Source organism: Sorangium sp. So ce1335, from assembly GCF_051521615.1.
Lineage (GTDB): Bacteria > Myxococcota_A > Polyangia > Polyangiales > Polyangiaceae > Sorangium.
The window spans coordinates 8,731,417-8,846,759 of sequence record NZ_CP150363.1 but is presented as its reverse complement, the minus strand read 5'-3'; the positions used below and the strand labels follow the sequence as shown (position 1 = coordinate 8,846,759).

The following is a 115,343-nucleotide window of genomic DNA, read 5'->3' as shown; positions in this document are numbered from 1 at the left end:
GTGCTGCGCCGCCGCCCCGAGGCCGGGCAGATGGACCTCTTGCTCGTCGCCGCGAAGCGCGACGAGATCAACGACTACACCCAGATCGCCAGGACCGCGAAGCTCAAGCCCATCGTCGTCGACATCGACGCGTTCACCGTGCAGAACCTGTTCGAGGTGAACCGCGGCATCCCGCCGGACCAGACGTTCGCGATCATCAACGTCGGCGCGAGCCTCGCGTCGATCAACATCGTCTCGCGCGGCGCGAGCGCGTTCACGCGCGACATCGGCAACGGCGGCAACTACATCACCGAGCAGATCCAGCGCAAGCTCGGCATCAGCTTCGAGCAGGCCGAGGAGTTCAAGTGCGCCAGCGTCACCTCGGGCCCGGGCGGCGTGCCCGCCCAGGTCATCGAGACGATCGAGCAGGTGTGCGACTCCATCGCCGGCGAGATCCAGCGCTCGCTCGACTTCTTCCTGGCCACGAGCGGTGAGGGCGACATGCACCGCATCTACCTGACCGGCGGCTCGTCGAACCTGCCGGCGCTGCCGGCCGCGATCGGGCGGCGCGCCCGGGTGGCCGTCGAGCTGATCCAGCCGATGGAGCGCATCACCGTGGAAGCCAAGGAAGTGAACCAGGAGCTGCTCCGGCTCCGGGCGGCGCAGTTCTGCGTCTCGCTCGGGCTCGCGATGCGCAAGGACCGGGAGAAGCGCTCGTGATCCGCGTCAACCTGCTGCCGCAGCGGGGCCGCGCCCACGGGGCCGCGCCCCAGGCGAGCCAGCGCTGGCTCCTCATCACGCTCGGCGTCGTGATCCTCGAGATCGTCGCGCTCTTCCTCTTCCACCAGACGAAGGTCGAGGAGCTCGAGGAGCAGTCGCGGAAGAACACGGTGTTCCAGAGCCAGATCCAGGACATCCGCACGCTCGTCGCGAACCACGAGGAGATCAAGAAGTCGCTCGAGGTGCTCCGCGCGCGCGAGGACGCGATCGCGAAGCTCCAGGCGGCGCGCAGCGGGCCGACCGCGGTGCTGCTCGAGCTCGCGCAGCTCCTCACGAACGGCAAGGGGCCGACCGCCGACCCGGACAAGCTCGCGCAGCTCCGCAAGGAGAACCCGCTCGCCGTCTACAACCCGTCGTGGGACAGCCGGCGGCTCTGGCTCTCGAGCTACGTCGAGTCCGAGCGCACGGTGCGCATCGAGGGGCTCGCGCGCGACGGCACCGACGTCTACGAGCTCGCCCAGCGGCTGAAGCTGTCGTCGTACTTCTACGACGTGCAGCTCTTGCCGGGGAAGAAGGAGAACGAGAAGGCGTCGCGGCTCGAGCTCGTCTCGTTCGCGCTCCAGCTCAAGGTGAGGTACTGATGGCCACGAAGCCCAACCCCGCGCAGGCCGGATCGGCGCTCGACCGGCTGCCGCCGCTCGCCAAGGTCGGCGTCGGCGCGCTCTTCGCGGCGCTCGTCGGCATCCTGTACTTCGTCGGCTTCTACGCCGACGTGGACTCCCAGATCGAGGGCGCCGTCCAGAAGCAGCAGGTGCTCCAGGCCGAGCTCACCAAGGCGCAGGCGTCGAAGGCCGCCTACCAGAAGGACCTCGACGAGAAGACCCGGCGCGAGCAGCTGAGCCGCGAGCAGAAGAAGATCCTCCCGGACGAGTCCGAGACGCCGGCCTTCCTCTCCGCGATCCAGGGCGTCGCGACCGTCTCCGGCGTCAACCTGACGTCGTGGAGCCCCACCGAGGAGGTCCCGCAGGAGTTCTTCGCCAAGGTGCCGATGAAGCTGACGCTCACCGGCAAGTTCCACCAGGTGGCGAAGTTCTTCCACGGCGTGGGGCAACTCGACCGCATCATCAACCTCGAGGAGGTCCAGATCAAGGAGCCGAAGGTCGTGGGGACCGACGTGGAGGTCCAGGTCGAGTGCCTCGCCACCGCGTTCCGCGCCGTGCGCCAGGGGGAGACCGCGACGAGCGGCGTGAAGCGGCGGGGCGGAGGTGTCCGGTGAGCGGCGTCCGCGCATGCGCGCTCGCCCTCGGGGCGACCACGGCCTTCGCGCTCGCGCTCGCGGGGTGCGAGGACGAGCAGGTCGTCACCTCCGCCCAGCTCCGCGGCACGGCCGCCCCGGCGGCCACCGCCTCGCCGCGGCGCACCCCCGCGGCCGGCGCGTCGGCGGCCGCGGACGCCGGCGCGCCCGAGATGCCGCCGCTGCCGCTCCGCGAGTTCCAGGAGGCCGACTTCTCCGAGAGCGACAGGAGCCGCGACCCGTTCCGGAGCTTCGAGTCGCTCTTCGCGACGCAGGCCCGGGGGCGGGTGACGATCCAGCGGCAGGTGCTCGTGGATCGCTTCGCGCTCGACGAGCTCAAGCTCGTCGGCGTCGTGTCGCGCGCGCCGGCCCGCGCGCTGCTCACCGATCCGACGGGGCTCGGGTGGGTGGTCAAGGTGGGCGACTTCGTCGGCAAGGCCGAGATCGTGCACGCGGGCGGCCCCACCGGCGTCGACGTGGCCGTGAACTGGCGCGTCGACAGGATCCGCGACTCCGACGTCGTCTTCATCCGCGAGGACCCGTCGCACCCGGAGATCCCGCCGACGACGCGCGTGATCGCGCTGAGGCCGCTCGGCGACGAGGGCGAGCCGCTCCTCGGGAGCCCGTGACCGCCACGAATTGGGCCCGCCCCGGGCACCCGAAGTAGCCTCCCGGCAGCGTGACGCGACCTCGCGTCACCGCGAAGCGGGAGTGCAATGAAGAGCAATCGAGACTATCGCCCGAAGCGGGGCGCGCTTCGCCGTGCTGCGGTGCTCGGGGTGCTGTTGAGCCTCGGCGCTCCTGCGGGGGACGCAGGCGCCGCCGCCCCGATCAGGGTCAGCGACGTCAGGCTCGCGGCGCCGGCGGACGACAGGGCCGAGGTCGTCGTCGCGACGAGCGGCGCGCCGCGCTTCTCGGCGCGGGTCGCGGACGGCGGCAAGCGGCTCCTCATCGATCTCGAGGGCGCCGAGATGGGCGGGGCGCCCGGCGCGATCACGGACGGCAACGCGATCGTGGCGGGGGTGATGACGCAGGGGTTCGGCAAGGGCGCCCAGCGCACGACGCGCGTGCTCGTGCAGCTCGCGCGCCCGGCGGCCTACCGGATCCGCGCCGAGCAGGGCGCGCTCGTCGTCGAGCTCGCCGCCGCCGACGCGACGGCGCCCATGGCGGCGCGGGCCCCGGCCGCCGCGGCGGCGGCGGCGCCGGCGCGCGAGCCGGCGGCGGTCACCGACGTGCGCTTCGAGCACCAGGCGACGGTCGATCGGGTCATCATCGAGCTCTCGGCCATCCCGAGCTACCGCGAGTCGACCGGCAAGGGCGGCCGCCGCGTCATCGAGCTGCACGGGGTGCGGCTCCCGGACGCGCTCCAGCGCACGCTCGACGTCGGCGCCTTCGGCGGCCCGGTGCGGGCGATCTCGACGTTCCGTCGCAACAGCGACGGCTCGAAGGTCGTCGTCGAGGTCGAGCAGGTCGAGGGCGCGGCGGGCGCCGTCGCGCGCGAGGGCAACGCGCTCGTGCTCAGCGTCGCGCGGGGGGCGCTCCCCTCGAGCGTCTCGGGGATCGGCGCCGACGGGCGCGCGACGCGGCGGACGCGCACGATCGCGCGCGAGGAGGCGCTCGACGACGGCGCGCCGAGGGTCGAGACGTCGTTCGACCTGGCGGCGAGCAGCCAGGAGTCGCTCGTCGAGCCGGACCAGGCGGGCGCCTTCACGCCCGCGATCGCCGGGCAGCAGCGGCGGTTCACGGGGCGGCGCATCGACCTCGACCTGAAGGACGCGGACATCCACAACGTCCTCCGGCTGATCTCCGACGTCGGGCGGGTCAACATCGTGACCGCCGACAACGTGAGCGGGACGGTCACCATCCGGATGCGCAACGTCCCGTGGGACCAGGCGCTCGAGACGGTGCTCCAGGCGAAGGGCCTCGGCATGGTCCGGCAGGGCAACATGATCCGCGTCGCGCCGATCGCCGACCTCAACAAGGAGCGGGAGCTCGCGATCGCGCGGCGCAAGAGCGAGCTCCAGCTCGCGCCGATCGAGACGCGGCTCATCCCGATCAACTACGCGGACGCGCGGGATCTCCAGGAGCGCTCGAAGGACATGCTGTCGCCGCGCGGCTCGCTCGCGGTCGACGAGCGCACCAACGTGCTCATCGCGCGCGACGTCGCGGGCAACCTGAACCAGATCGAGGAGCTGGTCCGGTCGCTCGACACGCAGACGCCGCAGGTCCTGATCGAGGCGCGCGTGGTGGAGGCGACGAGCCGCTACACGCGCGACATCGGCATCCAGTGGGGCGGCGACGGGACGTTCAGCGCGGCGACCGGCAACCCGACGGGGCTCGTGTTCCCCTCGGCGATCGGCATCGCCGGCGGCGCGACCGACTCGAACACGCCGACCGGCGGCCTCTCGCCGTTCACGAACCAGGTCGCGAACCCGAACTTCGCGGTGAACCTGCCGGCCTTCGTCGGCGCCGGGCAGGGCGGCGCGCTCGGCTTCACGCTCGGCTCGATCAACAACACCGTCAACCTCGGCGTCCGGCTGTCGGCGGCCGAGACGAGCGGCATGCTGCGGATCATCTCGAGCCCGCGCATCCTCACGCTGGACAACCGCGAGGCGCGGATCACCCAGGGCACGCTGATCCCGTTCTCGCAGCTCAGCGCCCAGGGTGTGCAGACGACCTTCCAGGAGGCCAAGCTCCAGCTCCTCGTGAAGCCGCACGTCACGTCGGACGGCAGCGTCGCGATGCACGTGAAGATCAACCGCGACGAGCCCGACTACAACCAGACCTCGGCCCGCGGCGACCCGACCATCCTGAAGCGCGAGGCCGAGACCGACCTCCTCATCATGGACGGGCACACGGCCGTCATCGGCGGGATCTTCACCCGCAACACCGGCCGGAACCTCGATCAGGTGCCGTTCTTCGGGGACATCCCCATCCTCGGCCTGCTCTTCCAGCGGCGCCGCGCGAGCGACACGCGGAGCGAGCTCGTCATCTTCCTGACGCCGCGGATCGTGAACCGCGCCGAGGCGCTCGGCCGGTAGCGCGCCGCGGTCGGCGGCGCGCCGCGGTCGGCGGCGCGCCGCGCGCCCTAGACGCGCTTGCGCCGGACCGCCTCGCGCGTGCGCGGGACGGCCTCCGTCACGACGCCGCGCAGCCACGCGCGCGCCGGGTCGTGCTCTGTGCGTCCGTTCCACGCCATGGCGATCTCGATGGGCGGCAGCTCGAACGGCAGATCGAAGGTGCGGAGCGGCAGCACGCTCGAGAACGCCCGGCCGAGGCGCGCGGCCACGGTGGCCACGAGGTCCGACGCCGTGACGACGTGCGGCAGGAGGAACACGTTCGGCACGACCATGACCTCGCGGCGCGAGACGCCGCGCGCCGCGATGAGGTCGTCCGCGACGCCCTCGTGCGGGCCGTGCGCGGCGTTCCGTGAAGCGACGACGTGCCCGAGGGCGGCGTAGGTCGCCGCGTCGACGAGCCCCCGCGCCGTCGGGTGGCTCGCGCGCGCGAGCCCGGCGAAGCGATCGTCGAAGAGCGGCGCGCGGCGCAGATCGGAGGGGAGGCTGTCCGGCGGGAAGACGCCGATCGCGAGGTCGATCTCGCCGCTCCGGAGCGCCTCCACGGCGCGGCCGTCGAGGGGGAGCAGGTGCAGCGCGAGCCTCGGCCCGCCCTGCGCGAGCGCCGCGTTGAGCTGCGGCAAGAGGAGGATCTCCACGTACTCGGTCGTGGCGATCCGGAAGGCGCGGTCGCTCGTCGCGGGATCGAAGGCCGGCGCCGTCCCGCCGAAGAGGCCCGCGAGATCGTGCATGATCGCCGCGACCTGCGGGGTCATCGCCTCGGCGCGCGAGGTGAGCGCCATCTGCCGGCCGACCCGGACGAGCAGCGGGTCGGAGAAGAGCTCGCGCAGCCGCGTCAGCGCGTGGCTCATGGCCGGCTGGCTGAGGCCGACCCGGCGCGCCGCGAGGGTCACGCTGCGCTCCTGGAGCAAGGCGTCGAGCGCGACGACCAGGTTGACGTCGATCGCCGAGAGATTCACGCGCGGAATATATACCGGACGCTGTATCCACAACCCGGATACTTACGTTTTCTTGCGCGGCGGGCGGGCGCGCGGCGGCGCGACGTATGTAACTGAAATTACACATGAATCGGGCGGCACGCCGCCGCGCGCGGGAAAGCGTGGCCGCGGGGCGAGAGGGCCGGTCCTGCGCTCGCGGGCGCTGGTCGCGCGGCCGGTCTGGCTGCTACGGTCGCGCGCGGCTCCACCCGACGGCGGCGCCCGCGGAGACCATGACATCGCCTGTTCTGCTCGGGGGGATCGACTTCTTCCACCTCATGAACGATCGCGCCATGCGATCGCGCGGCCAGGCTGGCAACCACTGCCTCGTCGTGCTCGAGCTCGACGGCCGCCTCGACATGGCCCGGCTCGCGGCGCGGCTCGAGCGCGCGACCCGGGTGATGCCCGAGCTCCGCTTCCGGCTCGACAGCAGCGTGCTCGGCCGGGCGGGGCGGCCCCGCTGGGTCGTCGATCACCACGGGCGCGCCCCCGCGCCGCGCCTGCACGAGGTCGCCGGCGAGCGCGAGCGCGCCGCGCGCATCGAGGCGCTGCTCGCCGACCGGACGTCCGGGGAGCGGCCGTGGGCGCTCGACGTCGTGCGCGCGGCGGGGGAGGGCGACACGGTCGTGTTCCGCCACTTCCACGCGCTGACGGACGGCAAGGGCGCCGACCGGCTCGTCGCCTGGCTCGGCTCCGGCAGCGGCGATGCGCCGGACGACCCGCCCCTTCGGCAGGAGCGGCACGACACCCCGGAGCGCCTGCTGGCCCCGCTGAGCCGCGACGAGCGCCTCGCCCTGGCGAGCGCCTACAAGGCGCACGTGCTGGCGCTCGGCCGCGCGCCGATCCTGTCGCTCGCGCGGGCGTGCGCGAGCGACAGGACCGGCGCGCGCGCCGCTGTCTCGCGCGTCCACCGGCTCACGCTCTCGGCGGAGGAGACCCGCGCCTTCGACGTCCGGGTGCGGAAGCGCGCGAAGCTCGCCGAGACGAGCCTCATGCTGATCGCGGCGGCGCGGCTCGCCGACAGGGTGCTCGTGGCCCGCGGCTTCGCCCCGCCGCACCACGTCGTCCCGCTGCCGCTCTCGCTCGACCCGAAGGCCGGCTCGCGGCGGTTCTTCGGTAACCACCTCACGATGGTCCTCCTCTCGCTCGGCCGCGACGAGCTCCACGACGACGCCCGCGCGGTGGCCCGCCTTGCCGAGCAGCAGCGCGCCATGGTGCGCGACAGGCTCGACCTCGCGATGGTCGCCGCGCTCGACCTGGCGCGCTGGCTCCCCGGGCCGGTCTACCGCTGGCTCGGCGACCAGCCGTTCCAGGGCGAGCTCGCGTCGCTGATCGTCTCGAACCCCGGCGCGCTGACGGTGGAGCGGTTCGCGGGCCTGCCTGTGCGCGCGGCGTACCCGCTGCCCGCGGTCGTCACGCCGCCGGGCTTCCAGGTCATCTTCAGCCGCTTCGGCGGGCGGCTCTCCGCGTCGATCGTCCACGGCGACGGGCTGCTCCGCCCGGACGAGGCCGCCGCGATGCCGGGCGCGCTCCGCGCCGAGCTGCTCGGGGAGCCCGCGCCGGCGGCCGCGGGCGGGGTATAAGGGCCGGCGTCATGCGCACCTTCGACGTCGTCATCATCGGCAGCGGCATCGCCGGCGGCCTCCTCGCGCGGCAGCTCCGCCTCGCGTGCCCCGATCTCGGGGTCCTCGTGCTCGAGGCCGCCGCGGCGATGGAGGACTACAAGGTCGGCGAGAGCACGGTCGAGGTCGCGGCCAACTACATGGTCCGCCGGCTGAACCTCGGCACGTACCTCTACCAGCACCAGCTCCCCAAGAACGGGCTCCGCTTCTTCTTCGACGCTCCGGGCAAGGATCTCCCGCTCCCCCGGATGAGCGAGATCGGCTCCGACCACATGCCGTTCCACCCGAGCTTCCAGCTCGAGCGCGCGCGGCTCGAGCGCGATCTCGTGACCATGAACCGCGCCGCGGGCGCCGAGGTCGAGCTCGGCGCCAAGGTCGTCGACGTCGCGATCGACGGGCGCGGGCGGCACCGGGTCGTGTACGAGCAGGGCGGCGAGCGGCGCGAGGTCGCGTGCCGCTGGGTGTGCGACGCCTCGGGCCGGCGGCACGTGCTCTTCCGCAAGCTCGGCGTGAAGGTGCACAAGGAGACGCGGCTCAACACGGCGGCCGCGTGGGGTCGCTACCGCGGCGTCGCGGGGCTCGATGCGGTCACCGACGTCGCGTGGCGGTCGCGCGCGCGGTACACGGCGCGCCACCTGTCGACGAACCACTTCATGTACGACGGGTACTGGATCTGGTTCATCCCGCTCGCCGGGGATCTGGAGGGGACCGCGAACGCGGATCCCCGACCCGCGCTGATGAGCGTGGGGGTCGTGTTCGACAAGGACCGGATCGGCGAGGGCTCTGGCGCGGCGCTCCCCGGGCCGCGCACGCGCGCGGACTTCGAGCGGTTCCTGGGCGCCCACCGCTTCGCGCGCGAGCTGCTCGAGGGGGCGGAGCTCGAGGACTTCCAGAGCTACGCGCACCTGCCGTACCACGCGGAGCAGTATTTCTCGACCGACCGTTACGCCGTCACCGGCGAGGCGGGCGCGTTCACCGACCCGTTCTACAGCCCGGGTTCGGACTTCATCGCGACGTCGAACGAGTTCATCACGCAGATGATCCTCTCCGACGTGTCCGGCGACCGGTCGGGGTTCGAGGAGAAGGTCGCGGCGTACGACGCGTACTATCGATTCAAGTACGACAGCACGCTCCGGCTCTACGAGCGCATGTACCCGGTGTTCGGCAGCTTCGAGCTCTACCGGCTGAAGTACCTGCTCGACTTCAACAACTACTACAACCTCGTCCTCTGGCCGTTCATGGCCGATCGTGTGACGGACGTCGGCTGGATCCGCGAGGAGCTCCGGTTCACCGATCTGGTGCTGCGCGCCCTCTCCACGATGGGCGAGCACTTCGCGTCGCTGGCGAGCGATCTGCGCGCGCGCGGCGAGTACTTCGCGCAGAACGAGGGGCGCTTCGCCAACGGGCTGAACGGCGTGGCGCAGCTGGAGACGCGGCTCGGGTCGGCGATCGACGAGGGGTTCCGGCGGGAGCAGGTCGATCGGGCGTACGGGAGCGTCTTCGCGGCGCTCGTGGAGCGGCGGCTGGGCGAGCGGGGGTTGTCCGACAGGGCGCGGCTCGTCTCGGAGCTCAAGCTGCCGCAGGTGCTCGTGTTCCGTGACATCACGCCCGAGCGTCTCTCGCGGGTCCTCGAGCGCATCGCGGAGCGGATGACGCGTGAGCTCCGGGGGGAGTTCCCGGGCGCGGGGGTCGAGCGGGTGGAGCTCGGGGCGGGCGGCGAGGTCTCCGTGACGGGACCGGCGGAGGGGAGCGCGGCCCATGCCGAGGTGCTCTCGCGGGCGCGCGCCCTCTGGGACGCATCGGCGGGGTCGCTCGCCCATGTCGCCCTCTAGGTTCCAGGGGGGCATCGGCGCTGCGGTTTCTCCTGTACGCGCGGCCGTTCCGCAGTATCACAGGCGCGCGATGCGGTGGAGAGCAGCAGGTGGGCGTCTGGGTCCGTGGGCGGTTTCGCTGGCGCTGTCGATGGGCGCCGTCGGCGCGTGTGTCAGCGCCGTGGCCGAGGGCGGCGCGCCGCCCGCGTCGCAGGATTCGTCGGGCCAGGGCTGGGTGACGGCGGCGCAGGACGCGGGTGCTCCGCGGTGTCCGCACGGCGCGCTGGAGGATCCGCACCGTGGCTTCGTGCGCTGCCTCGAGCCGGGCGAGGCCGATGCTGGCTGGCTCCCGCCACCCCCGCAGCCCGAGCCCCCTCCGGACGACGCCGGCGCTCCACCCCCGGACGGCGGCGACGCCGGCCCCATCGACGGCGGCTCCCCGGATGCCGCCGTCGTCTCGGCCCCACCCCCCGTCGTGGAGGTCAAGGAGCCCGAGTTCATGAACGGCGACGTCCCGAACGTGGCCAAGCGGATCGAGAAGGTTTCCCCCGAGCTCGCGCAGTGCGTCGCCGATCACGGCGGGCTCACCGGCGCATCGGGCAGCATCAAGATCCAGTTCCTGGTCCGTGTCCGTGGCCGTGCCGAGGGGGTTGAGATCCTCGAGGCCCGCGGTGTGACGCCCGACGCCCAGCGCTGCATCCGTCAGTTCCTGAAGAACCGCCACGTCGGCACCCCCAGCACCGACCCCGTCGGCGTCACCGTCACCCTCTCCCTTCGCGCCGCGAAATAACGAAGCTCCTCCATCCCCGGAGAGATGGTCCTCCCTCCCCGGAGAGACGCTCATCGATCCCTGCCCGGGGGGCCGGTCATCGATTCCTGCAGGGGCCGGTGCGGGAGGGGGTGGCTCGCGAGCGGGCGGGCGGGGGTGGGCCCCACGAATCCGAGGGCCGGCCCGCATCGCAGTCACCTCCTCCCGGACCGAGTCCTCCCGTTCATCCGGCAATAGCCCACCAAAAGGCCCGAGTTCGTGGGGGGACCCCCGCCCGCCCGCTCGCGAGCCACCCCCTCCCGTACCGGCCGTAGCCCAAAAACCCCGAGTTCGTGGAGGGACTCCCGCCCGCCCGCTCGCGAGCCACCCCCTCCCGCGCCGGCCGTAGCCCCCCGGAAGAGGATGGGTTGACGCAGCCCCCGCCGCTCCTATCCTGCCCGCCCGCTGTGCCCGACCCGACGCTCACCCGCGAGATTGCCCGTCGCAAGACGTTCGCGATCATCTCCCATCCCGACGCTGGCAAGACCACCCTCACCGAGAAGCTCCTGCTCTACGGTGGCGCGATCCAGCTCGCCGGCGCCGTCAAGGCGAAGAAGGCCCGGGCCCACGCCGTCAGCGACTGGATGGAGATGGAGCGCGAGCGCGGCATCTCGATCTCCACGAGCGTCCTTCAGTTTCCGTACAAGGGCCGCCTTCTGAGCCTCGTCGACACCCCCGGCCACGCCGACTTCAGCGAGGACACCTACCGCGCCCTGATGGCGACCGACGCCGCCATCATGATCCTCGACTGCGCGAAGGGCGTCGAGGCCCAGACGAAGAAGCTCTTCCGGGTGTGCAAGCTCCGGCAGATGCCGATCTTCACGTTCGTCAACAAGCTCGACCGCCCAGGCCGCGACCCGTTCGAGCTCATCGGCGAGGTCGAGGAGGTCCTCGGCATCGGCGTTTACCCGGTCACCTGGCCCATCTTCGCGGGCGGCAAATTCCGCGGCGTGTACCACCGCGAGCGCAAGCAGGTGTTCCTGTTCGAGCTCGTCGCCCACGGCGCCGAGATCGCCCCGATGGAGGTCGTGTCGCTCGACGCCCCCGAGCTCGCCGAGGCCGTCGACGAGGAGGGCGCCCGCCAGCTCCGCGAGGACATCGAGCTCATCGACGCCGCCGGCGACGCGCTCGACCGTGACAAGCTCGCCCGCGGCGAGGTCACGCCGATGTTCTTCGGCAGCGCCATCACCAACTTCGGCCTCCCGCAGTTCCTCGACGCCTTCATCGAGCTCATGCCCCCGCCCGCGCCGCGCGGCAGCGACAAGGGCCCCATCGCCCCGGACGACGAGCGCTTCACCGCGTTCGTCTTCAAGATCCAGGCGAACATGGACCGGGCCCACCGCGACCGGATCGCGTTCCTCCGCGTCTGCTCCGGCAAGTACGAGCGCGGCATGAAGGTGCACCACGTGCGCCTCGACCGCGACATCCGCCTCACCAACCCGGTGCAGTTCATGGCCCAGGAGCGCACCCTCGTGGAGGACGGCTTCGCGGGCGACATCATCGGCGTCTTCGACCCGGGGCTGTTCCTCATCGGCGACACCCTGTGCAGCGGCTCGCCCGTGAAGTACGCCCCGCTGCCGCAGTTCCCGCCGGAGCAGTTCGGCCGCGTCGTCATGATCGACCCCATGAAGCGCAAGCAGCTCAAGAAGGGCCTCGAGCAGCTCGCGCAGGAGGGCTCGGTCCAGCTCTTCCGGCCGCCGGAGGGGCGCGAGGGCGAGGCGATCCTCGGCGTCGTCGGCGAGCTCCAGTTCGACGTCGTGAAGCACCGCCTCTCGGCCGAGTACGGCGTCGAGGCGCGCATCGAGCGGCTCTCGTTCAGCATCGCCCGGTGGGTCGAGGGCGAGCCGGTGCCCCTCGCCGAGCTCGAGTCGAACCTCTACGGCTACGGCGCCCTCGACGTGCACGGCAACGCGGTCGTGCTCTTCAAGGGCGACTGGCAGCTCGAGAGCTGCGCGAAGGCGTTCCCCAAGACGCGCTTCGTGGAGCTCGGCGGCTCGATCTCGCCCGTCTGACCGGCGACCGCCCCCGCTTCGGAGACGGGCCCACCTCGACGTCCTCGGTGCTCAGCGCACAGGAGTGCGCCTGCGCGCCGAGAACGCCGATCCTGGACCCGTCTCCTGTGCGGGGGCGCGCGGCTCTGGTCGCGTGCCCCGAGCAGGCTACTCCGCCAGCAGCGCCTTGAGGTGACGCACCGACGGCGATCCGTAGCTGAGCAGCCGGTCGTGGTAGGCGCGCTCGGTGAAGCCCGGCTTGCCCTGGTGCTCGGCGCGCAGGCGCATCATCTCGGTGAAGCCGTGGTAGTACGTGGTGAGCTGCGCGCTCGTGAGCCGGGCGCGCCGCCACTTGCCGATGGCCTCGCCCTCCTCCTGGAACGCCTCCTTCGTCATGAGCGCGAGCGCCTCCTTCTCGTCCATCGCGCCCGCGTGCACCCCGTGGTCGAGGATCGCGTTCGCCGACAGGCGCAACACCATCTTCTGGCGCTGCATCCGCACCCTCGGGCCGCCGAAGCCGTGGTGCGCCATCAGCCACTCGGTGTAGACCGCCCACCCCTCGACGAACGGGCCGCTCGAGAAGACCGCGCGGACCTTCGAGGGGAACCGGTTATTGTGCATGAGCTGCAGGAAGTGGCCCGGCATCGCCTCGTGTACGGTGAGGTCGGCGAGCATGCTCTTGTTGTACTCGCGGTAGAACGAGTCGACGCGCGCATCGGGCCAGTCCTCCGGCGTCGGCGCGATCGCGAAGAACGTCTCCTGCTTCGCCTCGAGCGGGCCCGACGCGTCGCAGTAGGCGACCGCGACGCCGCGGCGGTACTCCGGCATCTCGATCACCCGGCAGGGCTCGTCCGGGAGGCGCACGAGATCGCGCTCGCGAACGAAATCGGTCGCCGCCGCGAGGAGCCGCTCCGACTCCTTCACGATGGAGGCGTTCGTCGGGCGCTCGGCCGCGAGCGCGTCGAGGACCCTCCGGATCGCCGCCATCTTCTCGTCCTGCGTCTCGGCCCTCGGGAAGGGCTGCTTGCCGAAGAGCGCCGGCCAGAGCTCCCTCGAGGTCTCGAGCATCTCCGCGTGCGTCTGCGCGAGCAGGGCGCGGGCGTCCTTGACCACCCCGTCGATGTCGATCGTCGCGTCGTCCAGCGCGAAGCGCAGCTTCTTCTCGAAGCGCGCGCGGCCCAGCCGGAAATCGCCGTTGCTCCTCGGGAGCAGGTCCTTCTCGAGGAACGCCTGGAAGTCCTCGAGCGCCGCGGCCGCCGCCTTCGCGGCCGCCTCGAGCTCGGCCCTCTGCGCCGGGACCTTCGCGGACAGCGCCGGCAGGTCGCCCTTGCACAGCGCGATGAGCCCCTGGTTCTGCGCGATCGCCGTCTCGGTGTGGATCCGCGGCGGCGCCGCCGTGAGGCGCTGCTTCGCGGTCCGGAGCAGCGCCGGGACGCCCGCGAGGCGGCCCGCGAGGCTCCGCGCGCGCTCCTCGAGCGGCGCGAAGCTGCGCGTGATCAGCGGGTCGAGCCCGTCGCCGACGAGGCCGGTGTAGACCATCGGGTTCCACGTCGCCTCGCGGAGCTCGTCGATCGCGAACAGCGCGGAGCGGAGCTGGTTCTCGATCATCGCCGCGTCGACGCGGCTCTGGAGCCCGAGCGCCTCCGACGGCACCGCGATGAGCTCGGCCAGCGCGGCCTCGAGCGCGCGCCGCCGCGCCGCCTCGCCCTGCTCGCTGACGTCGGGCCACAGGGCGTCGTACCGGTGGTCCCCCGCCTCGGTGGCCCGGACCGGCTCGTCCCGCAGGTACTCCTCGAGCACGCGCGCCGACACCGCCGCGAGCGCCTGCTCCGCGTCCGCCGCCCCGGCCCGCCCGCCGCCCGCGCTCACGACGGCCTCCTTCGCGCCGGGCCGCGCCGGCGGCTGGACCGCGGGCTCGGCCGACCCGCACGCGCAGAGCTGCGCGACGAGCAGGGGGAGACAGCCGGAGAGCGATCTGGAGAAAGTGAGGAATTTGCGTAAATGTTGGAAAAGATGGATGAAGGATCGCTCATCGGAGGCACCCTGTTGCACCTGCGCCTTGTAGCGCTGGCGAGCGGAGAAGGGAACGCGGCCGGGCGCGCCGCGAGCGCGTGGCGCGTCACGGCGCGCTGCCGAGCGAGGCCTTCGCGAGGCGGGAGATCGCGTCCGTGTCGCTGTGGACGGCGTCGAGCAGCGGGCTGAGCGCGAGCCGGAGCTGCTTCGAGTTCGGGTGGCGGAGGATGCGCGCCACGCTCTCGGCCGCGGTGTCGCCGAGGTCCTGCTCGGCATAGCGCGCGACGTGGGCGCTCGACAGCGCGAGGCCCGGGAAGGCGGTGCGGCAGAGCGCGTCGACGAGCTCCCCCACGACGCCGGGCGCGATGTTCGCGGTGCTCAGCGCCATCGACGCCTTCTGCGCGCTGATCGCGCACGACTCCGTGCGGAGCTGGCTGATCACGGGCGAGCCGAGCGCCGTGTGCCACCGGGAGAGCTCGGCGGCCCGGCTCGCCTCGAACTCGCCCGGCGGCGCCTCCGAGACCGGCAGGAGCGCCGCCATCACCTCGCTCGCGCCGAGGTCGATCGCGACGCGGCGCACGATGATCAGCTCGTGGGCCCGCAGACAACCGATGAGCAGCCGCGCGGACGTGTCGCGCAGCAACGGCGCGAGCGCGGCCGCGATCACCGTGGGCGGCGAGCCGATGAGCCCGGGGCTCGACCCGCGCCCGTTGCCAGGACCCGCGCCGCGCAGGCGGAGCGAACCGGAGCTCGGCGGCGACCGCACGCTCTTGGGAGGGGGCACGCTCGACGGCGCGCCGTGGCCGACAGGCGCGGCGCCGGCCATCAGCCCGCGGCTGCTCGCGGGCGCCGCGCCCCAGCCGGTGCCGCTCGGCGGCGGCCGGCTCGATGGAGCGCGCCCGCCCGCGCTCCGCGGCGGCTCCTGGACGATCACCGGCAACGGGCTCGGCATCACGCGCCGCGGCTGCGTGGTGCGGTCGCTCACCACGTGGAGCGGCGCGAGCTCGATCGTGCGCAGCGCGGGGACGCCGCGCGGCGCGCGGGCCGCGATCGCCGCGGCGAGCTCGGCCTCCCTGCCGGGGAGCGGCTCCCGCTCTCCGATCTCCCGCAGCAGGCTTCCGGCGACCTGCGCGCAGCGCTCCGCGGCCCGATCCGCGCTGCTCTGCGTCTGCGGCTCCTTGAAATACAGCGTTAACTTTCCCGTCACGGTCTCGCCGCGCGCGGCTGCCGTCACCACCTGCGATACGCTCTCGACGTTGGCAGGTTCGCGCCCCCCGAAAGGCCAGAATCCCATACGCCCATTGTCGCGCGATCTCGGGCCCGGGCGCGAGCGCTTCGAGTGTCCGTCGCCTCTCGCCCGCTCAATGGCGAGGCGGAACGGACACGTAGCGATTCCCGCGCTCGTAGAAGCGCCACGGCTTCTCCGCCCACGCACCTGCGTAGTCCACGTTGATGCGAGGCGACCTGCCGACGGGGCCCGCGGCGCCGGGGAGCAGCGAGATCGGGCCTCCGCAGACATCCATCCCGTACGCGGCGCGGTCGAGGCCCAGCGCCTGGCACAGCTTCCCAGGCCCGTTGGTGAGCTCGACCCGCCCGGGCGCGATCCCCCGCCGGCGGCTCATGAGCGGGAGCCCGAGCACCGGCTCGAGGGCGCGGACGAGCACCGCGTGCGGCTTGCCCTCCGAGGCCACGACGATGTTGAACGCCCAGTGCATGCCGTAGAGAAGAAACATGTAGGCATGGCCCGGCGGGCCAAACATGACCTCCGTCCGTACTGTCCGCCGGCCTCCGGCGCTGTGGGCCGCGAGATCTTCCGGGCCGCGGTAGGCCTCGGTCTCGACGATGCGGCCGGCGGCGATGCCCTCGGGCGACCTGTGGACGAGCACCTTGCCGATGCACGCCCGCGCCACGACGAGCGGGGGGCGCGCGTAGAACGCGCGCGGCAGCGGCGCGGCTCCTTCGAGCAGGGCGTCGCCGTCGAGGGGCGTCGCCGTCGAGGGGCGCGCGGGGGCGGGGGGCGCGGAGGCGGAGGGCACGGCGGGCTCCGGGTCAGACCGCGGGGGGGCGGGCGGCCCGGAAGCGGGCGTCGATGAACGAGAGAACGTCGTCGCGGTGCTTCCTGGCCTGGAACTCGTGGTGGAACACCGCCGCGATCTCCATCGCGGGCGAGACGACGTACGTGATCCGCCGGGCGACGCCGATGAGCGGCCAGAGGACGCCGTAGGCGCGGCAGACGCTGCGATCGCGGTCGGCGATCATCGGATAAGGGACCTTGTGCGCCTCGGCGAACCGGCACTGCGTCTTCTGGTCGTCGGTGCTGATGCCGACGAGGCTCGCCCCGGCGAGCGCGATCTCGGCGTGGTTGTCGCGGAAGAGCTGGGCCTCGACGGTGCACGCGGGCGTGAAGGCCTTCGGGAAGAAGTACACGACCGTGCAGAGCCCGCCCTGCTTGGACAGCACGAAGCGCTGGCCGTCGATGGCCACCTTGTCGATCTCCGGCGCGCGCTCCCCGACCTTCAGCATGCGGCCGCAATCTGCCGCAACTCGCCCCCCGCGTCGACAGGCGAGGCGGCGCGCGGCGCGCCCGGTGGCGTGCGGTGCGGCGCGCGGCGCGCCCGGTGGCGTGCGGCGCGCGGCGCGCCCGGTGGCGTGCGGCGCGCGCGCGGCGCGCCGCGAGCGCGTCACGTGTCGATGCCGAGCCGCTTCAGCCGGTAATAGAGGGTCGTGCGCTGCATCCCGAACTGCCGCGCGACCTCGGCCTTGTTCCCTCCGCAGCGCTCGAGGGCGGCGAGGAGCTCCCGCCGCTCGATGTCGTCGAGCTGGGAGCTCAGGTCGACCTTCGGCCGCGCCGACGCCGGCCCGGCGGGCGCCCGCGCGGCCGCGTCCGCCTCGCCCGCAGCCGGCGCGGGCCTCGGCGCGCGGGCGGGCGGCTCGGACGGCTGCGGCCGCGCCGTGAACGCGAGGTGCTCGGGCTGGATCACGTCGCCGCGCGAGAGGATGGCGGCGCGCTCGACGACGTTCTCCAGCTCGCGCGTGTTCCCCGGCCACGCGTACGCCGTGAGCTTCGCGATCGCCTCCTCGGAGAGCGAGGTGGCCGCGCGCGCGTTGCGGCGCGCATACTTGCGCAGGAAGTGCTCGGCGAGCGCCCGGATGTCCTCGCGCCGCTCGCGGAGCGGCGGCAGCCTCAGCGGGAACACCGAGAGCCGGGAGACGAGCTCGGGCAGCACGCCGTCGCGCACCCAGGTCTCCTCGATGCCGGGCGTCAGCGACAGCACGACGCGCACGTCGACGCGGACGGTCTCGGTCGACCCGAGCCGCTCGACCTCGCCGTCGGTGAGCACGCGGAGCAGCCGCGCCTGCAGCGACGGCGCGAGCGGCGCCGGCTCGTCGAGGTAGATCGTCCCCCGGTGGGCGAGCTCGAGCCGGCCCGCGCGCTCGGTGTAGGCGCCGTCGAAGGCGCCCCGCCGCCAGCCGAACAGCTCGCGCTCGAGCGCGTCGCCCCGGAACGCGGCGCACGTCACCTTCACGAACGGCTGCTCCTCCCGCGGGGAGCCCACGTGGATCGCCCGGGCGACGACCTCCTTCTCCGCCCCCTCCTCGCCCTCGATCAGCACGTGCGTCGCCGCCTTCGCCACCTCCCCGATCCGGGCGGAGACCTCGCGCATGGCCTCGCTCTCGCCGGCGATCTCGCCGAAATCGATGGGGTCGCGCTGCTCGCGCTCGAGGTAGCCGGCGTAGTGCGCGAGCTGCTCGCGCAGCCGCCGGTTCTCCCGGAGGGTCGCGAAGCCGGAGATCGCCTGCCGGAGGACGACGGCGAGCTCCTTCGAGTTCCAGGGCTTCTGGATGTACCGGTCGACCGCGCCCGAGTTCACCGCGTCGATGAGCACCGTCATGTCCGCGTAGGCGGTGAGCAGCACGCCGGCCGCGTCGGGCCGCCGCTCCTTCGCCTGCTTGAGGAACTCGATACCGCTCATCTCGGGCATCCGCTGGTCGGCCACGATCACGGCGGGGTCGAGCCGATCGAGCAGCGAGAGGGCCTCGGCGCCGCCGAGCGCGTAATGGAGCCTGAACGACTTCCTGAACGCGAACCGGAACGCATCGAGGTTGTCCTGCTCGTCGTCGACGACGAGGACGTCGAAGCTGCTCCAGTCCAGATCGCGCATCGGGTCGCCCTGCCTCCCAGAGTTACTACAGCTCGGCGCGATCGTGACAGCGGAGGTGGCGCGTCCGGCGCAGCGCGCTGCCGCCGCGAGCGCCGCGAGCGCCGCGCCGGGCGCGCGGCCTCCCGCGATCGCGCCGCCGCGCCGCCGTCCCGGCCCAGAACGGGTGGGCGGCGCGGCGGCGCGGCGGCGCGGCGCTCGCGGCGGCGGCGCGCTGCGCCGCGCCCGGCCGGGGGCGAGCGTGCTTCCGACCGCGACGCGCGACGCCGGCCGGCGCGCCGGGTGGATCGATTTCTCCGCCGGCCCAGAAATACGCGGTAAGCTCCGCCCCCGCCCGCGATGAGGGCGGACTGGGCGAGCCCCACACGGAGGAAGCCGGATCATGCTCGAGGACGTCATCAAGGAGCTGCGCGAAGGAATCGACAAGGCCATCGAAGCTCTCCGGCGAGACCTGGCGAAGGTGCGCACCGGGCGCGCGAACGCGGCCATGCTCGACGGCATCCGCGTCGATTACTACGGCGTGCCGACGCCGCTCGTGCAGATGGCCACGGTGTCCGTGCCGGAGCCGCGGCTCATCACGATCAAGCCCTGGGAGAAGAACCAGGTGAAGGCGGTCGAGAAGGCGATCCGGGAGAGCGACCTCGGCTTGAACCCCCAGACGGACGCGGACCTCATCCGGCTGCCGATCCCGCCGCTGACGGAGGAGCGGCGCCGGGACATGGTGAAGCTCACCAAGAAGAACGGAGAGGACTGTAAAGTGGCCATCCGGAAACACCGCCGGGACGCCAACGAGATGATCGAGACCCTCGAGAAGGACGGCGAGGTCAGCGGCGACGACGCCGATCGCGCCAAGAAGAAGGTCGAGGACGTGGTGGCCGAGGGCACCCGGCAGGTCGACGCGGTGATCGCGCACAAGGAAAAGGACATCCTGGACGTGTGAGCCGGGGCCGCGGCGACGGGCTCCGGCGCCGGGGGGGCGCGGGGGCGCACGGGCGCCGAGGGGCGCGGGGGGAGCACGAGGCGACCGCGGCTGCCGGTGGCGCCGGGATGCTGCGACGCCGCGACGGCGCCGGAGCGTGCCGCATCGCGCGTGGTCCCGAGTCGGGACGGCCGGCGCCCGCGACGACAATGAAGCGTCCAATGAAAAAGACGCTTGCAGTCCCCCCGGTCCGAGTCGGTAGGATCAGGAAGGTCGGCGAGCGGGCGTCTCGAGACGCCCAATACGGTGCGAGAGGCCCTGCTTGACAGGTTTTCGGTAGCATGAAACGGTTGGTGTTCGAAGCCTCCGACCCGGAGCCGTCGCAAGGATTCCCGAGGTTATGCGAGCGATCGCTTCAGGAATGACGGACGTTGGTCTCCAACGCGACCACAACGAGGACAGCTACGCCGTCCTGTCGGAGTATGACCTGTTCATCGTCGCGGACGGCATGGGAGGCCACCGCGCGGGGGACGTAGCCAGCAAGCTGGCGACCGAGTCGATCGCGGACTTCTTCCGGTCCACGTCGCGGGAGGACGCCACCTGGCCATTCCACTTCGACACGAGCCTGTCGGAGGAGGAGAACCGGCTCCAGGCGGGCATCCGCGTCGCGAACCGCCAGATCTTCGAGCGCAGCATCCGGTCCCGCGACTGCGCCGGGATGGGCACGACGGTCGTCGGGGCGCTCTTCTCCAAGAAGAAGAACCGCATCTACGTCGGCCACGTCGGCGACAGCCGCGCCTACCGCGTCCGCAAGGGCTCGATCAACCAGCTCACGCGCGATCACTCGCTGTTCAACGACTACATCATGGCGATGCCCGAGCTCACCGAGGAGCAGCGGGCCGAGCTGCCGCGCAACGTCATCACCCGCGCGCTCGGGATGAACGACAGCGTCACCGTCGACCTGATCAGCGACGAGCCGCAGCCCGGCGACGTGTACCTGCTCTGCTCCGACGGCCTGAGCGGGATGCTCTCGGACGACCAGATCCTCCAGATCGTGAGCTCGACCGACGAGGTGCCGGAGATGTGCCGCCGCCTGATCGCCAAGGCGAACGAGAACGGCGGCGAGGACAACATCACCGCGCTCGTGATCCGGATCGACGAGCAGGACGAGGCCGGGCTCCCGGACAGCGCGACGCTCGGCCTGTCGGCCGACTCGCAGCAGGTGAGCTCGGGCGAACGAGCGACCGTCCCGGCGGTGTCGGCGTCGCGCTCCGAGAAGCGCTGACCGCGGCGTCGGCGTCGCGCTCCGAGGAGCGCCGCCGCGCGGGGGCGCGCGATCTGCCGCGCGGCTGCGCCCCTCGCGTCTCGCGCCCCGGTCGGCTCAGCTCCCGCAGCCGTCGAAGGCCAGGGCGCCCCGCCTGAGCTCGCAGGTGTACTGGCTCTCCTTCATGGCCGGGCACTCGAAGACCACCCAGATCTCGCCGGGGCTGACGCCCTGCTCGCTCTCGGGCACGAACCAGAACTTGCACGGGTTCGCCGGGTCCGAGACGAACGGCTTTCCGACCGTCTCCGCCGAGGAGAAGCTGATGTTGCCGGTGGCAGGCATCTCCTGGGTCGCCTCGGGGCCGATGCTCGGGATGTTGACGCGGATCTCGGTGACCTCCGTGTTGTTCCTCGCCCGGGCAGAGACCTTGAAGGTGCCCGAGCCGCTCACGGAGCAGTCGATCTCGGCGCCCTGCTCGCCGTCGGCGAGCACCCGGACCCTGTCGGACGCGGACACCTCGCCGAGAGCCTCCGAGTGCCCCCTCGTGTTGCAGGAGGCGCCCGGGTCGGCGAAGTTCATGAAGTACGCGCCGCGCGGGGTGGGCGGCGCCGGATCGCTGCAGCCGAAGCCGAGCAGGGGGAGGAGGCCGAGCACGGACACGAAGCCAAGGCGGGCGAGTCGCATGGAGAGCTCCGGTGGTAGATGGCGGCCCTGGGCCGCACTTCGCTTCTATCGTACTCCGGGGCCCGCGATCAAACGGCGGCCGCGCGGCGCAAGCGGCGGCCGCGCGCGACGACGCCGCGCGCGTCGGTCAGGCGAACGCCTGGGCGATGTCGCCCCAGAGGTCCTCGGTCGCCTCGAGGCCGACCGAGAGCCGGATCAGGCCGTCGGCGATGCCGAGCGCCTCGCGCGCCGCCGCGGGCACCGAGGCGTGGGTCATGATGGCGGGGTGCTCGGCGAGCGACTCCACGCCGCCGAGGCTCTCCGCGCAGGAGAAGATCGCGAGCCGCTCGAGGAACCGCGACGCGACGGGGAGGCCGCCGCGCACGACGAACGAGATCATCGCGCCGGGCGCGCGCATCTGACGCGCGGCGAGCGCGTGGCCGGGGTGCGTGGGGAGGCCGGGGTAGTGGACCGCCTGGACGGCGGGGTGCTCGGCGAGCTTGGCGGCGATGAGCGCGGCCGACGCGCACTGCTGGCGGACGCGCACGCCGAGCGTCTTGATACCGCGGAGCACCATGTAGCAGTCGAACGGGCTCGGGACGGCGCCGAGCGCGTTCTGCAGGAAGCCGACCCGCTCGGCGAGCGCGTCCTCCGACGTGATGAGCGCCCCGCCCACGACGTCCGAGTGCCCGTTCAGGTACTTCGTCGTCGAGTGCGCAACGACGTGGGCGCCGAGGTCGAGCGGCCGCTGGAGCACCGGCGTGGCGAAGGTGTTGTCGACGACGAGGAGCGCCCCGTGCGCGCGCGCGATCCCGGCGAGCCCGGCGATGTCGAAGATCTTGAGCATCGGGTTCGTCGGGGTCTCGATCCAGATCATCCGCGTGGCCGGGGTGAGGGCCTTGCGGACGACGTCGAGGTCGCTCATGTCGACCGCCGTCGAGGCGATGCCCATCGGCCGCATGACCTTGTCGAAGAGCCGGAAGGTGCCGCCGTAGACGTCGTCGCCCGAGAGCACGTGGTCGCCGGGCCGGAGCGTGTGGAGGAGCGTGGCGGTCGCCGCGGAGCCGCTGCCGAAGGCGAAGCCGTGGCGCCCTCCCTCGAGCGCGGCGAGGCACGCCTCGAGCGCCTTGCGCGTGGGGTTGCCGCTCCGCGAGTACTCGAACCCCTTGTGGTCGCCCGGCCGCTCCTGGGCGAAGGTGCTCGCGAGGACGATCGGGGTCATCACCGCGCCGCTCGTCGGATCCGGCGGCTGTCCGGCGTGGATGGCGAGCGTGTCGAGGGCGAGCCTTTCGTGGCCTAGGTGGGGCTTCATGCGGTCGAGACTTATCGCATGCGACGCGTGCGTCCACGGGTTTGGCGGGCGGGCGGGGGGCCGTTCGCGCGCGCCGCACGTCCGGGCCGGCATCACCCGCCGCGGGCGGCGTCGAACGCGTCGAGGAGCGCCCGCGCGCTGCCGGCGCGGCGCGCCGGATCGCGGTCGAGCTCGCGGGCGAGCGCGCGGCGCTGGCCCGGCGAGAGCGCGTCCGCGGACGCGAGCGCGTCGAGGCAGAGGCCCGACTCGCTGATCTCGACGAGCACCGCGGCCCTGTCGCGCGCGCGCGTGAGCGGCGCGCCGCCGGTGGCGAACGCGACGAGGGTCGCCGCCATCGCGTAGACGTCGCCGCGCTGGGTCGGCGGCGACTCGCCGCGCGCGATCTCGGGGGCGACGAACGGGGCGGTTCCCCGGTCGGCGGTCTCGAGCTCCGGCTCCATGCCGCGGAACCGCGCGGCGCCCAGATCGACCAGGCCGACGTCGCCGAGCGGGCCGAGCAGCACGTGATCGGGGCCGATGTCGCCGTGCACGAGGCCGATGGCGCCCGCGCCGTCGGCGAGCTCCTGGAGCTCGGCGAGCGCCTCGATCGCGGTCCTGACGACGTGGACGACGAGCGAGGCGGGCGGCGGCCGGCCGCGGCCGAGCCACCCGTCGAGCACGCCGCGGAGCGAGGTGCCCTCGCGCCGGGTCTCGATGAGGAACGGGCCGTGGCGGTCGGCGCCGACGCGCACGAGCGCGGGCAGGGCGGGGTGCCGGGCCAGCGCGATCGCCTTCGCCTCGCGCACGATGGCGGCCCGCCCGGCGTGCGCGTGGAGGGCGCCGGGGGTGAGGCGCTTGCAAACAAACGCTGGCCCGCGCGCTGGCCCGCCCGCTGGCCCGAGCGCCGACGCGCGCGCGGCGCCCCGCGGCGGATCCCCGAGGCGGACCAGCGCGACGTCGAAGGTGGTGCCCGCGCCGAGGTGCTCGATCAGCTCGGTGCCTTCCGGGGCGGGGTAGGGCACGGCGGCTGCCTCAGCCGTTCCCGGGCGGCGCCGGGGCCAGCGCCTCGCACTCGTGTAGCCAGCGGTGCGCCTCCTCCGCGCCGTCGCGGCCCCGCATCGCGAGCGTCCACCGCGCGTCGCGCCAGCGCGCCACGAACTCGGTCCAGGGCGCCGGCGCGTCGCTGCGCGGCGAGGCGGCGGAGAGGGTGGCGACCGTGTCATCGATGCGCTGGAGCGGGAACACCGGCTTGCCGAGCCCGAAGCGCGCCTGCGTCCAGTGGACGACGCCGATGAAGAAGCCATACCGGCAGCGGCGCGTCGCCTCGTTCACGCCCACCACCGGGGATCGCCAGTCGAGGTGGATGTCGTCGAGCTCCGGCAGCCGCGGCTCGCGCTTGCCGACGCAGAGGTGCACCGCCTCCTCGTCGGGCCGGTGCACCTCGCGCCAGGAGTCCGCGTCGAGCGGCTCGCCGCCCCGGAAGCCGCTCCGGACGATCGTCGCGATGGTGCCCGGGAGCGCGCCCCACAAGGCGCCCCGCTGGTGCTCGATCCCCCCGAGGATCGTGTCGCGCGCGACGCGTCGACCGCCCGTCCCCGCGAACGTCTGGTCGAGGCGCGCGCGCATCGCCGCGGGCTCCGCGTAGACCACCTTGAATCCCGCGCTCCCACCGAACCACACGTTGCGGAGATACCTGATCTCCTTCGACAGCCCGAGCGAAGGATCGATGTCGCGGAGGCGCTCGAAGATGCGCACAACCACGTTGACGCACGTCGGCCCGAGCCGGGTGAGCGCCTCACCGAGGTCGCGAGGCGCGGGGGCGCCCCAGAACGCGTTGTCCAGGTTGAGCTCCGCCCCGGGGCTCCCCGCGAGCCGGTCGGCGAGGCTCCGCTCGAGCGCCTCGCGGAGCGTCCCATCGAGCCCGGCCAGGTGCGGGCCGGCCCCGGCGTCGGGTGAACCGGTCATGCGGACATCCTATCACGGCCGCCCGCGCGCCCCGGGCGCCGCCGCGCCGCGTGAGCGCCGCGCCGCTCGAACGAGCCGCCGGCGCGCGGCGCGCTCGCCTGGCGCGCGCCCGCGCTGCGGCCGTCTGTGGGATGTCGGCGCACCTGCACGGGAGGGCGGCGGGGGCCAACTTTTCCTCGCGTCGTGCGGCATATCACTGCGTTCGGCGCGAACGTGATAGAAGTCTTGAGAACCGCATGGATCCCAAGATTCTGGAGATGCTCTTCATCGCTGTTAGCAACGGCGTCGCCCTCTTCATCGGCGCTTACCTCGCGCGCAGATCGGCAGATCTCAGCGGGGAGCGCCGGGCGGAGCACGAGGAGCGGGCGGAGGTCCAGAGACAGCGGCGGGAGGCGCTCCTCGAGCGCCTGACGCTCCAGCGGCGGGCGCTCGACGATTACGGGCGGATGGTCGTCCGGTGGTCCTCGGAGCCGCCCTCGGGGGCGTCGCGCACGAGGGAGGACGACCTCGCGGCGGACCAGGAGTCGCTCGCGATGTACGCGCAGATGGCCAACGCGTTCGGGAGTCGCCAGTTCGCCGAGCAGGCGGCCGCGACGCTCCACGCGGTGCGCGCCGGCCGGGGCAATGCCCAGGTGTTCCCGTTCTCCGTGCAGATCGCCTCTGCCTGCTACCAGGAGATGATCCGGGCGATCTCCGAGCTGGAGAAGGAGATCGGCCTGCCGGCGCCGCGGTCGCCGGCGCGGCCGTTCCTCCCGGACGAGGAGCTCGCGAAGGAGGCGACTCGGCTGTTCTCCAGGAACGTGGTGGAGCGCTCCGGGATCGACCTCGGCATGGTCGACCAGATCCTGGAGCGCGTCCGGGTGAACCCGTCGTCCGAGGAGCCGGTCCTGCCGTCCGTGCGGAATCAGGGCGAGCTCGGGTGACGGAGCGCCGGGGCTCGGGGCGCCGGCGTCACTCGGCCCATCCCATCCGGATGAGCGCGTAGAAGATGAGCAGTCGGGGTATCCGGAACAGCACCATGGTGAAGAAGTAGCGCGACGGGATGCGGTAGAGGCCCGACAGATAGCAGAGCATCGAGAAGGGGATCGGCGAGAGGCTCCCGATCGCGATGGCCCAGTATCCGTATCGCTCGAACAGCCGGTCTATCCTGGGCCGGGTCCGCTCGAGGCGGGCCGCGAAGATGCGGAAACGCGCGAGGTGGTTGGCGAGGTAGTAACCCGTGCAGCCGGCGAGGAGCGAGGCCACGGAGATCACGATCATGGGCGGGACCTGCGACCCTCCCGACGAGATCGCCGTCAGCATGTAGAACTGCGGCGGGATGGGGAACGAGAACGCGTCGGCGAGGTACGTGCCGACGAACATCCCTGCGAGGCCGAAGCGCTCCACGAACCCGCGGCCGAGCGCGTCGAGCTGGTCGCGCGCGAGGTGCGCCGCGAGCGCGATCAGGCCGAAGAGCGCGCCCAGGCTGAGCACCAGCTGGACCAGCGTGCGAAAGAGGTCGCGCCGGTCTCCGCTCGAGCGAGCCCTCCCTGGCTGCGGCGGTTCCGGCGGCTGCTGCTCCGGCTGCGGCGTCAGACCGCCTCCTGCCGGCGGCGCTGCAGCCGCTCGATGATGCGCCTGCTGCGGAGGGTGCTCTGGAAGATCCGCGTCGCCTTCTCGAGCGCGTCGAGGAGCCTTTGCGCCGGGCCCTGCTTGTCGACGTAGGCGAACGGCCGGTGCGCGTGGATGACCTCGAACGAGTCCTTCTCGTCCCGGGTCGCCGCGTAGAAGATCACGGGCACTTCCGGCTGCACCTTCCGGATCTGGTCGCAGACCCAGAAGCCGTCCTGACCCGACATCCGGACATCGATGATCACGGCGCAGGTGTCGTCGGTGAAGGCGGCGACCGCGTCCAGGGCCGAGGCGCACACGACGAGGCGGTATCGCTCCGAGAGGAGGGCGCCGAGCGGCTGCCACGCGCCCGTGTCGTCATCGAACACGAGCACGAGCGGAAGCCGCGTGGACTCGGGCCTCTCGCGATCCGGCCGCTGGGCTGGATCGGCCTCGAGCAGGGTATCGGATTCCTTGGCGCGCATTCGTCGTCGATCTCAACAGGCTCGGCGGGCGCGTCAGGACGCCCATGACGCAATGTACCACGCCCGACGGATCGGGCCAGCGTGGCGGCGCGGCGGCGAGGTGGCTCCGGATCGCGGGGCGGCCGGGCGCGCCGTGCCGCCGCGCCGTGGGCGGCGCTCCTGGATTCGTCTATGCTCGGCGCGAGGGCGTGGCCTCATGGTGAGGCTTGCAGGCCTGATGCAGGGCGCTGGCACCGTATCCGGGCCGGCGCTCGCCTTCTCGTGCGCTGATCCGGGGGCCGGCCGGCGTCGGGCGGCTCACGGGGAGTCGCCGTTCCACAACCGAGGTGAGCTGCCCATGAAGAACGCAGAACTCCGATCGATGTCCCTCGCCATCGCCGCCCTCGGCCTCCTGGCCGCAGCGGTCGCGGGGTGCAAGGACGAAGAGGACTTGCACGCGTGCAGCGAGCTCTGCAAGCACCGCATCCTCTGCGCGGAGGAGAACGGGACCCCGCCGCCCAGCCAGACGAGCTGTGAGACCGCGTGCCTGGGCCTCGAGGGAGACAGCCTCGTGGAGCGAACCGAGGAGTGCGTGGCCTTCGCGTCTTGCGAGTACGTCGCGTGCGCAGATCGCTGAGCCGCTGAGCGGGCGAGGCTGCGCGCGGGAGGCGGGGCGCGCCTCGCCTCCCTGCCGGATCGGCGCGGCGATCAGGGCTCCGCGCCGCACTCGGGCGCGTCGCGGAGGGGACCCGATGTGCGCGGTCCGTCGAAGCGCAAGAGCTCGAGATCGACGAGATCGAGGCTCTTGAGCGTGAGGTCGAGCGGGCCGACCGACACGCCGGCCTCCGCCTCGGCGTAGGCGCGCACGCCGCCGTCGACCCGCGCGTCGTACGAGCAGTAAGGCGGCGCGGTCTCGGCCGTGACCCGCGCGTACGCCTGGACTCCGACGTTCGGTCCGAGGATGCCGTAGAGGCGCGCCCGGAGCTCCGCGCCGGCGCTCACCTTGCCGGACGCCGTGATCGCGCCGGGCGCCCCGACCGAGGCCGTGCCCGAGGCCGAGCAGGAGGGCTCCCAGATCGTGCTCCACGTCCCGTCCCTGTAATCGACGCCGGCCGCGAGCTCGGCGGTCGTCTGCGCCTCTGCGGCCACGTCGGCGGCCGTGAACGACAGCGCCAGATCGGCGCTCGCCCTCGGCACGACGTTCGTCGTGACGACGACGGGCACCGGCCCCACCCAGAACGTCAGCGTGGGCAGCGGCAGGCTCGGGACGCCCCCGGCGAGCTCGAGGAGATCGACCGCGCAGCTCCCCGTGACCGTGCCGGCGCCGTGGAGCTTCGCGTTCACGTCGAGCCTGCCGGACGCGACGAAGCGGAGCTGCTTCAGCTCCGGCACCGGGTTCATCTTGCCCCTCGGACCGACGTGGACCTCGAGGTCGAGCACCGGAGACAGCTCGGCGGTGACGTCGAGGACCGCCGACCCGTTCGCGGTGATCCCGCACGAGGCCGGGAGGGAGGCCGAGGTGAGATCGAGGAGCTTCAGCGACGCGCCGGACGAGATCTTCAGCGCTTCTGCCTGGCTGGCGATCTGCTCGCCGTCCTCGTCGCCGAGCTCGCGGGCGCGCGCGAGGTGCTCGTCGAGCGCGCGGGCGTACTCGCGGGCGTCGTAGTGGACGTGGAAGTGCCCTTCCGTGATGAACTCGGTGAGGTGGGCGGGCGCCGTCTCGAGGGCGACCCGGGTCGCGTCGAGCGCGCGGACGCGCACGACGCGGGCGAGGTAGCCGCCTCCCGCCGTGCCGCCGAGCACGTCGCCCGGGGCGAACGGCGAAAGGCTGCCGTCATGGGTGATGACAAGCTCGCTGTCCCCGAGCGCCGCGGCGACGAACCCCGGCTCCTTCTCCGGCACGCGGGCGCGCTCCGACAGCTCGAGCGGCCGGACGACATCGACGTCGCCGGGCGCCGGCAACTCGGCATCATCCGCGGCGTCGCTCGGCTCGACGGCGCACGACGCGAGCCCCGGCGCGCCGAGCGCGAGGAGGGCAGCAGACATGAGGCGCGCGGCCACCGCGCGGCTCCCAGCGAGAGAGGTTTTCATGCGCGCGGACGCTACGCGGGTCCTGTGGCGAACTGGTTACAGAAGAGAGACCAGCTGTCTCCGATGGACTGGAGAAGAGCTCACCGCGATGGATGGATATCCAGAGAATCGATGTCTCGGGGACGCGTGAAGAGCGCTTGTCGAACCGCGTTCGCGGAATGACGTGCGGGCGCGCTCATGGGGCGCCGAGCGGGCGTTCGTGATGTGCGGGCGCGCTCATGACGTGCCGTGCGGGCGCGCTCATGGACAGGCGACCTGCGCTCGCTCGGGCGCCCTGGCCGCGATCGGCGTCGCGCTCCAGGAGGAGCAGGACGGGACGTCCTCGGCTCGTTGATCTCGTGGATGTGGATGAGGAGGAGGGGACGCGGGGGCGGCGTCACACCCGGCGGGCAGGGCGCGCGAGCTGGCGGCGCGGTCCTCCGGTGAGCCGGGCTCTCGCATGCGGCGCACGTCGCGACCGCCGCACGTCAGGCGGTCGCCTGCGCGCGGCGGTCGCGACGCGCACTCCGTCTCACGGAGCCGTCGCGCCCATGAGCAGCGCCCTGGGAAGGTGTCCGAGGTGGCCGCCCTCGGCGACCTTCAGCCACGTCGTCGTGCAGACGCCGGGGCACCCGCTGCTGGGCGGCCTCGGGCTTGTTCTACCTGGGGTGAGTAACGGGATTCGAACCCGCGACAACTGGAGCCACAATCCAGTGCTCTACCAACTGAGCTATACCCACCGTTCTTCGCGGCCCGTGGGCTGCGAAGGCCTGGGAGAATACTCAGCTTCGCGCAGAGTGCAATCGGGTAACGCACCGGCCCGTCGCTGTTTTTTCAACCCGCCCGGGAGCTCGGCCCCCGCGCCCGTGACCCGGCCGCTCCGGCCACTCCCCGGGTGCCCCCGCCCCGGCCAGGTCGTGCGGGACGTTGGCCGAACGTGCGGGACTTTGGGAACCGCCAAGGCGCCAAGGACGCCAAGAAATCTCAATGATTTTGCGTTCTTGGCGTCCTGGCGGTTCGATCCTCTGCGGCCTGTCTGCGGTAAGTACCGCACCACCCCCGGCCGGCGGCGTGGCCCGCGCCGGCCGTCCGCTCAGAGCGTCGCCCACCGGCGCATCGCGACCCGGCGAGCCCGGTCCAGGTCCGCCCGGTGGCGCGTCGAGATCGGCGCGCGCTGCGCCGGTTGCGCCGGCGGCGCCGATTGCCCCGGCTGCCAGGGCGCGCCCACCGGCTCCTCGGCCGGCTCGCGACCGGACGCCGCGAGCAGCGCCGCCGCGAGCGAGCTCTCGAGCGCGGCCAGGTCGTAGCCGCCCTCCAGGAGGATCGCGAGCCGCCCCCGCGCCTTCGCGGTCGCCATCGCCGCGAGCCGCCGGCCCATCGCCGCGTAGGCCGCGCGCGACAGCTTCATCGCCGCCATCGGATCGCGCTCGTGCGCGTCGAACCCCGCCGAGACGAGGATCAGCTCGGGCGCGTACTCGTCGAGCACGGGGAGGACGATCTCGTCGAACGCCGCCTCGTAGACGGCGTCCGTCGCCCCGTCGGACAGCGGCACGTTCACCGTGTAGCCCACGCCCTCGCCGCCGCCGATCTCCTCGGCGGCGCCGGTGCCCGGATAGAATGGCCACTGGTGCAGCGAGCAGAAGAGCACCCGCGGGTCGTCCCAGAAGATGTCCTGCGTGCCGTTGCCGTGGTGCACGTCGAAGTCGATCACCGCCACCCGCGAGAGCCCGCTGTTCAAGGCGGCCCTCGCGGCCACGGCGACGTTGTTCAGGAGGCAGAAGCCCATGCCGGCGTCGCGCGTGGCGTGGTGGCCGGGCGGGCGCAGCAGCGCGACCCCGAGCTGACCGGGGCCCGCGAGCACCGCCTCGACGAGCGCCGCCGCGGCGCCGGCGCCCCGCCTCGCCGCGTCGACCGAGCGCGGAACGACGTAGGTGTCGGGGTCAAGCGCCGCGTAGTGGCCGCTGACCCGATCGAGCGACTCCAGGTACCGCGGGGCGTGGACCCGAGCGAGCTCGTCCAGCGTGGCGTCGCGCGACGTGACGCGCTCCAGCGAGAGGCCGGACGCGGCGCAGCGCTCGATCGCGCGGCGGGCTGCCTCGAGGCGCTCCGGGCGCTCGGGGTGCGCGCCGCGCGCGCGGTGTTGTTCGAAGAGCGCATCGTCGACGACGTAGAGGCGCGGGGCTTCGGAGTGCGGCTGATTCAAGTGCACCATGAGCTGGGTGGAGAGTTGTAGCAGCGCCGCAGCGGATGGTAGCTTGCCCTGAGCCCCGGAAAGAAGGAGTGGAGACGCAGGATGCGCGGAAAGATCATCGCAGTCTTCGCCGTGATTGTCCTCATGGTCGGAGGGCTCGCGTACGCCCTCGCGCGCGCCTCCCTCCGGGAGATCGCGAGCCCGGGCGAGGCGCCCCGCGCGCTCGCGGCCGCCATGGCGCAGCTCCAGGTGGACGGCCTCGTCCTGGAGCGGTGGCTCGCCTCCCACGCGAGCGACCCCAAGCTGCGCGAGCCGTTCAACGCCGGCACCGCCCCCGCCCGCGCCGAGGCGGCCACGAGCGCCGCCAACGCCATCCGGGAGGCGGTCGCCGCCTCGCCCGAGCTGGCCAGGACCCCGCCGTCCCTCGTCGTCCTCGTCGACACGAAGGGCGTGGTGCTCGGACGCAACGCCTCCGCGCTGATGCGCGGGGACAACCTCGGCGCCGTCTACCCGTCGCTGATGCGCGCCATCGAGCAGGGGGTGACCGGCTCGGACGTGTGGGTGAGCCGGGCGCGCAACGAGCAGCTCCTCGCGTCCTACGCGCCCATCCGCAGCGACGCCGGGCAGATCGTCGGCGCGGTCGCGGTGGGCACCGCGCTGAACGACGAGCGGCTGACCAACGCGAGCGAGCGCACGAGCGGGCGCCTGCTCGTCGTCGCGATGCAGTCGGGCGACGGGCTCGACGTGGTGGCGAAGTCGCGCGACGTCCCCCCGCAGCTCGTCTCGGCGCTCACGGCGTCGCCGGCGAAGGACAGCGCCCTGCGCGCGCTGAGCTCGGGGCGGATGGTCGACATCGGCGGGCTGTCCGGCGAGTACAGCGCGGTGAGCCACGCGCTCGACGGCTACGGCGACGGCCGGCGGGCGGTGCTGCTCAGCATCGCGCCGCTCAGGACGCCGGGGCTCGCGAGCTCGCTCTTGTGGCCGATGCTCGGCGTCACCGCGCTCGGGCTCGTGCTCGTCGTGATCGCGGCCTACTTCCTGGACGCGTACATCTCGCAGCCGGTCTCCGAGATCGAGGACGGCCTGCTCGCGATCATGAACGGCCGGACGGATCTCCGGTTCGGGATCGAGCACGCCGAGCTCGGCGGCCTCGTGTTCCGGCTGAACTCGCTCCTGAACCAGCTCCTCGGCGTTCAGGAGGACGAGACCGACGCCGAGGGGCGGCCGTCGCGCGCCCCGACGTCGGCGTCGTTCCGGGACGCCCTCGAGGTCGACGAGCGGATGGCCGCGCTGTCCCCCGGCGAGATCCCGGCGGACGCCAAGGCGCTCCTCGAGGAGCCGGAGGACGCCTACTACGCGCGCATCTTCGCCGAGTACATCGCCGCGAAGAGGTCGCTCGGCGATCCGGTGGACCACATCACGCGCGACGCGTTCGTCGCGCGCCTCAAGGCGAGCGAGCAGGAGCTCGGGCGGAAGCACGGCAAGCCGATGCGCTACAAGGTCGAGGTGCGCGGCAAGGAGATCGTGCTCCTCGCCGTGCCGCTCGCCTGACGCGCGCGGCGCGCGGGCCGGTGGTGCGGTGCTCACCGCAGGCAGGCCGCAGAGGATCGAGCCGCCAAGACGCCAAGAACGCCAAGTTATTGAATTTCTTGGCGTCCTTGGCGCCTTGGCGGTTCCCCTGGTCCCGCACGACCCGCGACCCCGGACGGCGCGAGGCCGGCGCTGCGGGCGCGACGTCGGCGCGACGTCGGATCGCGGGCGCTAGTGCAGCACGGCGTCCGGGCCCTCGTGCGGCTCGATGCGCCCGGACGAGGGCTCGCGGCGGAGCGCGATCACGTCGGAGAGCTCGCAGCCGAGCGCGATCGCCGGCGACGACGTCGTGACGATCCACTGCACGTTGGGCAGCGCCGCGCGCAGGCGGGCGGGGAGCGAGCGCTGCCGGTGCACCGGCTGCTGCGCCTCGATGTCGTCGATCAGCACCACCCCCTCGGCCAGGCGCGGATCGCCGCTCGGGTGCGCGGACGCGAGGGCGCGGAGCGCCAGCGCGCCGAACGCGACGGCGTGACGCGCGCTGCGCCCGAGGTCGTCGAAGTCGACGCGCTGGCCGTCGGCGCGCTCGAAGATCGGCTCGAGCCGGAGCGGGTCGACCCCCACGTAGCGCGCGCCGTGGCCCTCGAGCAGCTCGGCGAGGACCTCCCGCAGCGCGCGATCGAGCGCTTCGAGCCGCGCTGGCTGCGCGTGCGGCCGCGCGTCCGCGGGCGCGTGCACCCGCGCGTCCGGCGTCACCTCGGCTCGCCCGCCTGCCAGCGCATCGGCCCGCCCGTCCAGCTCCCCATCCGGCCGCGCGTCCAGCGGCCGGTCCGGCTGCGCGTCCGGCCTGCCCGACGCGCGGTCGCGCGCGAGCGCGGCCGCGATGGGGATGAACGAGAGGACCTGCTTCGTCTCGCGCGCGAGGTCGGTGCGCGTCGCGTCGTCGAAGCTCGCCGCCGCGCGCACGTCGTAGCGGAGGACGCTGCGCTCGGGCGTCGTCAGCATCAGCGACGTGCGGGAGAACCAGCGCGCGCCAGAGAGCGCGACGAGGACGAAGCCCCCCTCCGCCGCGCGCCGCTCGAACAGCGACTGCTCCCTCCGCCGCAGCAGCGCCGTCTCCTCGGGCTCGTCGAGGCGCGCGTTGGGGCTCGCCACGCGAAGCGGGTGGACGCGCGCGGGGTCGTCCGTCCCGAGCATCCAGTCGGTGACGACCAGCGGGGGCGCACCGTCGTCGGCGCGCGACCTCTGCTGTGCGACCGCGTACCCGGGCCGCGTCGACGCGATCGCCGAGAGGATCGAGGTCTTGCCGACCCCGTCGCCGCCGAAGAGGACGACGAGCCGACGCGGCGCGCCGGCGGCGTCCTCGAAGGACAGCGAGAGATCATCGAAGGGACCGATGTGGGCGAGGTGGACGCGGGAGAGGAGCACCGCCCGCGAAGCTATCACCGCGCAGCGCGCGCGCGGATCCCCGCCTGCGTCGGCCACCGACGGCAGCGCCTGCCGCTGCGGCTGCACCCGCGCGCCGTCGACGCGCCGTGGCATGCCTCGCCGGTGCGCGGGCGCCACGGCGCCTGCGGTAGCGCGCGGGGGCGCGGCGGCCTAGAGTCGTCGTCCGGGGTCGTCACCGTGCTGCGCAAGCTGCCTCCGCCGGATTTCCGCTACGTGTGCCTCCACCCGGAGCCCGGCTCGACCGGCGCGCTCGCGGCGGGGACGGCGGGGCTCGCGGGCATCGCCGCGGCCGTCTGGAGCGCGGGGAGCCAGACGCTCTCGCTGGGGCTCATGGCGATGGGGAGCGCGCTCGGCGTGCTCGCGCTGGCCCGCGCCGAGCACCGCCTCCCGGCCCAGCGCGGCGCGCGCGAGGTGACGATGGCCGTCGTGCCCTGGGGCATCCTCGTCGACCCGGACACGGAGCCGCGCGTGCTCCGGTGGCCCGCCGTCAAGCGGGTGCGCGTCGACGTCTCCCACACGATGCGCGGCGGCACGCCCGCGATCGTGTCGAGCCTCGTGACCGTGCACACAGCGCGCGACGTGCTCGCCGGCCGCGCCGCGGGCGCGGTGGACCTCGAGCGGCTGCTCGCCAACCTCGAGGGCTACGCGCAGGAGGCGGCGCGGCCCGTCGCCGGCGACATCGAGGGGCAGACGGCGCTCGGCGACGGCGTGACCGAGCCGATCGCCGCGGCCCTGCTGCAGGCGGCGGACGGCGTGTGCGCCACGAGCCGCGGCGCTGCGCAGCTCGCGCTGCCCGGGGGCGGCTACCGCACCGCGGCGGCGCGCGCGGCGGCTCCCGAGACGGTCGCGGTGCTGCGCTCGGCGCTCTCGTGGAGCCACGACTGCCCCGCCGATCCGCGGCCGCTGGCGGCCATCCTCGCGGCCGAGCTCGGGGCGGCGGAGCTCGTGCCCGAGCTCTTGCGGCTCGCGAGCTCGCCGCACCCCGTGGCCGCCGCCTTCGGCAAGGCCGCCGCGCTCCGCCTCGGTGCGCCGCCGAACCGCGCCGGCTCGCTCGACGAGGTGGAGGCCTTCCTGTTCGAGGAGGACGTCGAGATCGGCAAGCGGTGGATCGCGTCCGCCCCGACACTTTGTTTGCGACGTGGCGCCGAAGCTTGCTAGCTAGAGGGGTCGGCAGCGCGGGCGCTGCGGCGCGAGCGGCCTGCGCGCGGAGGCCGCCGCCCCGCGGGGCCATCTCCTCGCGGCGCGCTGCCGGCGGGACGTCCACCGCGCCGGGTCGGCTATGACACGGGCTCCGTCGCCACCGAAGCCGTCTTCACGGGGAGCGCGTCGCCGGCTGGCCGCCGCGTGCGTCCTCGTCGTCTCGCTCGCCGCGTGCGCCGAGCACCGCGCCGCCGGCCCGCCGCCGTCGCAGAGCACCGCGCGCGTCGCGCCGCCGGCCGTGCCGTCCGCCGTGAGCGGCGCCGCCGCGGCCATCGCCGCCGTCGCGTCGCCCGCGGTGGACGGCGCGTGGGTCGAGGCGGTGCGGCTCGAGCGCTGGGCCGAGGCGGCGGAGCGGCTCGACGCGCTGCCCATGGATCAGCGCGCGCTGCCCGCGATGAAGTACGCGCGGGCGCGCGTCGCGCTCGAGCTCGGCGACCACGGCAAGGCGGTGGAGCTGCTCCACGGCCTCGAGAAGGAGCTCCCGCTGCTCGCCCCCGAGGTGGCGCGCCACCGCGCCGAGGCGGCGTTCGAGGTGGGCCCGTTCCTCGAGGCGGCGGCGTACTTCGAGCGCGCGGGCGGCGCGCCCGGCCTGTCGCGCGCGGCGGTCGCCGCCATGAAGGGCGGCGACCTCGCGCAGGCGCGCGCCCTAGCGGACCGGGCCGTCGCCGCGGCGCAGCGCGCGCGCAGGTCCCGCGACGAGGCGGCCGCGCGGCTCGCGCGGGCGCGCGTCCTGCTCGCCGCGCGCGACGCGGCCGAGCGGTCCGGGGACAAGGGCGACGCGAAGGCCGCCGCGGCGGGGCTCGCGCTCGCGGATCTCCGGTGGATCGTGAAGAGCGCGCCGTCCTCGGCCGACGGGCGCGAGGCCGCGGCGCTCCTCGCGGCGATGCCGGGGCCGCTCTCGCCGGACGACCGGCTCCAGAAGGTCGACGCCATGGTCGCCGCGGGCAGCGCGGCCGAGGCGGTCGCCGAGCTCGACAAGCTGTCGGGCGTGTCCGAGGCGGAGCGCCGCCACCGCCGGGCGACGGCGCTGTACCAGGCGCGCGACTACGAGCGCGCGGTCGAGGCGTTCCTCAAGGTCGCGGCGAAGCCGTCGGCGCGCCAGGCCGAGCAGCTCCACCTCGCCGCGCGCTCGCTCTCGCGGCTCCGGCGCGAGAGCGAGGCGATCGAGCGGCACCTCTCGGTCGCGCGCAGGTTCCGGAAGACCCGGTGGGGCGAGCTCTCGAGCCTGCTCTCGGCGCGGCTGCTCATGCAGGTCGGGCGCTACGCCGAGGCCGTCGCGCAGTACGGCCGGTTCCTCGACGCGTACCCGCGGAGCGAGCGGCGCCGCGACGCGACCTACGAGCGCGCGCTCGCGATGCTGTCGACGGCGAACGCCGCGCGGGCGCGGCAGCCGCTCGAGCAGCTCGCGCGCGACGCGCGCGCGGCCGACGCGGCGAAGCTGCGCGAGCTCGCGGGGCTCGCGGCGCTGCGCGGGGGCGACCTCGACGGCGCTGTGCGGCTCTGGACGCAGGTGATGCGGGAGCAGCCGCTCTCGTGGGGCGCGCTGCTCGCGCGGTCGCGCCTCGCGGCGGCGGGCGCGCCCATGCCGCCGCTGCTCGTCCCGGCGTCGCTCCGCGACGTCCAGCCCATCGACGTGAAGCTGCCGCCGGCCGCGGCGCTGCTCGCCTCGATGGGGCTCGACCGCGACGCGGAGGCCTACCTCGCCGAGAACGAGCGCGAGGCGACGGCGCCCTACGCCGGCCAGGAGAGCGAGGCGCTCTGCCGGATGTACGGCATGCTCTCGCCAGCGAAGCGCCGCTACCGGGTGGGCACGCAGGCGGTCTCCGCCGCGGCGCTCCAGCGCGCGCCCTCGCCGGCCGATCGCTGGACGTGGGAGTGCGTGTACCCCGAGCCGTACGCCGGCGAGGTGCGCGCGCTCGAGGCGGAGCACGGGCTGCCGCGGGGCCTCGTCCACGCGCTGATGCGCCAGGAGAGCGCGTTCGATCCCGTCGTCGTGAGCCCCGCGAGCGCGGTGGGCCTGATGCAGCTCATGCCGGCGACGGCGAAGAAGGCGGCGGGCGAGCTCTCGCTCGGCTTCGAGCTCGACCAGCTCAAGAGCGCGCCGATCAACCTGCGCCTCGGCGGCTTCTACATCGGCAAGCTGCTCCGGACGTTCGAGCGCAGCCTGCCGCTCGCGACGGCGGCGTACAACGCGGGCCCCAGGGCCGTGTCGCACTGGCTCGAGGGCAACATCGACCGGGACACCGACGTGTGGGTGGCGCGGATTCCCTACGACGAGACGCGCACCTATGTGGGTCGCGTCCTCTCGAACCTGGCGCGCTACCAGTGGCTGGACGGCGGCGACGCGGCCGTGGAGATGCTCCCGCTCACGCTCCCCGCAGACGCGCGCGCCCCGGCCGACGCGTACTGAGGCACGCGCCCCGAGGACGTCGGTCGATCGGCTCATCTCGAGGATGTGGACCGATGGACGCGTGTCGGGGACGTCTGTTGATGGATGCGCGCCGAGGAGGTGGGGTGATGGACGCGTGTCGGGGACGTGGGTCGATGGATTCGACCCGGGGACGCAGCCCGAGAGACGCGTACTGAGGGCGGCCGTCGCCGTACAGCGCCCCGGTTCCTGCTGCGCTGAAACTGCGCTGTTCACTTGAACTCCCGGGCGCGTGCCCTCACCGTGATGGGGTGGCACGAACCGCTGGAAGTGACGGCGTGTTCAAGCGCTGCGGGGTTCTCATCCAGCCCTACGCGGACGCCCGCTTCGTCAGCCGGCTGCTCAGCTCCGCGCTGGCGTGGCTGCTCGTGCTCTTCTCGATCGCCTCGCTCGTGGAGCCCCTCGCCGGCCGGCTCGCGATGGCGCTCCTGATGCCGGTCCTGCTGCTCGGGTCGCTGCTCGTGCTGCTCTGCGTGGCGTGCCTGCTCTACGCGCCGCTCGCCTGGCTCTGGGCGGCGGTGGGCTCGTCCGGCGCCGCCGTCGTCCGGGTGAGCAACGCGCTGTGCATCGAGCGCCCCGGCGATCGCAGCTCGTTCCCGCTCCTCTCGCTCACGAGCGCGCGCCTGGCGAGCTCCGGCGGCGAGGTCGCCCTGCGGACGGACGACGGCGATGTGATCCGCGTGCGCGTCGACGACCCGGCCGACGCGGAGCAGCTGATCGGCGCGATCGCGGCCGGCCGGGCGCAGGGCACGTGGAGTGTCCGGCTGTACGACGACGTCCCGCCGCCGCTCCGGCGCAGCCTGTTCGTCGGGCTCGCGGCGCTCATGTCGCTCCTCTGCTGGTCGGTGCTCGATCCGGACGTCGCGCTCTCGCTCGGCGTCGTCACGGGCGCCTCGGCGTGGGGGCTCGCCGCGCTCCTCCGGGAGGGCTCCGCGCACCGCGTGCTGGTGGCTGGCAGCGACGGGCTCTCGCTGCGGGACGACGCGGGCGAGCGCTTCATCCCCTACGCCTGCATCGAGCGGATCGACGAGACCGCGCTCGGGGTCGAGCTCGTGCTCGCGGGGGGCGCGCAGGTCCCGCTCACCATCGTGCCGCCGCAGCTCCTGCGCGATCCCAGCGAGACGGGGCTCAGCATGGTGCTCGCCGAGCGGCGCCGCGAGCACCTGCTCGCGCTGCTGCGCGAGCGGAGCGGGCGCGGCGACCCCGATCCGGCGCGCGTGGGCGCGCTCCTCGAGCGCCGCGGCCTGCCGGCGCCGGCGTGGCGCGCGGCGCTGCGCTGCCTCGTGAGCGAGGCCGGCGCCGACTACCGCACGGCGAAGCTCACGCGGGAGCAGGCGTACGCGGTGCTCGAGGACGGCGGCGCGCCGGCCGAGCTCCGCATCGGCGCCGCGCTCGCGCTCTCCTCGTCGCGCGACGACGAGACCGCGGCGCGGCTGCGGATCGCGGCCGAGGGCTGCGCGAGCCGCGACGTGCGGCTCGCGATCGAGCAGGCGGCCGAGGGTGAGGTCGACGACTGGACGCTCGAGCGGGCGCTCTCGTCCTCGAGCGCGGGTCCGCTCCCGGCGCTGCGCTCCACGGCGTCGGCGGCGTAGCGGGCCGCCGCGCCGCGCGCCGCGTGCGGCGGACCCGCGCCGGGGGCGTCGCCGGCGCTGGCCTCGCGGGCGGGCGAGGTGGTTGATTTCTTCTCGCCTTCCGGCCTTCCTGTTCTCAGAACTCTCTCACGAGGACGCGCGGCGCCTGTGGCCCGTGTCCAGCCGAGCTCTGGCGGGCGCCTGCTGCGCCCCTGGTCTCCGAGGTAGCCTCTGATGGAAGGCCCGATCCAGGATCCTTACGCTTCGGTCGCCGTTCACGCGCCGCGCCCCGCGGCGCGCGCAGGCCGCGCTGCGCGGATCGCGCTGCTCGTCGTCGCGCTCCTCGCGTCGGCCGGGTTCGGCGCGCTCGTGGTGGCGCCGCGCCTCCGCGCGCCCGCGCCGGAGAGCGGGGTCGTCGTGCGGCCGTCTCCCGCGCTCCTCGTCGCGATCCGCGACCTCGCGCGGCTCGAGACCACGGAGGTTCACGTCGAGAAGGTCGTGGATCTGGCCGACCGCCAGAGCCGTCTCTTCGGCCTGGTGCGGGCGACCGACGCCCTCCTGCTCGTCGCCGTCGGGCACGTCACCATCGGCGTCGACCTCGCGCGGCTCGGCGAGGACGACATCGCGATGGACCCGGAGACCGGCGTCGCCCGGATCACGCTGCCGGTGCCCGAGGTCTTCTCGACGCGGCTCGACGAGGACGGGACGTACGTCTACACGCGGACGACGAGCCTGCTCGCGCGGCGCAACGAGCAGCTCGAGTCGCGCGCCCGGAAAGAGGCGACGGAGGCGATCGAGAAGGCCGCGCTCGAGGGCAACGTGATGGCGCGCGCGAAGGCGCAGGCCGAGCGGCAGCTCACGGCGCTCGCGACGCAGCTCGGCGCGAAGCGCGTGGAGATCCGCTGGCGCGACGCGGGCGTCGGCGGAGACTGACGCGAGGGGATGTCAAGGCCGAGCACCTGGGCTGCTCCGTTCTCCCGCGCCCACCGGCAGAACCAGCCGAAGCCGCACCCGAGGTCCGCCACGCGCAACCTCGCCAGGTCGGGCACGAGGGCACGCAGGGCCGGCCACTCCGGCGCCCCCTCGAGGCCCTCGACGGAACGGCGGAGCTGGGAATAGGCCTCGAAGAAGACGGGATCGTCGTAGATGTTCTGGGTCACGGCCGCGCGCCTCCGTGAACGGTGCAAATAGCTGATTCGAGCCTTGCTGTCGTCGGGTCCGGGGGCTGTCAGGTCGCCACGGGGTGCGCCTCGGAGGATTCAAGAGGTGCTCTGGGCGGTGTGCAGATGTCGTGTTCCGAGCGCGCTCCCGGAGGTCTCCGGGATGTCACCGTCGGGCCACATGGCCCGAGCCTGGGTCGGTCAGGAGGCCGCTTGTGGGAGTATTCCGGCTGACCATGACGCGCCGCGAGGACACGTCGACACCCCTTGAACGCGCTCAGGCGGGCACGACCGTTACGATGGAATGGCACCGCATACATCGAGATGTCCTGCGCCTGGCACAGCGTTGCGGTCATTGCGCGTCTGGGCACGTGAGACCGACTTGAGCACACGAGACCCGATTTGAAATTGACCTGTACAGCACGGCTGTACACGAGGGTGGACGCCACGAACCGCTTGATTTTCGGAGCGCTTTTGCTCATTCTATCCACCCAAGAGGACGTTCCTCGCCTCGCGCAGCGCTTGCCTGCGGGCGACGTGGTCAGAAAAGTTCGATAGCAGCAATCCCATTGACCTATCGGACGTCGCCTCTGCAATCGGAAGCTCGAAGCCTATTGCTTCGATCCAACGGGAACCAGAGCTAAACCTTCTCTCTCACCACCTTCATCGTGAACCATGAAACTTCGACTCTCAAGCTTCATCGCGGCAGCCATCGTCGCTATCCTGTCACCGCTCGCAGGCTGCAGCGACAACCCTGATGATACAGGCGTCGGAGGCGCCGGCGGCTCGGATGGTAGCGGGGGCTCGGGTGGCGGCGTGACCTCGGTGGGCACCACTGGCTCGACCAGCGCGAGCACCAGCGCGACCAGCGGCACCGGCGGCGGCTCGACCGGCACTGGCAACGAGATCGCACCGACGTTCGCTACGGTGAAGTCCGTCATCCAGATGGCTTCTTGTTTCGGGGCGGGTTGTCATAACGACGAGATGAACCCCCTGGACTTGCAGATCGACGAAGAGCTGCGCGCGAGGATGGTCTCGCACATCTCCGAGGCGTGCGGCGGAATCCCGATCGTGAATCCTGGCAAGCCGGAAGAGAGCGCCCTCATCAAGATCCTGAAGGGGCCGTGCGGCGATACGCCGCGGATGCCCATCGAGTGCGTCAACGAAGGGGATGCCAAGTGCGTACCCGACGACTACATCCAGGCGATGGCGCAGTGGATCGCCGACGGCGCGCTGGAGTAGCAGGGCCTGGCGAGTAGCCGCCGACGGGGGGGCGGCGCTCCACAGGCAGAGGCCCGCCGCCCCCCCTGGATAGCCGATCCCGATCCGGGAACGGCGACACGCCGGCGCTTCCAGGCGCCTGGACATGAAGCTACAGTCCGGCCTCTCCGTACGCTCCGGGACGATCGCGCCGACCTGGGCGATCGTCTACGGCTCTCCGATCGCGCCTGCCGGGTATGCGGCGTGACCAGGTCCGGGCGTGTCCACCGTGTTCGTCTCGAAGGCCCAGCTGCCGCCCGGCGGAACTTCGACTGAGCCGCTGGCGAACGCCACGCCGAGCGGACGCCCGACGCGGTTGACCGAGAAGACCGTGGCGGAGGGATCGCTCACCGCCACGTCGAGCCCGTTGTGGAGCGTGCCCGTGTACGCCGTGCCGGCGTCACCAGCGACGGCCTTCACTTCGCTGATGGTGAGGCCATCGATGGGAACGACGTCGAGGGCGAAGTAAGGGCACCGATAGATGACGTATCCCACGTCCTCGATCGCGATGTCCGCCGGCAAGTCCGTCACCGCGGCCATGCTCACGTCACCTGGACCCACGCACGCAGCGATGGTGTCCGAGCCATCCGTGAGTCGATAGAAATGCTGCGTGAGCAACCCGTTGATGCCAGCTGCCAGGGCCTGCTGGCTCCTGTCGTAGAGCTCGACGGCAACGGCAGCGTGGCACGCCGGGGTGTCGCCGTCGTTCCTCAAGGCGGCATAGATCTCGGTGCTTGTCGGTCCTTTGCGAAGGGTCAGCGCGATCACGTTGAGCACGCCGTTCCCGCCGGGGCGCGCCATGACGGTGAGGTCTTCCGGAACGATGAGCGCGTCGTCACCGACGTCCCCGCCCACGTCGACAGCGTCGCTCGCCTCGCTCGAGCAGGCCAGCGGGAGGAGAAGAGCAGCAGGGATGAGGAGACGCTTCGCCAGCATGAACATGAGGTGGGGTGCCCAGCCCATCGCTGTCCGCCATCGCCGGGCAGCGCGGGGCCCCGGAGTGAAGCTCATCGTGGAGCGCGGCGACGCCGCGGCGCCCGCGGTCATCGCCGCCGCACAAACGCAAAGACCTCTTCGGTGAGAAGAGGTCTCTGGATCCCAGCTCGTCCGCGTGTTCAGGCGCTCGCCCCGAGGTTGCTCAGGCCTTGAGCTCCGTGAACCCGCCCGGGTTGTGGATCTTGGCGCCGGCGACCGCGCCCTTGCCACCGATGAATTCTTCCGTCTTGTCGGAATAGCCGAAGTGGGTCACTTCCGCGCTGCCGCCCTTCGCAGGGAAGCCATCCGGACCCGCCTTCACGCCCATGGCGTTCATGATGTTGACGAAGTACTTGTTGATCGGCGCGTTGCCAACCTTCGGATCGGTCCCGGTGGCCTGATTGACACCGTTGACCATGCCGGTGCCATTGGCGCACTGCGACATGCTGTTGCCGTTGGTCGGGGTCGACCCGGGGTCGACGTTGATGATCTGACCGGTCTTGAAGTAACCGCCGGCGCTGCCCGCCTGGATGATCGGCGCGTTGTTGAGGTTGTGCGCGTTGCCGTCCGACATCTCGTTGAACCAGATGACCGCGCTGCTGTCGAGGACCGTCGACCCATTCCCCTGGGGGATGCTGTCGAGCATGCCGACGAGCTTCGCGAACTTCTGCGCGTAATACGCGTCGACCTTCAGGAGCATCTCGATCGCGTTGGGTAGGCAGTTGCCGCTCATGCCTGCGTTGTCGAGGCGGTGCGACAGGGAGTGCGACTCCATGGTGATGTCGAGCCCGCTGAAGTTGTAATTCCCCGGGTACTTCAGGAAGATCACGGGGTTGGCGTTGCAGGCGGCCGCGAGGGCTGCGATGGCCGAATAGATGTCCGCTCCGTCCAGATCGCCGGCGACCTTGGTCGTGAGGACGTCCCTGCCAAAGCCGCCTCCACCCGCCTTGGAGACGTTGTCTGCCGTCGCGCCGAGCATCGCGCCGAGCTCCTCGTTGCACTGCGCGGAGACCATCACGTTCCCCGTCGAGTTGAGGAGCTCCTTCCAGGCCGCGAGCTTCCGCCTGTCGGCGCTGCTCATGTCGAACCGCTCGAGCGTCTGCAGATCATCCTTCACGAGGTCGAGGACGCTCTTGCCGCGGATCGCCGCGTAGGTGTCCGGAGACATCGGCTCCCCCGCCTGGAAGAGGCCCGTGAGGCCGCTGAAGGCCTGCGACGCGTTGAGGCCGCTGAACATCGTCTCGGCGGCGGAGTAGGAGATCGCCGACTGAGCGCTGTCCCGCTGACCAGCCGTGTTCAAGAGCAGCGGAGTGCCTTGCGGGCTGAGCTGCTGGGCCATGACGTGATCCAGCGACGGGCCGACGGCCTTTGCGTTGAACTTCGTCGCCTGGTTGAAGCTGAACGGGTCGTTGCTGTTCGGCGTGACCGGCTGGCAGGTGAAGAACGACCCCACGATCTGCGTGTGGGAGTCGTTCCCCTGTCCACGCGACATGTTGGCGGTCCACTCGTTCATGGAGCGGATGCCGCGCGGCATGAGGAGCTTCTTCGCGTAGGGGGCGAGGGGCGCGAGGCTCGTCGGCTCGAGGTCCGCGGCCGTGAGCTCGCCCTGGGTCTTCGTGGGGAACCACTTGTTCGTGATGCACCCGTAGTGCGTGAACATCACGATGAGCGACTTGCCCGACGCGGGGGTGTCGCCCCTCGCGCTGCGTTCCCACACGGAGCTGAGAAACGGCGCAGCCAAGACTGCTCCGCCCATGCCACGAAGGAAGATTCTTCGGTTCAGTTTCGTGTTCATGTTCGACATTCCTCAGCTTCTACTGCGTTTCGCGGACTCGCACGTTGAACGAGTCCGATTGAGTGAGATCGGCCATCAGATCGAGAACGGTGTAGCCGCCCTGCGACAGCTTCATGTCGAGCTGGTCGACGAGGCACTTGTCGTTCCCGTTCGGGTCCCGGCCATAAGCATACGAGATCCACGCCTGAGCGTAAAGCTGCTTGGCCTTCTGCGTCTGAGCGATCTCCTGCATGAGCTGCAACGGAGAGGTGATCTCCTTCACCTTGCCGTCGCCGAAGTCGATCGTGTTGGTCGTGACGCTCGCGTCGATCGCGCCGCCGCGAGGATCGGTCGTTTGCACCTTCCCGATGCCGTCGAAGCCCTCCATCACGAAGCCCGGCGGGTTGATGACCGAGTGGCAGCCCTTGCAGCTCTCCGGCTTGGTCAGCTCCTCGACGTACGCGCGCTGCGTCTCGAACTCGCCGTCGACGGTCAGCATGGTGGCGCCGGGGAGGGGCGGACCCGGGTTGACGCCGAGCATGTACGTCGTGATGAACGCGCCTCGGAGGATCGGGCTCGTCGCGTTGTAGCCCGAGTAGGAGCTCAAGAACCCGACGCGGGTCAAGAAGCCAGGCCGCTCGTTCGAGTCGAGCTCCACCTTGGTCAGCTCGGTGCCGTACATCGCGGGATCGAGCCCGTAGATCGCCGCGTTGTCCTTGTTGACGAAGGCGACGTTGCTGAGGAGGAGGTCCTCGAACGAGCCGCCCCCGAACGCCACCTCTTCGAAAAAGGCGTTGAGCTCGGCCTGCCAGCTCGGCTTCGCGGCCGCGGAGTAGAGCGGATACGTCTCGGTGTCGTGATCGCCCTTCCACCAGTGCGCGCTCCCGTTGTCCATCTGCGCCCAGTTGCGGTGGAACGCCGTCACGAGCGGACCGGTCTTCTCGCGCACGGCGATCATCCGCTGCGCCTGCTCCAGGATCTGCTCCTTGGTCTGGAGCTGGTCGCCGTCGGCCGCCGCGTTCAGGATGTCGTCCGGAGCGGAGCCCCAGAGCAAATACGAGAGCCTCGTCGCCGCCTCGTGGCTGGAGAGCTTGATGCCCCTGCCCGACGGATCCGGGGTGGTCGTCAGCTCGGGGAGCATGAGGAACGAGGGCGACACGAGGAAGGCGAGCAGCGTCGTCTCGGCGACCTCCTCGGGCGTCCCTGCCGGCGTCGTCTGGCCCAGCTTCAGGAAGCGCGCCACCTCCTCATCGGTCAGCGGGCGACGGAACGCCTTGCGGCCGAAGGTCTTGATGGTCTGCTCCAGGCAACCGCTCGCCGCAGGGTCACAGCTGATGAACTTGGACTTGTTCGGCCCAGCCATCACGTCTTTGGCGATCTGCGCGGCGACATCTTGATAGATGCCCCACGCGGGAGGGGTCATGGGGCCATCGAAGTCGTCGACGAGCAACTCAGACGGCAGCTTCCTGTCGGCACCAACGCCGGTGACGCCGAGGAGGTCCCGCACCGTGTTGTCGTACTGCCGGTTCAGCATGCGGGGGATCTGGGTCGTCGCCGGAATGCCGGGGACGCAGGTGTCCGGCGGCGGTAGTGTCGGCCCCCCCGAGTCGTCGCCGCCGGCGCCGCCGCCGGGGGTCTCCCCGTCGTCGTCGACACCGTCCGCGATGCTGCCGGTGCAGCCCGCGAAGAAGGGTGTTGAGGTGAGAAAAATTGTCGTACCGATGTACGAGAGGTGTCTTAACGTTCGCATCCGCATGCGCCTCCTATTCCCGGTCCGTTTCGAAGTGATCACCGGTGCGGATCGAAAGCCGTGGAGGAGCCCGATGCTTGCCGTCGGCGGATCACCGGCGTGACGCCGACCACTTCCTAATCACCGGCGTGACGCCGAGCGCTTCCTTCGGAGACGTCATAGTGAAGCGCCGTCGTACGAGCGGCGCGCCGATACCCGCTTCGAGCTTCGGAGGCCGTGCCCCCACCGAGCGAGGCGGCGGCGCGCACGGGGCGCTGGCTCACGATGGCGCCGCGGACTTCGGGTTTGCGATGGCTCGTCCTGTCGTCGCGAGCGAGCGGCCGCTCGCCAGCTCGCGCGGCTGCGCTCCGAGAGATCCGGCGATCTGCCGGCGCAGCGGGCAGCCGGTGAGCCCAGCGGCCGTCCACTGCATGGAGGCGTGGCCCGCGCTCTGAATCAGGGCGTCTCGTGGAACACGCGCAGCGCGCCGTGCGCCGTGGGTCAGGCGCGCGTCGGCCGCACGCCGGCGAGCCACCTTCGATCTAGAACTCCATCCGCGAGTCATATCAAACGAAAACGTCGGGCCCGAGAGACACGGGGATGCCGGACAGCGTCAACAGGACGGAGCGCCGGTATCGAGCAGCCGGCCACTGCAGGAGGAGCGACCGACGGGCTCGTTGGGCCTCAAAGGGCCGGCGCATCTGGCGCGAACGGACTTCTCTCGCGAAATCAGTGCACCCGGAAATGTGCAGCCATGTCACGCTGGCCTCGACTCGTCTGCACGACGCGCTGCGGCGGCGTCAACGCGGCGACCCTCGATACGGCGAATCAAGACGTGCTGCTCGGCGTCGGGGACAGGCGCTGAACGTGACCCCCGCGCGTCGCGGGCTCGTCGAGCGACCGTGGCGGTGGGCGCTGAATCCGTGCGACGATGCGCGAGGAGCCGCCCGCGCCGCGAGGCCTGGCGGCGGGGCGCAGAGCGACGTCGAGTACGGCTGGAGAGGAGGAGCAGATGACCGATTCATCAGAGGAGGCTCGAGTCACCGAGGTGGCCGATGGCGTCTACCAGCTCCACACCCCGGTGGGGGAGGGCAAAGCTGGGTTCTCGTTCAACCAGTATCTCCTGGTCGACGACGCGCCGCTGCTCTTCCACACCGGCCCGCGCCGCCTCTTCCCGACGGTGCGCGCGGCGATCGCGCGGGTGATGCCGGTCGAGCGGCTCCGCTACGTGGCGTTCTCCCATTGCGAGTCGGACGAGTGCGGCTCCATGAACGAGCTGCTCGCCGCCGCCCCGCAGGCGGCGCCGGTGTGCGGGCGGATCGCCGCGATGGTCGACGGGGACCTGTTCGACCGCGCGCCGCGGGCGCTCAGGGACGGCGAGGTCCTCGAGCTGGGCCGGCGCCGGGTGCGCTGGCTCGACGCGCCCCACCTGCCGCACGGCTGGGAGTGTGGCTATCTGTTCGAGGAGTCGACCGCCACGCTGCTCTGCGGCGACCTCCTCACGCAGCCCGGGGCCGTCCACCCGGCGCTCACGCGCGACGACATCCTCGAGCCGAGCGAGGCCATGCGCCGGGCGATGGATTACTACGCGCACGGCCGGGACGCGCCCGGGCTCCTCGAGAAGCTTGCGGCCACGTCTCCCCGGCTGCTCGCCTGCATGCACGGCCGGGCGTACGAGGGGGACGGCGCCGCCCTCCTGGGCAGGCTCGCGCGCGCGCTCGCCGGCGCGGCGTGAGCGGCGCTCGTTACCTGGGAAGGGTCGGGTGGCGGGCGTGGCCCCTCTCTCTCTGAGGCGTGGGCGCGGCCCGTGGAGCGGGGAAGGGGAGCCGGCCTCCTCATCGAGGCCGGCGCGCTCTTACCTTGGCGACGATGTCTTCGTGCGGGATTCCACCTCAACGTAACCCATTCTCCCGCTCCCAGCGCTCCTGCGCCGCGATGGCGTCGTCCGCGGCGCGGACACCCGAGACGAAGAGCGCCGCGTGCGCAGGGTCGTCCAGATCGATGCCAAACCGGAGCATCACGACACGGTCGCGCGGCGGGACGGAGCGGAGGATCTCGGCGGCGGAGCGGGCGCGGCGGTGGGAGCTCATATTACGAGCATACCAGACGTCGCGGTCTGGCCGTGAGGCCAAGCGGCGGGTTCGCGCCTGGCTCAAGCTGACGAGAGCGTCCCCAGGTGACCGGGGGTGCAGTAGATGGTATCGGATAGCCGCAGGCATCTGACCACGAAGCTTCGCCCAGATGTGACCCTCGCGTCCGCAGAAGAGCGACCGCGGCGCCCGCGGAAGTCCGACCCCGGGCGCCGCGGACGTCCGAGCCTGCGTCGCCCGCGTCAGCGCATCGTCGCTGCCGCCGGCGCAGGCGGCTCGCCGGCCTCTGCCCCCGGCTTCGGGCGCGCCTCGCTCATGGCCAGCAACTCCCCCTGCCGCCACGCGTCGACATCGATGTCGAGGAAGCAGCGCACGCGCCGCGCGACCTCCATGCCGCCGTCCAACAGCCGCACGGTCGTGTCGTTGGCGACGAGCATCACTGTCTTGCCGTGGTGGAGCGACGGCGCCGACTAACGGTTTGCGTCGAAGTGCAGGAAGGCGGTCTTGTGGACGGGCACGGGCCGCCTTCGACGAGCAGGGGGGTCGGCTGTCGCCCGCGTGCCTGCCGCGGGCCGGAGGATGCCGGCGCGCGGAAGCGTCCGGCAGGCTGGCGAGCGGAGGGGGAGCGGGCCCAGCTGCAGATGCTGCGCAGGTTCGCGTTACCGCATACACTGGCCGCCCGGGCCAGGCAGACCGGGAAGGGGTTCACGATGCTCGCGCACAGGCGCCGCTCCCAGGAAGACCACGGCCGCAATTCTCACGCAGCCCGGGCGCGCCGGAGCCGCGCGTCGTGAACGACATCGACGTCCGGCTCGCCTGCGAGCCGCTCGGAGACTGCATCGTGCTGGAGCTCCTCGGGCGGGAGGCGATGGATGCGCTCTCGTCCTGGGAGGTGGTCGTCGCCATCCCCGGAGAGGTGGATCTCGCAGCGTTGCTCCGCGCCCCGGCCACGCTGGCGATCGTCGATCCGGCCGAGGGTACGGCGCGGCTCGCCCGCTTGCTCGTCATCGAGGCGAGCTTCGATCTCCGCCACGGCCGGGACCGCGTCTGCGCGCTCCGCCTCTCGGATCCTCCGTGGCTCCTCACCCAGCGCGGCGGGTACCGCGTCTTCCTCGAGAAGACCGCCGAGCAGATCGTCACCGAGGTGCTGACGGGCGCTGGCATCCCCGCGGCGGCCATCGAGCCCCGGCTCGCGGGCGCCTACCCGCTGCGACCCCAGTGCGTCCAGTACGCCGAGGCGGAGTGGGCGTACATCGAGCGCCTCCTCGCCGACGAGGGAATCTCGTACTGGTTCGAGACCACGGCCGAGGGCGAGCACCGCATCCTCTTCGGCGATGGCACGGCATCACACGACGGAATCGAGGGCGGCGCGACCCTCCCCTACGCCGGGCCCACCGGTACAGAGCTCAGCTCGCGCGCGCTCTTCTCGCTCGAGTGGGAGGAGCGGGTTGTGACCGATCGGGTCACCGTGCGGGACTTCGACGTTCAGCACCCGGGCGTCTACGTCGACGGCCACGCCGGCGGGGGGGAGCTCGGCTGGCTCGAGTATCCGGCCGGCGTCACCACGCTCGAGGCCGCGAAGGCGCGGGCGGAGCGGCGCCTCGAGCAGCTCCAGCGGGACAGGGTCACCGTGACCGGGGAGAGCGACTGCGCGCGCCTCAAGCCGGGGCGCATCGTCGAGATCGTGGGCGCGGAGGTGGAGCTCTTCGACCAGCGAATGCTCATCACCGAGGTCTCACATCGCTTCGCACGGCCGCTCCCGGACGGCGGCCGGGCAGTGCCTTACGGCAACCGGATCACGCTCAGGCCTACGAGGTCGTCGGACAGCGGCGAGCACCCACCCTATCGACCCGCGCTCCGCCCGGCGCCCGCGGTGGAGCACCTCGACAGCGCGGTGATCACCGGCCCTCCCGGCGAGGAGATCCATGTCGATGATCTCGGCCGGGTCAAGCTGCGCTTTCTCTGGGATCGCGCCGGCATCCAGGACGATCGCTCCTCGCACTGGACCCGCTGCCTCCAGATTCCGCTCGGCGCTTCGATGTTCCTTCCCCGCGTTGGCTGGGAGGTCACGGTCGGATACCTCGACGGCTCGCCCGATCGACCGTTCGTCCTCGGCCGCGTCTACAACGCGACCGCCGTCGCGCCATACCCGCTCCCGGCGGCGTCGGCGACGACCTCGTTCCAGTCCTGGAGCACGCCGAAGAGCGGGATGACCCAGGAGATCAAGATGGTCGACGATGCAGGACGACAGGAGTTCTTCATCCACGCCTCGAGGGACTTCTCGGTCAAGGTCGGCGACTCGGCGACGACCCAGGTCGACGGAGACGAAGAGCACCTCGTCGGCTTGTCGCTCACGAGCGAGGTGCTCGGCAGCCACTTCGCCGGAATCGCGGCGATGCAGACGGTCGACGTGGGGCAGGAGATGCTCCTCTCCGTCGAGGGGTCGAACCGGGAGCTCATCGGCGGGGCGGAGCTGGTCAATGTTACCGGCAACCGCGCCGTGCTGGCCGACAGCGCGTGCGTCGAGGTGATCGGCGCCCAGCATACGCTGCTCTGCAACCAATCGAACATCCACACGACCGGCGCCTGCACCCGCGTGGTGCTCGGGACCACGTCGCTCACGGGCGGCCTCGGCGTCACCGAGTCGGTGGCGGCGGCGCGCACGTATGTTTGCCGTGGCTCGCGGACGATCACCTGCGGCGGATATGCCGAGTCGGTCCTCGGCGGTAAGCGGAGCAAGGTGGGCGCGGTGAACGAGCGGGCCGCGGGCAACGCCGGCGTCAACGCGTCGAGCGGCTCGATCACGGCCGGGACCGTGGCGATCCATGCCGGCGGGAAGGTCTCGATCAGCGCGCCCATGGTGACGATCGACGTCACCGGGAGCATCGAGGCGGGCACGCTGAAGCTGGGCGGCGGCAAGCTCAAGACGGCCGGGAGCATGACCGAGGTGAGCGGCGGCACGACCACGCGATCCAGCGGAGGGAAGGTGGGCGGTTGAGCGACCGGAGCATTGTCCTTGAGATCCCCGGCGTGAGCGCCGAGGTGCGCGTTCATTCGTGCGAGATCGAGGAGCGCGTGGGCGCCCCGACGGTGGCCCATGCGCACTGCATCGCCTTCGTCGGCGGCGAGCCCTCCGAGCTCACGTCGCTCGATGTGATCGGCCGCGCCGCGACCCTCTCCCTTCACTTCCACGGCGTCGCGCGGCGCTTCGAGCTCGCGGTCGAGGCCGTCGAGGAGCGCGCCGGCCACGCGCGCCTGACCCTCGCCTCGCCCGTGGCGCGACTCGACGACACGCGCGACTACCGGGTCTTCGTGGACGAGAGCGCCACCGAGATCGCGGCGCGGGTCCTCGGCGAGCACGGGGTCCGCCTCGATCTTCGCGCCCGCCGCGCGGCGGCGAAGCGACCCCACTGCGCCCAGGTGTTCGAGAGCGATCTCGCCTTCTGCGCCCGCCTCCTCGCCGACGAGGGGATGAGCTGGTTCCCCGACGACGAGGATCCCACGCTCCTCCACGTCGCCGACGCGCCCGAGACCTTCGTCGACACGGGCGTCGCGATCCCGTGGCGCGACGAGGCGGGCCTCCTGCTCGGGCGGGCCGTGCATGCCGCGCGGCTCCGGAGGCGGGTGACGGTCGAGAAGATCGCGCTCAAGGACTACGATTTCACGCGGCCGATGCTCGATCTGAGCGGCGCCTCGGGTGACGGCGCGCTCGAGTGGCACGAGTACCCGGGTGGCTTCCGCGATCCGGACGCCGGAGGCGAGCTCGCCGCGATCCGCCGCGCCGAGCGGGACGCCGAGGCGACCGCCCTCGAGGGCGAGGCCACCGAGCCGGAGCTCCGTGCCGGCGGCGTCTTCGAGGTGACGAGCGCGCCCGAGGAGCTCGGGGAGGCGCGCTGGCTCCTGCTCTCGGTCGTGCATGAGGCGAAGGCGCAGGGCGGTCCGGCGGAGCTCCTCTACCTCGCGCGCTTCCGGGCCGTCCCCGCGCGCAGCGGCTTCCGGCCGGCGCGCGCCGCGGCCGCCCCCCGCGGCGGCGCCGGCACCGCGGTGGTCACCGGCTCGCCGGGCGAGGAGATCGCCCTCGACGAGCACGGCCGCACCCGGCTCCTGCTCCGCTGGGATCGTCACGGCAGCCCCGACGCCCGGAGCTCCGGGTTCGCCCGCGTCGCTCAGCCCCAGCTCTCGGGGGCGATTTTCAACCCCCGAGTCGGCTGGGAGCAGCTCGTCGGGTTCGGCGATCAGGGCGGAGAGATCCCGGTGATCCTCGGCCGGATGTACAACGCCGTCCAGGCGCCGCCCGCCTCGCTGCCCGCGAAGCAGGTCGAGACCCACTTCGGCACGGCGACCACGCCGGGCGGCTCGGGCGGCAATGGCCTCCGGATCAGCGACGCCGCCGGGCAGGAGGGCTTCGCGATCCAGGCCTCGGGCGACTACAAGGAGCAGACCGAGAACGACAAGGTCGTCGAGATCGCCGCGAACTACACGCACACCATCGCCGGCGAGCGGAAGGTCGTCGTCAAGGAGCGGGTCGTCGAGAAGGTCGACGGCGAGCAGTCGATGAAGGTCGGCGGCCTTCGCAAGGTAACCGTCGACTCGAACTTCGGGCTCCACGCGGCCTCCGAGACGGTCGCGGTGGGCGCCGCCCGGGTCATCCGCGCGGGGGGCGACTACATCACGAGGACGCCGACGTTCGTCCGGGTGGTGGGCGGAGCCAAGCAAGAGATAGGCATCGAGCACCAGAGCGTCTTCACCAACGGGATATCGACGCTGCTCGTCGGCGGCCCGGTGAACACGACCGGGGGTCTGTCGGAGTCGGTGGGCGTCGCCGGCGCGGCCGTGATCAAGGTCTCGGGCGCGCAGACCATCGCCACGGGCTCGTATGGCCTCACCGTGCGGGGGCTCTACGCTGAGAGCTACGCCTCGCGCAGCGCCACGGCGGCGGGCAACGTCGCGGAGAGCTTCGGCAAAGTCACCTACGCGTCGAAGGGCGCCGCCAGCATCACCGGCTCCGAGGTCGCGATCCAGGCGATCGCGAAGCTCACGATCAAGGCGCAGGGGGTGACGGTCACCATGACGCCCGCGTCGATCACCGTATCCGGCGACTACGACAGCTCGACGTCGAGCGTGGAGGAAGGGATTCACTACTATGGCTAGATCGCGCACGGTCCAGCAGTCGGCCGCCCGCCCCGCCCGGGGCAGGGCAGCGCCCCTCGGCCCGGGGCTCCACCCCGGCGTGGTGGAGATGGCCGTCGCGCGCGGCAACGGCGAGCCGCGCCCCACGTACCAGGTGCGCACGAGCGGCGGCCGTCGGCTCCTCGCGGCGCTCGATCCCGGCGTCTCGCCCGCGTTCATCGACGAGTGCATGCGCGAGGGCCGCACCGTGGTGTTCGCGGACGCGCACGGCGGTGTCGGGGGCGCCAGCGTCGCCATCCTGGGCGCGCTGCAGACCGCCTCGGCTCCGGCGCCGGACGCGCACGGCACGCTCGCGCTCGAGGGTCGTCACGTCCGGGTGCGCGCCCGAGAGACGCTGGAGCTCGAGGTGCCCGGGTCGAGCCTCCGGATCGAGCCCGGCGGCGCGGTGCGGCTCGAGGGCGACCGGCTGGTGATCGACATGGCGGCGCTCGTGCGGATCTTCTCGGCGCGGGTGGAGCTGCCGTGAGCGGCGTCGCGTTGACGATGGAGGGCGCCTTCGACCTCGTCGCAGCGCGCCTCCGCGGCGTGGAGCGGCTCGGCGAGGCCTCCGTCCTGGAGCTCGATCTGCACGGCCCGAAGGACGCGCCTGTCGCCCCCGGCGCCGTGCTCCGCAAGGCGGGCCGGGTCGTCCTCGACGCCCCGGGCGGGGCCCGGGTGATCGTCGGCGTCGTGACCCGCTTCGTCGTGATCGCGAGCGATCACGAGCACCGCCGCGCCTACCGCATGACGCTCGCATCACGCTTCGCCCTGCTCGCGCTCACCCGGAGGGCGCGTACCTTCCAGGAGCTCACGGCGCCGGAGATCGTCGAGCAGGTCGTGCGCGGGGGTGGCTACACGACCGTGCGCAAGAACCTCCGCGCCTCGTGTCCCAAGCATCGCTTCGTGGTGCAGTATCAGGAGAGCGACGCCGCCTTCGTCCGGCGCATCTGCGAAGAGCACGGGCTCTACTTCCGCTTCGAGCCGAACGGCGACGGCAACGACGAGATCTTCGTCCTTGAGGACGACTCCACCGCGGCGGAGGACGCAACCCCGGACGGCATCTCGCTCGTCCCCCGCAGCACCCTGGACGAGCCCCGGCCGGTCGCGGTGGACGCGGCGCGGCGCCTCCGGCGCGCGGTCGGCAAGGTCACCCTCCGCGACTACAACCCCGACCGGCCGCAGCTATCGCTCGAGGGCAGAGCTTCAGGCGGGATCGCGGCCGAGCAGGAGGTCGAGGTGTACGAGGCGCCCGGCGGTTTCTCCTCCCCGGGGGAGGGCGAGGCGCGGGCGCGGATACGGCTCGAGTCGCTGCGCGCCGACGCCGCGCGCGTCTCGTTCGACACGAACGCGCTCGTCCTCTCGCCCGGCGCCGGCTGCCGCCTCATCGAGCCATCGGAGGGCCATGGCGTCGTCCGGATCGCGGGCGAGCACGTCGTGACGGCGATCCAGCTCCGCTGGGAGGCCGGGGAGGGTATCTTCCGGGCCAGCGTGGACGCGATCCCGCGGCGGGTGCCCTTCCGTCTCCCGAAGATCACGCCGACACCGCGCATCCCCGGGGTGCAGTCGGCCTGGGTCACCGGCGAGCGCGGGCGGGAGATTCACCCCGACGCGCTTGGCCGCGTCCACCTCCGCTTCCACTGGGATCTGCACGGCGAGACCGACCATCGGAGCAGCCTCCCGGTGCGGGTGGTGCAGCCGCAGGCGCCGGGAGGGATGGTGGTGCCGCGCGTGGGCTGGGAGGTCTTCGTGATGTTCGAGGACGGCAATCCCGATCGCCCCGTCGTGCTCGGCCGCTCGTATAACCAGGTGCAGCCGCCGCCGCTCGCCCTGCCCGCGAACAAGACGGTGACCTCGATCGCGACCGACAGCTCACCCGGCGCGGGCTCGCGGACGGTGATCCAGATGGACGATGCCGCGGGCCGCGAGCACCTGCTCGTCCACGCGCCGTTCGCCAAAGACACAGCGGTCACGCGCAATCACACGGTGCAGACGCTCAAGAACGAGAACCTCCAGATCGGTGCGACGCTGAAGGCCGACATCGGCGGCAACGAATCGATCTCGGTGCACCTCGGCTACATGGGCAGCTACGGCTCTCGCAGCGTCACGGTGGGCGCGGCGCAGTACCAGAGCGTGGGCGGCAACTTCGTGAGCCAGGTCGGCAGCGAGACGGACGTGGTGCTCGGGATGCTGGCGGAGCAGGTGGGCAACCCCGTGAAAGGCGCCGCGAACCTCGCGGTCTCCGCCGTGCTCTCGAAGATCGGGACGAAGGGCGTCGCCGGGCAGATCGCGGCGGCCACGCTCGGCGCCGCCCGCGCCGCCTATGAGGGATACCAGGCCAGGGGCGTGGATGGCGCGCTCACCGCGGCCAAGGACAGCGCGATGGGCAGCGCCATGGCGCTCCTGCCCGGAGGCGAGGCGATCATGGCGGCGGTGAAGGGCTCGTCGCGACCGATGCCCTGGGATCACGGCCGCCCCGATCAGGGCACGGCGGCGCCCGGCGGGGGCGGCGCGGGCGCGGGCGGCGCCGAGGGCGGCCCTGCGGGGCCCGGTCCTGGCCACCGCAGCGTCGTCGCGCTCTCCTCGTATACCGAGGCGGTCGGCGCGGCGTACGCGGTGATGACCCCGGGCCCTGTCTCGTGGGTCACCGCCGGCCCGGCGACGACCCTCATCAACGGGAGCCACACGAGCAAGGCCGCGAGGGCGGGGCTGCGGGTTGGCGGCGGCCTCGGCGAGTGGCTCGGCTCGCTGAACATCAACAGCTCGGGTGTCGTCGGCCGGAACGTCACCGGGATCATGAGGTCGGACGTGACGGGCGCGCTCCGCGTCAGCGCGGGGGGCACGTACACGCTCACCGCGAAGACCGCGCTCACGCTCAAGGTGCAGGGCAACCTCCAGATCGCGGGCAGCCCGATCACCTTCAGGTGCGGCGCCTCCGAGCTCACGGCCACGCCGGGCGGCGTGAAGATCAAATCCCCCTCCATCACGATCACCGGAAGCTCGAGCCAGTCGGGCTCGCTCACGCACCGATGACGCTCTCGGTCCTCGGCCTTGGTCTGATCTCGCCCGCTGGCGCCTCGGCGCGTGATCACGTCTTCTTTCTGCGCGCCGGGGCGCCGCCGCCCTCGCCATCGCCCTTCATCGGCCCCGACGGACGCCGGATCGACGCCCGCCACTGCCCGTGGATGAAGCCCCGGAACGCCGACGCGGACCGTCTCCTCGCCCTCGCCCGGAGCGCCGCCGCCGAGGCCCTCGCCGCGCTGCCCGGAGGCGCCGCCGCGGCGGTCCCGCGCTTTCTCGTGACCCCCGCGCCACGCCCTGGCCTGCCCGAGGAGGCGCTCGCCGGGCTGGCCCGGAGCCTCGCCCCCTCGGCGCAGCGCTTCACGGGGGCGGCCGGCGCCTTCGCCGCGCTGGCGCAGATCGCAGAGCGCTTCGCGAGCCGCACGATCGGGGCCGCGCTCCTCGTCGGCGTCGACTCCTTCGCCGGCCTCGACGCGCTCGCCGAACGGCAGGCGCGGCCCCCGAGCCCCTGGCTGCTCGCGCCGCCGCCGCCGTCCGAGGGCGCGGGCGCGGTCCTCCTCGCCTCCCCGGAGCAAGCCTCGCGCTTCGGCCTCGCGGTCCTCGGCGAGATCGTCGCGAGCCGGTGCGCGCCCGGGCGCGGGACCGACGAGGACGACGAGCCCGTCGACGCCGCGGCGATGACCGCGCTCGTTCAGGGCCTGCCCGCATCGAGGCCGATCCAGGCCGTCTTCGGGCAGGGCCGCGTCGACGCGCTCCGCTGCCGCGAGTGGGAATGGACAGCGGCGCGCTCGGCCGAGCGCATCGCCTCGAGCTACTTCGGCCCCTGCCTGGAGGCGGAGGTCGGCGCGCTCGGCGCGGCGGCGGGCGCGATGAACCTCGCCTATGCCTTCGCGTCGTTCCGCCACGGCGCCGCGCCCCCCGACGCCGCCTCGTGCTTCGTGGCCTGGGCCATCTCCCGTGACGGCACCCGCGGCATCGCGCTCGGCTGCGCGCCTCCTCCGCCAGCAGGCACGACCGCGGCCGGAGCCCCGGTGCTGCTGCCGCTCGCCGTCGAGGTGACCGCGCGGCGCGTGGAGCGCGACCCCTTCGTCCCGCCGCCGGATCAGCCCGAGGAAGAGACAGACGACGAAGCGTGGCGCGACGAGGACGTCGCCGGGGCGGAGGCCGCGGCGCCCGTGGCGGCGGCGAACGACGTGGATCCGCTGCTCCCGGCGCTGCCACGCGAGATCGCCCCCGCGGAGCCGGTGCGGCTCGACCCCGAGCGCGTGATCGAGCTCGCGCTGCCCGACTTCTACGCGTCCGTCGTGGCCCACTGCGGGGAGCTCGCCGCCGCGCTCGCCCGCGATCGCCTCGAGGCCCCGCGCGCGTGGCTCCCGTCGACCGAAGCGCGGCTGCTCCGCCAGATCGACGCGATCGTCGCTGCGGGCCCGCGCGCGGTCATCGAGCTCGCCGCCTTCTGGGAGCGCTCGATCGACGACCCCTGGAGGTCGTCCGCGGCCGCGCTCGCGCTCGCGGCGTTCGCGGGCGACGACGCCCTCGCCGCGATCCACCGCGCCGTGCACCTCCTGCCGCAGGACGCCGGGGACCACGCGATCACGGTCGCCGAGGCCCTCGCGTACGCGGATCGCCCCGGCATCGAGGACCTCACGCGCGCGCTCTCCGCGTCGGCACACCCGATCGCCCGGGCCATCGGCGTGACGCTGCTCTCCTCCCGCGGCGAGATCCCGCTCGCCGCGCTCGGCGTCGCGCTCGACGACGACCACGACGCGGTGGTGCGCGCCGCGATCTGGGCCTGCGAGCGCCTGCCTGTCGCGCAGCGCGCCCGCTTCACGGAGCAGCTCTGGGATCGCTGCCGCACCGCCGCCCCGGCGGTGGCCTGGTCGGCTGCGCGCGTGCTCGCGGTGGGGGGCGAGCCCGATCTCCACCGCGACGACGCCCTCTGCGCGCGCCTCGGCCCGCGCGCGGCGGAGCTGTTCGTGCTCGCCGGCGGCCCCGCCGACTGGCCGCGCCTCGAGGCCCTGCTGGGCCGGCACCGGCCCACACGCGCGTCCCTCTCCGCCGTGGGGCGGTTCGGCTGCCCCGCGTCTTCCGACTGGCTTATCCGGCACCTCGCCGAGGAGCTCGCCGACGATGCCGCGGAGGCGCTGCGCACGCTCTTCGGCCCGCTCGTCCCGGCTGCGCGGGCGCTGGAAGCGGGCGCCTGGCGGGAGGCGCTCGCGGCGCAGCCGCTCGACCCGAGGGCGCGTTACCGGCGGGGCCGCCTCTTCTCGCCCGCGGTGGTGGCGGACGAGTGCGCCTCGGGCGAGCTCTCGCGCCTCGCCCTGGAGCAGCGCCTCGACGAGCTGCGCGCCCGCCTCCACCTGCCCGACTTCGTCGACGTGAGCGGCCCCCATGCGCGGGCCGAGGCGAACCTCACGACCTTCCTTGCCCTCGCGCGGAGCCGGGGCTGAGCGCCGCGCGCGCCCCAGAGACGAGAGAGACACCGTGGCGACGATCAACCTCAAGGCCATCGCGACGACGCAGACCAACCACTTCTCCTTCTGCCTCGTGCCGGCCATCAGCAACTCGCCGCCGACGCCTCCGGCCGGTCCGGTGCCGGCCCCGTACCTGTACGCGTCGTACTCGCGGAGCGCGGCGGACACCGACGGCCGACTCCAGGTCGCGGGCGCGCCGGTGCTCGTGAAGGGCAGCTGGATGACGGTCGTGCCGCTGGGCAACGCCCCTTCCCGGCCGACCGGCGGCGATGCCGTGACGCACGCCGTGAGCGACAAGAGCAACGTCTACACCGCGTCGACCAAGGTGATGGCCGGCGGCCGCGGCGTCGCGTGCACCGGCGACCGGGTGCGCCTCAACGTCACCTACCCCGAGGCCAAAATCGCCCAGGTCGACGGGGTGCTCCTGATGGCGACCATGGTCCGGGCCGCCGCGTACGATGGCAGCGCCGTGAATGTGATGGTGGCGCTCGATCCGATCTCGGTCGCGTCCGGCGCCGTGGTCGACGAGAACCTGGATCTCTCGGTCCCGGGCCTCATCCCGATCGACTGGAAGCGCCTCTACAGCTCCGCGCGCAACCGCGAGCACACGCCGCTCGGGCGCGGCGGCTGGACGCACGCGTACCACCAGTGGATCGACGTCGAGGACGACGTGCTGCGCCTCCGCGACGCGGACGGCGCGACGATCACCGTGCGTGGCGCGAAGCCGCGCGAGCCGGCCTTTCACCGGGGCAAGCGCCTCGTGGTCACCCGCGACCTCCGCGGCGGCGCCACCGTCTTCTCCCTCGACACGCGCCTCACGCGGACGTTCTCGCCCGCCGGCGGCGGACGCGCCTATCTCCGCGAAATCTCCAATGAATCAGGGCACAAGGTCGTCCTGGAGTACGAGGCGGAGCGGCTCGTGCGGATCCTCGACACCGCGCGCCGCACGATCGCCCTCACCCACGACGGCGACGGCCACATCGTGCGCCTCGAGGTCTTCCCTCCGGGCGGCGAGGGGGGCGCCCCGGTCCACGCCGTCTCGTTCGCGTACGGCGACGACGGCGAGCTCGTGCGGGCGACCGATCCGCTCGGCCACAGCGAGTCGTACGGCTACGACGAGCAGCGCCGCCTCACCCTGAAGACGCTCCCGAACGGCCTCTCGTTCCACTACCGCTACGACCCCGACACGGGCCGCTGCGTCCGATCCTGGGGCGACGGCGACCTCCACGCCGGCGACCTCACCTACGACCTCGAGCAGGGGATCACCCGCCTCACCGGCAACGTCGAGCCCCGCGTGTTCACCTGGCGGCTCACGGACGGCTCGGTGGTGCGCGAGGCCTCGTCCGACGGCCTCCGCGCGCAGGATCTCGAGTTCGACGACGACGGCCTGCTCGTCCAGGCCAGGGACGCGGCAGGCAACACGCTGACCTTCACGCGCGACGGGCGAGGCAACGTCACGCGCTACGCCGATCCGCTCGGCCCGGTCGTCGAGCTCGAGTACGCGGACGACCTCCTGGTGCGGCGCCGCATCGGCGGCGTGACGACCGAGCACGCGTACGATCACCGGGGCCGGCTCGCCGCGGTGAAATACGCGTCCGGCGCGTCCCTGTCGATGCAGTACGACGAGCAGGGCCGCCTCGCCGCGGTCCATGGGCCTGACGGGCTCCGCGGCGGGTTCGTCTACGACGAGCACCACAACGTCGTGGAGGAGCGCACGCCCCGCGGCGGGGTGCGCCGCTTCCGCCACGACGCGCTCGGGCGGCCGGTTGTCTACATCGATCCCCTCGGCCGGGTGACGCGCCGCGAGCTCGACGCCCTCGGCCGGACGCTCGCGCTCCACCTGCCCGACAGGACCACGCTGCGCTTCGCGTACGACGCGCTCGGCCGCCTCACGCGCCGCACCGACGCGCTCGGGCGCACCGAGACGTTCCGTTATGCCGGCCTGAGCTCTCCTGTCGAGGTGGTCTCGCCCGACGGCTCGATCTGGTCGCTCTCCTACGATCTGAACGAGCGGCTCCAGCAGGTGAAGAACCCGAAGGGCGAGACCTTCGATCTCCGCTATGACCGCTCCGGCAGGCTCCGCGAATACCGCGCCTTCGACGGCCGCGTCGCGCGGGCCTGGCACGGCAAGAACGGCCGCCTCGCGCGTGTGGAGAACCCCGACGGCACCTTCCGCGCGCTCCGCCACGACGGCATGGGCAGGATCCTGGCCGAGGAGACGCCGCACGGCGCGATCAAGGTCGAGGCGCCCGAGGATCGCACCGTCGAGTATGTCTTCGACGATCCGGCGGGCGTGGTCCGCGTGCGCATCGAGCACGACGCGCTCGGCCGCGTGGCCGCCGAGACGCAGAACGGCCGGACGATCCGCTACGAGTACGACGCCCAGAACCGCTGCACGGCGCGTCACCTGCCGACGGGGCACGTGACCCGCTACGCCTACGACGAGGAGGGCAACGTCTCGTCGATCGATCACGACGGCTACCGTGTGGACCTCCAGCGCGATCTCGCCGGAACGCTGCTGCGGAAGGTCTTCGTGGGCGCGGGTGTGGACGCGCGGCGCGAGATCGATCCGATGGCGCGCCCGACCCGCGACTGGGTCGGCGTCGCCGGGCGCACGCTCGTGGATCGCCTCTACCTGTACGACGCGGGAGGCGCGCTCATCGAGCGAAACGACATGCGCTGGGGCGTCACGCGATACCGCTACGATCCGCACGGCATGCTGCTCGACGCGAGCTCGGCGAAGGGGCGCGAGTCGTTCGAGTACGACGCCGGGGGCGCGCTGAAGCCGGCGGGCGCGGCCTGGGAGACGGGGCCCGGCGGGCTCCTGCTCCGCACCGAGGAGGCCGCGTACGCCTACGACGACGCGAACCGGCGCACCCGCGAGACGCGCTCCGACGGCGAGAGCGAGTACCTCTGGGATTGCCGCGGCCAGCTCCGCGAGGTCCGGCGCCCTGACGGCTCGCGCGTGCTGTTCGCCTACGACCCGTTCGGCCGCCGCGTCAGGAAGGAGATCGTCCCGCCGTTCTCGCCGGCCGCTCCCGGGTCGGAGGCGCCGAGGCCCCGCGTCGTCGAGTACCTGTGGGACGGCATCTGCCTCGCCGCCGAGCTCGACTCCGAGCGCGGTCTGCGCGTCTTCGTGCACGAGCCGGGGACGATGCGCCCGCTCCTCCAGCAGGAGGGCGGCGTTGTCTACGCGGTGATCACCGACCACCTCGGCACCCCGACCGAGCTCATCGGCCCCCAGGGGGAGGTCGCGTGGTCAGCGCGCCACGCGGCGTTCGGCATGGTCGTCGAGACAGCGCGCCCCGAGGGCGGCGCGCCGGTCGCGTCTCCCTTCCGGCTGCTCGGCCAGTACCACGACGAGGAGACGGACCTCTGCTACGTCCGCTACCGCTACTTCGATCCCAGGGTGGCGCGCTTCCTGAGCCCGGATCCGCTCGAGCTGCTCGGCGGCCGCAACCTCTTCGCCTTCGATGGCAGCCCGACCACGCACGCTGACCCGCTGGGCCTCGCCTGCGTCATCATCGGCAACCCGGCGAGAGACCGGTTCGTCGCCTACTGCATTGCCCGCATCGATCCGAAGCCGAACAACTATGCGATCGTGGTGCACGGGACAGCTCATCACGTGGCGGTGCCGGACGCGAACGGGATTCACTCCTTCCATACGCCGGGCCAGCTCCTGGCCATCGTCAACGCTGCCGGAAACTACAACGGCGAGGCGCTGATCACGCTCAACTCGTGCAACACGGGCCGCATGCCGAACGGCGTGGGCGCGCACGTCTCTGCCGCTTACCCCAACCGTCAGGTCTTCGCCCCGAGCGACATCGTCTGGGGTCTCGGCGAGCGGATCGCGCCTCAGAAAGGGGTGGCCAACAGCTCGAACTATGTGCCACGGCCCGGCGAGCCCGACCCCGAGCCCGACCCGGCGCGCCCCGGACAGTGGAACTCATTTTATAACGGCATGCCCCATGTCAATAACCGGCACGACCAGTACACGACGCTGCCCACGCCTCCGCCAGGCGGCTAGCCAGTCCCGCGTCGCCCCGATCGCCCCTGGTTGCGTGAGAGGTCTCGCCCAGCTGCCCGGCTCGCGGCGGGGCGGTCCGCCTCGCGCCGCGCCGGCGCGGAACCAGGGACGAACCTGGGCGGGGTGCTAGCCTCGCGCGTGGTAAAGGACGGTCTGAGCACGGTCGTGATTGCCGAGATCAAAGGAGGGCCGACGGCAGTGATCGCTGAAATCCACGGTGAGCCACAGGTCGCCTCCCTCGCCGGCCACCAGACGAAATGAGGGGAAATCGCCCAGCTTCGTGTGGAACGGGATGGGAATATTCTCCCAGTCCCCTCCTCGACCCAGCCGGTAGATGCAGAGCGGCGATACCTGGTCGCTAGAGGTCACGAAGAGCCCGCCCGACGGCGTGGCCAGGAGGCCGTGTACCCCATCGCCCCCCCAGAAGGGCGGCAGCATCTGCCAGCTGCCCTGCGCGCGGCGCGCGATGAAGCGCTCCCCGGATCGGAGCGAGCCCCACGCGAAGAGCTCGTCGCCTCCACCTCCGATATGCAGTGAGACGCTCTTCTCATCCACGCCGGGTGGCAACACGAGCCTCTCCGGCCTGAGCTCACCTCGCGGGAATACCCACCACTCAGGCTCGGGGGGCGTGGCCCGTGTCCCGTAAACAATCACGTCGCCAGATCTCGTCGTGCCGAGCCCCACGGGCGGGTTCCGGTCACCCCTCTGGAGGTTCTCGGCGAGAACGGGAGGGATGGGCCTTTCCGAGCCGTCGAGCCACCGCAGGACGCCGTCGACGCCCATGGCGAGCACCCCATCGGCCCATGTGCGGACCCACGCGAGATCCGGCTGCTCCACCCATCGCCCGCGCTCCTCGTCCCAGCGGACGAGCGCGCTCCGTGGGGTGGCCGCCGTGATGATCCCCGGCATCGCCGGAGACGGACCGGCGGCCGCCTGCGCATACCACCCTACGTTCGTGGCGATGGCCCAGACGCGGTCAGGCCATCGACCGTCCATGCCGTGGATCTCTCCCGGGACGACCGGCGGCTGAGACACCCCATCGGCGCCCGGCGCCACCACAACCTCGGTCCTCCGCGGATCGTGGAGCCGCCCGCCCTGGGCCCGCGCCACGTGAGGCCCGGTGGAAGCGAGGACCGCTCCTTCAAGGCGGTGGAGCTGGATGGGCTGATGTGACGATGCGATTGCCGTGAACATGCCGAGAACGACCCCTCTCTTCTTACCTCTTACCGCTTCCCTCGGATGCGCTCGCCTGCCGTGCGCAGCTCATCCAGCCACTCCATCCGCAATCGCGGGTCCGTCGCGAACCTCGCCATCCACGCCGAGTCCTCGTCGCGCTTCCCTTCGGGGGTGAGCCCGTACCGCGCGATCGTCGCCCGCTCGGCCGCCGGGCTCGCCGTGATCTCCGCGAGCATGGCGACGTAGTCCTTGAGCGAGAGCCGGGGCCCGGGAGCGGCCGGCGAGGGCGCGGACGAAGCGAACGGAAGCGTGGGCTTCGCGATCTCGAAGACCTCGCTCGTTGCCTGCCCGGCGAGGCCAGGCACGGCGCCCGCGGCCGGCGAGGGCGCGGACGGAGCGAACGGAAGCGCGGGCTTCGCGATCTCGAAGACCTCGCTCGTTGCCTGCCCGACGAAGCCCGGCGCGGCGCCGCCAGGCGGCGGTAAGGCCGGATCCTGCGACGGCGGAGCGCCACGCTCGCTCTCGCGCGGCGCTCCGCCGGCGAAGGGGAGCGCCGGGGCCCTCGGACCCGAGAGCGCCAGCGCCGTCTGCTGGTCGAGCCCCTTCCGGACCACCGGCGCACGCGGCGGCGGCGGCGGTGGCGCCACCGCCGGCGCGCTCGACGGCTGCAGGAAGGGCAGGACGGGCTCCGAGCGGTTGGACAGCGCTTGCGTCGTATCGGTCAGCACGACGCTCGCCGTCCTCTGCTTTGCTTTCACCTCGGCGGCGCGGCGCGGCCTCCGCGTCGACGTCTTCAGCGTCGGCGGCTCCGGCCGGACCTCGGGCGGCGGACCGGGCGCGGCGGCGAGGATCGCGGTCGCCTCGTTGCGCACCCCCTCGTCGGACGCGATGCGCTCGTGCCACACGCCGAGCAGGCGGAAGACGTCGCCCTCGCCGAGGCCGCGCGCCTCGAGGAAGCCGAGCGGGTCCTCCGCGGCCGTGAAGGTGCGGAAGAAGTCGAGCCAGGCGCGGAGCTCCGTGTCGAGCGGCGGCACCTTGCGGTCGACGTGCGCCTGGGCGGCCAGGCGGTGCTCGTCGCACGCCGCGATCAGCGCCCCGTCCTCCATCGCGCTCTCGGCCAGCCGCGCAGACCACGCCGCCTCCACCTCCGGCCACGCCGCGGCGGGAATCGCGGCGTGATCCAGGCACTGCTCCAGCGGGACGCCCTCGGCGACGTACGCAAGGACCGACGCGTACGCGGAGAGCGCCACGCCCGCGATCTCGGGATCTGCAGGCGGCGTCCGGTCAGCGCTCATCTCAGCCATCGCCGCGCACCACCACCTCGCGCAGCACCCGCCGACCCCGGCCGATGGGGAAGACCGCGCGCGCCACGAGCTCCACCCGCCGCGCCTCAGGCTGGAGCAGCACGGTGTCGATCAGCGGCCGCGCGATCACGCGCTCCCCGGTGTCGTACCGCGCGCTCGCCGCCACCGGGAGCGCCGGGAGCGCGAACGCGAGCGGATCGAGCGACATGCCGTGGACGCCCACCGGATCGCCGGGCGCGAGGTGCTCCTCGAACTGCAGCGAGGGGTGGGCGACGTTGCCGAAGCGGATGTCCTGATCGGGGGGCGGGAGCGGCATCCGGGTCGCCTTCCACCGCGCGTCGAAGGTGCCGGCGTACTCGAGGCGCGGGGACCAGTGCGTCATGATCGCGCCGAAGCCCATCGGCGGGTGGCGATCCGAGGGCGAGCCGTGGGGCCGGTCCGGGTGCTCGATCTGCGGGGCAGGCTGGTCCACGAGATCGGCGGCGCTCCTGGCTGCACCGACGCCCGCGGGGTTGCGGAGCTCGATGATCGAGAGGTCGTCGGACATGCCGCCGTAGGCCCGCTCGTAGACGATCGGCGTCCGGAGGAAGGGCTGGGCGGGCCCGATCCTGACGCCGAAGACGCCCCTGGAGAAGACGCGCGGGCCGTGGACGCGCAGCGGCGTCAGGCGCCGTCTGACCTTCACGGCGACGTCGAGCACCGTCACCATCGCCGGGGCGACCGCGTCGCCGGTCACCACCACGTCCGTGCCGAGCTTGGCGACGCCGAGGTCGGACGGGAAGCGGAGGCTGCTCCGCGGGCTCCCGGGATCCCAGGGCTCGTCGGCGACGCGGACGGGGGCCGGATCGTCGGCGAGCTTCGGTCTGCCGCTCCGGTCGACGACGAAGGTGCCCTTGACGATGGCGACGAGGACGTCGTTCCCATCCCGATCGATCATGGGGACGGGCTGGACGGCGAAGGGCGACTCGTTCGCGACGCTCATGAAAAGGTCCGCAGAGGGGCCCCGCATCCTACATGCGCGGGTCACGGTTCATCCCTTGAAAGTGCACTGGGAGCGCGGCGGCCGATGAGGCAGTATCCGACACGCCCGCAGCCGCGGACGCGGCCGGAGGGCCATAGCGCGCATCGTAGCGCACCCTGCGATCGAGCGTTGCGCGCTCTGCGCGAGATCCGGGAGCTCCGGGAGCGGCACGAGCACGCGGCCGCGCGCGTGTCCAGGGAACCCGCTGCGTCGTGGAACAATCCCAGCGCCGCTGTCTGGATGATATGAAAAGCGCTCAGGAAGATCAGAACTGTCGTCCACGCCCCTCGACGAGCCACTGCCGGTACGTCGCACAGGCACGCTCCCACGCCGCGCGGATCTCCGGCGAGCTGGCCATCTTTCCTTGCCAGTGGGCGTCGAGCGCTGCGCGCTGCTCGACCGTGATGCCGTACCGCTGGAGGACCTGGGACAGGTTCGCCGGGGCGAGCACGGCCTCGACGCAGAACGACGCGTATTGCTCCAGCGAGAGCGGCGGAGCCGCAGGGGGCTTCGGCTTCGCGGCCGCCTCGAAGGGCGTGGCGGGGCGAGCCGCGCCCGCGGAGACAGCCTGGGTCTCGCGGACGCTCGCGAAGTGCCGCATGCCTGCGGGCACGGGCGCGTTCGCCGCGGCCGGCGCCGGCAGGGCTGCGCTGCCCTCGAACGGCGTCGCCGGCGTGGCGGAGCGAACCGCCTCGGAGATGTCCGCTGTCACGCCGCCGACCGGCGCGGCCGCCGGAGGGCGCGCCGGTCCCTGGACCGCAATCGCGTGCGCGACCGCCCGCTCCATGGCGTCCGCGCTCGTCCCGGCCCCGCGCTGGAACGGCAGCGCCGGCCCCGTCGGCGCTGCGCTGGATGCGCGCGCGGTTTCCCGCAGGTTCGTGAAATGCCGCATGGCCGCCGGGACAACCGACGACTCCCAGGAGGACGCCGGCGTCGCCGCGGCGGCAGGCCGTATCGACGGCTCTACCCGCGGCGGAGGCGCCTTGATGTCGTCGGGCATCGGCGGCGCCCCCAGGCCGCGGGGCTGGGCGTCGGGGCGATCGAGGTCTTCGTCCTCGGCGGCGAGGCCGACGATCTCCCGCGGATACAGGCGTGGCTCGCGCGCACCCCGGTCACGCCGGCGGTGCTGTCGGCCATCGGCCGCTTCGGCCATGCCGGGGCCTGGGCTTTCCTCGTGCATCACCTCGCCGAGGAGGTCCTCTCGGATGCGGCGGCGTCCGCGCTCGAGGCGCTCTTCGGCGAGCGCGTCCCGGCGGCCGAGCGCAAGCTGCCGCGGGCGTGGCGGGCCGCGATCGCCGCGGCGCGCCTCGACCTCGACGTGCGTTACCGTCGCGGCGAGCCGTGGCGCCCCGAGGTGGTCGTGGCGGAGTGGGCCGACGGGGCGCTCCCACGCCACGAGATCGCCGCGCGCGCCGACGAGCTCCTCGCGCGCATCCGCGCGGGCACCCCGGTCGAGCTCGACGGCTGGACCCCCTCGCCCGAGGCGCAGCTGGAGTCGCTGGCCGCTACGAAGTGTCCAATGGCCTGGTAGGGGGCGGCGTTACCCTGTCGCCCCCGCGCGAGCTCGCCGTGGTACGGGTCGGCTCGTTCGAGGCCTCGATCGTGCCGGACATTCACCACTTCACGAAGCTGAGCGGGCGCTTCGCGCTGGGCGCCTCGCGGTTCATGCCGTGGCGGAGGCCGCCCGTCGTCGAGGTGATGGGCGCATACTACCCCGATCACACCTTCGTGGTCTACCAGTTTGCCCCCGGCGAACACAGGATTCACCCCTTCGCGTTCCGTTTCAGGAGCCGTTATAACCGCCTCTTCTTTCCGGCGCGCCACATGCACCAAGGCGATGTCCCGCAGACGGCCGATTTTGATCACGAATATTACGCGCAGCGCGCGCAGCTCCACACCCGGGGCCCCTACACGCCGCAGGACAGGCCGGATCTGGAGCTGCCGTGGTTCATCGATCGGAGACAGCCGGTCGACTATGGCCGAATCCAGGGCACGCGGATGAACGAGGACACCTTCGCAGAGCTCTGGGCCTGAGCGTGGGCCTTGGCGCGTCAGGCGGAGGCTCGGCGAGGAGGACGCCCTACGTGCTTTACAGCGGCGCTGACTCATGGGGCGACGACGATCGACTGGAGAAGAAAGGCCGCGCGCCGCGATCGAAAGGGTGACGAGCCGGGATCAGACGCGAGCCCTTCCGCCGGCGGCGAGATCATGGCCAGAATCTGCGGATCGTAACACGGTCATCTACAGTCATCGCCTCCGTCACCGTGCCGGCGGGCCGCCGCAGGCGTGAGCGCGGCCGCAAATCGCGGTCGAAGAGAGCCGCCATGCCTCACAGGCCGTCGGGATAGCTCTTCCGCAACGCCGCTGACCGGCTCTACGTCCGCGTCCTCGTCGGCGACGACGACCGCGAGAGAGCGCATCTCCTCGCTTATCTGCCTCTTCGTCCACTCCCGCGTCCGCCCCACATTCGCCGAACGGCGCAGCCGCTGGACCATGCATCGCGAGCGACTTCCGGCGATGAACCGCTCGCCTTGCCCGGATACGGCGATGACGCATCGTTCCTCATGGCGCCGGACACGATCATCGTCATCATCTGCTACACTATCGCGTCGCACGATCGTCACCGTCGAGAATGTTAGTTTTGCGTCCTGAGCGCAGCGCTATCGGCATGCAGAGCGACGATACGTCCGGCGTGTCCTCGTGACGCTCCTCCGTTCGGGTGTGCAGTGCGGAGTATGGCTGCGCTCGACGGGCCCGCGGCGCTGTCTGTGACATTGTTTCTCGCCATGCCAGCTTGCCAGATAGCCTGCTCGTTCGGCCTGATGCATCTGCACATCTTTCTGCGCCGGACGAGCAGCCTCTCCGGCGGAATGGCTCCGGTCTGCTCTGGTCGTTCACTCACGTGAGGCGTGTATGTCCCCTGTTGTCATCATCCTCATCGCCCTTGTAGCCACATGCGTCGCCGGCGTTCTCATGCTCATCGGCGTCCGCGCATCCAAGCTGGCGCGCGAGCTCGAGCAGGCCGAGCGTAAGATCGAGTCGCTGCACGTTGAGAACGGCAATCTCGGCGGCGTGCTGGCCGCTCTGAATGAAGAGCACGCGAAGGCGGAGAGCTGCCTCGAGTATATGGACGGATACATCAAGAGCCTGAGCGCCGAGCTCGAGCGGCGCCCGAAGATCACCCGGAAGACGTACAGGATACTGACGCTCGGGGTGAAGGCGACCGGGAAGACATCGCTCACGCTCAAGTGGGCGAATCCGCTGATTGATCTGGGCACGCTCGAGGGCACGAAGTTCGAGCGGTACGAGCGGACGGTGAGCCACGTGCCACAGAAGGACGTGGTGATCGAGCACGTCTTCGAGGTCCATGACTGGGGCGGCGAGCACATCGTCGAGGCGGTACAGCAGCTCATCGTCGACGAGATCCACGGGGTGCTGATCGTGGTGGACCTCGGCGGCAAGGAGGCCAAGCAGTCCGAGCAGAGCCGCATCCAGGAGCAGCTCCAGGAGTTCCAGGTCCAGGTGCTCAAGTTCCTCTTCGCGCCGAAGACGCTGACCTCTTGCAAGACGGTCGTTCTGTTCATCAACAAGAGCGATCTGCTCGCGGGGACTCCGGCGCATGTCGAGGAGCAGGCCAAGAAGCTCTACGCGCCGCTGCTCGATAACCTGAACAGGTTCTCGACCCACGTCAACGTGCGGGTGCTCGTGGGGTCCGCGAGCTACGGCCACTCGACCCACCTCCTGTTCTCGCACTTTGTGGAGCGGATCCTCCCGAAGAGCGCCTACGACGTCCAGCTGCTCCAGCGCATGAAATCCGAGATCTCGGAGCCGAGGGGGCCTGCGCCGAGCGAGCGGCCATCGCCTGAGCTGCCCGCCGCGGCGCCTGCACCAGAGCCTGCAGCGTTGACGGAAGATCCGGTGATCTCGGTAGCTGAGCTCGTGACGCCGCCCCCCTTGCCCGGAGCAGCCCCAACTTCCGAGCGCGTGGCCGGGCTGAAGAGCACGACAAGGATTCCGGGCCCGCCGCCGAGGCCGCCCTTGCCGCGCGGGAGTGAGGAACGAGGTGAGCGATGATGGTGCACGGCGCGCCGGCAACGGGCTATGTCGTGCCAACCTACGAGCCCGCGCCGGGGGAGGTCTGGTATCATTTTCTGCATGGAAACGTGCCCGGGCATCAGATCGACTTCATCTACCGGCCCGATGTGCCGCAGGGGCCGCTCACGCAGCAGCACTTCAGCCACCTCACGCAGCTGATCAATTACATCGAGCCTCGCTCCCGGCACGAGTATGCGTTCGCGATCGGCAATCTGTCGCGGGACGACACACAGCACGAGCCCGGCCACGGGGGCGTGGCGCTGCTCTTTGGGCTGCGGATCCACGGCGCCAAGGACCACGCTGGCCGGCAGGATCCGCCATTTTGCCATGCGATAGCGGCGATCGATCGGCACGTCGACGCGGCGGGTTTCCTCGAGGTGGCGCTCTCCTTCTACCGTAAGCTGCGGCCGGACGTCGACTCGGAGGTGTCGGGGAGCGGCTGGTACCACACGTACCTGCGGTACGGGCAGAACGAGGACGCGCTGTTGCCGATCCTCCGCGGATACATCCTGGATTTCGCGGATCTGCCAGCGCCCGAGCCAAGCCGTCTCCGCCTCCGGTGGACGGCGGCGGGTTCGGCTCATCCGAGGCGGGTGGTGATTGTGCACGGGCCAGACGAGCCGTTCGACGCGATCGCTGCGTGCGCGGCACGGATCGCTGGCGTCTTGGTCGAGTCGGATATCCGCTGGACAGCGGTCTCGAACGGTCGAGAGGCGGACATGCTGGGCGGAGTGTCGGTCCGGTTCGTGCCGGAGCACGAGGCCAGGGCCGAAGCAGAGGACGGCCGGGTGCTTCGTCTCGGAGATGTGCCGCACCAGCCCAAGGAGGTCGCGGAGCAGCTCTTCGGGGCGCAAGAGGTCCGGGGCGTGCGGCAGCCGGTGATGACCGGGTGGCAGCCACTGGACCGGCAGCCGGCACCGGAGGGAGGTGCCCCGCGCGCGGTCGAGGGCGCGCCGGCGCGGGCTGGGCACACATCGGCGCGCGAGGGCAAGCCGCTGGCGGGGGCGGGGGATGCCGCGGGCGTTCTCGGAGGGGAGCGGAGCGAGCGGGCGTCGGCGGCCTCGCACGGCGGCGGCCGGGTCGCCGTTGGAGCGGTGGCGGGAGGGACGAGCGAGCGCGCGAAGACACCCGCCGCCCGAGAGGCCCAGATCGAGGCCGCAACGGCGGCGATCAACAGGTCGCGAAGGCAGCTTGGGCTGCTGATCGGGGTGGGGGTCGCGCTGGCGATCGGGGGAGCGGCTGCAGCGGTAGCGCTCGGGATGAGCGGGTCGAGGGCGGAGCCCCAGATGGGCAGCCCGTCGGCGTCGGCCAGTCCGGTGCGCTATGGAGGAGAGGAGAGAGAGCCGGCGGCTGCGATCACGGAGTCGCCTCGTTCGGCACCGACCGTAGCGGGCAAGACAGCTATATCAGCGCCGCCTGCGTCCTCGGTGCTCGCTGGGGGTCGCGTGCAGGGTACATCGAGGGGACAGAGCAAGAACAACAGGAGCGGAGGGACGCGCAAACCGTCAGGAACGGGGAACAAGAGCGGAGCTTCCGTGTTCAAGGTTCCATAACAATTTCTCGGTATTTCGTTCTACCTTCGCGGTTCTGGCTGACATTCATTGTTCGTGCATTTATATCCGCGCACGCATTCGTCGTCATTGTTGCATGGGTCACCTTCCTTGATTAGGCATACGTAGGGGCCCCTATCGGTTCTGCGCGCGCAGATGCCAGTGACGCATTCTTCGTTATTGGTGCAATCCTTTTTTAACGCTGTCCGACACATGCCTTGGCCGTTGCACACCCTGTTGCCGATACATGAAGCGGTCCCTGGCCGGTCGTCCGTCATGTTGACGTCGATCGGCGAACACAATGCATTGACGGGGTTCCAGCGGCGACATTCGTCACACTCCTTGCAGATTCCGTCGACGCAGGCGCCGCCCTTGCAGAATGTTGCGCCGTTGTCGTTGGTGTTACATGGTGCGCCGATGCATAGTGGGCACGTTCCTGTCGAACATGCTGCGCCGCTGTCTAGACAATCCTCGCAATTCCCCTGACCGTCACAGACCTTTTCTAGGTTGTCTATGGTGACGCCGCAGACCTCGCCCGCTGGCAAATGAGTCGTTTCACAGTTCTTCTCTTGGTTGCATATTGTGCACAGATTGTCGTCGCAACTGCACGTGCTGCTTTCCGTTCCCCCTGTGCCAGTCCCGCTCGGTGCTCCGCCTGCCCCGGTAGCGGCGCTCGCCGACGTGCATCGTCCCCTGTCATCGGTACATGTTCCTTTTTCGTTGGCAGCTGTCTGGGCGCTCTCGTAACAGCCCATTGATTGCAGCATGAGCAAACTGGCAATGCCTGTCGAGGCAGAGCCGACCCATGCGAATGTCCGGATCTTGCGCTGTGGCATGGCGTTGACCTCCGTCTGCAGTTGTTCAGAAAGTCCCTGCCGCAAGTACCCCGTGCATGGAGGGCACAACGATAAGGTCCGGCTCGGCCCTTGCAGCTTGCGCCGGTCGCTCGGCCTTCCACAGGACAAGCGCCAGTGTCCCCGCGGCTGCGAGCCCCCCCACCGCGAACCCGGCGATGCCGATGGCTTGATTCCGGTCCCTGACCTTGGCGAAATCGTTCAGCTGACGGCAGCCAACGATATTCTCCCGCTCCGGGCAGATCGTTTCCCCGAACGGCGTCTCCCTCACCAGTCGGTCGCGCTCCTTGACGAAATCGGCATTGTTTGCTGCCGCGGCCGCCGAGAATCCCACGCCGACACCGACCCCGGCGACGGTGAGGCCTACCCCGCTCACGATGGCCCAGGTCCGCCAGCTCGGGCTTGCCGTACTGGGGCTCGTGTCCGCCAGGTTCCCCGATCCGACCGTCGGCCTCGCCACCACCACGCTTGCCGGCTTCTGTACCGCCACGGATGCGGTCGCCGCCGGCGCCTCCACCACCTGAATTGCCGGCCCCGTGCTCGTCGCCAGCGTGAGCTGCACCTCCGGCGCGGACCCGGCCTGTACCTGTAGCTCCTGGCTTGCGGACCCCGTTCCCGGCTTCCTGGCCTCGAAGCGCCGGCTCCCCGGCTCCACGAACACCGGCCTCTCGAGCGGCGCCGTACCCACCGCCTGCCCGTCCACCAGCACTTCGGCTCCTGCCTCCACCTGGACCGTCACCGTCCCGATCTTCGCCTGGACCTCCGCCAGCATTCCCTCGGCGGCCGCCCGGTCCGCCGGCCGGATCTCCTTCGCCTCGCGCAGGAAGAACGTCAGGTGCTCCGCCGCGTCCCGCGGCTTACCTGCACGTAGCTCGACCCTCCCCAGATTCGCCGCCTTCTCGGCGGTCGGATCAAGCTGAAACGACTCCAGGATGAGCTGCCGTGCCTTCTCCCACTGCCCGGCCCTGGCAGCGCGGACCCCCCGGTCGTACAGCAGCGAGGCCTCCCTCTGTCGGACTGCCGCGTCCTGCGCCCGCTGGGCCTCCGCCCCGGGAGAGGCCTCAGGTGCCGTGGTAGGCGCGACCTCGCTCTGCGCCAGGGATGGCACGCTGCCCGCCATGGTCGCCAGCGCCACCCCTGCGGCCCACCATCGCCCGCTAACCCTCCGTGTCCCCATCATTGTACCTGCGCTTTCCGGGGCGAGCGATGCTCCTGCCCCCGTCCCGCTGCCATCCCGTGCTGCGCCGATCGGCCCCCGTCCAGATCGCGTGTCCGGCCCTGGTCAGGTTGCATTCTCAATGCCAGACATTCGTCCCCTGTCCGAAGCCGCGCGCGAGGCAGCACCCGTGGAAAAACAGCCTACGACATGGTAATGCTATCTTTTACTTCCGGGTCATGGCAGCCGGGAGTCTTGATGAACGTTCTACGGCCTGGCGCAACGGCTCTTGGATGGGTGGCTTCACCGCGCCCGGAGGCGGACGCACGGGGGCGTTGCTTGGCGCTGCCGGCTGGGACGTTGTCGACGTGGTCGGTTCCGTCGAGGGCGCGGGGTCCGTAGGCACGGGGGTCGTTGAGGGGGCGTCCGGGATCGACGGAGCATGCGGCGCCACCACGGATGTCTCGGCACCCGGAGGCGCTTGCCCCGGAGATGCCGGCGGCGTGGCCGTTTCGGCGGGCGCCGTCTCGTCCGACGCCGCACCGAGCATGACGACGATCCCGAGAGCTGCGATCGTCGAGACGATTCCGACCCCGACAGCTACATAGAGCCACGCTCCCACGTCGCGAGCGCGCCTTGGTGACACCGGCGCGCTGGCTGCAGCTCCCTCGGCCGCTGGCCGCGCGATCGGAGCCGTCGTCGTGGTGACCCCGGGGACGTGTCCCGTGGCCGCACCATGGCCCAGCGCCACGTCCGGCGGGTGCGCCATCGCGCCGTCCTGAGGCGAAAGCTCCAGCAACGAGGCGCTCCGGGTGTCGACGGCCGGGTGCCTCGTCTCGGTTGCCGGCTGCGGCTCGCGCCGCCAGGCCGGCAACGGCGATGCGATCGGCGCCGACGGGGACATGAGTTGCGTTCCTGTCGGCGTCAGCCGCGTCCTGCCCGCCGCCACCGTGGCGGCCTGGGCCGCACCTGGAGAGGCCGGTGTGCCCTGCGGTAGCGGCAGCGTGCTCTCCTGACACTCCGTGACCGAGGTTGCGGGGGAGGTGGTCATCGTGGGTCGCCAGGGAAACGCAGGAGGACTCCCGCCCTGACCGAAGTCCATCGGAGCACGCCTCGGGCTCGCCGGGCTCGCTGGACCTGCGTCGGGCATCGAGCCCATCGACGCTTGCTCAGGGCTCGACGTGGGTGGCAACGGCATGTCCACGATCACGCGCGAGACAGCGCTCACCTCGGCGATGGACGCAAGCGACCGCGCGAGGCTGGTTGCATCCGGGAAACGTTGGTTGCGATCCCGCTCCAGACACCGCGCCACGAGCTCGTCGAGCGCGGACGGCACGCTCCGCAGCCGGTGGGAAACCGGCCGGATCGGCTCGAACAGAACTTGATGCACCACATCGTTGACCGTCGCGCCCCGGAACGGCCGCATGCCTGTGAGCATCTCGTACAGGATGATCCCGAGCGACCAGATGTCGGTGCGGTGATCAAGCTGCTTGCTCATGGTCAGCTGCTCAGGGCTCATGTACGCAGGTGACCCGACCGCCATGCCGGTCATCGTCGCTTGGACGCCGGTGGCGTTCAGGCTCTTGCTCACCCCGAAATCGAGCACCTTGACGGTGAACGAGCGCGCATCGGCGTCGGCCTCACGATGCAGGAAAATGTTCGCGGGCTTGAGGTCTCGATGCATGATCTTGGCGCTGTGCGCGGCGTCGAGGGCGCTCGCGATGTCACGACCGATCCTCGCGACGAGAGCGGGCGGATCGATGCGCTTCTTGCGATCCAGCATGTCCGCGAGCGTCTCGCCGGTCAGAAGCTGCATCACCAGGAACGGATCCTTGTCGTCGGTCTCGCCGACCTCGTGGATCTCGACGATGTTCGGGTGCCTCAAGCCGCCGCACAGGCGCGCCTCGTTGAGCAATCGCTTCCGGAGTTCGTCGGTCTTACAAGCGATGAACTTGAGCGCGACCTTGCGCCCGTCGAGCACGTCGACCGCTTCCCACACCTCGCCCATTCCGCCCTTGCCCAGCCGCTGGACGAGCTTGTATTTACCGCCTACAGTCTCGCCTTCTTTCATGTTGGTCGACATATTTCACCTGTTCGGAGCGCTCCCAAAAGCAGCACACGCACCAGGCCCGCTCCGCCCAGACATCGAACAGGAAGCTGTCCAATGCAGGCAGAGAGATGACGCCAGAGGGCGTGGGCGACCACGTGACGAGACAACGCAGCTCGGTCACCCCCTGGCTTCAGATCGCTGCGCAATCAGGTTTTAGCCTTACATCTCCACTCCGGCAAGCGTCGTCGATCTTGAATGGCGAGACGACCGGTTACGACAGCAGTACCTGAGTCGCCTGCGCGAACGAAGAGATAAACGTTCGAGCGTCTCGAGGAGTTGGTCGAGGAGCGCTATGGCAATCAGACAGTAGATAACTTCGTGTCCTTCGAGCGCGACCTGTGTGGGATGATGGAGGAGATCGAGCGGGACCTGTTCGCGCAAGAGCTGTAGCAGTTTGACCTGGACGCCTCCTGTCGTGCTGATCGACGGGTGCCCCATCGTGGGGTGCTCCACTGCGAAGAGACGTAGTTGTCGGCGGCGGCACCGGTGTGGGTGGGGCGGACGCTCTGCTCGACAGTGTTGACATGAGCCTCTCTCGCGCCGACGCAGCGCATCATCGGCGAGCCGCGTCCAGTTGGCTGCGCTGAACGCAGCCCGAGTCTCCGCGGTGCTGTTCCGCTTCCAAGACTCCCAGGAGCGATCGCGGTACGGTCACACGCCAGCAGACATGACGCGTGCCACGGGCAGGCGTGCAACGCCATCGCACCTTCCGTGGATGTTCACGGTGCTCATCTCCCGTCGCGTGTCCGGCGTATGCGGCTGCGTCGAGCGCCGCTCCGCCGTGTCGACATGTCGCCCCTCGTCTGACGAGGTGCGACATCCGTCGCCGCTGGCGCTCGATGGAACCCCCCGTGCTTCCGAAGCTGGCGACGAGGCCGCCACGTCGGCGTGTATCCAGGAGTGCCGCTGGTGCGATCTCTGCCCCGACCGAACTCGCTCGGCGCGCGAGCATTTATCTACACATATCACGGCGGAGGTCGAACCTCATGACAGATCACTCTCGATCGAATCGACGCTCTTTGGAGCCTCTCTACCCGCAGGCGTTTCATTTTGCTCGTGCGGCGTCGCACCTGGTCGCGGCGACATATCGTAAAAATACATTCAGCCAGGCGGAGACGTCCAGCGCAGAAGCATCAGCGTGGTCTGCCGAGGCAGCGTCACCACGCAGCGATGTTGTTGCTCCGTGCGACAGGCCCGGCGGAGGAGCGGCCTGGGTATGTGATAGCCTGCCGTGCTGCCGCTCGACGCGAGAACAAATTGAGTCCCCTGGTGGGCCCGATCGTGGCTGTGAACCCGCCGCAGCAGGTGTATCGAGCTGACTTCCTCGCGAGATTGGGGGGGGCGCTCTGCCGCGTGTCTCCTGGAGCGTAGCCGACCGGCAGCATGCAACCGGTACATGCAACAAGTCGAACATCCGTGAGCCGTCAGCAGCTTGGAAGCGGTAAGAGTGTGACCAGTTCCTCGCGACTATCACCTGGTATGAACCGCAGCGCTTTGAGCAACTGGCTGCGCTACGACGGATTGCCGGCGGTCTGTGGCGGCGCCGCCGCACCGAATGCCTTCGTGACGCAGTCCGACGGACGCAGGGCAGAGCGATCCATCTCGAACGGCGACGGCGACTGCCACGCTCGCGATCCCGCTCACAAAATGCCGAATCCATCTGGGGGATCAGGTCGCGGTGCCGAACGGTCGCCATCCGTCGCCATGGCCGCGGTTCTTTGGAGGCGTGAACCCGGATCTCACCGCCTCGACGACCATGGCTCCGACCGGGCCCAACCGCCGGGTCCTCGAGCCTCGGGAGCTCGCGCCCGTCGAAACGCCGCCTCGGACTGCGGTGGTTGCTGAGCTTTCCAGCACGGTGAGCCGTGCCGTCGTCCCACTCGGGGACGATATGGCAACCGCCTTCCTCGCGAAGCGATCGGTCGAGTGGGTGAAGGAGCGGCCGAGGGGGCCAAGCGCCCGCCTGCCGCGCCGACACAAGCCCCGGCTCCCCCCGATCTAGACCGGGGCGGTCCTCGGCGAAACCAGGCGGCTGCGCCGCACGCTGACCAGGTGCGGCGCGTCCACGCGCCATCGGAGCGATGTGATCCACGAGCTCTCACGGCTCCGTCGGGGTCACAGGTGTCTCGCCGCAGTGCTCAAGCCGCGGCGTCGCCTCCGGTAGACTGCAACTCCACCGACCAGCTGTGATCATCGCGAGCAAGCCCCCGTCGCACCCCACAACCAGGTGGGCGCGGTCCTCGTTCACGCCCAGGGGCCGGTCCACGGAAGCGTCAAGGGATTCCCACATGACATGCGAACTCATCGAAGTACGGGATTGCTTGCTTCAAACCACGCCGATGTGCATGTGGTCACTTGCGACGAGCCTTTGGAGATGACAAATACAGCCGGTCAGGGGGGTGCAATCCATGAAAAAGAATGCCGTCGCTGTCTGTCTCGCCTTGTTTGCAATGTCTGCCTGTGAAGGAATAGAGCATCAAGAGGAGTTGAGCTTCGCTCGGGATGGACTGTCGTCCGATACTGGTTCGGGAGGTAATTTTGGCAGCGCCAGCGATCTGGAGCTTGTTGATGTCGACCCTCTCGACACGTCGTGCCGCTGCCCTGTGATAAGCTGCAGCAATGGTACCGAGCCGGAGTGTACCGCAGTGTGCGAAGGGCAGGCAGCTTGCACGTGTGCATATTGCAGTCAGAATATGAATCTTGAGGGGCGAAATTATTGCCGCTGTCTGTACTAGTCTGGAGCACCGATCGGGTTGATTTTGTGGTGGTTCTGGGCGCTTCGATGGAAGGCTCGGCCGTCTCGCCGGGCCGTGATCTCGTCCGCGACCGGAGGTGCATGGATGGAACGATGGTCGCCGCCGCTCGAGCTGTCGCGGCAGGCGCAGTCGCTGATGAAACGGCTGACACGCGGGAGAGCACGGCTCGGCTTTCTGAGGCTGCACCGGCACGAGCTGTTCGATGAGACGTTCCAGGAGCAGCTGGAGGGCATGTACCGGATGACGGGGGCAGGCGAGCCGCCGCATCCACCGGCGCTGATGTGCATGGTCACGCTGCTCCACGGCTACGTCGAGCCGCTGGAAGCGGTTCGATGGCTACAAGGAGCACATCGCACGCGACCTTGACGATCCCGTCATTGTCGCCCGCGCGGTCACACCAGCGAGCCGGCCCGAAGAAGAGGGGGCCGGACCGATCGCCGAGGACGTCCATCAGTATCCGTTCGGTAGAGCCCATCATTACGCCGAGCAGGCCAGAGACATAGGCTTGCCGTGCGATGCGAGAGCGACGGCAGGGCGCCAGCAAGGGCGGCGAGACCGGACGGAGGGACCCCGAGGCCACGACCGAGGAGCGCGCTGCCAGTGGCGCCGGCGTGCGGAGGCGGCGCACTGGCAAGTCGAGCGCAGCTGCCGCTGCACCTGAGGCGCAGAAGAGCGGCCGCACGCGGCGTACCGCGATGGATGGCGCAGATGCCTCGCCGCCGCGACCACGCCGGCGCGCGGTGCCCGCGGCCAGCGCGACGTCGCCGGAGACTACCGGCGGCGCGGAGCAGGCGCCGAAGCGCTCACGCGGCCAGCGTGGCCGGCGCCCAAGTCCAGGGGCTGGCAGCGAGCCGCTGCCGAGCGTCGGTGTTCTCGAGGGTCTGCTTCCAGGACTTGGGAGCGAGCTCTATGACCCGATCACGCGGCCAGCTCGGCAGCAGGATCAGCACGTCGCGCAGGTAGGCCCAGGGGTCGAGCTGGTGCAAGGCGCAGGAGGCGATCAGCGACACGATGGTGGCGTTCCACTCCGCCCCGTCGTCACTGCCCACGAAGAGCCAGTTTTTACGGCCGACGGCGGAGCTCGTCAAGGCGACTTACCCCTATCGAGAAGCGCACGCCCGGCGGTCGTCGCGGGATCGGCTCCCGCGGGTCCGGCCCAGCGGCGAGCGCGGCCCGCGCCTTCGTGCGCCGTGCGAGCGCCTGCTCGAGGACACGCTCCTCGGGACGCTGCCGTGTCTCAGGGTAGACGAGCCCAGCGCAGCGGCGGCAGCGCAGGCCCGGCGCGGCGAGGTGGAGCACGGCCGCCCGCGCGGAGCATCCGGGACAACGCGCCCAGAGCCGGAGGCCGCCGGAGGCCACGCGGGTCGTCTCGAGCTGTACGGCGATCGTCCCGGCCAGCACGAGGCGCGCGCCGACGATGGCTAGCTCGATGTCGGTATCGACCTCGCCGCGTCGGGCGGCGCTGGTAAGCGCAGCGATGTTTACAGAAGTGATCTCAGCGGTCCTGCGCCTGCGCACGCCGGCATCGTAGCAGGGCTCGATGCCGAGCTTCGAGAGCCGCGGCGGAAAGTCCAGGTCATCGAGGCCGGCGCGCTCTTACCTTGGCGACGATCTCTTCGTGCGGGATTCCACCTCAACGGAACGCGTTCTCCCGCTCCCAGCGCTCCTGCGCAGCGATCGCGTCGTCTGCGGCACGGACACCCGAGACGAAGAGCGCCGCGTGCTCAGGGTCGTCCAGGTCGAGGCCAAACTGTTACCGCGCCCTCTCAAAAGTGGAGTTCGCCCCGATCTCGATCCCTATTCGTGATGGGAATCCCCTGATCGGCCGCTGCCCGCCCATCAGCGAGCCGGTGTGGGCCCGAGAGAGGAAGCCAGGGTGGAGGCTGATGCCCCGCCGTCGGCCGGCGTTCGCTGTGCATTCCTAAAACCAACCAAAAAATCTCACACAAACGTCAAGTCGCGCGACTTCGCCGCGCTGAGCGCCCTTGCATTCCCGTTCCACGACCCCAATTACCACTACACTTTGCGACACGTCAGCCCCTCGCTGACGTAAGGCCGGGGCCGAGGGAGCGGAGCATCGGCGCGAGGCCGGCCACAAAATAGGCGACGAGGGGATGCGTGTTGTGGCGACCCGTCTTCCCCTCGTCGTGCTCCGAGCACCGTGCAGGAGCGGAGCTCATGCAGGATCGTTCAAGCCGACGTCGACATCAAGCGCTGGATGACGGTGCTGCCAACGGTTGACCTCGTGCGGCCCGCGCGCTGCCCCTGCTGCGACGCGGCCGGCCGCCCCGTCAACGGCCCGCTGGTGATGCGCGGCCACGGCCTGCGCGAGCGGCTGGTGTGCGGCCCGCTCGAGCCCGGCGGCGCTCCCCAGCAGGTCACGATCCAAGCTCGACGCTACCGCTGCAGCGCCTGCGGCGCGATCGTGGTCGTAGTGCCTCGCGGGTTGCTGCACCGCCGGCGCTACTCCGCGGCGGCGATCGGCTGGGTGCTTGCTCGCATCGGGCTCGACGGCGTGAGCACGCCTGTCGCCCGCGCCGAGGTGTGCCCCTGCGCGACCCTGGGCGTCGCAGCGGCCGAGCGGTGGCTCGCGCCGTCTCGCTGGATCGAGGCCAGCCGCCGTGGACAGCTGTTCCCTCGGCTCGGGCGCCATGGCGCGGAAAGCCCCCGCGCGCAGATCGCCGAGCGCACCGCGATGCAGCTCGTGGGGCTGTCACCTCAGGGCAGCACGCGGGAGCCGGCGCCGCACCTGGCGTTCCGCGGCGCCGTGCTCGCAGCGTGATGCCCATCCGCAGGCCAACGCAAGCTCCGGCGACTCCACCACGCAGGATCGGGCACGGCGGTGCAGGAATGAGGCACTGGGTCCACATGGGTCGTCGAAGACGGACCCGTGGAAAGGACCGCTCGTGGACATCCTCAAACCCAGAGACCACGCGGAGGAGATCGCCATCTTCCGCCACGGCATGATCGGGCAGCTCTGCGCTCGCGATCTCGAGCATGGCGACCTCGTCGAAGCGCTACGCGCCCTCTCGAAGGAGCGCGTGCGACCGCCCGGGAGCTCGTGTACACGCACCTTCGCGGTGCCGACACTCGAGCGCTGGCTCTATGCCTACCGCCAGCGCGGGCTCGAAGGGCTCTGCCCTCGCGCCCGTCGCGACCGCGGGCGCGGCCGCGAGCTCGACCCGGTGCTGAGAAGGCTGCTGTGCGACATCCGCCGGGAGCACCCGGACGCTTCGGTGCCACTCATCCTGCGCACGCTCCGCGCAGACGGACGCCTGAGCGCCACGGTCAGCGCGTCGACCGTGCGTCGCCTCTTCCGTCAAGAGGGGCTCGACAAGATCCCGCAGCGCGACGGGAAAGGGCCGACGACTCGGCTCAAGTGGCAAGCCGAGCGCCCTGATGCGCTCTGGCATGGTGACGTGTGTCACGGCCCGACACTTCATCTCGACGGCCGAAGGGTCACGGTGCGGATCCACGCCCTGCTCGACGATGCCTCGCGCTTCATCGTCATCCTCTCGGTCGAGAGCGACGAGAAGGAAGACACCCTGCTGCGGCTGCTCGTCCGTGCCCTCCGGCTCTACGGAGTCCCCGATGCGCTCTACCTCGACAACGGTGCAACCTACCGTGGCGACGCCTTGCGCCTCTTCTGCTCGCGCCTCGGGATCACCCTGCTTCACGCGCGCCCCTACGACCCGCAGGCGCGTGGTAAGATGGAGCGATTCTGGCGGACGCTTCGAGAGAACGTGCTCGACCACCTGGGCTCGGTCACGTCGCTGCAGGACATCTCCTCTCGCATCCAGGCCTTCCTCGACGTCCACTACCACCCGTCGCCGCACGCCGGGCTGATGGGGCGCGCGCCGGGGCTTGTGTACGCGCCCGGGCAGCGCCAGATCGACGCCCTCTCCGAGGCTCGCCTGCGCGAGGCGCTCACGCTCCGGCAGCGTCGGCGCGTGCGCCGCGACACGACCGTCGCCCTCCGAGGACAGCTCTTCGAGCTTGATCACGGCTACCTCGCCGGCCGTGTCGTGACGGTCGCCTATTGCGTGCTCGACGAGCCTCTCGCCCCGGTCGTCGAGCTGGAGGGGCAGCGGATCCCGCTTCGCCCTGTCGACCCGGTACACAACGCGCACGTCAAGCGGCCAGCGCGCCGAGCCACGAGCGGCGGCGCGTCGGCCGCGGGGCAGCCTGTTGCCTTCGACCCGGGCGGCGCCCTGCTCGTCAAGAGCGCGCGCGACGCGGCCCTGGCGACCGGCGCGGACGAGGCCGATGGGGAGGAGGACCTCGATGCGATCTTCTGAGCTCGGCTTCTTCGGCCTTCGCACGGCCCCCTTCTCCAAGGAGCTCGACGATGCCGAGCTGTGGTTGCCCACGTCCAAGCAGGTGCTCGTCGACGATCTCGAAGCGGCGCTCCTCGAGCGTGCCAGTGTGCTCCTCGTCGGTGAGCCGGGCGTCGGCAAGACGTGTGTGCTACGGGCCTTGCGGCATCGGCTACCCCAGGCCGGATTCCGCCTGACCTACTGCCACAATGCGACGCTCGGCCGGCGCGACTTCTACCGCTATCTCTGCCACGCGCTCGGCCTGCAGCCGACCTCGAGCGCCGCGAACCTGTTCCTCGCCGTCGAGCGGCATGTCCACGAGTTGCGCAGAGATCAGATCCACCCGGTGTTTCTGCTCGACGAGGCCCATCTGCTGCACCCGGACATGATGGCGCACTTGCATATCCTCTTGAATCACGAGTGGGACAGCCGTGCTCTTCTGTCGATCGTCCTTGTTGGCCTCCCGGAGCTCGAGGGCCGCATGGCGCTGCGCTCCCATCGCTCGCTCCTCACGCGCATCCACCACCGCTTCATGATCGAGCCGGCCACGGTGGAGGACACGGCGGAGTACGTGGCCTTCCGACTGAAGGGCGCCGGTGTGGAACACGAGCTCTTCTCGCGCGAGTCGCTCGCCGCGCTGCATGAGCTCGCGTCGGGCTCGCTGCGCGAGATCGACCGCCTCGCCTCGGCGGCGATGCGGGAATCGGCGCGCCGCAAGCGCAAGCTGGTCGACCGCGAAGCGGTGGCCCGCGTCGCCGAGACGCTCACGCTCGCCTCGTCTCTCGGCTGAACGGCGGCGCACAGCCCGCGAGGCTCGTCGGCCTCGCGGGCCGAGGCGCGTCTGATCCAGGATGGCCATCGCCTCGCCGCGAGGGACCGTGGCCGGCACGATGCCCATCGCCGTACAGCGCCGGCGCGACACGCCCGCGATGGGCATCGGCGGCTGGGGAGACCTACCGAGCTGCGGCAAGATGGCCATCATTCAGGCGGGGCGCAGTGCCATCAGCCAGCCGGCTCGGCAACACCAAACCGGAGCATCCGGGCGCGGTCGCGCGGCGGGACGGAGTGGAGGATCTCGGCGGCGGAGCGAGCGCGGCGGTAGGAGGTCATATTACGAGCATACCAGCGTTGCGGTCTGAGATCGTGAACGAGAAGTGTACCAAGGTGCCGCTCGTCAGTGCCCGGCTGCCGTGCATGAGAACCGTCCTCGGCTGCCCGGGGGTGCAACAGTGGAATCCTCAACGGGACAACCGGTCTTCTGCCTTGAGAGCTCCCCGCGGCTTCGTCGCAACTCGATACACATCGGCGCGGCCGCGGTGTTCCGTGGGGCAGGCCTCCTGCTGTCCCTCCACGCTCGAGGGCCGCCGCAAGCGTGAGCGCGGCCGCGAATCGGGGTAGAAGAGAGCCGCCATGCCCCGCAGGCCCACGGGATCGCTCTTCCGCAACGCCGCTGACGGGCTCTACGTCCGCGTCCTCGTCGGGGACAACGACCGCGAGAGCTTCCCGTTCGACCCAAGCTGACCGAGCAGCAGGCCGACCAGCGCAAGGAGCTCGTCGCCGACCTGGCAGCGTCGAGCGAAACGTCTACGGGCTCGACCGCCACGTGTACCGAGCGCCGGCCGTGTCCCCGTCTCGGCCTTCACGCTCGACGACGCGGAGCGCGTCGGCCGGCCGGTTCCGCGCCCACCTCCAGCTCGCCGGCATGGGGCACCCCGAGCTCTTCGAGGACTCCGACGAGCGCTAGCCGGCGCGCGCACGCCACCCGCTCGACCTTCGTCACCGCCGCCCTCGCGAACGGCCGCAGCGAGACCTGGGTCGCCGACCGGACCGGGCACCGGAGCACCGTCATGAGCCAGACGGCATCGCCGGGCGGCCAGGACGTTTGCAGAGCTGGGCCTTGGCGAGCTAGCTTCCCTCGCCGAGGCGCTCCCCGAGCTGGGGGGCAGGGGGAGCACCACGAGAGACGGCACGGAGGAGGGCGGGGGCGGGACAGTAAGACGAAAAATACAAATAAAATCAACCACTTGGCCCCGTGGCGAAATGGCAGACGCGGTGGATTTAAAATCCGCGGCCCTCGCGGGCGTGCCGGTTCGAGTCCGGCCGGGGCTACTACGCGGAATCATTGGGGAAACTGACCGGCGCGGTCGCCGCTTCCCGCCACCACCGACCCCGTTGCCGCCCTTTCCCGCCGCCTTTTCGGCGCGGAGCTCGGGGATCGCGGCGTCGAGAGGGGCGAGTTCCCCAAGCCCAAGCTCGGCCGCCGTCCTCGCCGCGCGCCGGTAGCGGTTGATCATCTGGCTTGACTTGTGGCCCGTACGATCGGCGATCCAGGTCTCCGAGCGGCCGTTGGCCAAGTTGACGGTGATGAACGTCGCGCGGAGGTCGTGCACCCGGATCGGCTGCCGCGTCTTGCTCGCCTCGAAGAGCTCGGCGCGGGCGACGCCCGCAGCTTGGAGGTGAGCCCGAAAGCGCGCCGCCATGTGGTCGTCGCGGCTGTTGAGTGCGGCGCCGTCCTCGCCCACGAACACCGCCGCGTTGGCCGGCGGGTCGCCGCGGAGGGCGCGCCACGCGCGGAGGGCGCGCACGACATCGGCGCCGAGTGCCCACGCGCGCGGCTCGTCCGTCTTGTTCACGTCGAGGGTCAGCACCCCGCGCTCGAGGTCGACATCCGCGAAGGTCAACCCCGCGGCCTCGCTGGCCCTGCATCCCTCGCGATCCAGGAAGCCGTACAGCACGCGCCAGCAGAGCGGAACGGCAGGGGAGGCGAGAAGGCGCGCGTCCTCGTCGGGATAGAGCCAACCCTTCGCCTTGCCGGTGCCCACCTTGGGCAGGAACCCCTTGGGCAGGGGATTTGCGGCGATGAGCCGGGCGGGGAATACGGCCATCGCCATCATCCGGTGCATCAGCTGGGCGACGTGGCGCCGCGTCGCCGCGGAGCGCGGGGGGAGCGAGCGCATGACCCGCTCCGCGTCGTCCAGCGTGAAGGCCGGGAGGGGGATCGCGCCGACGATCGGGTACACGTAGCGCTCGAGGCGTGACGCGTCCTCGGCTGCGCTGCGCTTCGCCTTCACGTGGTCGGGGTAGAGGCGCGCGAGCTCGCCCGACGTCCACTGCTTCCCGAAGGCCTCGACGGTGCCCCCGACCGGGCCGGCACCGGCGGCAGGCTCCCGCGGGCGCGCCTCGCCCTTGCACAGGGTGTCGACGGCACTACACACGGCCTGGAGCGCCTTGCCGTCGCGCTGCGCCGCGCGCTCGATGAGCCCGCGTGCGACGTCGACCGTGACGTGCTCGGCCCCCCGCAGCTTCGCGGCGAGTTCGGCCAAGATCTCGAGCCGCGCGATGGCCTGCTCCTCGCTTGTGCACGTGGGCAGCGCGAAGTTGGGCCGCAGGTTCGGGCCGAGCTTGACCCGCGCGTACCACCGCCCGCGGCTCTGGTAGACGTTCCCTGTCGCCTTCCGCGGCATGGGTCAGCTCCTCCCCGCCGCTCGCGCGGCGTCGAGCGCTTCGTCGATCCGGTCCCGCAGACGCACCATCGTGGCGAGCTCCGCCGGCGGCATGCGGTCGAGCGGCACGTCGGCCGCGGGCCCGAGCAGGAAGCACAGCGCGGCCGCGACGTGATCGAGCTCGGCAGCGCGCGGCGGCTCGCGACGGAGGGCCTTGCGCCGCCACACCGCGCCGCTCGCGCACGTCCCGGCGTCCGCCGTCGAGGCGCCAGGGCGGCCCGTTGCGCGGCAGCGCGGGCAGCGCGCCACGGCGGGCGGGGCGGCGGGCCTCCCATGGCTGGTGAAGGCCTCGTGCGAGGCGCGGAGCGTGGCGCGCTCGGCGCGCTCGAGGGGCGTCCTCGTGCTCGTCGCCATGGTCAGCCCTTCCACCCCGCGGCGCGCGCATGCGCCCGCACCTGAGTCCGCTTCAACGTCCACCCGCCATCGGACGGCACCGCGGACGCGACGAGCATGCAGAACCACCACCCGCAGCGCCGGGCGGCATCCGGCCCGATCGCGTCGGCTACGAGGGCGAAGGCGAGCTCAAAGGGCCACGCGCCGAAGTCGCCCGCCCCGAAGCCCCGCGGCACGCTGTCGTCGGCGCGAGCCGGCAGGAGCTCCGTGCGATGCCCGCTGCGCTTGATGACCAGAAGCCCATGCTCCGCGCTCCGCACCCCGTAGTAGGCGACCGGCGCGGAGCTCGGCTGCCGCACCGGCCGGGGAGGCGAGAGCAGCATGCTCGCGGCGCGCCGCGAGAGAGGGCGGCGCCGCCGGGCGCGGATGGTGGCGTGCTCGCGGTTCATGACCAGCCCCCCATCTCGTCCGCCTTCGGGATGCCGCGCGCGTGTGCTGCCGGGCGGACGGCGTTCGCCGAGCGCCGAGCGCCGACAGAGCCGGTGCGCCGCCTCGACGCGGGACTTCAGACCCTGGAGCTGCGTGCGGAGCGTCGCAACGTCGATCCCCAGCGCCCTCCCGAACGCGCTTTGAGGGATGGCCACGTCATCGGCGATTACTTCGAGCATCCCGTGGATGCGGGCGGCCCCGTGCTCTCCGGTGAAGCTCCGCTCACGCGGCGAGAATCGCCCGAGCATGCGGGAGTAGAGCTCGACGCAGACCTGCGCGCGGGAAGCGATGGTGTGGAGCTGCATGCCGAAGTCGTCGGGGTTCGGCTCGCCGTGGGCCAAGGCGATCTCGAGCGTGTTCGCGTCCCGCTCGATCGCCTGGATCACGCCGTGCGCGGGATCGAGCTCGACTGGGAAGAGCATCGGGAGGAACTCGGGGATCGTCGCCTTACCGAGGCCGCGCACGTCCGGCCACTTCGTGATGCCGAGGGCGCGGACGTGATGGTCGAGCGGCAGCCCGCGCGCCCTGAGCGGCGGCGCCTTGGCCGGGAGCTCCTCCGCAGGCGGGGTCGCTGCCGGCGGGCGCGAGGCCGGGATGCTGGGCGCACGCTGGCATCCCGCGCCGGGCTTCACGGTGTCCTCGGTGGCGGCTTGGGGCGGCTGTATCTGGCCGAGTCGGCCCGCCTCCGTCGCAAGGGCCTGGTCCCGCTCTGCCTCCGGCGTGCCGGGCTTGCCTTTGCCGACCCGGTGCGCGCCGACCCGGCGGGCGAGGTCGCGAAGGGCATCGGACAGCGCCGCGGGCAGCGGCGTGGCGGTCGTGGTCGCCTTGCGCTTCCGTCGCGGCGGCGCTGCGGGTGCAGACGAGGCCGGGCGAGCGGCGAGGCGTCGGGACGAGCTGCGGCGGCGGTTGATGAACGTGAGCGAATGCTTGGCGCGCACGGGGCGCTTTGATACACGCTTCATGGGTCGACTTCTGGGTTGACAGGGGCTCGATCAAGGGCTCGGCGGGTGCTGCAACACCTTCCGAGCCCACTCTTCTTCTTCGCCTACTTCGCCGGCTTGCGGACCGGCCGCTTGCTTCCTCTCGACGGCGCCGGCTCAGGCGCCGCGGGCTTGTCGGGCTGGTCGTCGGGGTCGGGATGCTCGTCGGAGCCGAGCACCGCTATTCCGTGCTCACGGCAGAGCCGCGCCACGGCGATGCGGACCGCTGCGGCATCGGAGCGCGCGCCGACCTTGGGCCGCAGCTTGCGCACCGCTTCGCGCAATTCGTCGCTCATCGGGACGTTGAGTGTCGCCACTGCACAACGTTGTGCAACGGCGTGCATCCCGTCAACCCTGATGCGCCTGGGGCGTGTCGATTCAGCTGTATCCCGGCGCGAACGTGTGCGGCGCTCGGCGATGAATTTCCTGGCCATGCGCTCGCGACGAGAGCACGCCTTGGAGAGGCCCGGCAGATGCAGCGGTTCGACGCTGCGCGTTATATCTGTCCGCTTTTCACGCAGCTCATTGTCCGGTAACTCCGTCGCTCTGGGTGTCGATGGGCTCGTCTCTGAGTTTGATGTATGCTCGCAATATGCGGAGCACTCGGTGCCCCATGCTAGTGACTTCTGCGTCCGGGGTGGCGCCGGCGTAACCTGTTTGATGGTCGATATATACGCACCCGGACGCGAGCAGTGCGTCGAAACTAGGAGACTTGATCAGCGTATTGTATCGATTTAGTCGAGCTTGACTCTGCTCGTCAGACCAGTTGGAGACTCCCGGAGCGGTTGGGCTGGGTAGCTTGGAGAGCCTGTGTAACTCGAGGACATCCTGAGGGTCAAGCTCCCGGATGGTCCTCTCCGTGCGCGCAATCTCGGCAACGCTCATTGTCGGGTCGATTGAGCCGGCTGCTGCGCACGCGAGCATCCTTCGTCTCTCGTTGATTGCCTCTCTGCTTGCCTCGAAGCTGTAGTTGTCAAAGATGCGGTGAAATTGTGGGTCAGATAATAGGGCATCGATCGCGTCGAGTTTGCACTGGATTGCTTCTAAGTGTTCCTTTTGCTCCTTGGCGGCTACCGCGACTTCCAGCAGCCAATCCTCCTTCTGGGAGTCCCAGGCAACTAGATACTCGGACGTGCGTTTCTCGCGTGCCTGGTTGATCAACTTGGCGAGCTGGGCAAACTTCGAGATAGCAGTGAGAGCGACGGACGTAGATGTGACCGGCATGAGGGCCGATCCTATCAGCGAAACCGGAGGGAGGCCGACGACGCGCCGCCCGGGTTAAGGGGCCCGATCGTCCCGTGGTGCTCGCGGGCCCTCCGGTGCCCTACAGCTCGTCGCGCCGGTCGGAACGAGCGACGCTTCCGGACGCGCTGCACGCGGGGCTGGCTCTCCTGGACCCCCGCGCGGCGAGGTCGACGGGGTGCGCCTCGTGCTCGCCAACGTGACCGCCCGCCGGTCCCTCGCTCCCGAGCATCGCTTACGGACGGGCATGCGCTTGTCTCACGAAATCGTCATCAACCGGGCGGAAATCCTGGTAGCCTCCCGCGCGTAGCTCGGCCGGCCGACCACCGGCGGTGCCGTCGAGGCGATCTCGCAGCAGGGGCCCCTCGCTCTGGCGTAAATTTCCTCTTGACACCGGGCGCTATCATCGCGCGCACGCGCGCGTGCCACAGGTGAACCCGCCGGGCCAAGAAAGCGGACGACGTCAGCGTGCCGACGCTGGTACCCTCCGGCCATGCCGATCGAACCGCCGGACCCGCTGAACCTCGCCCGCATCCTCCAGCACATCCTCGTCTTCGTCGGCCTCGGGACCGCAGTGCTCCCGCGGGTCCTCCAGCGGCCGCGCCGGCAGCGCCGGCAGCCGTAGGAGCGCGCCTCCGCGCCTGGACGGCGCCCGTGCTCCTCGACCCGAGGGACGGGGTTTTTGGCCCATCACGACGCGCGGCGTACCGTCGGCGGGGTGATCCCCACGCTGTACGGCCTCGCCGTCCTGTCGGCGGTCCTCGCCTGGCTGGTCGCGCGGCATCGCCCCGAGCACCGCCCGATCGCGTGGCTCCTCGGGTACGGGCTCGCGTCCGACGTCGTGCGCCGGGTCATCCGGCTTAACGTCTTGCAGCCAGCGCGCGCCGAGCTCGGCGGCGCCCCGTTCACGGGTTGGGTTCGCGTCGCCGGCCACGTCGAGAGCGCGCTCTTCGTCGGCTGGATCGCCGGGGTGGCGGCGCTCGCGGTGTGGATCTTCGGCCGGCGGCGCCCGTGGGGCGTGCTCGCCGTCTACGTCGTGGCGGTCGCGGTCCTCGTCGCCGGCTACCCCACGTTCCGCGGTGAGCTCCTCGGCAAGGCCTACCTCGCCTTGCAGCTCTCGGCGCTGTGCGTGTCGATCGGGTTCCTGCTCCGGTGGTTCGCGAGCCGGGAGCGCGCGACGGTGCACCACGTCGCGACGGGCCTGATCATCATCACAGAGCTGTCGATGCTCGCCGGCCCCTACCGCTTCGGCGTCTTCACGACTTGGGAGCTCGCGCAGTCGATGCTGATTGCGCTATACGTGACGATCATTCCTGTCCAGGGGGTGGCCATATGGCGCCGGACGCCCTAGCCTTCACGCTTGCTCAGCTCGTCTTCTTCCTCGTCGCGATCGTCGTTCGCGAGCGGAGCTATGCCGCCAAGCGGTTGACCCCGGCGGAGCTCGTCGGCCAGGTGCGGCTCGTCCGCGGCCTCATCGCCCGCGCCCTCCACGGGAAGGCGACGAGAGAGGACGTCAAGGACCTCGCACAAGACGTGCTTCTCGCGGCTTGGGAGGCCTCGGAGCAGGATCGCTATCGCCCCGACCCGGATGTGGAGCCGTCGCGCGCGCTGGCGTTCTGGCTCCGGCGGCTGGTCTATCACCGGATCGCCCATCACCTCGAGTCCGCTCGGGTGCGGCGCGAGGAGGTCGTTGCGGAGCCGCCGGGCCCAGAGCATGAGGCGCCGACGCCGGAACAGGCGATCGAGCGCCAGGAGATGCGCGCCGCCTTCCTCGAAGCCATGCGACGGCTGCCCGAGCACGAGAGCGCCGTGATCATGGCTCACGACGTCTTCGAGATCCCGATGGACGACATCGCCGAGCAGCAAGACGTCCCGCGGAGCACGGCCTACAAGTGGCGCGCTCGCGGAATCGACGCGCTGACAAGGGCGCTTCGGCCGCAGCGACGGTGAGCGTCGACGCTCAGAGAAACTGGACCAGCGCAATCCAGCCGTTCGCGCAGCCGAGCCGCTCGTCCGTCGATGGCGGCGAGGGTAGGGCCCAGGAGATAGCTGCCCTGTGCTTTCAGCTCGCGCGGCGTCCGAAGCCCGGGGCGATGATACCACCGATGCAAGGCAGGTAGTCGCCCATGATCTCCCGCGTGCCGCGATGCCCCGGTGGCCGATCGTCGGGCGTCTGGCCTGCGGTGCTCTGCGTGGGCAGCGTGCGTCTCTCCCGCTCCGCATTCTCCGCCCTGATACGCGTGATGATGGCGTCGAGGGCTGCCTGCGCATCCGTCTCGGTCGCGCTGTCCAGGATGGCCTGAATGGTCTCTCTCGTGCTCGGCACGACGCCCTCGAGACGAGCCTGCGACGGCATGTGCATGTTGAACCGGTAGCCCCTTTCGGACGACGTGGCGCCACGCGGCGCGCCCATGCCGCAGCGATACTCGAGGTCACGCAGGTGATCGTTCCACTGTTTCGCCTGCTCTGGCAACGCCATGAACTGGCCGTGGAATACGTGGATCGTCTTGTGGAAGTCGTCCAACGGCTTGATGTCGCTCGCGCCGAGCGCCCGCGCCCCTCTCGCGTCTTCGCGGGCCTCATCCACGACGCCTGAGATCTCGGCGAGATAGCGGCGGATCAGGGCCTCGGCAGCGAGGATCAGATCGACGCTCGGGAGGATCCTCGCCTTCGCGGCGGCGAGGGAAGCGCGCCCCGCCAGGGCGTCCCGCACCTCGCTCGTGCGATCCTCGGCGCGTGCCCGGAGCTCTTCGGCGCGCTCGGGCGCGATGGCCTGCACCTGTGCCTCGAGGGCGGCGAGTTCCACGGCGCTGGCGTCGAGGGCGGCGCGGGTCTCGTCGTGCTCCGCGGTTGCCTGGCGCTGGCGCTCCTCGGCGGACCGGATCGCCTCGAGGATAGCCTGGGCCGGATGCGCGGCGAGGCGAGCAGCGCGGGCCCGCCGCTCGGCCTCGAGGACCGCATGGTGGCGTCGCTCGGCTCGGCCGAGCTCCGCCTCGAGTCGCGCGCGCTGCGCCTCGTGCTCGGCCTGGGCGAGGGCAGCGCGGGCCTGCTGCTCGCGCCGGCCGGCCCGGTCCGCCTGGAGCTTGGCCAGGTCACGAGCGTTCCGCGCGGTGATCACGGCGGCGCCGTTCGCGTCGCTCGGGTCTACGTCGAACGACGCCTCCGCGGTCGCGAGCACCGTCTCGCGCTCGGCCAGGCGCGCGCCCGTCTCTGCCGTGTCGCGCTCCGCCGCGGTCAGCCCTACGCGCGCGTGCTCGATGTCCACCGGCGCGCCGGTCGTCGCCGGCGCCGCGGCGCTCCCCTGCGCCTCGGAGCGCCCGAGCGCCTGCCGAACCACGTTGATCAGCTTCTTCATCTCTTCAGTCTTCCGATCCCCCGGCGAGCAGCCGGGCAAAGGTGGGCGTCATGGCTTGGACCCGCACCGGGGTCCGGGAAAGCGCCCGAGTCGCACGCGACGGGATGCCCATGCGCTCGTCGAGCTCCGCATCGGTGACCGGCGGCGAGGGGCGCTTGGCGCGGGCGTCAATGCGGGCGTCGAGATCCTCATCCGCGAGGACGGATCGAGGCGAGGTAGGGAGAGCCGGCCTTTCGCGGCGCTCAGCACGCGAGAAGGAGGGTCGGCCGGCGGGCTCCCGGCGGAGCATCTCGGCCACGCGCGGCGGCTCCCTGCGGAGCGCCTCGAGCACGCTGGGAGGCTCGCGGCGGAGCGCCTCGACCAGCGGTGAAAATCTGCGGCGCTGCGCGGCGCTCACGACCGCCCCGCTCCGCGTTCGGTCGGCCGCGCCGGCCGCCCGCTGCCCCGGGGCTTCCTCGGGCCCGTCGTGAGCTCCCCCGGGACACGCCTCTTGCGCCGCGGCGCCTTCGCCCCTGCGCGGCCCGCGTCGCGCTTCCTCGACTTGTTCTTGGCGGTCGAGACCGCCTTGCAGCTCTTGGTCGACACCATGTCTCGCTTCCTCACGCCGCGGCGTGATTCGTGATCTCCTCGGCGCGGTGCCCGGAGGACGCCGCGCGCTCGCGATCCATCACGTCGAGGCCTTTCTCCATCGCCTCGCGCGCCACATCGGAGAACGAGCGGATCTTGTCTCCGTGGGCTCGATGCCGGTGCACACGCCGCTCGAGCGCGTCGCCCATGAACACCGAAACTGGACGCTTGCTCATAGGCTCGTAACTTGAGCAATTGAGTGCCTCTGGTCTAGGGAGAATCGCAGCCTGCGTGTCGATTGCGCATCGTGCAACATGATGTTGCACAGCGGTGGAGTCAGCCATCTCGTGGTGGCAGCGAAGCTCTCAGCCGGCGCGCTGCGCCCCGAGCGCACGCGGCAGATCGTCAGCCAGACGCGGTGGCCGGGGGGAGGCCTTGAGCGCCGCGGCGATGGCCTGCACCTCTGTGTCCAGCAGGCGACCTTGCTCGTCCGCAGGTCGGGGGCGAGCTCCCACGGGCGACGGCCAGCCCGAGCGCAAGGAGCTCACCGGGGTAGCTTGAACAGCCGCGCGCGGAGCTCGGCCAGGGTTGTGGCGGGCGGCCCCTCCTGGGGCGAGGCGGCGAGCTCCGACGCCGCGACGGCCGCACCGCGCGCCGCGCCGGCCGCCCTCGACGCCCCCGCCCCGAGGCGATCGCCAGCCGATCGATCGCCGCCTGCGCAGAGAGCGCCGTTTTCCAGTTGTTCGAGTCTGCCGCCTTGTCGCGGATCCTACCGTAGAACGCGAGCGACGCCTCGAGCGCGGCGTCCGCCGAGCCGCTCTGCTCCGCGCATAGCGCCGCGGCGTCGACGACCAGGCCGACAACATCGTCCGCCGTCAGGTCCGACGCTTTCGCGAGGCTCAGCACCGACGCCCGCCCTGTTCACTCCCCGCGTGTGATCAGGTTGGCGATCGCCAGCCGCAGCCCCTCGACACCCGGCGCCGGCCACCCGCCGCCGGACGCCGCGCCCCCGGCGTTAAGGGCGACGCCCGAGGCCCCCCGCTCGCGAGCGCGAGCGGCCCGGCCGCAGCGGACGCCGGCGTCGGCGCCGGCGCCGCGGCAGGCACCGCCGGAGGCGTTCCCGGAGACACGCGACGTCCCACGCCTCCGCGGAGACGCCCATGCGTGCCTGTTTCCAGGCCGGCCCGAGATCGCCACCCCCGGCGGAGGCTGCTTGCCCGCGATCCAGCGATGCACCGTCGCAGGCGCCAGGCCGAGCTCCCGCGCCGCCGCGCGCACGCCACCCCGCGCCGCCACCCATCGCTCGAGCTCCACCGAGCCGCGCGACCTCACCCGGCCCCCCATCGCGTTATCGCCGAAAGTGTTTCCGCATCCCCGGCCCGAACCCCCCGCGCAGGCGAGACGAGCCCCCGGGGCCTCAGACCCCCCGGATACTGTTCAAGGGGGATGTGGGAGAGGTAGGTGCGCCCCGGGGGCTCGCCCTGCTCCTCGTCGCGGGGCACATGGGGTACATGGGGCACATGGTTCCTTAGACCTCGCGGGCGAGATCAGGATTTTTCTCGCGTGTGCTGGCTCACGTGCCATCGAGAAAAAAACAGATCGCGCCTGAAGAGACTCCGGGAGCATCACCCCCATATGCCCCATGTGCCCCGGACCGGATCGGCGCCGCGCTCCCGCACGTCGGCTACGGGCAAGAGATTCCCATCGGCAGCGGCTCACAGCCACCGAGACCGCGGCGGTGAGAGCAGCACCCGCGGCGCGTACCGTGGCAGCGGCAGGTGGGGGCCTTGGTTCCGTACCGGCTCAGTCCCACTACCGGAGACGCCGTCCGGTGCTGCGGACGAGGAGCCCGTCGCGCGGGGTTCCGTCCGAGCCTAGTCCGAGCCGATCAGCGACCTTGCCGATGTAGCAGACGTTGTCGGTGGAGCCGCAGACGAAGAGTTGCTTGGTGCACTCGATCGTGTTCACCCGCGCGTAGCTCGCGCCGTGCTCGGCGCCGTACTTGCTCGCCACGTCAATGGGCATGGCGTCGCACGCCTTCCGGGCCGCGTCGCAGGCGCCATCCGGAAGTGACCGCCGGCGCAGCGCTGGCGTGAGCGCCGCCCGGTGCTGCTCAAGCCACGCAACGACGTCGGCGTGGTAGCGCTCCTGGCCGTCGATGTACGCCCGGTGGGCCTGCTCGATGTCCTTCCCGCAGGCGCTCGATGCGATGGTGCCGGTGGGCATCTTCGCCTGTTGCGCGCGGATCTTCGTGTGCGCCTCCTTGGCGCAGGAGAGCAGAGCGTCGAACCCCACCGTCTTGTCGTGGCAGGTCGACCAGTCCCAGTCGGCGCCGCCCACGGCCTGCCCGATCGGGTACAGCGCACGCAGCACGCGCACGACGTCATCGGCCTCGAGGTCGGCCGGGTGAGCGGGCTTGGGCTGCGCGGCGACAGTAGACGGCCGGGCGACGGGGCGCTGCTCGTTCTTGATGACGAGGACGGCGATCGTCCAAGCGACGAGCCCGCCGAGCAGCGCGAGCGCCAGATACTGCCGGCAGCCGAGCGGCTGCCTTGCCGGCCCTGACCGGCCCCCGTCGGCCTCCACGCCGAGCGCCTGAGCGCACGCCGCGCAGTGCTTCTTCCCCGCCGGCGCCCGCATGTCACACCGCTCGCAACGTGTCGGGTTCTCGTCCCCCATGCAACCAGGATACCAGGAACCGCGTCACCAGGCGTCATCTTGACGCCTGCACCGGGAACCGGTGGCACTCTACGCCCCTTACGATCGCCTCGTCGGGACGACGGCCCACACGAAAGCGCCGCCGCTCTTCCAAGCGTGCAGCTTGCGCCCGCCGACGTTGCGGTTCCTGTACCGGCGCAGCAGGTAGCCCACCTGCTTCACGTTCGGCAGCTTGCCCGCCGGGACGCCAGAGACGAGCTCGGCCAGGGCAGCGCGGAGCACCGGCCACTTCGCCGGCTTCGGCGCGTGCTGCATGCGCATGGCGGCTCGGTCCGCATCGTCCTGCTGAAGAGCGTCGAGCACCTGAGCGACGGTGCACGCTTGGCGCTCCGGGGAGATGTCCGCGCAGGCCTTCGCCCAGCCGGCGACGAGCTGCTCGATCGCCGCCGCCTCCGGGTCGTCCTCATCGTCGGCGGAGCCGCGCGCCTCGCCGGGGTCCGGCAGCCCGAGCCACACGATCGCGCCGCGCACGACACGCGACCACTCATCGAACGAGCCCCACGACTGCATCCGCGGCTGCAAGGTATGCACGTGCGCGCCTGTCGCGGCCCACGCGCGGAGGATGGTCAGGGCGGCGGAGACGAGCTCGGCGCGGTGCTCTCGGACGTAGGCGATCAGGTTTGGCCGGCGCACGTCGTCGCGCGTCTCTGGTTTCTCGAGGGGGCTGTCGATGCGGATGACGCAGCAGCGGCGCGCGGTGTCGCCCCTGAAAGCCACGTTGTTGCCCGTGCCGTACCACGTCGCGAGCATGGGGAGCTGCGGTCGGGTGTTGCTGCCGAGGAGCCGCTCTCCCCAGACCACATCGGTCAGCGCCTTGTCCAGGGTCCCGCTGCCGAGGGGGCGGGTGATGTTGTCGACCAGGACGAGCGGATCGCCCTCGAGAGCGATGCACGTGATCCGCTTCCGCTCCTCCTCTTCGTTGTCGACCTGGGCCATGGTGGCCATGGGCCGGCCCGTGACGATCTCCCCGACGAGCCTCGCGAGCAGCGTCTTCCCGACGCCGCGCACGTTGCCCGAGATGACGAACATCGGCGCGGGCCCCGCGAACGCGAACCGTGCGAGCGGCGTCAGGAGCGACGCGAGCCAGGCGGCGCGGTGCACCTCGGTCTCGAAGGGGAAGTCGCTCACCACGTCGAGCAGCCGATCGGCCGCTGCGCGCGCGTGCTCTCTCGTGGGCCTGTGCGGGATGGCGGGGAAGTCGAGCGACGGCGCGTGGAGAATGCCGCTGCGCGCGTCATACCCGGGCACCTCGATCAAGCTGCCATCGTGGCGCAACACGGGGCACTCGGTGATGGCGGTGAGCCGGGGCATCCCTTCCCACTCGCCGCGCTCGGACACAGCGCGGACGCTCCAGTCGGGCGGATGCGCGGGGGTCATGGTCGTCTCGCCCGTCTCGCGATCGGTGCTCGGCCGGACCCACCGCGCCGCGACCGTCAGCAGCTCTCGGAGGCGCGGTTGCGGGATTGGTCGGATGCGGAGCGCGCCCTCTGCGCGGGCGAGCCACGGGATCGTCGCCTGCTCCCGCACGGTGTCGACCAGCATCCAGCCGCGCTGGTAGACACCGGCGACGCTCGTAAGCGCCTGTACCGCCGCGTCGTTGACCTCGTGCTCCTCGGTCGACACGACGATCTCGAGGCGGTCATCAAGTGCCGCTGCTCCGCCGTCGTTCGCCGGCGCTCTCCTCGAGGACTTGCGGAAGACCCGGACGGCCTTCTTCCAGCTGTTGACGCCCACGCCGCGTGCCTTGAGACCCTCGTACAGCTCGGCCCATTCGGGCGAGCGCTCGGAGAGCCCGGCGGCGAGGGTGAGCACGTGAGACGCGAGCGCGGCCGCGCTTCGCTTCTCCCGGGGCCGTGCCTCGATCTCGACCAGCACCGCGGCGATGGGCGACAGCTCAAACGCGATCGCCTCGCGCTCGATGTCGGCTTCTGCGGCCTGCGGAGGGGTCACGCTGCCTCCATCGGCTCGGTCTCCCGAGCCTTCCGGGCAAACCGGAACAGCATCGCGAGGGCGATGCGCGCGGCTTCTTCATGGCGGTCGCCCGCCCAGATGACCGGAACGCCGTAGGCGATGTGGAACGCGACTGCGGAGCCGAGGCTCGACTGTGGCAGCGCGCGTGAGCGGTACGCGTGCGCGGCGACATCGAGCACCGAAGCCTCGACCACGATGGCCTTGAGGTCGTACGCCTTGAGTCGCTCGAGCTCCTGGATGAAGCGGGCCCGCTCGTGCGTGCACGCGTTCACGAAGTCCCCGAGCTCCTTGCGCTCGATCGCGACGCGCGTCTCGAGGCCCTGGACCGAGTAGTCCTCAGCGGGGAGGGCGGCGCGCACGGTCGCCACGTCATCGGGGAAGCGCCACGGACGCTGCTCGCGCGTGTCGACCACGACCACGAGATCGGCGAGGGGGGCGATCACGGGGTCACCTCGATCGGTTCGGGCTGCTCCAGCAGCGCCAGGGCGCGACGGAGCTCCTCTCGCGCGGCGTCTCGTCCGCCGGGCCGGCGGAGAGCCCTCACCGCCGCTTCTGCGGCGCGGAGGGCGCGCCGGCATCGGGCAAGCGCGACGAGTTCGTCCATCGCCACGTCCAGGCGCTCAGGCGTGCACGTCCTCAGCATCAAACCGCGGCGATAGCCGCGCATCTCGGGGAGCATGAGCTCCGGAGCGAGCTCCCCCGTGGCGACGGCCAAGGCGAGCTCATGGTGCCACGGCGCGGCGAAGAGCGCCGGCGGCAGTGGGCACGCGCCGCGCAGCATGGCGCCGAGCACGTCGGCCTCGGCCTCGTAGTCGTAGAGCGGCTCTGCGGCCCGCCGCCGGCGGATGCGCGCCGCGTTCCGCGCGGCGAGAAAGACGGCGAGCCCTGCTGTGAGCTCATGCAGGGCGCGCCGCTGCTCGGTCAGGAGGCCTTTCAGATAGACGCACCGCTCGCAACGCGGCGCCGGGCGTGCCGGTGCCTGCCTCGGAGCGAGGTACTGCCGCGGCGGCTGGTAGGTCGCGGCGCTGGTCATGCTTCACCCCCGGGCGCGTTCGTGAAGCTCGGCTGCTCGATCGCCGCGATGGTCACGCCGTAGCTCGGGACCATCAGAAGCACGTAGAGGAAGCCGGCGGGCGGCGGCTCCCTGCGGAGGCGCGCGGCGATGCGCGACGCTTCGAGCTCGCCGCAGATCTCGACGGCCCGAGCGCGGGACACCGCGTGCAGCTCCAGAACCACGAGATCTGCGTCGTGAGCGATGACCACCCCGACGCCGCCGCTCGGAACGAGCTCTGCGAGCTTCCGATAGGCGCTCCGGAGCTGCGCCGGCAGCTCCGCGGCCCCAGCCATATACCGGGGCACGTCGGGATCAGCTGCTCGCGCCCGGCTCATCGTCGCCCCCCCACGCGCTCGAGGCCGAGCTCGTGCAGCACCGCATCGGCGGTCGGCTCGTTCGGGTCGTCGGCCGGGACAGCCTCTGGCGGCTTCGGCTTGGCGCCGTGCGCTTCGATGTAGGTGTCCAGCTCGCTCCGCCGGACGAGCCAGCGCTTCCCCACCTTCCAGGCCGGGAACGCCCCAATACGGGCCAGCTTGCAGTGCTCGCGCCGGCCAAGAGGGCTGTCCTCCTGGCTAACCCACGGGTCGCCATCCCCCTTGGCGGCCTGGAGCTCGGCCTTCACGAGCTGCCGCACGCCGTCGAAGATCGCGGCGATCGCGGTGTTGATGACGGCCTCTCCCTTGCTCAGGGGGGCACTGTCAGGCATCCTTCCCATCGTTCGTCCACCTTGCGGCGCCCCGGGTGACTCGACATCAACCGGCGGCGCCGCTTCCTTCTCAGGCCTTCACCACCGGAACCGGAGAGCTCTGCAACTGCGCCAGTTGTCGCTGTGCGAGCTCGATTCGCTCCCTGAGCGCCGGGCGGACATTCCCCTTTTTCAGGAACGTTCGTACCGTGCGCGGGTCTGCGCCCGACAAGCCAGCGAGTACCAAAACCCTCTGTGTCTGCGTCAACTGCTGCATGTCCCGCAACATGACGCATCCCCCGCTAATGCATTTAGCATTCGTTCGGGCGCCCCTTCGTGTGCTTAGGAGTTCGACCGCTCGCCCCTCCGCGCCGGCTGGCGCGTCGGTCCGACAGCTCGAACGCCGCTCGCCTCGTGCGAGCTCGGCGACTGCCCGAGCACCCTCGCGAGCGTCGCGTGGAGCGCGCGCACGGTGTCGAGGTCTCCGAGGGCGGCGGCGAGGCGGATGCTCTCCCCGAGCTGCGCCAGCAGGGCGGCCTCGGTCGTCAGCACGGCCGCTCCCGCCGACGGGAGCGCCGGCGCCGCCACGACGTTGACGGCCAGGTCGGGCGCGGCGACGCTCGACCCGTCATCCGCTCCCCGCGGCGATGTCAAGGTGCTCGGCGCCTCGTCGCCCGGCTCGACCGAAAGGGCGGACGGGTCGCCGGAACGGGCGGCAGCGGTCCCTCCGGGTCGCCCCTGGTCGCCATCGCCCCCCGGTTTTCCGGCCGTTAGCGCCGCTTCGCGTCTTGGCGGATCTGTCCGCCCGGCTTTAAAATCCGCGGCCCGTACGGGCGTGCCGGTTCGAGTCCGGCCGGGGCTACCTCGTGATGCGGCGTGTCGATCTCCCTCCTCCCCCCGGGGGGATCTGAGCTTCACCCCGGAGGCTGCCGCGAGCTACCGGGTGGGCTGAGCTTCGGCCAGCAGGTGCCGAGGCACCGGCCACCGCTCCGCCCGGCCGGCTCACGGGCGTCTACAAGGTCCGCGCTTCGCGCTGCGCGCCTCGCACACCTCTCTCCTTGCCGGGGGCGATCGCCCGGCCCCGCATCAGCTACGCGCTCTGCCTGTGCCCCCGGCGTCTCACACCGCCCGCGGTGGTGGAGCGCGTCCCCGCATCTGCGGTTACCGGGCCCTCCTCCCTCTCACGGCGGCAGCGCCCTGAGCAGCTTGCCCACTTCGAGCGGGGGCGGTGTCGTTCTCTGCCCCTCGTTCTCTCCCCCTCGCGACGCCGCCCTGCCTTGCCCGAGACGTCGCGCCGCCGTCATGGCCGATGGCCTCCTGTCGCGGTCTGAAGGGGGAGGCCGTGTGCTGCTCGTTTCATGTCCGCCGGGCTCGACAAACCAGGTGGACTCGATTAATGGGAGCGCCACGATTCATGGATCTGGACATCGACTGTTTGCGTGAGGCCAAGGTAGAGAACGTAGAACGGCTTGCGCACGCTCTGGGCGTCAGGCTCCCCGAGCACAAGCGCCACGACAAGCGCGCTTACTCCCGCGAGTTGATCCGCGTCGTGATGCAGGGCATCCGGCGCGATGCCGAGCGCTCGCGCGGCCGCCGGTTCTTCGGCCGTAGCTGAAATTTCAGCTCCTGTAACAACCCCATCGAAGGGAGCGGGCCGAAGCTGCCTCGCTCGTCGGCTCAACCGGGCCCTCTCGTGGACGCGGCCTGTTCTCCGTGGCGCTCCATGCGTCCATGTCTCTCGGCACCACGGTAGGCCCCCGGCGGGGCTGTTCGCTGCGCGGTGTGGGGGATGGGCCGATGTTTGAGGCGCAGAGATCAGCTCGGGCTTCCCGCCCGTCCCTCCTGCCGGCCCCCTGCCGACGCCGCTCCCCTCCGCTCAGCGCTCCTCCCGCGCCCCCCGCCCCGCGCGCCCCTCCGGGGGCTGCCGCCCTCCCGGGGGCTACCGCGCCTGCGGCTTGCTCCGCACGGCCAGCCGGCTCCCCGTCACGCGGCTCCGCGCCGCCAGCAGCAGCGGCGCCGCCGGCGTGAGCGGGTCGACGAGGTCGTTCACCTGGAGCATCGCCTTGTCCGTCACCTTCCACGCCGCCGCCTGGCCCGACGCCCCCTGCTGCGGCGACCCCGCCAGGTCCAGCGCCCGGCTCAGCTCCCGGCCCACCCGCGCGATCCGGGCGAGATCCTCCCGCGACGCCCCCCCGTCCTTCGCCGCCGCGTAGATCGCCCGAACCACCCCAAGCAGATCTCGCACGGCATCGAATGGAAACGGCGGGGTGCTGACCGGAATGGGCACTGCGCCAATGTACAGCAACTCGCCGCGCAATGGAGCATTCGCATTCCGATAACTCGCATCAGATTTCCACAGGATCGTCTCCGTTGTACTTACGCAAACAGAAAAAATCAGTTGAGCGGCCCCACCGCCTCCTCCACGGCCGCGATCAGCGCCCCGGCCCGGATGAGCTCGGCTGCCGCCGCGATGTCGCGGTAGAGGGGTCGGTCCTCGGCGAGCTCCGGCACCACGCGGCGGACGGCGGCGTGGGCGGCGGCGACGCCGGCGCTCGGGCGGAGCGGGCGCCGCTGGTCCACCCCCTGGGCCGCGGTGATCAGCTCGATCGCCAGCGAGCTGCGGACGTTCTCGATCACCTGGGCGAGCTTGCGGGCGCTGATGCTGCCCATGCTCACGTGGTCCTCGCGGCCGGCGCTCGAGGGGATCGAGTCCACGCTCGCCGGGTGGCAGAGCACCTTGTTCTCGCTGACGAGCGAGGCGCTCGCGACCTGGGCGATCATGAACCCCGAGTGCAGCCCGCTGCGCGGCGCGAGGAACGGGGTCAGGCCCGTCGAGAGCGCCGGGTTCACGAGCTGCTCCACCCGCCGCTCGCTGATGTTCGCGAGCTCGGCCGCCGCCATCGCGGCGAGATCCAGGGCGAGCGCCACCGGCTGCCCGTGGAAGTTGCCGCCCGAGATCAGCTCGGCGCCGCCCTCTCCGCCCCCGCCGCCCTCTCCGCCCGTCCCGAGGAACACCGTCGGGTTATCCGTGACGCTGTTCACCTCGCGCGTCAGCACCTCGGCGGCCCAGGCGATCGCGTCGCGCGTCGCGCCGTGCACCTGGGGCATGCAGCGGAGCGAGTAGGCGTCTTGCACCCGCGGGCAGTCCGCGTGGCTCTGCATGATCTCGCTGCCGGCGAGCAGCGCGCGCAGGTTGCCGGCCGTGGTGGCCTGGCCCGGGTGCGGGCGCACGCGCATCAGCCGCTCGTCGAACGGGCGCTTCGAGCCCATGAGCGCCTCCAGGCTCACCGCGCCGGCGACGTCCGCGGCCGTGCAGAGCGCGGCCGCGTCCCGCAGCGCCAGCGCGCCGAGCGCGGTCATGTACTGGGTCCCGTTGATGAGCGCGAGCCCCTCCTTCGCGGCGAGCTCGATCGGCGCGAGGCCGGCCTTGCCGAGCGCCACCGCGCTCGGCATGAGCTGCCCCTCGAAGCGCGCCTCGCCCTCGCCGATGAGCGTCAGCGCGAGGTGCGCGAGCGGCGCCAGATCGCCCGACGCGCCGACGGAGCCCTGCGCGGGGATGCGCGGGCACACGCCGCGGTTGAGCAGCTCGGCGAGCAGGTCGAGCACCTCGGTGCGCACCCCCGAGTGCCCGAGCGCGATCACCTGCGCGCGCAGGACGATCATCGCGCGCACCTCGGCGTCGCCGAGGTCGGGCCCGACGCCGCACGCGTGGCTCCGCACGAGGTTCCGCTGGAGCGCCCGGATCTCGTGATCGGCGATGCGCGTCTCCGCGAGCGCGCCGAAGCCGGTGTTGATGCCGTACACCGCGGGCGCCGCGTCGCCCGCCGCCGCGATCGCGTCGATCGCGCGGCGCGAGGCCGCGGCGCGCTCGCGCGCCTCGGCGCAGATCGCCACCGGGCGGCCGCGGCGCGCGACGTCCTCGAGATCGGCGAGCGAGAGCGGGCGGCCCAGGAGCAGCGGAGACACAGCGGCGGCGTGCGGCGTCGAAAGGGTCACGAGGGCCCACGCTAGAGCGGCGGATGCCCCGGGAAAAGCCGCCCGCGCAGCCTCGATCGGCGCCGTCCGGCCGCCCGGCACGGCCGCCCGGCACGGCCGCCCGGCACGGTCGCCCGGCACGGCCGCCCGGCACGGTCGCCCGGCACGGCGGTACCAGCCCCCCGGCAGCGCTGCCCTGGGGAGCGCGGAAACGTGCTCCGGCGGGAAGCTCCCGGCCGCAACGGAAGAATCCGGTGCCCGGCGGGGATCGGATCCGCCTATCCTCCGCCGGCGCATTCCCGGCCCCCGGCGCCGGGGTGCGACCGCTTGCTTCCGATGCGCTTCGCCTTCGCTCCCTCCGCCACGCTCGCGCTCGCTGTCGGGCTCGCCTCGCCGGCCGCTGCTCAGCCCGCCGAGCCCGCGCAGGCGGACGCTGCGCGCGGCGCGGACGCGGACGCGGACGCAGCGCCCGGCGCGGACGCGGACGCCGGGCCCGGCGAGGACGCGGCCGCAGCGCGCGGCGCGCCCGCGGCCGCCGTTGCACCCACGGCCGCCGGCGCCTTCGACGAGCGGCTCATCCTGGACACGGGCCGCGCGCCGCCGCCCCCGCCCGACCCGGACCGGACGACGTTCTCGCTGCAGGGCGAGTACCAGCTCCGCTACCGCGCCATGACCGATCTCCGCCTGCGGGCGCCGCCCCTGTCGGATCCGGGCGCGACGACGCTCGGGCAGAACCAGTACATCGCGCACTGGCTGCGCCTCTCGCCGCGGCTCCACCTCGCGGACAGGGCCTCGATCATCGCGCAGATCGACGTCGTCCGGGGGCTCATCGCGGGCGACACGACGCGGCACGTCGAGCAGGTGCGCGACGCGCGCGCCGGGCTCTCGTGGTTCGAGGTCCACCCGCGCTACCTCTACCTGGAGGTGCCGTCGTCGATCGGCGTCTTCCGGGTGGGCCAGCAGGGCGCGCACTGGGGGATGGGGCTCGTCGCCAACGACGGCGATCGGGCGACCCTCTTCGGCGACCCCGAGCGCGGATCGCTGGTGGAGCGCGTCCTCTTCGCGGCGACCCCGATGGGCCGGAACGGCCCGCTCGTCGTCACGGTCGCGGGCGATCTCGTGTTCGAGGACAGCGCGGCCGACCTGCTCGGAAACGACGTCGAGGGGCAGGACGAAGGGGAGGGGGATCGCGCCCTCCAGGCCGTCGTGTCGGCGCTCTGGCGCGCGCCGCGCGGCGAGATCGGCGTCCGCGGCGCCCTGCGGCGCCAGACGCGCGAGCGCCGCGCGAAGACGAGCCCCGCCCGGTTCATCGAGACGCTCTCGGCGGCGGTGCTCGACGTGGCAGGCAAGTTCAACGCGCCGGTGCCGGGGGGCGGCGCCCACGTCTACGGCGGGTTCGAGGTCGCGGCGGTCCTCGGCTCGACGTCGTTCGTCCCGCGCGGGCCCGCGCCGCCCTCCGGCCCGTCGGCCCAGCGCGCGCCCGTGGCCGTGCGCTCGATCGGCGGCGCGGCGACCCTCGGGGCGGTCCACGTCGCGCGCCGCGGGCCGCGGCCGGACGACCGGTGGGGGCGCGTCGTCACCGAGATCGAGGCCGGCTACGCCTCCGGCGACGACGACCCGCGCGACGGCGTGGCGCGGCGGTTCACGTTCGACCCGAGCCACAACGTCGGGCTCATCCTGTTCGACCAGGTGCTCGCCTGGAAGACGGCGCGCGCGGCGACGATCGCCGAGCGGGAGCTGTTCGCCGCGTCCCCCGAGCCGGGCATCCGGTGGCTGCCCTCGAAGGGCGGCGTGTTCGGCGCCGCCTACGTGAACCCGCGGATGATCGTGCGGCCGGCGCGCTGGCTCGACCTGAAGGCCGGCGCGGTCATCGCCGAGACGACCGCCGACCTCGTCGATCCTTACGGCCCCTCGCGGGCAGGCGGCGGCCTCGCCGGCTACGACGGCGGCGACCGGCGCCGCCACGATCTCGGCGTCGAGCTCGACGTCGGCGTCGACGCGCGCATCGCGATGGGCAGGCTCGTCACCATCCAGCTCGGCACCGAGGCCGGCGCCTTCTTCCCCGGCGGCGCGTTCGACGACGCCGCCGGCGCCGAGCTCCCGGACCAGTACCTGCTCACCCTGAAGCTCGGCGTCATCCACTGAGCCGGCCAGGGCTCCCCGGCCGCCTGAGGCTCGTGTAGAGGTCAACGGGACGCGAAGCGATACGGCAGAGCGCCCCTCGGCAGAGCTTCCCCGGCAGAGAGAGATGGGAGAGACACGATGCGCAAGCGACTCGCGCTGAGCCACCTTCCGACCCCGATCCAGCGCCCGCGGCGGCTCGCCGAGGCGCTCGGCGTCGACCTTCACGTGAAGCGCGACGACATGACGGCGGGCGCGGAGGCCGGCAACAAGATCCGCAAGCTCGAGTACCTGCTCGCCGCCGCGCGGGAGGAGGGCGCCGACTGCGTGCTCACCTGCGGCGGCCTCCAGTCGAACCACGCGCGCGCGACGGCGCTGCTCTGCGCCTCGCTCGGCCTGCGCGCGGTGCTGTTCCTGCGCACCGCCGACCCGTCGGCCGCGGCGCCGATCGAGGGCAACGTGCTGCTCGACCGGCTCGCCGGCGCGGAGATCCGGCTGATCTCGCCCGAGGCGTACAGGGACCGCGACGCGGTGATGGCCGAGGCGGCCGCCGAGATCCGCGCGGCGGGCGGCCGGCCCTACGTGATCCCGGAGGGCGGCTCGAACGGCCTCGGCGCGCTCGGTTACGTGCGCGCGATGGAGGAGGTCCGCAAGCAGCTCGACCTCGGCATCGCGGGCGGCAAGCCGTTCGACGTCATCGTGCACGCGTGCGGCTCGGGCGGGACGGCGGCGGGCACGGCGCTCGGCGCGTCCCGCTACGAGGTGGCCGGCGAGGTGCGCGCGATGGCGGTGTGCGAGGACAGGGCGACGTTCGCGCGCATCGCGCTCCGGATCATGGACGAGGCGCGCGCGCTCGACCCGGGCCTCGGCGCGCCCGCCCACCTCGCCATCGACGACGCGGCCAAGGGGCCCGCCTACGCGGTGTCCACGCCCGAGCAGCGCGCGCGCATCCTGAAGGTCGCGCGGCTCTCGGGGCTCATCCTCGACCCCGTGTACACGGGCAAGGCGTTCTCCGGCCTCTGGGACATGGCCGAGCGGGGCGAGCTCTCGGGCAAGCGGGTGCTCTTCCTCCACACCGGCGGCCTCCCCGGCCTCCTCGCGCAGGGGGCGGCCTTCGCCGACGTGCTCTAGAACAACGAGCACGTCGATCGAGCGAGAAATAAACCGCCAAGACGTCAAGGACGCCAAGAGGGAGACAATCTCTTGGCGTCCTTCGCGTCTTGGCGGTTCGAAGCTCTGCTCGTTTCAGGCGGGTTCGACCCGTTTGCTGCTCTCGCGCGGCGGCCTCGCGCCGGCCGTCTCAGGTCCCGCCGCGCCACCAGGCGTCGGCGAGCGACGCGTCCTCCAGGGTGTCGATCTCCATGTAGCCGCCGTGGGTGTCGACCTTGTGGAGCGCCGCGCCGGACTCGATCATCTCCTCCAGCAGGTCGATGAGATAAGCGCGCCGGAACGCGCGGCCCTCGCGGAACTCGGGGAGCTCCGCGAAGGAGGCGCGCGCGGCGTCGAAGGCGGACAGGAACTGCGAGGCGCCCCGCGCCGAGAGCTTCATCACCCCGATGAACTCGCCGGTCGCCGCCTCCGACGGGATGCGGCGCGAGATCTCCACCACGCGGCCCGCGGCGTCGGCGCGGAGCTTCTCGGCGTCGGTCTCGGGGTGCTGCGAGCGGTTCACGTACCGGCGCCGCCAGTCCGTGTCGCAGGCGAGCGCGATGTCGTGCGGCGAGCGCACGAGATCGGCCACGATCTCGGGGCGGTACACGATGTCCGCGTACGTCGAGACGAAGCCGCCCGCGAGGTGCTCGCGCGCGCAGAGGAGCGAGAGAAGGATGTTGTTCTGCTCCCAGTCGCGGTTCTCGACGTACGTCAGATCCGGGTACGCGGCGCGGATCACGTCGGCCTTGTACCCGCAGACGAACACGACGTCCGACCGCTTGAAGCCACCCGCCGCCAGCGCCTCGAGGATGCCGTCGAGCATCGGGCGACCGAGGATGGGGACCAGCGTCTTCGGCAGCTCTTCGGTCAGGTGACGCAGCCGGCTGCCCCGGCCCGCCCCGATGATCACGGCCTTCACGACACCGCCGTTACCATGGACGGACTCGCGCGATCACGGGGAAACCGGGACAGGCGCGCACCGGAAGCCCACGGATCCAGGCCTCCTTACGGAATCGTGACCGTGAGCTGACCCCCTGCCGCGGACCCCCGGGCTAGAAGCCGAACATGGAGATCGCGATCGTCCTCATCGCCCACTCTACGCTTTCGGTCTTTTTCCAGACCTTCTTCCTGCACCGGTACGCCTCGCACCGGATGTTCACGATGTCGAAGCGGTGGGAGCGGATCTTTCACTTCCTGACGTACCTGACGCAGGGCTCCTCGTACCTGGTTCCGTGGGTCTACGCGATCTTGCACCGCATGCACCACGCCTACAGCGACACGCCGAAGGACCCGCACTCGCCGCGGTACTACAAGAGCGTCGTCCCGATGATGCTGGACACGGCGAAGCGCTACGACGACATCTACGACGGCAAGGCCCAGGTGGAGCCGCGCTTCCTCGGCGGCTACCCCGAGTGGCCCACGCTCGACCGCATCGGCAACTCGTGGATCGGCCGCTTCGCCTGGGGCGCGGGGTACGTGGCCTTCTACGCGGTCTTCGCCTCGCACTGGTGGCAGTTCCTGTTCCTGCCGCTGCACTGGACCATGGGCCCGCTGCACGGCGCGATCGTGAACTGGTGCGGCCACCGCTACGGCTACCGCAACTTCAACAGCGACGACGACTCGCGCAACACGCTGGCGCTCGACCTCGTGACGCTCGGCGAGCTCTTCCAGAACAACCACCACAAGTACGCGATGAGCCCCAACTTCGCTGTGCGGTGGTTCGAGATCGACCCGGCCTATCAGGTCATCCGCGTGTTCGCCTGGCTGGGCATCCTCCAGATGCCCGACAAGCGCCAGGTCGCCCGCCTCGAGCCCGAGGTCGCGCGCGCGGAGGGATAGCGGAGGGATCGGCCGCGGGCCGCGCGTCCTGCGCGGCCCGCACAGGCCGTGAAGCGAGGCGCGCGGGGCCGAGGCTCCGCGCGCCTTTCTTTTGAGGCGCGCGCGGCCGACGCCCCGCGCGCCACTCTCTTTTCAGGCGCGCGCGGCCGGTGCCCCGCGCGCCACTCTCTTTTCAGGCGCGCGCGGCCGGTGCCCGCGCGCCCTTCTCTTCACGCCTTCTCGTACAGCTGCCGGAACGCGCCCGGGACGTCCTTCGGCCCGATGTGCTCCTTGCGCTTGTTGAACTCCGGCAGGCAGGCCTGATAGGCCGCGTCGACCCGCAGATCGCTGCCGTCGTAGCCCGGGCGCCAGATCTCCATCGTCTCGCGCGCGAGGTCGATGATGTCCTTGAACTGCCCGCGCTCCTTCAGGATCTGCGTGCTGAGCCCGTACATCAGCAGCCCGCCCGGGATGGCGCCGAGCGCCGTCGTCGCCAGCGCCGGATAGCAGATGCGCGACGTCACGACGCCGAACCGCTCCCGGATCTCCGCCATGGTCTTGCGCTGGAGCAGCTTCGCGCCCGCGAGCGGCCCCATGGCGTAGACCGGGTCGTCGCTCGGGTAGTCGTAGTCGCAGAAGGACACGACGCTCTCGCCCCTGGCGAGCAGCCCCGCCGCGGCGAGCGGCTCGGCCCACAGGAGCGACGAGGTGCCCATGAACTTGTTCGTGCGCTCGATGTCCGCCTCGTTCGCGACGTCCACCTCGACGAGCCCGAGCTTGCGGATGTTCTCGGCGCGCGAGAAGTCGGGGACCTGGAGCACCGGGTCGAACGCGACGTCGAGGTCCTTCACCTTCGTCGGCCCGTGCTCCGCGTAGCGCTTCAGCGCGCCGTTCGCGATGCCGTTCACGAGGTGCACCGCCCGATACCGCTCCTTCAGCGCGGCGACGACCTCGTCGATCACCTGCGGCTTCGTGGCGTCGTTGTTCCAGAAGCGCGCCGTGAGCCCCTCGGCCTCGGCCGCGTCGCTGATCGCCTTCACGTGGTGCGGGCCGATCTGCATCTTCTCGCTGTCGAAGTGCACGGCGAAGACGGCGGCGCGCTCCCCGAAGAGGAGCTGCAGCGCGAGGGCGCGGGTCATGCCGTTCGAGCCGCCGAGGATCAGCACCGCGGCGTCCGGGGCGATGCGCGCGCCCGCCGGGCTGATGCGGGCGCGGTGCTCCGCGAGCTGCTCGGCCGCGACGCGCGCGCCGTGCTCGGCCAGCGCCCCGACGAGCGCGCGGCGATCGAGGCCGCCGAGAGGAAGCTTCTTGAAGGTCTCTAGGTCATCCATCACGTCCGGCGTCTTACCGTCTCCCGCGCTCCGCGTCACGACTGGACAGCTCGCCTCCGTCCGGGCGCGCGCCCCTCGCGGCCACGGCGCCCCGAAGCGGGAGCCCCGCCTCCGTCCGAGCCGTGATAGAACGATCCCGTGAAGACGGTTCTCGTCACGGGCGGCAGCGGGTTTATCGGGCGCGGTCTGGTGAAGGATCTGCTCGCGCGGGGGGATCGCGTGACGGTGCTGACGCGCGACGTGGGGCGCACCCAGGCGGCGCTGCCGGGCGCGCGCGTCGTGTCGTGGACCCCCGACCGGCCGGGGTCGTGGTTCGAGGAGCTCGACGGGGTGGACGGGGTCATCCACCTCGCGGGCGAGTCGATCGTCAAGCGGTGGACCGAGGAGGCGCGGCGCGAGATCGTGAGGAGCCGCATCGACACGACCCGCCTCATGGGCGAGGCGATCGGCAAGGCGAAGCGCAAGCCGGGCGCGTTCCTCTGCGCCTCCGCGGTCGGCTACTACGGGCCGCAGCCGGGCGACCGGGTGCTCGACGAGGACGCGGCCCCCGGGGAGGGCTTCCTCGCCGACGTCGTCGTCCACTGGGAAGAGGCGGCCCGCGCCGTCGAGGAGCAGCACGGCGTCCGGTCGGTGCAGCTCCGGATCGGCGTCGTGATCGGCGAGGGCGGCGGCGCGCTCGACAAGATGATCGCCCCCTTCCGGTTCTTCCTTGGCGGGCCGATCGGCGACGGCAAGCAGGTGATCTCGTGGATCCACCGCGACGACGTCGTGGGGCTGACGCTGCTCGCCCTGGACAACGAGTCGGTGCGCGGCCCGCTCAACGTGACGGCGCCGCACGCGGCGACCGGCGAGGAGGTCGCGAAGGCGATCGGCGCGGTGCTCCGCCGGCCGTCGTGGCTCCGCGTGCCCGAGGCGATGGTGAAGCTCGGGATGGGCGACGCGGCCGAGATCGTCACGACCGGGCAGCGCGTCCATCCGCGGCGGGCGGAGGCGCTCGGCTACGCGTTCCGCCACGCCCGCCTCGTGCCGGCGCTCGAGTCGATCTTCGGCCGCTGAGCGCGCGGGCGCGCGGGTCAGCCGCCGAGCGCGCCGGTCAGCCGCCGAGCGCGCGGGTCGGCCGCCGAGCGCGCGGGTCAGCCGCCGAGCGCGCCGGTCAGCCGCCGAGCGCGCGGGTCGGCCGCCGAGCGCGCCGGTCAGCCGCCGAGCGCGCGAGCGCGTTCTCCCGGCTTGCCCGCGGAGGGGGCTCGCAGCCGGGCGCCGCGCCGCGGCGCCCGGCTGGACCCCACGCAGAAAGAAGAGCCGCCGGTGGCGCGCTGAGAAGTCGACCGTTGTCGAGCAGCGCACCATCGGGAGCCCGGACGGCGGTTTCCCAGCGCTCCCCCAAGCGCTCCGTCCGCTTCCATGCTTACGACATCACGGACCGAGAATCCTTCGGGATGAGTTGGATTGGCGCGTGCAGGGTATCCCGACTGAAGGCCGCCGTGCACCCCCCAGAGCGCCCCGCGAGAGCCAAAGTCGTTAGGGAATCCCCCTTGGCGCGGTGCGCAATCGCAGGGTTGCTCGTCTCAGGCGGTTTTCCATGCGGGAGCGGAGGTGGGCACCAGGTGCCATGTTCGGCCTCTATCCAGACAGGCGACCACACCCCGGCGCGACCCCGTGCGCGAGGCGGCCGGGCGCGGCGCGCTGGGCGCGCTCGGGCGCTCAGGCGCTGATGCCGCGACTCTGGAGGATCTCGCGCACGGCGGCCTGCGCGGAGGACGGCAGATCGGCGAGCGAGCTGCGGGCGAGCTCCACGAACTTCATGCCGCGCGCGCGCTTGAGCGCCTCGACGGCCGCGGCGCGCTCCTCGGCGCCCTCGTGCTGGAGGATGCCGAGCAGCAGCTCGCCGGCCTCGAGGGTGTCTATCTTCGCGATCGCGCGGACGGCGCTGGCGCGGACGGCGGGCGCCTGCGACTCGCGGTAGATGCGGGCGAGCGGGTCGAAGGCGTGGGCGAAGCGGAGCTCCTCGAGCGCGCGCGCGGCCTCGTGGACCACGGTGGGGTCGGCGTCGACCAGCGCGTCGCGCAGCGTGATGAACGTGCGCTTGTAGAGGAAGCGGGAGAGCGCGCGCACGACGGCCACCCGGATCTTCGGCTCGGGGCGGCGGAACAGGTGCTCCAGCGGCGAGAGGATCGTGTAGAGCTCGACCGTCGCGAGCTGCTCCGCGAGGCTGATGAGCTGCTGCGCGGGCGACCGCGGCGCGGGCGCCGCCTCGGGCGCCCCGCCCTCGACGGCGAGCGCCGTCAGCCGGGCGAGCATGGCGCGGCGGCGGGTGACCTCGGACCACTGCGTCGGGTCGAGCACGATGTCGCCGCACGCCTGGCTGGCGCTGCCGGCCTGCTCCCACTCGACCAGATCGATGTGCCAGACCTCGGGGAAGCCGAGCTCGTGGCGCAGGTGCGCCGGCAGCGGCGAGGCGTCGATCGGCAGGTCCTGCGCGTCGACGTAGCGGCCGCCGGCGCGCGCGTAGTGCTTCTTGCGGGTCTCGTCGAGCGGCAGCTGCGTGAGGGCGCGGTAGACGTTTCCCACCTTGCTGTACTGCCCCGCCTCGCCGAGCGCGATGACGGCGGCGAGCAGCGCGTTCTCGGCGATCTCGGGCGGGGCGGCGCGCTTCTGCGAGACGGCGGACACCTCCTGCCAGAGGCGGGCCTGCGTGAGCACGGCGAAGTTCGCGACGGCGGCGAGCCCCTCCTTGCGGGCGTACGCGGCCATCTCGCGGGCGAGCGTGGCGGCGGCGGAGATCTCGCCCTGCTTCTCGGCCGCGGCGACCGCCTCCTCGTAGGACTGGAGCGCGTAGTAGCGAAGGTGGTCCTCGCGGAGGATGCGGATGACGTTCACGTAGCCCTCGAGCACGTGCTCGAAGGCGCGGCTCTCGCGGCCGACGGCGATGAGGACCTGGTAGCAGTCGAAGGCGCGCTCGCGCTGGCCGATGGTCTCGTACCTGTCGGCGGCCTCCTCGAGCAGGTGGACGGAGGCGAAGACGGCCTCGCGCGCGGCCGCGGCGTCGCCGGTGCGGAGCGAGGTGCGGGCGAGGTTGAAGCGGGCGAGGCCGGCGGCGTAGAGGTCGCTGCCCGACGAGGAGAGGAGCTGGGCGAGGCGCGACCACAGGGCGCGGGCGCGGGCGAAGTCCTGGCCGCGCTCGCGGGCGATGGCGGCCTGCGCGACGAGGCCGGCGGCCTCGTACTCGTCGGCGGCGCGGGCGTAGAGCCGCTTCTGCCGCTCGGCGTCCTGCTCGCGCTCGGCCCAGGCGAGCATGGTGCGGGCGCGGTCGATGGGCGGGACGTGCGCGATGAGCTGGCGCTGGCCGTGCTCGCTGCCCGCGTACCAGGCGACGGTGAGCGCGCTCCGGTGGTCGCCCAGCCGGACGAGCACGTCGCGGAGCTCGTCGGTCATGGCGACGTAGTCCTCCTCGCGCGCGATGGTGTGCTGGAGGGCGCTGAAGAGCGCGTCGCGCGCGCGGGAGAGGTCGCTCCGGGCCAGCGCGGAGCGGGCCTCGTCGCGGAGCTCGTGCAGGGGGCGGACGCCTTGGGTCATGCGCGGAGCGAGCGTAGTACAGCACGGCGCCCTTGCGCGGCGGTGCTTCGCGCGGCGATGGAGGAACCGTCAAACGGCGCATCGCGGGCGCGGCGTGAGGCGCCCCGCCGCGCCGCGCGAACCCGGCTGTCGCGGCGGCGAGCGGTCTGTTACAGGGCGGCCGCCATGAAGCTGTTCCGTCACGCCTTGCCGCTCGCCTGCGCCGCTGCCGCCACCGTCTCGTGCGGTGGTGGGGTGGAGCGCACCCCGCTGCTCGTCGATCCGCCGAGGGCCGAGCCTGTCGCGCCGGGGGCGCCCGACGCGCCCGACGCGCCGCGCGCCGCGGAGCCCCTCGAGGGGGCGCCGGGCGATCACCGCTTCTGCGGCTGGCTGCACGAGTTCCTCGGGGATCCCGCGTCGACGGAGCTCGGGTACGACACCTTCGCGGCCCACGCCGGCGCGTTCGACGCGGTCCACCCGAAGTGGTGGCGCGTCGCCTCGCCGACGACGTTCGAGAACCACCCGCGCGGCCGGGCGGCGCCGTTCGCGGGCTTCCACGACCGGCGCGTCCTCGACGCCACGACGGCCGGCGGGGGGCGCACGCGGCTCGTCCCGCTCGTCGCCGCGGTCGACAGGCCCGACGTCGTCGCCGTGCACGCCATGATCCACGACCCCGCGCTCCGGGCGCAGCACGTGGCGGGCCTCGTGGCGATCGCGACGGACAACGGCTACGACGGGCTCGACATCGACTACGAGCACCTCGCGTCCGTGCTCGGGCCGGGCGAGACGGTCGCGGCCGAGCGGGCGGCGTTCTCGGCGTTCATCGACGAGCTCGCGCGCGCGCTCCACGCGCGCGGCAAGACGCTCTCGCTCGCGGTCCCGACGGTCGCGTCCGCGAAGGGCGTGTTCGACTACGAGGCGCTGAGCGCCTCGGCGGATCACGTGCACGTGATGGGCTACGACCACCACTGGGGCGGCGGGTCGCACGCGGGCCCTGTCGCGCCGCTCGGGTGGCTGGAGCGGACCGTCGCGTACATCGGGGGCATCGACGGCGGCGCGCGCCGGGAGAAGTTCCTCCTCGGGCTCCCGAACTACGGCTTGCTCGGGCCGGAGGCGCCGGAGGGCGGGGGCGCCGTCGTGGGGTGCGAGCCGCTGCGCAAGTGCCAGGAGCTCGCGGGCGACAGCTACGAGACGAGCACCGACCACATGAGCCGGTGCCCGGAGGACGGGGGAGAGCGGTTCGCGGCCGGTCGGGCGCCGAACCGGGTGCTCGCGAGCGGCGATCACCTCTTCTTCGAGGACCTCGAGTCGCTCGAGGAGAAGGTCGTCGCCGCGCGGCGGGGCGGGCTCGGCGGCGTCACGTACTGGAGCATCGGCGGCGAGCCGGGCGGCGCCGCGTTCTTCTCGATGATCGAGCGCCACTTCCCGCGGTGATC

General features: G+C 71.7%; 91 protein-coding genes, 2 tRNA genes and 2 pseudogenes (1 of these 95 running past the window's edge). 46 read left to right on the top strand and 49 right to left on the bottom strand.

The window, feature by feature from the left end:
* The 5 genes from pilM to pilQ form a co-directional block, all read left to right on the top strand.
* Window positions 1-699, top strand: partial view of a type IV pilus assembly protein PilM gene (gene pilM, locus WMF24_RS32725; RefSeq protein ID WP_437731354.1) — the 3' portion only. It extends 363 nt beyond the left edge of the window; 699 of the gene's 1,062 nt are visible here — the last part of the coding sequence; its start codon lies beyond the left edge, outside the window; the stop codon is at window positions 697-699.
* A complete protein-coding gene (locus WMF24_RS32720; protein WP_437731353.1) occupies window positions 696-1,340 on the top strand; it encodes a PilN domain-containing protein in 645 nt (214 codons plus the stop codon). Before pilM ends, WMF24_RS32720 begins: the two co-directional genes overlap by 4 nt.
* Window positions 1,340-1,975: a type 4a pilus biogenesis protein PilO gene (locus WMF24_RS32715; RefSeq protein ID WP_437731352.1), complete on the top strand. Its 636-nt coding sequence runs from the start codon at window positions 1,340-1,342 to the stop codon at window positions 1,973-1,975. Before WMF24_RS32720 ends, WMF24_RS32715 begins: the two co-directional genes overlap by 1 nt.
* Window positions 1,972-2,622 carry a pilus assembly protein PilP gene (locus tag WMF24_RS32710; RefSeq protein ID WP_437731351.1) on the top strand — a complete coding sequence of 217 codons (651 nt, stop codon included), beginning with the start codon at window positions 1,972-1,974 and terminating at the stop codon, window positions 2,620-2,622. The genes WMF24_RS32715 and WMF24_RS32710 overlap by 4 nt, the downstream gene beginning before the upstream one ends.
* Before the next feature lie 87 nt (window positions 2,623-2,709).
* Complete coding sequence (pilQ, locus tag WMF24_RS32705; protein WP_437731350.1) at window positions 2,710-5,034, top strand: type IV pilus secretin PilQ; 2,325 nt, start codon at window positions 2,710-2,712, stop codon at window positions 5,032-5,034.
* Window positions 5,035-5,081: 47 nt separating this feature from the next.
* Here pilQ and WMF24_RS32700 read toward each other — a convergent pair whose 3' ends face one another.
* Window positions 5,082-6,029: a LysR family transcriptional regulator gene (locus WMF24_RS32700; RefSeq protein WP_437731349.1), complete on the bottom strand. Its 948-nt coding sequence runs from the start codon at window positions 6,027-6,029 to the stop codon at window positions 5,082-5,084.
* A gap of 251 nt (window positions 6,030-6,280) precedes the next feature.
* Here WMF24_RS32700 and WMF24_RS32695 point away from each other — a divergent pair, with 251 nt between their 5' ends.
* The 4 genes from WMF24_RS32695 to WMF24_RS32680 all read left to right on the top strand — a co-directional run bounded on the left by WMF24_RS32695 (window position 6,281) and on the right by WMF24_RS32680 (window position 12,300).
* Window positions 6,281-7,630 (top strand): hypothetical protein, encoded by a 1,350-nt coding sequence (locus WMF24_RS32695; protein ID WP_437731348.1) that lies wholly within the window; start codon window positions 6,281-6,283, stop codon window positions 7,628-7,630.
* Window positions 7,631-7,641: 11 nt separating this feature from the next.
* Entirely contained in the window at window positions 7,642-9,501 is a 1,860-nt protein-coding gene (locus WMF24_RS32690) for an NAD(P)/FAD-dependent oxidoreductase (protein WP_437731347.1), read from the top strand.
* Window positions 9,502-9,631: 130 nt separating this feature from the next.
* Window positions 9,632-10,270 (top strand): hypothetical protein, encoded by a 639-nt coding sequence (locus WMF24_RS32685; RefSeq protein WP_437731346.1) that lies wholly within the window; start codon window positions 9,632-9,634, stop codon window positions 10,268-10,270.
* 425 nt (window positions 10,271-10,695) lie between these two features.
* The gene (locus WMF24_RS32680) at window positions 10,696-12,300 is read left to right on the top strand and encodes a peptide chain release factor 3 (protein WP_437738882.1); all 1,605 of its coding nucleotides are present in this window, start codon (window positions 10,696-10,698) and stop codon (window positions 12,298-12,300) included.
* Window positions 12,301-12,447: 147 nt separating this feature from the next.
* Here WMF24_RS32680 and WMF24_RS32675 read toward each other — a convergent pair whose 3' ends face one another.
* The 5 genes from WMF24_RS32675 to WMF24_RS32655 all read right to left on the bottom strand — a co-directional run bounded on the left by WMF24_RS32675 (window position 12,448) and on the right by WMF24_RS32655 (window position 18,455).
* Window positions 12,448-14,148: a DUF885 domain-containing protein gene (locus WMF24_RS32675; protein ID WP_437731345.1), complete on the bottom strand. Its 1,701-nt coding sequence runs from the start codon at window positions 14,146-14,148 to the stop codon at window positions 12,448-12,450.
* A gap of 250 nt (window positions 14,149-14,398) precedes the next feature.
* Window positions 14,399-15,586: a hypothetical protein gene (locus WMF24_RS32670; protein ID WP_437731344.1), complete on the bottom strand. Its 1,188-nt coding sequence runs from the start codon at window positions 15,584-15,586 to the stop codon at window positions 14,399-14,401.
* A gap of 67 nt (window positions 15,587-15,653) precedes the next feature.
* On the bottom strand, window positions 15,654-16,328 hold the full coding sequence (locus tag WMF24_RS32665; protein ID WP_437731343.1) for a DNA-3-methyladenine glycosylase: 675 nt from the start codon (window positions 16,326-16,328) through the stop codon (window positions 15,654-15,656).
* Between the two features lie 13 nt (window positions 16,329-16,341).
* The gene (locus WMF24_RS32660) at window positions 16,342-16,815 is read right to left on the bottom strand and encodes a peroxiredoxin (protein ID WP_437731342.1); all 474 of its coding nucleotides are present in this window, start codon (window positions 16,813-16,815) and stop codon (window positions 16,342-16,344) included.
* A 158-nt stretch (window positions 16,816-16,973) separates the two neighbouring features.
* Entirely contained in the window at window positions 16,974-18,455 is a 1,482-nt protein-coding gene (locus WMF24_RS32655) for a sigma-54-dependent transcriptional regulator (RefSeq protein ID WP_437731341.1), read from the bottom strand.
* 379 nt (window positions 18,456-18,834) lie between these two features.
* On the opposite strand from WMF24_RS32655, the gene frr reads away from it, so the two are divergent.
* Both frr and WMF24_RS32645 read left to right on the top strand, forming a co-directional pair.
* Complete coding sequence (gene frr / locus WMF24_RS32650; protein WP_437731340.1) at window positions 18,835-19,392, top strand: ribosome recycling factor; 558 nt, start codon at window positions 18,835-18,837, stop codon at window positions 19,390-19,392.
* 400 nt (window positions 19,393-19,792) lie between these two features.
* A complete protein-coding gene (locus WMF24_RS32645; RefSeq protein WP_437731339.1) occupies window positions 19,793-20,656 on the top strand; it encodes a Stp1/IreP family PP2C-type Ser/Thr phosphatase in 864 nt (287 codons plus the stop codon).
* Between the two features lie 96 nt (window positions 20,657-20,752).
* Here the strand turns inward: WMF24_RS32645 and WMF24_RS32640 are convergent, their stop codons facing one another.
* From WMF24_RS32640 to WMF24_RS32625, 4 genes are all read right to left on the bottom strand, one after another.
* Window positions 20,753-21,319, bottom strand: coding sequence for a hypothetical protein (locus WMF24_RS32640; protein WP_437731338.1), 567 nt, complete (start codon window positions 21,317-21,319; stop codon window positions 20,753-20,755).
* A 127-nt stretch (window positions 21,320-21,446) separates the two neighbouring features.
* Complete coding sequence (locus WMF24_RS32635) at window positions 21,447-22,610, bottom strand: cystathionine gamma-synthase (RefSeq protein WP_437731337.1); 1,164 nt, start codon at window positions 22,608-22,610, stop codon at window positions 21,447-21,449.
* 92 nt (window positions 22,611-22,702) lie between these two features.
* On the bottom strand, window positions 22,703-23,611 hold the full coding sequence (locus WMF24_RS32630) for a protein kinase domain-containing protein (RefSeq protein WP_437731336.1): 909 nt from the start codon (window positions 23,609-23,611) through the stop codon (window positions 22,703-22,705).
* 10 nt (window positions 23,612-23,621) lie between these two features.
* Window positions 23,622-24,554 carry a hypothetical protein gene (locus WMF24_RS32625; protein ID WP_437731335.1) on the bottom strand — a complete coding sequence of 311 codons (933 nt, stop codon included), beginning with the start codon at window positions 24,552-24,554 and terminating at the stop codon, window positions 23,622-23,624.
* Between the two features lie 236 nt (window positions 24,555-24,790).
* On the opposite strand from WMF24_RS32625, the gene WMF24_RS32620 reads away from it, so the two are divergent.
* Window positions 24,791-25,477 (top strand): hypothetical protein, encoded by a 687-nt coding sequence (locus WMF24_RS32620; RefSeq protein WP_437731334.1) that lies wholly within the window; start codon window positions 24,791-24,793, stop codon window positions 25,475-25,477.
* A gap of 28 nt (window positions 25,478-25,505) precedes the next feature.
* On the opposite strand, the gene WMF24_RS32615 is transcribed toward WMF24_RS32620, so the two are convergent.
* Window positions 25,506-26,027: a YqaA family protein gene (locus tag WMF24_RS32615; protein WP_437731333.1), complete on the bottom strand. Its 522-nt coding sequence runs from the start codon at window positions 26,025-26,027 to the stop codon at window positions 25,506-25,508.
* Window positions 26,028-26,125: 98 nt separating this feature from the next.
* A complete protein-coding gene (locus WMF24_RS32610) occupies window positions 26,126-26,629 on the bottom strand; it encodes a response regulator (RefSeq protein WP_437731332.1) in 504 nt (167 codons plus the stop codon).
* 337 nt (window positions 26,630-26,966) lie between these two features.
* Here WMF24_RS32610 and WMF24_RS32605 point away from each other — a divergent pair, with 337 nt between their 5' ends.
* Entirely contained in the window at window positions 26,967-27,245 is a 279-nt protein-coding gene (locus tag WMF24_RS32605; RefSeq protein WP_437731331.1) for a hypothetical protein, read from the top strand.
* A 71-nt stretch (window positions 27,246-27,316) separates the two neighbouring features.
* Here the strand turns inward: WMF24_RS32605 and WMF24_RS32600 are convergent, their stop codons facing one another.
* The 3 genes from WMF24_RS32600 to WMF24_RS32590 form a co-directional block, all read right to left on the bottom strand.
* Window positions 27,317-28,699: a hypothetical protein gene (locus WMF24_RS32600; RefSeq protein WP_437731330.1), complete on the bottom strand. Its 1,383-nt coding sequence runs from the start codon at window positions 28,697-28,699 to the stop codon at window positions 27,317-27,319.
* A 643-nt stretch (window positions 28,700-29,342) separates the two neighbouring features.
* Window positions 29,343-29,418, bottom strand: a tRNA-His gene (locus WMF24_RS32595).
* A 353-nt stretch (window positions 29,419-29,771) separates the two neighbouring features.
* Window positions 29,772-30,890 (bottom strand): histone deacetylase family protein, encoded by a 1,119-nt coding sequence (locus tag WMF24_RS32590; RefSeq protein ID WP_437731329.1) that lies wholly within the window; start codon window positions 30,888-30,890, stop codon window positions 29,772-29,774.
* A gap of 81 nt (window positions 30,891-30,971) precedes the next feature.
* Here WMF24_RS32590 and WMF24_RS32585 point away from each other — a divergent pair, with 81 nt between their 5' ends.
* Window positions 30,972-32,420 carry an MXAN_5187 C-terminal domain-containing protein gene (locus WMF24_RS32585; protein ID WP_437731328.1) on the top strand — a complete coding sequence of 483 codons (1,449 nt, stop codon included), beginning with the start codon at window positions 30,972-30,974 and terminating at the stop codon, window positions 32,418-32,420.
* A 210-nt stretch (window positions 32,421-32,630) separates the two neighbouring features.
* On the opposite strand, the gene WMF24_RS32580 is transcribed toward WMF24_RS32585, so the two are convergent.
* Window positions 32,631-33,827, bottom strand: a complete 1,197-nt coding sequence (locus WMF24_RS32580; protein ID WP_437731327.1) for a hypothetical protein — start codon at window positions 33,825-33,827, stop codon at window positions 32,631-32,633.
* On the opposite strand from WMF24_RS32580, the gene WMF24_RS32575 reads away from it, so the two are divergent.
* From WMF24_RS32575 to WMF24_RS32560, 4 genes are all read left to right on the top strand, one after another.
* On the top strand, window positions 33,798-35,006 hold the full coding sequence (locus WMF24_RS32575) for a hypothetical protein (RefSeq protein ID WP_437731326.1): 1,209 nt from the start codon (window positions 33,798-33,800) through the stop codon (window positions 35,004-35,006). The genes WMF24_RS32580 and WMF24_RS32575 overlap by 30 nt on opposite strands.
* A gap of 121 nt (window positions 35,007-35,127) precedes the next feature.
* On the top strand, window positions 35,128-37,458 hold the full coding sequence (locus WMF24_RS32570) for a transglycosylase SLT domain-containing protein (protein WP_437731325.1): 2,331 nt from the start codon (window positions 35,128-35,130) through the stop codon (window positions 37,456-37,458).
* Between the two features lie 296 nt (window positions 37,459-37,754).
* Window positions 37,755-39,068, top strand: coding sequence for a hypothetical protein (locus WMF24_RS32565; RefSeq protein WP_437731324.1), 1,314 nt, complete (start codon window positions 37,755-37,757; stop codon window positions 39,066-39,068).
* 213 nt (window positions 39,069-39,281) lie between these two features.
* Window positions 39,282-39,980 carry a DUF4230 domain-containing protein gene (locus WMF24_RS32560; protein ID WP_437731323.1) on the top strand — a complete coding sequence of 233 codons (699 nt, stop codon included), beginning with the start codon at window positions 39,282-39,284 and terminating at the stop codon, window positions 39,978-39,980.
* Here the strand turns inward: WMF24_RS32560 and WMF24_RS32555 are convergent.
* A pseudogene (locus WMF24_RS32555) lies at window positions 39,980-40,207 on the bottom strand (SAM-dependent methyltransferase); the annotation flags it as partial. The gene WMF24_RS32560 and the pseudogene WMF24_RS32555 overlap by 1 nt on opposite strands.
* A gap of 675 nt (window positions 40,208-40,882) precedes the next feature.
* Between WMF24_RS32555 and WMF24_RS32550 the strand changes: the two are divergent.
* Window positions 40,883-41,449 carry a hypothetical protein gene (locus tag WMF24_RS32550; protein WP_437731322.1) on the top strand — a complete coding sequence of 189 codons (567 nt, stop codon included), beginning with the start codon at window positions 40,883-40,885 and terminating at the stop codon, window positions 41,447-41,449.
* A 186-nt stretch (window positions 41,450-41,635) separates the two neighbouring features.
* Here the strand turns inward: WMF24_RS32550 and WMF24_RS32545 are convergent, their stop codons facing one another.
* The 3 genes from WMF24_RS32545 to WMF24_RS32535 form a co-directional block, all read right to left on the bottom strand.
* Window positions 41,636-42,403: a hypothetical protein gene (locus tag WMF24_RS32545; protein WP_437731321.1), complete on the bottom strand. Its 768-nt coding sequence runs from the start codon at window positions 42,401-42,403 to the stop codon at window positions 41,636-41,638.
* Window positions 42,404-42,605: 202 nt separating this feature from the next.
* Entirely contained in the window at window positions 42,606-44,183 is a 1,578-nt protein-coding gene (locus tag WMF24_RS32540; protein WP_437731320.1) for a DUF1552 domain-containing protein, read from the bottom strand.
* A 73-nt stretch (window positions 44,184-44,256) separates the two neighbouring features.
* Entirely contained in the window at window positions 44,257-45,972 is a 1,716-nt protein-coding gene (locus WMF24_RS32535; protein ID WP_437731319.1) for a DUF1592 domain-containing protein, read from the bottom strand.
* A 985-nt stretch (window positions 45,973-46,957) separates the two neighbouring features.
* Here WMF24_RS32535 and WMF24_RS32530 point away from each other — a divergent pair.
* On the top strand, window positions 46,958-47,680 hold the full coding sequence (locus WMF24_RS32530) for an MBL fold metallo-hydrolase (protein WP_437731318.1): 723 nt from the start codon (window positions 46,958-46,960) through the stop codon (window positions 47,678-47,680).
* Window positions 47,681-47,837: 157 nt separating this feature from the next.
* Here the strand turns inward: WMF24_RS32530 and WMF24_RS32525 are convergent, their stop codons facing one another.
* Complete coding sequence (locus tag WMF24_RS32525; RefSeq protein ID WP_437731317.1) at window positions 47,838-48,035, bottom strand: hypothetical protein; 198 nt, start codon at window positions 48,033-48,035, stop codon at window positions 47,838-47,840.
* 242 nt (window positions 48,036-48,277) lie between these two features.
* A complete protein-coding gene (locus tag WMF24_RS32520) occupies window positions 48,278-48,475 on the bottom strand; it encodes a hypothetical protein (RefSeq protein ID WP_437731316.1) in 198 nt (65 codons plus the stop codon).
* Window positions 48,476-48,825: 350 nt separating this feature from the next.
* Here WMF24_RS32520 and WMF24_RS32515 point away from each other — a divergent pair, with 350 nt between their 5' ends.
* Genes WMF24_RS32515 through WMF24_RS32490 form a run of 6 tightly spaced genes read left to right on the top strand, consistent with a single transcriptional unit; the run spans window position 48,826 to window position 62,723 of the window.
* A complete protein-coding gene (locus tag WMF24_RS32515) occupies window positions 48,826-51,033 on the top strand; it encodes a type VI secretion system Vgr family protein (RefSeq protein WP_437731315.1) in 2,208 nt (735 codons plus the stop codon).
* Window positions 51,030-53,186, top strand: a complete 2,157-nt coding sequence (locus tag WMF24_RS32510) for a type VI secretion system Vgr family protein (RefSeq protein ID WP_437731314.1) — start codon at window positions 51,030-51,032, stop codon at window positions 53,184-53,186. Before WMF24_RS32515 ends, WMF24_RS32510 begins: the two co-directional genes overlap by 4 nt.
* Window positions 53,179-53,691 carry a hypothetical protein gene (locus tag WMF24_RS32505; RefSeq protein WP_437731313.1) on the top strand — a complete coding sequence of 171 codons (513 nt, stop codon included), beginning with the start codon at window positions 53,179-53,181 and terminating at the stop codon, window positions 53,689-53,691. The genes WMF24_RS32510 and WMF24_RS32505 overlap by 8 nt, the downstream gene beginning before the upstream one ends.
* Window positions 53,688-56,234: a type VI secretion system Vgr family protein gene (locus tag WMF24_RS32500; protein WP_437731312.1), complete on the top strand. Its 2,547-nt coding sequence runs from the start codon at window positions 53,688-53,690 to the stop codon at window positions 56,232-56,234. The genes WMF24_RS32505 and WMF24_RS32500 overlap by 4 nt, the downstream gene beginning before the upstream one ends.
* On the top strand, window positions 56,231-58,672 hold the full coding sequence (locus WMF24_RS32495) for a hypothetical protein (RefSeq protein WP_437731311.1): 2,442 nt from the start codon (window positions 56,231-56,233) through the stop codon (window positions 58,670-58,672). The genes WMF24_RS32500 and WMF24_RS32495 overlap by 4 nt, the downstream gene beginning before the upstream one ends.
* Before the next feature lie 34 nt (window positions 58,673-58,706).
* Entirely contained in the window at window positions 58,707-62,723 is a 4,017-nt protein-coding gene (locus tag WMF24_RS32490; RefSeq protein ID WP_437731310.1) for an RHS repeat-associated core domain-containing protein, read from the top strand.
* A 126-nt stretch (window positions 62,724-62,849) separates the two neighbouring features.
* On the opposite strand, the gene WMF24_RS32485 is transcribed toward WMF24_RS32490, so the two are convergent.
* Complete coding sequence (locus WMF24_RS32485) at window positions 62,850-63,719, bottom strand: hypothetical protein (RefSeq protein WP_437731309.1); 870 nt, start codon at window positions 63,717-63,719, stop codon at window positions 62,850-62,852.
* A 3-nt stretch (window positions 63,720-63,722) separates the two neighbouring features.
* Between WMF24_RS32485 and WMF24_RS32480 the strand changes: the two genes are divergently transcribed.
* Complete coding sequence (locus tag WMF24_RS32480; protein WP_437731308.1) at window positions 63,723-63,896, top strand: hypothetical protein; 174 nt, start codon at window positions 63,723-63,725, stop codon at window positions 63,894-63,896.
* Window positions 63,897-63,946: 50 nt separating this feature from the next.
* On the opposite strand, the gene WMF24_RS32475 is transcribed toward WMF24_RS32480, so the two are convergent.
* The 3 genes from WMF24_RS32475 to WMF24_RS32465 all read right to left on the bottom strand — a co-directional run bounded on the left by WMF24_RS32475 (window position 63,947) and on the right by WMF24_RS32465 (window position 67,116).
* Entirely contained in the window at window positions 63,947-65,194 is a 1,248-nt protein-coding gene (locus WMF24_RS32475) for a hypothetical protein (RefSeq protein ID WP_437731307.1), read from the bottom strand.
* 1 nt (window position 65,195) lies between these two features.
* A complete protein-coding gene (locus tag WMF24_RS32470) occupies window positions 65,196-66,185 on the bottom strand; it encodes a DUF2169 family type VI secretion system accessory protein (protein ID WP_437731306.1) in 990 nt (329 codons plus the stop codon).
* Window positions 66,186-66,489: 304 nt separating this feature from the next.
* Entirely contained in the window at window positions 66,490-67,116 is a 627-nt protein-coding gene (locus WMF24_RS32465) for a hypothetical protein (RefSeq protein WP_437731305.1), read from the bottom strand.
* On the opposite strand from WMF24_RS32465, the gene WMF24_RS32460 reads away from it, so the two are divergent.
* The 4 genes from WMF24_RS32460 to WMF24_RS32445 all read left to right on the top strand — a co-directional run bounded on the left by WMF24_RS32460 (window position 67,108) and on the right by WMF24_RS32445 (window position 71,872).
* On the top strand, window positions 67,108-67,755 hold the full coding sequence (locus tag WMF24_RS32460; RefSeq protein WP_437731304.1) for a hypothetical protein: 648 nt from the start codon (window positions 67,108-67,110) through the stop codon (window positions 67,753-67,755). The two genes, WMF24_RS32465 and WMF24_RS32460, sit on opposite strands and share 9 nt — an antisense overlap.
* Window positions 67,756-67,793: 38 nt before the next feature.
* A complete protein-coding gene (locus WMF24_RS32455) occupies window positions 67,794-68,258 on the top strand; it encodes a hypothetical protein (RefSeq protein ID WP_437731303.1) in 465 nt (154 codons plus the stop codon).
* Window positions 68,259-69,137: 879 nt separating this feature from the next.
* The gene (locus tag WMF24_RS32450) at window positions 69,138-70,298 is read left to right on the top strand and encodes a GTPase domain-containing protein (RefSeq protein WP_437731302.1); all 1,161 of its coding nucleotides are present in this window, start codon (window positions 69,138-69,140) and stop codon (window positions 70,296-70,298) included.
* Window positions 70,295-71,872: a hypothetical protein gene (locus WMF24_RS32445; RefSeq protein WP_437731301.1), complete on the top strand. Its 1,578-nt coding sequence runs from the start codon at window positions 70,295-70,297 to the stop codon at window positions 71,870-71,872. The genes WMF24_RS32450 and WMF24_RS32445 overlap by 4 nt, the downstream gene beginning before the upstream one ends.
* An 858-nt stretch (window positions 71,873-72,730) precedes the next feature.
* Here the strand turns inward: WMF24_RS32445 and WMF24_RS32440 are convergent.
* Window positions 72,731-73,843 carry a hypothetical protein gene (locus WMF24_RS32440; RefSeq protein ID WP_437731300.1) on the bottom strand — a complete coding sequence of 371 codons (1,113 nt, stop codon included), beginning with the start codon at window positions 73,841-73,843 and terminating at the stop codon, window positions 72,731-72,733.
* Between the two features lie 262 nt (window positions 73,844-74,105).
* On the bottom strand, window positions 74,106-75,962 hold the full coding sequence (locus WMF24_RS32435) for a protein kinase domain-containing protein (protein WP_437731299.1): 1,857 nt from the start codon (window positions 75,960-75,962) through the stop codon (window positions 74,106-74,108).
* A gap of 2,867 nt (window positions 75,963-78,829) precedes the next feature.
* On the opposite strand from WMF24_RS32435, the gene WMF24_RS32430 reads away from it, so the two are divergent.
* Window positions 78,830-79,111 carry a hypothetical protein gene (locus tag WMF24_RS32430; RefSeq protein ID WP_437731298.1) on the top strand — a complete coding sequence of 94 codons (282 nt, stop codon included), beginning with the start codon at window positions 78,830-78,832 and terminating at the stop codon, window positions 79,109-79,111.
* Between the two features lie 437 nt (window positions 79,112-79,548).
* Here the strand turns inward: WMF24_RS32430 and WMF24_RS32425 are convergent, their stop codons facing one another.
* Window positions 79,549-79,833, bottom strand: coding sequence for a transposase domain-containing protein (locus WMF24_RS32425; protein WP_437731297.1), 285 nt, complete (start codon window positions 79,831-79,833; stop codon window positions 79,549-79,551).
* A 1,073-nt stretch (window positions 79,834-80,906) separates the two neighbouring features.
* Between WMF24_RS32425 and WMF24_RS32420 the strand changes: the two genes are divergently transcribed.
* The 5 genes from WMF24_RS32420 to WMF24_RS32400 all read left to right on the top strand — a co-directional run bounded on the left by WMF24_RS32420 (window position 80,907) and on the right by WMF24_RS32400 (window position 85,170).
* On the top strand, window positions 80,907-81,527 hold the full coding sequence (locus WMF24_RS32420) for a hypothetical protein (protein WP_437730027.1): 621 nt from the start codon (window positions 80,907-80,909) through the stop codon (window positions 81,525-81,527).
* A gap of 124 nt (window positions 81,528-81,651) precedes the next feature.
* Window positions 81,652-83,043: a DDE-type integrase/transposase/recombinase gene (locus WMF24_RS32415; protein ID WP_437731296.1), complete on the top strand. Its 1,392-nt coding sequence runs from the start codon at window positions 81,652-81,654 to the stop codon at window positions 83,041-83,043.
* Window positions 83,030-83,851 (top strand): ExeA family protein, encoded by an 822-nt coding sequence (locus tag WMF24_RS32410; protein WP_437731295.1) that lies wholly within the window; start codon window positions 83,030-83,032, stop codon window positions 83,849-83,851. Before WMF24_RS32415 ends, WMF24_RS32410 begins: the two co-directional genes overlap by 14 nt.
* 831 nt (window positions 83,852-84,682) lie before the next feature.
* Window positions 84,683-84,805: a hypothetical protein gene (locus WMF24_RS32405; protein ID WP_437731294.1), complete on the top strand. Its 123-nt coding sequence runs from the start codon at window positions 84,683-84,685 to the stop codon at window positions 84,803-84,805.
* Between the two features lie 282 nt (window positions 84,806-85,087).
* Window positions 85,088-85,170, top strand: a tRNA-Leu gene (locus tag WMF24_RS32400).
* A 218-nt stretch (window positions 85,171-85,388) separates the two neighbouring features.
* Here the strand turns inward: WMF24_RS32400 and WMF24_RS32395 are convergent.
* The 5 genes and pseudogenes from WMF24_RS32395 to WMF24_RS32375 form a co-directional block, all read right to left on the bottom strand.
* Window positions 85,389-85,946, bottom strand: a pseudogene (locus WMF24_RS32395) (tyrosine-type recombinase/integrase); the annotation flags it as partial.
* Window positions 85,947-86,528: 582 nt separating this feature from the next.
* Window positions 86,529-86,918 (bottom strand): hypothetical protein, encoded by a 390-nt coding sequence (locus WMF24_RS32390; protein ID WP_437731293.1) that lies wholly within the window; start codon window positions 86,916-86,918, stop codon window positions 86,529-86,531.
* A gap of 2 nt (window positions 86,919-86,920) precedes the next feature.
* Window positions 86,921-88,348 carry a hypothetical protein gene (locus WMF24_RS32385; protein WP_437731292.1) on the bottom strand — a complete coding sequence of 476 codons (1,428 nt, stop codon included), beginning with the start codon at window positions 88,346-88,348 and terminating at the stop codon, window positions 86,921-86,923.
* An 83-nt stretch (window positions 88,349-88,431) separates the two neighbouring features.
* Complete coding sequence (locus WMF24_RS32380; RefSeq protein ID WP_437731291.1) at window positions 88,432-88,683, bottom strand: hypothetical protein; 252 nt, start codon at window positions 88,681-88,683, stop codon at window positions 88,432-88,434.
* 205 nt (window positions 88,684-88,888) lie between these two features.
* Window positions 88,889-89,590, bottom strand: a complete 702-nt coding sequence (locus WMF24_RS32375; RefSeq protein WP_437731290.1) for a hypothetical protein — start codon at window positions 89,588-89,590, stop codon at window positions 88,889-88,891.
* Window positions 89,591-90,101: 511 nt separating this feature from the next.
* On the opposite strand from WMF24_RS32375, the gene WMF24_RS32370 reads away from it, so the two are divergent.
* From WMF24_RS32370 to WMF24_RS32360, 3 genes are all read left to right on the top strand, one after another.
* Complete coding sequence (locus tag WMF24_RS32370) at window positions 90,102-90,233, top strand: hypothetical protein (protein WP_437731289.1); 132 nt, start codon at window positions 90,102-90,104, stop codon at window positions 90,231-90,233.
* A 93-nt stretch (window positions 90,234-90,326) separates the two neighbouring features.
* On the top strand, window positions 90,327-90,959 hold the full coding sequence (locus tag WMF24_RS32365) for a hypothetical protein (RefSeq protein WP_437731288.1): 633 nt from the start codon (window positions 90,327-90,329) through the stop codon (window positions 90,957-90,959).
* On the top strand, window positions 90,872-91,558 hold the full coding sequence (locus tag WMF24_RS32360; RefSeq protein WP_437731287.1) for an RNA polymerase sigma factor: 687 nt from the start codon (window positions 90,872-90,874) through the stop codon (window positions 91,556-91,558). The genes WMF24_RS32365 and WMF24_RS32360 overlap by 88 nt, the downstream gene beginning before the upstream one ends.
* Before the next feature lie 112 nt (window positions 91,559-91,670).
* On the opposite strand, the gene WMF24_RS32355 is transcribed toward WMF24_RS32360, so the two are convergent.
* From WMF24_RS32355 to WMF24_RS32310, 10 genes are all read right to left on the bottom strand, one after another.
* Window positions 91,671-92,963: a hypothetical protein gene (locus WMF24_RS32355; RefSeq protein ID WP_437731286.1), complete on the bottom strand. Its 1,293-nt coding sequence runs from the start codon at window positions 92,961-92,963 to the stop codon at window positions 91,671-91,673.
* Window positions 92,964-92,967: 4 nt separating this feature from the next.
* Window positions 92,968-93,360, bottom strand: a complete 393-nt coding sequence (locus WMF24_RS32350) for a hypothetical protein (RefSeq protein WP_437731285.1) — start codon at window positions 93,358-93,360, stop codon at window positions 92,968-92,970.
* A gap of 202 nt (window positions 93,361-93,562) precedes the next feature.
* Window positions 93,563-93,766, bottom strand: a complete 204-nt coding sequence (locus tag WMF24_RS32345) for a hypothetical protein (protein WP_437731284.1) — start codon at window positions 93,764-93,766, stop codon at window positions 93,563-93,565.
* Window positions 93,767-95,342: 1,576 nt separating this feature from the next.
* Window positions 95,343-96,209: a hypothetical protein gene (locus WMF24_RS32340; RefSeq protein WP_437731283.1), complete on the bottom strand. Its 867-nt coding sequence runs from the start codon at window positions 96,207-96,209 to the stop codon at window positions 95,343-95,345.
* A gap of 78 nt (window positions 96,210-96,287) precedes the next feature.
* Complete coding sequence (locus WMF24_RS32335) at window positions 96,288-98,198, bottom strand: hypothetical protein (RefSeq protein ID WP_437731282.1); 1,911 nt, start codon at window positions 98,196-98,198, stop codon at window positions 96,288-96,290.
* Window positions 98,195-98,662: an ERCC4 domain-containing protein gene (locus WMF24_RS32330; RefSeq protein WP_437731281.1), complete on the bottom strand. Its 468-nt coding sequence runs from the start codon at window positions 98,660-98,662 to the stop codon at window positions 98,195-98,197. Before WMF24_RS32330 ends, WMF24_RS32335 begins: the two co-directional genes overlap by 4 nt.
* Complete coding sequence (locus tag WMF24_RS32325; RefSeq protein WP_437731280.1) at window positions 98,659-99,252, bottom strand: hypothetical protein; 594 nt, start codon at window positions 99,250-99,252, stop codon at window positions 98,659-98,661. Before WMF24_RS32325 ends, WMF24_RS32330 begins: the two co-directional genes overlap by 4 nt.
* The gene (locus WMF24_RS32320) at window positions 99,249-99,566 is read right to left on the bottom strand and encodes a hypothetical protein (RefSeq protein ID WP_437731279.1); all 318 of its coding nucleotides are present in this window, start codon (window positions 99,564-99,566) and stop codon (window positions 99,249-99,251) included. The genes WMF24_RS32325 and WMF24_RS32320 overlap by 4 nt, the downstream gene beginning before the upstream one ends.
* 38 nt (window positions 99,567-99,604) lie before the next feature.
* A complete protein-coding gene (locus WMF24_RS32315) occupies window positions 99,605-99,979 on the bottom strand; it encodes a helix-turn-helix domain-containing protein (RefSeq protein ID WP_437731278.1) in 375 nt (124 codons plus the stop codon).
* A gap of 321 nt (window positions 99,980-100,300) precedes the next feature.
* On the bottom strand, window positions 100,301-100,612 hold the full coding sequence (locus WMF24_RS32310) for a hypothetical protein (protein ID WP_437731277.1): 312 nt from the start codon (window positions 100,610-100,612) through the stop codon (window positions 100,301-100,303).
* Between the two features lie 760 nt (window positions 100,613-101,372).
* Between WMF24_RS32310 and WMF24_RS32305 the strand changes: the two genes are divergently transcribed.
* On the top strand, window positions 101,373-101,573 hold the full coding sequence (locus WMF24_RS32305) for a hypothetical protein (protein ID WP_437731276.1): 201 nt from the start codon (window positions 101,373-101,375) through the stop codon (window positions 101,571-101,573).
* Window positions 101,574-101,897: 324 nt separating this feature from the next.
* On the opposite strand, the gene WMF24_RS32300 is transcribed toward WMF24_RS32305, so the two are convergent.
* On the bottom strand, window positions 101,898-102,203 hold the full coding sequence (locus WMF24_RS32300) for a hypothetical protein (RefSeq protein WP_437731275.1): 306 nt from the start codon (window positions 102,201-102,203) through the stop codon (window positions 101,898-101,900).
* A 149-nt stretch (window positions 102,204-102,352) separates the two neighbouring features.
* Window positions 102,353-103,954 (bottom strand): histidine ammonia-lyase, encoded by a 1,602-nt coding sequence (hutH, locus tag WMF24_RS32295; RefSeq protein WP_437731274.1) that lies wholly within the window; start codon window positions 103,952-103,954, stop codon window positions 102,353-102,355.
* A 315-nt stretch (window positions 103,955-104,269) separates the two neighbouring features.
* Here hutH and WMF24_RS32290 point away from each other — a divergent pair, with 315 nt between their 5' ends.
* Both WMF24_RS32290 and WMF24_RS32285 read left to right on the top strand, forming a co-directional pair.
* Entirely contained in the window at window positions 104,270-106,078 is a 1,809-nt protein-coding gene (locus WMF24_RS32290) for a hypothetical protein (protein ID WP_437731273.1), read from the top strand.
* A 117-nt stretch (window positions 106,079-106,195) separates the two neighbouring features.
* A complete protein-coding gene (locus tag WMF24_RS32285) occupies window positions 106,196-107,185 on the top strand; it encodes a D-cysteine desulfhydrase family protein (protein ID WP_437731272.1) in 990 nt (329 codons plus the stop codon).
* Window positions 107,186-107,354: 169 nt separating this feature from the next.
* Here the strand turns inward: WMF24_RS32285 and WMF24_RS32280 are convergent, their stop codons facing one another.
* The gene (locus WMF24_RS32280) at window positions 107,355-108,125 is read right to left on the bottom strand and encodes an NTP transferase domain-containing protein (RefSeq protein ID WP_437731271.1); all 771 of its coding nucleotides are present in this window, start codon (window positions 108,123-108,125) and stop codon (window positions 107,355-107,357) included.
* A 146-nt stretch (window positions 108,126-108,271) separates the two neighbouring features.
* On the opposite strand from WMF24_RS32280, the gene WMF24_RS32275 reads away from it, so the two are divergent.
* Window positions 108,272-109,045: an acyl-CoA desaturase gene (locus WMF24_RS32275; RefSeq protein ID WP_437731270.1), complete on the top strand. Its 774-nt coding sequence runs from the start codon at window positions 108,272-108,274 to the stop codon at window positions 109,043-109,045.
* 209 nt (window positions 109,046-109,254) lie between these two features.
* Here WMF24_RS32275 and WMF24_RS32270 read toward each other — a convergent pair whose 3' ends face one another.
* On the bottom strand, window positions 109,255-110,355 hold the full coding sequence (locus WMF24_RS32270) for a hypothetical protein (RefSeq protein WP_437731269.1): 1,101 nt from the start codon (window positions 110,353-110,355) through the stop codon (window positions 109,255-109,257).
* A 138-nt stretch (window positions 110,356-110,493) separates the two neighbouring features.
* On the opposite strand from WMF24_RS32270, the gene WMF24_RS32265 reads away from it, so the two are divergent.
* Window positions 110,494-111,411 (top strand): TIGR01777 family oxidoreductase, encoded by a 918-nt coding sequence (locus WMF24_RS32265; RefSeq protein WP_437731268.1) that lies wholly within the window; start codon window positions 110,494-110,496, stop codon window positions 111,409-111,411.
* A gap of 645 nt (window positions 111,412-112,056) precedes the next feature.
* Here the strand turns inward: WMF24_RS32265 and WMF24_RS32260 are convergent.
* Window positions 112,057-113,928 (bottom strand): HEAT repeat domain-containing protein, encoded by a 1,872-nt coding sequence (locus tag WMF24_RS32260; RefSeq protein WP_437731267.1) that lies wholly within the window; start codon window positions 113,926-113,928, stop codon window positions 112,057-112,059.
* A gap of 165 nt (window positions 113,929-114,093) precedes the next feature.
* Between WMF24_RS32260 and WMF24_RS32255 the strand changes: the two genes are divergently transcribed.
* Complete coding sequence (locus WMF24_RS32255; RefSeq protein WP_437731266.1) at window positions 114,094-115,341, top strand: glycosyl hydrolase family 18 protein; 1,248 nt, start codon at window positions 114,094-114,096, stop codon at window positions 115,339-115,341.
* Window positions 115,342-115,343: the final 2 nt, after the last annotated feature.

Excerpts from the sequence above, each read along its gene's own strand:
- WMF24_RS32465 (WP_437731305.1), bottom strand. The coding sequence starts at position 67,116 with ATGCGGCATTTCACGAACCTGCGGGAAACCGCGCGCGCATCCAGCGCA.
- frr (WP_437731340.1), top strand. The coding sequence starts at position 18,835 with ATGCTCGAGGACGTCATCAAGGAGCTGCGCGAAGGAATCGACAAGGCC.
- WMF24_RS32505 (WP_437731313.1), top strand. The coding sequence starts at position 53,179 with ATGGCTAGATCGCGCACGGTCCAGCAGTCGGCCGCCCGCCCCGCCCGG.
- WMF24_RS32345 (WP_437731284.1), bottom strand. The coding sequence starts at position 93,766 with ATGAGCAAGCGTCCAGTTTCGGTGTTCATGGGCGACGCGCTCGAGCGG.
- WMF24_RS32370 (WP_437731289.1), top strand. The coding sequence starts at position 90,102 with ATGCCGATCGAACCGCCGGACCCGCTGAACCTCGCCCGCATCCTCCAG.
- WMF24_RS32260 (WP_437731267.1), bottom strand. The coding sequence starts at position 113,928 with ATGACCCAAGGCGTCCGCCCCCTGCACGAGCTCCGCGACGAGGCCCGC.
- WMF24_RS32315 (WP_437731278.1), bottom strand. The coding sequence starts at position 99,979 with ATGCCTGACAGTGCCCCCCTGAGCAAGGGAGAGGCCGTCATCAACACC.
- WMF24_RS32550 (WP_437731322.1), top strand. The coding sequence starts at position 40,883 with ATGAAACTTCGACTCTCAAGCTTCATCGCGGCAGCCATCGTCGCTATC.
- WMF24_RS32610 (WP_437731332.1), bottom strand. The coding sequence starts at position 26,629 with ATGCGCGCCAAGGAATCCGATACCCTGCTCGAGGCCGATCCAGCCCAG.
- WMF24_RS32635 (WP_437731337.1), bottom strand. The coding sequence starts at position 22,610 with ATGAAGCCCCACCTAGGCCACGAAAGGCTCGCCCTCGACACGCTCGCC.
- WMF24_RS32590 (WP_437731329.1), bottom strand. The coding sequence starts at position 30,890 with ATGGTGCACTTGAATCAGCCGCACTCCGAAGCCCCGCGCCTCTACGTC.
- WMF24_RS32410 (WP_437731295.1), top strand. The coding sequence starts at position 83,030 with ATGCGATCTTCTGAGCTCGGCTTCTTCGGCCTTCGCACGGCCCCCTTC.
- WMF24_RS32600 (WP_437731330.1), bottom strand. The coding sequence starts at position 28,699 with ATGAAAACCTCTCTCGCTGGGAGCCGCGCGGTGGCCGCGCGCCTCATG.
- WMF24_RS32470 (WP_437731306.1), bottom strand. The coding sequence starts at position 66,185 with ATGAGCGTCGCGAACGAGTCGCCCTTCGCCGTCCAGCCCGTCCCCATG.
- WMF24_RS32625 (WP_437731335.1), bottom strand. The coding sequence starts at position 24,554 with ATGACCGGTTCACCCGACGCCGGGGCCGGCCCGCACCTGGCCGGGCTC.
- WMF24_RS32460 (WP_437731304.1), top strand. The coding sequence starts at position 67,108 with ATGCCGCATGGCCGCCGGGACAACCGACGACTCCCAGGAGGACGCCGG.
- WMF24_RS32430 (WP_437731298.1), top strand. The coding sequence starts at position 78,830 with ATGGAACGATGGTCGCCGCCGCTCGAGCTGTCGCGGCAGGCGCAGTCG.
- WMF24_RS32385 (WP_437731292.1), bottom strand. The coding sequence starts at position 88,348 with ATGAAGCGTGTATCAAAGCGCCCCGTGCGCGCCAAGCATTCGCTCACG.
- WMF24_RS32695 (WP_437731348.1), top strand. The coding sequence starts at position 6,281 with ATGACATCGCCTGTTCTGCTCGGGGGGATCGACTTCTTCCACCTCATG.
- WMF24_RS32290 (WP_437731273.1), top strand. The coding sequence starts at position 104,270 with ATGCGCTTCGCCTTCGCTCCCTCCGCCACGCTCGCGCTCGCTGTCGGG.
- WMF24_RS32485 (WP_437731309.1), bottom strand. The coding sequence starts at position 63,719 with ATGGACGGTCGATGGCCTGACCGCGTCTGGGCCATCGCCACGAACGTA.
- WMF24_RS32305 (WP_437731276.1), top strand. The coding sequence starts at position 101,373 with ATGGATCTGGACATCGACTGTTTGCGTGAGGCCAAGGTAGAGAACGTA.
- WMF24_RS32560 (WP_437731323.1), top strand. The coding sequence starts at position 39,282 with ATGGAAGGCCCGATCCAGGATCCTTACGCTTCGGTCGCCGTTCACGCG.
- WMF24_RS32270 (WP_437731269.1), bottom strand. The coding sequence starts at position 110,355 with ATGGATGACCTAGAGACCTTCAAGAAGCTTCCTCTCGGCGGCCTCGAT.
- WMF24_RS32670 (WP_437731344.1), bottom strand. The coding sequence starts at position 15,586 with ATGGGATTCTGGCCTTTCGGGGGGCGCGAACCTGCCAACGTCGAGAGC.
- WMF24_RS32545 (WP_437731321.1), bottom strand. The coding sequence starts at position 42,403 with ATGCTGGCGAAGCGTCTCCTCATCCCTGCTGCTCTTCTCCTCCCGCTG.
- WMF24_RS32655 (WP_437731341.1), bottom strand. The coding sequence starts at position 18,455 with ATGCGCGATCTGGACTGGAGCAGCTTCGACGTCCTCGTCGTCGACGAC.
- WMF24_RS32355 (WP_437731286.1), bottom strand. The coding sequence starts at position 92,963 with ATGAAGAAGCTGATCAACGTGGTTCGGCAGGCGCTCGGGCGCTCCGAG.
- WMF24_RS32450 (WP_437731302.1), top strand. The coding sequence starts at position 69,138 with ATGTCCCCTGTTGTCATCATCCTCATCGCCCTTGTAGCCACATGCGTC.
- WMF24_RS32340 (WP_437731283.1), bottom strand. The coding sequence starts at position 96,209 with ATGGGGGACGAGAACCCGACACGTTGCGAGCGGTGTGACATGCGGGCG.
- WMF24_RS32645 (WP_437731339.1), top strand. The coding sequence starts at position 19,793 with ATGACGGACGTTGGTCTCCAACGCGACCACAACGAGGACAGCTACGCC.
- WMF24_RS32445 (WP_437731301.1), top strand. The coding sequence starts at position 70,295 with ATGATGGTGCACGGCGCGCCGGCAACGGGCTATGTCGTGCCAACCTAC.
- WMF24_RS32605 (WP_437731331.1), top strand. The coding sequence starts at position 26,967 with ATGAAGAACGCAGAACTCCGATCGATGTCCCTCGCCATCGCCGCCCTC.
- WMF24_RS32255 (WP_437731266.1), top strand. The coding sequence starts at position 114,094 with ATGAAGCTGTTCCGTCACGCCTTGCCGCTCGCCTGCGCCGCTGCCGCC.
- WMF24_RS32530 (WP_437731318.1), top strand. The coding sequence starts at position 46,958 with ATGACCGATTCATCAGAGGAGGCTCGAGTCACCGAGGTGGCCGATGGC.
- WMF24_RS32435 (WP_437731299.1), bottom strand. The coding sequence starts at position 75,962 with ATGTCGACCAACATGAAAGAAGGCGAGACTGTAGGCGGTAAATACAAG.
- WMF24_RS32585 (WP_437731328.1), top strand. The coding sequence starts at position 30,972 with ATGCGCGGAAAGATCATCGCAGTCTTCGCCGTGATTGTCCTCATGGTC.
- WMF24_RS32375 (WP_437731290.1), bottom strand. The coding sequence starts at position 89,590 with ATGCCGGTCACATCTACGTCCGTCGCTCTCACTGCTATCTCGAAGTTT.
- WMF24_RS32325 (WP_437731280.1), bottom strand. The coding sequence starts at position 99,252 with ATGACCAGCGCCGCGACCTACCAGCCGCCGCGGCAGTACCTCGCTCCG.
- WMF24_RS32570 (WP_437731325.1), top strand. The coding sequence starts at position 35,128 with ATGACACGGGCTCCGTCGCCACCGAAGCCGTCTTCACGGGGAGCGCGT.
- WMF24_RS32660 (WP_437731342.1), bottom strand. The coding sequence starts at position 16,815 with ATGCTGAAGGTCGGGGAGCGCGCGCCGGAGATCGACAAGGTGGCCATC.
- WMF24_RS32640 (WP_437731338.1), bottom strand. The coding sequence starts at position 21,319 with ATGCGACTCGCCCGCCTTGGCTTCGTGTCCGTGCTCGGCCTCCTCCCC.
- WMF24_RS32320 (WP_437731279.1), bottom strand. The coding sequence starts at position 99,566 with ATGGCTGGGGCCGCGGAGCTGCCGGCGCAGCTCCGGAGCGCCTATCGG.
- WMF24_RS32535 (WP_437731319.1), bottom strand. The coding sequence starts at position 45,972 with ATGCGGATGCGAACGTTAAGACACCTCTCGTACATCGGTACGACAATT.
- WMF24_RS32685 (WP_437731346.1), top strand. The coding sequence starts at position 9,632 with ATGGGCGCCGTCGGCGCGTGTGTCAGCGCCGTGGCCGAGGGCGGCGCG.
- WMF24_RS32275 (WP_437731270.1), top strand. The coding sequence starts at position 108,272 with ATGGAGATCGCGATCGTCCTCATCGCCCACTCTACGCTTTCGGTCTTT.
- WMF24_RS32495 (WP_437731311.1), top strand. The coding sequence starts at position 56,231 with ATGACGCTCTCGGTCCTCGGCCTTGGTCTGATCTCGCCCGCTGGCGCC.
- WMF24_RS32525 (WP_437731317.1), bottom strand. The coding sequence starts at position 48,035 with ATGAGCTCCCACCGCCGCGCCCGCTCCGCCGCCGAGATCCTCCGCTCC.
- WMF24_RS32715 (WP_437731352.1), top strand. The coding sequence starts at position 1,340 with ATGGCCACGAAGCCCAACCCCGCGCAGGCCGGATCGGCGCTCGACCGG.
- pilQ (WP_437731350.1), top strand. The coding sequence starts at position 2,710 with ATGAAGAGCAATCGAGACTATCGCCCGAAGCGGGGCGCGCTTCGCCGT.
- WMF24_RS32620 (WP_437731334.1), top strand. The coding sequence starts at position 24,791 with ATGGATCCCAAGATTCTGGAGATGCTCTTCATCGCTGTTAGCAACGGC.
- WMF24_RS32390 (WP_437731293.1), bottom strand. The coding sequence starts at position 86,918 with ATGGCGACGAGCACGAGGACGCCCCTCGAGCGCGCCGAGCGCGCCACG.
- WMF24_RS32440 (WP_437731300.1), bottom strand. The coding sequence starts at position 73,843 with ATGGCGGGCAGCGTGCCATCCCTGGCGCAGAGCGAGGTCGCGCCTACC.
- WMF24_RS32285 (WP_437731272.1), top strand. The coding sequence starts at position 106,196 with ATGCGCAAGCGACTCGCGCTGAGCCACCTTCCGACCCCGATCCAGCGC.
- WMF24_RS32475 (WP_437731307.1), bottom strand. The coding sequence starts at position 65,194 with ATGAGCGCTGACCGGACGCCGCCTGCAGATCCCGAGATCGCGGGCGTG.
- WMF24_RS32690 (WP_437731347.1), top strand. The coding sequence starts at position 7,642 with ATGCGCACCTTCGACGTCGTCATCATCGGCAGCGGCATCGCCGGCGGC.